Source organism: Rhodonellum sp. (assembly GCF_030656585.1).
Taxonomy (GTDB): Bacteria; Bacteroidota; Bacteroidia; order Cytophagales; family Cyclobacteriaceae; genus Rhodonellum; species Rhodonellum psychrophilum.
Map to the genome: position 1 here is coordinate 1 of NZ_JAUSPP010000031.1, position 115,343 is coordinate 115,343.

Genomic DNA, 115,343 nt, shown 5'->3' on the forward strand with positions numbered 1-115,343 from the left:
GGCTGATATCTTTCTCCTTTTATAATCATGTTCCAGATAATTACTGCCAGCTTTCTGGCAGTCGCGGTAATGGCAGCTCCCCTTCCTTTGCGATAAGCCACACGTTTGAAAAACCTTGTCAACACTCCATCTTTGGTTTTATCAATGGTGTTTGCCGCATTTCTTAAAGCCAGCGCGAGCTTGTTACTCCCTTTTGGTGTTCGGCTTGAAACCACTTTGCCCCCAGACACCCTATTGTTGGGAGCTAGCCTAAGAAAAGAAGCAAAATGTTTGGCAGAATTAAAATTGTAAATGCCTTGACCGATTTCACAGATAAGGGTCAGCACTGTACTGGAACTGATTGATTCAATAGCAAATAGATCCACTCCGTAAAATTTATAACTTAACACTGGAAGATTGAATTTTGGTTGGTTCTTTCCCTTTAACTGTTTTGAAGAAAGTACCAAGTCATTCTCTAGGTGAATTTCCTGTGTAAACTCAACTAGAAGGTTTTCAAGTCGTTGTTCACAGGATCTCATTCTTTCCTGTAGAAAAGTATAAATGTGATAACATTCGGTCATTTCATAAAGTAGTTCCTCATCCCAATTCCCCTGTAAAGCCCTAGCAACCTCTTCTCTGGATTTCTTTATCCGTGGATCGGTCAATAGGGAAAGTGCCTGGCCATCCCTTTCCCCATCGATGATGGCACGGATGATGGCCGTTCCCGTTTTTCCTGTGATATCACTGATGACTACATCGAGTCTCAGGTTCATCATCCTCATAGCTTTTTGGATCTTGTTGACCATTTTAGCAGACTCTTCTATCAGACTGGATCGGTGACGCTGCAAGGTCCTGAGTTTGGTCGACTCTTTATCAGGGAGAAAGCAGCCTCTCAAAAGCCCCAAACTGTGGAGTTTCTGTATCCAAATACAGTCCTTAACATCTGTTTTAGCCCGCACGTTTTTGGTCTGGTGTCCGGATACCAACAACACTTCAAAACCAGCGTTCTGTAGCGCAAAAAAAAGGGATTGCCAATAACTTCCCGTACTTTCCATAGCCACTGTAATGATTCCATGACTCTTCAAATGGTTGATCATCATATCATGGTCCTGAGAATAAACACCAAATTCTTTGACATCTTTTTTGGGATCTTGCCCCACCCCAACAAAATGGCTTTTAGAACCTACATCAATTCCAGCGGCAAAAGGATTGACTACAGCCATACTTTCAAACTTTTTCTGCTTCATCTTATTTTTGGTTTTGATTAAAAGCAGCAAGAGAAATGTATATTTGATTTGATTATTCCATACGGGATCCATAATAAAACATGGTCACCAATTAACGTTTCAAAAACCCTAACCTTAGAGATTGGGGTTGAACATTTCTACCAGAATTCGGGAAGGGATAAAATCACCATTCAATGCATAGGCTTTCAAGCTGCAACCAAAAGTTAGCGCATTAACGTTACTATTCCAACGTCTTAGAATTTGGGTTAAAAGTATTACAAGTTGTAACATCTTAATATTTGTTCAATCATGGCGGAAATACCCATCGAGATCATCAATCTGAATGCCAATGCCGGATTAAATGAAGGCATTGTCAATGGCAATGTCGAAGGCTCGGTCATCGCAGGCATTACCATTAGCGCCGATCTCTGTCATGGGATCAACATCGGTTTGGATGGCGCCATAACAGGCCAGGTCCTGGGGAATCTCGATATCCTATTTATCGGCGCACAAGCCAAAGGAGAGCTTCAGGCAGCGGCCGGTGCGCGCGCGCTGATCCGCCTCGAGCCCAATCTGTTGGAAAAAATGGGCCTTTCCATCTACGTCGGCGCCTATGCCCGAGCCATGGCATCCGGGAGTTTGGCGATTTACCTAACACCGTCGTTTTTTGCCCAGCAAATCCAGGATCACCTGGACGATTTCCCGGCAGATCTCTTTTTGATCTTCCTCGAAGAAGTAAAGGCTGAAGTGGGCGTCTGGGGAAGGGTTGCCTTTTCAGCCATGGCAGAAGTCAACGTGAATGTCGTTTGCGACATTAAGAAACTAAATTCGGGATTTGAGATTTCTGGAGGGTATAAATTCGGCCTGAAAGCAGGCTCCGGCTATGATTTTTATTGCAATGTTGGATTCAAGAACCTCAGAAGAGCCGTGAACCGATCCACGATTCGCATCAGCGCCGAGGTAAAAAAACACCTTCTCAAATCCGATCTGGCCAATAAACAACTTCTGGCGGAATGCTTCGATTTCAGCTTTCCGTTTATTGTTTTGACGGCTTATGACCTTGGGAACAAGAGCGCCGAAAGGGGCGAATTTCTGAGCAAGGAAGAGGTCGCAGATATTTTGTTCAAGAACTTCATCGCCAGCCTTCAGCGATATGCGGTTGAAAAGATCATCGAAGCCGCAGTCCGTAAACTCAGCGATGAATTTTCCAAGATCTATTACAAGATCTTTGGCATCCAGCTGGACAATGCAGAAAAAGCGGAATTGGAAGTATCGGTCAACAAGCTGATCGATCTACTTCAAAAAGGAGACCTGCGCTTAACCGATCTCGAAGGATTCATCACCGAGACCATCAACATCATTGACCTGCTGGATCAGGGTGCTCTGGATGATTTCAAAAGACCGCTCACCTTGTTCTGGGTGAGCAGTGTGGTCGGATTCGAGCTGAAACAATTGTTGAGCGTGTATTCTGCCAATCTTGGGGTCGGATCAACCGTGACTGGAGAGGCAGCGACCTCCATTCAACATTCCAGACTTCCTGAGGCACCGGCTTTTGTCAAAGCGGAAATCGAGGGGGTGCTGGGAGAGTCAGTTCTCCTTGTCGATGTGAGGATAGCAGTGGATTACCTGGCAGAAATCGGGATTCCTTACGCTTCGCAATATGTTTTCCCGGAAATAGGGGCTTTTAAGGATTATTTTGAAAGTAGGTTCAACCTGACTTTCGGGAAAATATTCGAAGATTCGCTGAGAGGACTCCAAGGCCAGGGCACATTGGCAACTTATCATTCCTACCAGGCCATCAAAGACATTGTGAAGACCGAGCTCATCGAAAATCTGATCATGGGAGAACTCCTTCCGCAAATCACCAGCGACATCGACAATGTGCATCTCTACCAGTACTCCCAGGAGGTCATCCGGCCTTCCCTTTACCTCTCTTCTGATTTTATTTTTAAGAAGCTGGACAATTTTCTGATTCAGGACTTGAGCGGCATCAATAATCTGCCGCAATTTGTGAACGGGATTTCTTCCGGCTGCGGCGTGGTCGTTTACAACGTGCTCGCCAGAAATATTGCCTTCTTCGACCAGATCATCAATGACTTTGTTTTAGACAATACTTTTGCCGGCTTCGACTCGATGGGGGCCAGGCTCAACAACCCCCAGGATCCGTTTTTTGTGAGTTGCAAGGGCTTGCTGTCTCAGTCTTTTTCTCATATTTCCAACATTGACCAGCATATCGAGGCAGTGCGGCAGCTGTTGCTGGATCTTACTTATGCATTCAAAGAAATCTCGGGACCTACCGTATTCACAGCCGACAGAAGAAACAACCTGAGGGTACTGAAGCGGGACATCCTGCTGTCCATGGCGGGGAAAATCGATTACTCGGAAACTCCGGATGCGTTTGTCGCGCGGTTACTGGATTGTGGATTCATTCCCAATCAAGAACTGGTAAAAGCACTTGGAAATGAGTTGCTGAAGATCAGTGTGGAGTCCTTTGGGATATTTATTCAAAAAATCATTCCCGCCTTGGGAGATTTTTATCTGGCCATCAGCCTGCACACATTGACACAAATGAGGGCGAACCTTATTGCATTCATTGATAGCCTGTACAATGCTGCGCTTACGGCCTTGAATCATTACAACAATCTCAGCGATTATATCGACGAGAACATTCTTGCCATTCTGGATGCGATCGACCTGGTCGTCACCAATTTTGGCACTACACTAAAAGCGCACCTCGACACCTGGGGAGATTCCGCAAAAGCCAATATACATTTTACACACTTGGCCTCTATAAGAGCGACTGTTCCGGCGGGAACGGCGAGGGATTTGGCCATCCTGACCTTTGAAAATGTTACCTGGCCTGTTGAAGCCGCAATCCTGGATGTCGCCATTTCCGCGGGAACGACAGCGCTGAAAACGGCCATCGATGGGGTGGTTTTGACCATCGATACCAGCACCGACATTGCCGCAGAGATCCTACTCATAAAGCAGACCGTAGAAGACGCCATCACCACTGGCCTTGTCGGATTTGTTTTGACCCCGATTCATGCCACCGCCACCCGATTGGTCAATGCCTTGTTGCCGGACAGTCTTATGAATACCATCAAAGAATACCTGGAAGCACGTGCAGGCCAAAAGGAGTTGGAAAGAGAGCAGTTGGATCAAGAACAGGAATTGGCTTTCCTGGAAGCGGAAAAGAACAAAACACAGGGGCGATACGACCGCAATAATTTTAATCCGCTGGTCGGGCTTGAAATACTGGATCCGGTAGAGGGATTTCCATTTATTTATCCGAAGGAAGTGATCTTGCAGATGCGATTGGTGAATGGAAATCACGATATGATTTCTGATCCTTCTTCCAAACGGATTCAGGTAACGATTAACTCCGTCCCTGTTCAATTGAACGTCGGTGACTGGTCTCAGTCGGGCAACGATATGGTGCTGAATAAAACCATAGACAATACCGATGACGGTTTGAATATCATCGAAGTGAGTTGGATCAAAGGGGTCTCCAACCAGCAAGTGATCCGCCACAAAATTCCATTTATCGTGAATGCGGAAGCAGATTATAAGCGGGCCAATTTTTCTGTTTATATCGACAGTGACCCTCCTGGACCGGATGTGGATGCGGAACATGTGGAAATCATCTACAAAGGCAGCAAGGAAATGGAGGTCAAAGGTTGGCTGATGCAGGACAAAGCCCGTCATAAATACCATTTGCCGATGTTCACTTTGCGGCCCGGCGATCATTTGAAGATCTTTACAGGAGGCAGCCAGGGCCAGAACAAGGTCAACAAATCGAGAAAAAACAAGCTCCTTTTTATGGGGAGGAAGAAAGCCGTCTGGAACAATGAAGGCGATACCATGTACCTGTCCGATGCCGATAGGGTATTGATTTACAAGTATTCTTATTTACCTGAATAATGGATTGTTATGGTTGTCATGAACCCCTTTGAAGCCTTGGTGGATCTTCTTAAAAAACTGCTTGAAACCATCAAGATTGCCGGAGATCCGACCGAAGAGAGCAAAATTCTCTTTGAAATGCTCGAGAATGCATTGCGTCGGGGTCTGCTCGGTGACTTTATCGATGCCCTCCTCCCCTCAGGCAAGTCCTTGGAGGATGTATTAAGGTCGATGCTCATCGATCACGGCCGCCAACAGTTGCGTGCATTCGTCCTGTCTTGGGTGGACTTGCAGAGACCTGTTGGGGAATTACTCGCGGCTGTCGATGCCGTCCAACAGGCAGCGCTGGATGAAGTGTGCCAAACCCTCTACGAAACGGTGGGCAGGAAGATGACCCAGCCGGAGATAACCACGGCAAAATTGATCTACGGAAAGACTTTTGATTATGATACCATTTACTTTTCGGATGCGGGCGTGGCAAATACCGTCATTTTCGGTGTGCAGGATTATTTTAACAACAACCCCAACTCCAGGGCTTTCGTCACCTTCAAACTGGTCAATCACGACCTTGCCGACGGCCCCTTGTCTGATTCGACGATGATTCATGAGCTTTGCCATGTATGGCAATACCAGACAGTAGGACCGATCTATCTGATCGAGGCGATCCATGCCCAAACGCTGGGCGCCGGATACAATTATGGATATACGAATGGCGTGAACGGAAATGGGGGAAACGTATCGCTCCAGAATGCAATTGCCAATAATCCTGGGTTGACCACAGCGGAAGTCTTCGCACTTTTTAACCGGGAACAGCAGGCATCGATCATTGAGCACTATTATTACAGGAAACATGTACTCAATTTGCCCCCGTCTGATTATGCCGCCTGGCAGCCGTTTCAGAATTTGGTATATACACCATAGGGCGCTGGCCAATTCCAGCCTGAAATGGCTTGATCATCCGTCTTTGTTTTCAAATCCCGACTTCACCCTATCGGTAAAATGCATGATTCTCCAAATAGGCACAGGGTTGAATCCGTTTTATGCATTGCGAACTCAATTCAATGGTATATTTAACGGATGTTCAATTGGTTGTTGATAGTTTTTGACTTCCCCCAAATGGTATCAAGAATAAGTCTCCCAATAGTCTGATTTTCTTGCAGTTTCGCTCTCATTTGGAAACGGAGTGCATATTTCGGGTCAAAAGATACCAGACGGTAGTGGACTTGAAAATGCACAACACCGCTTACCATTCAGCCGGAGAAATTCTTCCCGTTTTTGGCTAATCTTCTTCCACCACCTTGATCACCACATTCCCTGTTTTTTGCCCCGTCTCTACGTATTGGTAAGCCTGTACGATTTGGTCCAAAGGATATTTTCTATCAATCAAAGGTTTGAATTCGCCCTTTTCCACAAGCCCTTTCAAAAAAATCACGTCTTCCTTGTGGATCGTGGGCAAGGGGAACAATAGTTTTTTGCCTCCCAGAAGCGGTGTGGTCAGGGCAAAGAAGATGTTCTCTGCGTTCTCGCCAAATTCTGTGGAGATGTAAATCCCTTTTTCCGTCAGCAAGGGTTTGCATTTCCCAAATGAACTCTTGCCCACTGCGTCAAAAATAAAGTCAAACTTAGCATTTGTCTTGGTGAAGTCCTGTCTCTCATAGTCAATCACAACATCTGCACCCAGTGATTTTACCAACGCCGTGTTTTTGGTGTTGCACACGGCGGTGATTTTTGCCCCAAAATGCCTTAACAATTGGACCGCAGCGGAACCTATGGCGCCGGTGGCTCCATTGACCAGCACATTTTGATCCCTTTCAACTTTGGCCGCCTTGATGTCACACAAGGCGTAGTGGCCACCTTCAGTCAGCGCCGCGGCCTCATCAAAGCTTAAGTTGTCCGGCATGGTGGTCACGGCATCCGTTTCGGTAATGGTCAAATACTCCCCATGTCCACCAAAGGTTTTGTCATTGAAACCAAAAACCTTGTCCCCTATCCGGAAGGTGGTCACGTCCTTGCCGATTTCTTCAATTACTCCCGCAAACTCACAACCCAATATGGGCTGTTTTGGCCGCAAAATCCCAGTCCAAAACCTGGAGATGAAATATTCCGCACTGCGAAAACCGCAGTCCGTCCGGTTCACCGTCGCCGAATGGACCCTGACCAAAATTTCGTTGTCTTTGGGAATGGGTTTGGGCACTTCCATCAAATGGGCAACTTCCGGCGGACCGTATGCGGTATAGACAATCGCGTTCATTTTTTCCATATATCCCTTGGTTCTAGATCCTATGCTGCACTTGAATGCCCCGTATTGGAATTTCATGCAGGCCGGGATTTTCAAAAGTCTACCTCACTTGAAGCAAAGCACTTCAACCCGTTTGATGCATGACCAAATCCATTCCATCCAATGGTCACTTCATCCTCAGTCTTTGTTGACTGTTTTTGACTTCACTCTATTGGAGTCAGGAGTTTTTCTCCCAATAGTCTGATTTTCTTCCTATTTCAATTCAATCAGGAAACCTATTGCTTATCTAGCGTTCAAATATATCATTTTCCTGAGCCAAAACGCATGCATCCGATTCTTTCAGAGAAGTGTTTTTTTGGAGGTAAAGCAATGGAGGTGATGTACTTGCCCCTACAAAACAATTTTCTAAAACAATTAAATGCTTTTCAACCCTCCGCCTTGATCAAGGCCTGTTGCGCATTGCCAATTCAAAAAAAACTACACCCCTCATACTTCATAAATCTCAATGGGCAGCTCGTCCGGATCGGCAAAGAAAGTGAATTTTTTATGGGTGAATGGGTCAATTCTTACCGCTTCCGTCTCGATGTTTTTGGAATTCAGGAAATCAATATTCTCTTCCAGGTTTTTCACCCCAAAGGCGATGTGCCTCAAACCCCTTGCTTCAGGTCGCGACGGTCTGCTGGGGGGTTCTGGAAATGAAAACAGTTCAATCAGATAGGTCCCATTCAGGGAAAGATCAAGTTTATAGGACTGTCTCTCCTCTCTGAAGATTTCCTGCTCAATTTTCAATCCCAAAATTTCGGTATAAAAATATTTCGATTTCTCATAGTCCGCACAGATGATGGCGATATGGTGAAGGGATTCTAGTTTCATGGGGTGGGGGTTTGGGGGGGTTGGGTTCTAAGCTATACAGAGGCAGGGATTTTAACCACTAAACTTCCTACGAAGCACTGAACTTTAAATTTACTACTTTCCTGTCTTACGAAGAACTAAACCCCTGCTTGCGTATAGTTGATGTTATCGCTTCGGTGTTCTTTTTGGTCATGTTTGTCGGTCAGCGTTGGCAAAGACATACTCTTTTGCAATTTGTGGCGGTGTGTTGGCTGGTGCGAATTGCAAATGTGTATGGCTTTTAGCGTGGGCATAGGTTCTGTCATTCTTTATCAGTTTAATTTCGGTGTACTTGAATCTGGTTTTATAATAGGTTCGTCAAACTTCATTATGATTGGCATTGGAAAATCTACGCCTGTTAAAATGGCTTCTCCTTCTCCAAGAATTGGTAAAAAATCCAATGTGTTTTTATTAGCTGTACTACAAGCATTACTTACTGCTTCTTTGTCAAAATGATTAATTAGTCGGTGTGCTATAAATGTTCCCATTTGACTTAGTGTGCCTTGTGGAATGTCTCTTGGCATCTGGGTAGCTATACAAAGAAACAAACCGTGCTTTCTACACTCTTTGGCTATGGAATCGAAAGCGTCTAAAGGTTTACTGTCAAAATACTCGTCTTTAATAGACTTGTTTAGAAACTGATGGGCTTCATCAATAAAAACTACAACGGGTGAATCTTTAAATGAACCGCTTCTTGCCTTTGCTAAAAGAAATTTGCCAATGGCATTTACTAATGTTTCTCTGACTTGAAAATCATATTTTACATTTTCTAAGTTTAAGCGCAATAATTTGTTATCGGTGTTTTCGATAGAAATAAATTGATTGAGAACATCAGTTAAGTCATTTTCTGTTTTCTCTTGTTGGAAACCAAATATTTGGTTCAATTCAGGTGTGTTGGCAAGATTGGTAACTCTTGATATCAAACTCACACAATATGAAACATCATTTGGAGCTACGCCTCCCCAAGTAGTTCCATTGTCATAGACACATTCAGCACTTAATTGATGGGATAATTTCATAAAATCAAAATCTGCCATTCCGTTTTCAATAGCTGATATGTTTCGGTAGTAAAAAACATCATATGGTTTCTTAGGCTTTCCGTTTTTTTTCAATAAACCATCTTCAATCGGAATAGCTTCTCCGTTATGTACAATTTGTGTAGCTTCTCCAACAATTTTCACCATTTTTAGAGACCTTATAGCTTCCATTAGCTTAGGCGTTTGCGTTCTTGGTGATGGCTTCAATAAGAAAAACATATCATCTATTGTAAGTTGAGAATAATGAAATATGTTTTCGCCATTACCAATATCGATAGATTTTATCTTATCATAACTACCACGATACTCCCCCGTTGCATCAATCAATATAGCTTTATTACCTGTTGCTACTAATGACTCTACCAATTTACTTACCGTATAGCTTTTCCCGCCTCCTGTAGTTCCAACAATAGCACAATGACGTCCAAAAATAGACTGTAAACTTATTTTTACTTTCGTTTCTGGACTTGAAACCAAGCTTCCTATTGCAATGGTGTTTGCCAGTTCTCCACTTCTTACGCCAAATCTTGACATATATTCTTGTACTAGTTCTCCTGAACTTACAAATACTTTTGCTCCAATGTTTGGATAGGCTATTAATCCTTTTTTTACATCAAAAGGATTGTATAAATCAAAAGATAAAAGAATTTCAATTTTTCCTGTGGGATGAAAATCACTGGTTTGAAATGCTTTCTCATTCAAAGAAAGTCGTTCAGATTCGGGTAATGATAATTCTGTAATTCTTCCTAAAAAACCACATTTATCGCCTTCAATTACGACAAAACTCCCCACCAAACCACCGTTAAATTCTTTACCAAAATGAGTGAATCCATTCAATAATACCGAAGATGGAAAATGAACTTTCACAAATTGCGGTAGCACCTGATTGATATAACCAAGAAAATATTCGTGCTTGAAAGGATTTATCTTTTGGTTACTCATTTTTTAGACTTATTGTTACTTGTTGGGGGTTTTCATATGTTTTTATCTCTGGGAAATAATTAGCAAAATCTGTAAATGTTTCTGAAACCATCAATATTCTTTCGGTTTTCAAAGCATTCCCTTTTATAGTTTTTAGTGATTTTGAAGCGTTGGGATTATCAAATCCAGGGTCAATAATCGCTAATCTAAAACCAGGGTTTTGATTTAATGCTTCTTCAATGGCTGCATTAATGTGCTTGTCATTAAAACTATAACCTATACAAACCAATAAAGTGTTATCATTTAACCTAAGATTTCTTTGAAAGCGTGCCATCATTTCAAAAAATGGTTGTTCATAAGAATCTTCATATTTGGCTTCTCGTGGGTAAACCATCAAAGCCTCTTCAGTTTCATTGTTAACTATAACATCACCAGTTTCTTTAATTCTTTCCCAATTGATAGAGCCGTGCAATTTGTGTAAATGAAAAACACGCTGTACGAAATTATCTTCATCTTTTAGTTTGCTTCCTTCTCTTTGTACTATATCATAGTCAAAATATCTACCGCTAAATGTCCTTGGAAAAGTATAGGAAAAACCATCAATTACAATTGCGTTTGCAACAGTTGCCGCATCTTCAAATAGCAAGTCATAATTTAATGTAAATACTTTGACTCTTGGACTTGTTTGCTTGCGTTGCAATACTTTTTCAAGCAATACTTTGTGTGGGAATGCTTCATTTGGTGGCGTTGGAATGGTGCATCTGTCCTGTATGAGTTTAAAAAGCAAACCCTTTAATTCCGATAGTTTTTTCTTTCCATCTTTGAAGACAACATCTTTATCCTCTGAAAATTTAATAAAGCCTTCCACCTGACTTAATAAGGCTTCAATATCCTTTTTGTGGGTATTCTCTTTAGGAAATTTTACTACCTCAATGATATTGTTTATACCATCAACTGCTTCTGTTTTAAATTCTTTCACCGCTTCATCCCATAATTGAGCCATTGAAAGCCCTTTTACATCCATAGAAGAACCAGCACCAGTAAGAATTATCAAGTTTTTAAATGGTTTTTGAAAAAAAGAAGTGTAAACTTTGCGTTTTTCATTATTGGCAAGTTCTGCCGTGTGCTTTATCTCTTTATTGTCGGCATCTAATTTTGGATAGTTCTTTATTTCTGAAATATTTACAAGTTTTCCCTTGTAAAATTCAGCATCTTTAACCTCAATTGTTTTAGATTTTCCATTAATTAAAACGTGTGTCCAGTTTTCTACTATTTCTTCTGCCATATCTAAAACGCTTTAAAATTATAATTCCTTATCCCTTAATTTACTAGGCCATTGATTTAATCATACATTCTAAAAACTCAATTTCCTCATTGCTCAGTTTGTACTTTTCATACAATTGTTTGTCAATTTCTTGTATCGATTTACTCCAATCAATATCTGAGTTTTTAGTAAAGTTTTGCAAAGGAACAAACTTGTATGTCTTTGAAGTACCGTGTTGACTTACTTTTGGTAAACTATGCATAAACCTAGCAAACTTGGTGAAAAAATACTTCACAAGATTCGTTGAAGTTATTAAATCTAAGTTCAATGTAGCCCCCATCACAATGTAAGTTTCAGTACATATAGTTTTAGGTTTACCAACGAAAGCATTTAAATTGTCATCATTTAATTCAGTTCCAATGTTATTAGCATATGGAGCAAAAACTTTATAATTGTCAATCCAATTTGCGTTTTTTGTAATTTCATCTCTTTCTAAATAACCAATTTTCTTACTCTTGCCATAACACATTATCGGTTTTTTTAATCCCTTTTTATCAAGTCTAAATTTTTTTGCATCATTAACAACATTGCCCTCAAGGTTAAATGGCTTTCTTGATGAAATGTGATTTTCAAAAGTTTCAAAATCTTTATGAGATTTTACTTTTGATATGATTTCTAATGCAATACTATGGCGTATAAGAATATCAGAGTCAGGTGTTTTCAAACTTCGTATATTCAAAACAGGTGTTAAATTATTCTTGTAGGTAAATAACTTGGTTAAATTTTTAGAATTATCATATGATTTGTCTCTTATGAAATAACAAATACCTCCACGATTATTGGTGTTTTGAAACAAAATATCTGGTTTCAGAAAATCGTGTAATTCAGAAATATGTTTGTCGTTAAGCATAATTTCTCTGAATTCATCTAATCCTTTACCACCAGCATACCAACGTGTGGGCATAATCATAGATATGTACCTAGGATTTAATTCTTTTGCTGACTCCACAAAAAGATTATAAATTGGTTTGGCACTTGCTTGAGCACCACCGTCACTTTGCTGATAAGGCGGATTGCCTACAATTACATTGAATTTCATTTTCTTGTTGTTTATTTTGATGGTATCTTTTTCAATGAATTTGTTTTCACTGATTAAATCGTAAGAGGTGTAGTTCGTTTCAATTAGTTTTGCATCTAATTCAAGCAACTTGTACACTTTTCTGGTAAACTCATACGCAATTTTTGATGTTGGTATTGAGTAGAATTTGTTGGCTACTTCTTTGCCAAACAATTTATATACGGCATATACAAACTCGCCTTGTTTGGAAGCAATATCTAAAAGCATTGTATTCTTGTCAATGGCTTTGGCTGGCAAACCGTTTATGATTTTGTCGGTAACAAATTCGGGAGTTACAATTTCAGAATCTGACAAGCGACTAAATTTTTTCATTGCATTACTCGCTCTTTCTATTGGAGAAATTGCGGAATCATTGGCTAGCGAATTAATGTTGTGAATTTTATAATCTAGTTCGCTTAAAATAAATGGGTTGATGTACTTTTGAAACAAATCAAGTATGGTGATTTCAAGGCTCAAATTTGAAGCTATTCGCAGATTATCAGCATTCCCGTTGATGTGGTTAATGGTTTCTTGTAAAGATTTAACTCTTGAATCTGTCAAAAATGCAAAGAATAAAATCCTTGCATAATACATAGCAAATTGACCTTTGTAATCATTTACTGCTTCATCATCTTTTGATTTGGATTTTGCATTTTCTTCATTTTCGTCTTCATCATTATCGATAGTATCATCTCTATCAATCTCGTCTCCTTCGCCTTTTGCTGGTGGAATTTCTAATCCTTGACGAGAACCAATTTTTCCTTGTCTTTCAATTTCAGCTTTGATTGCTTCAATATCCAATAAAGAATAATCAATTGAAATAGTTGTAGCCTCATCAAATACACTTCTGCTACTCGAATATTTGCGAACAGCATCCAAAATATCGGCTGGCTGTATTTTAACAATTTTATTGTTGTTTAAAACTACAATTGGAGATATTTCAAGTTCTTTTCGGATTCTTTCTTCTAACTTGCTGTTTCCGTTAGATTCAGTATTTACATTGTAAATCTGTGATTTATGTTCCTGCATTTGGAACATTCTATTCGGATTAAAATCAACCAATAAAGTCTGTGGTTTCATATTGAATTTGACCACATCACCATTCGGCTCTTTGAAAATTTTTATGAACTGATTTTGTAAACGAAAAATTGCTTGGTCGTATTCTTGTGGTGAAGCCGTGTCTTTTAGGTAAAGCATAGTATCCCATTCAGGAACGGTACTACCAGTAAGCATTCTGTTTACTGTCAAAGTGATTGTTTTTACATTTTCACTTTCACATTTTTTGATTTTAGCTTGAACTGCTTGCGTGTCTTTGAAATTTTTTTCATTCTCAACCCCAGAGATATTGATGATTTCGTAATTACTAAGATGCTTAAACTTGTTATTCTTGATTAATTCCTCCAATGCGTCACAAGATGCTCTGTAAGGCAAAACACAAACAAGGTGACGGCACATTTTTCCCTCTTTAATTTTGTCGTAATCTAAGAAACTTAATAAATTAGAATCTTCTTCTGAACCATCTATAACTTTTAGCAAGTCAAGAATTTCTTGTTCGTATTTGAATTTTTTATGAAGCTTATTTTTTTTGTCTATGGTTATTGATTGTGGTCTAAAAAGCTCTGAAAAAGCATAGGTAACACCTTTCTTTTTCATTTCTTCCATTTTTTTTCGAGAAGATTCATTGGGATTAAAAGCAAAACGAATCATTTGAGGAAATCCATAATACGGATTATCCCATTCTTTAACTTCGTCTTTGTTTAGATTTTCTAAATCCCATTGTTCTTGGTCTTCTGCAATGTGTGTGAATTGGTAGAAAGCAATAATATCATCATCTGTAAACTCGCTATTCATCAATATGCGATAAGGGGTTCCAGAAAGATGAATGCGGATTTTTGCATTAAAAACTTTATTGGTAATTTCTAAATCGTCTAGTGTATTATCATTCAGCTTTAATTCGCTTTTTATTTCTTTGGCACTTAAATTTTCCTCTTTAAGGATTTTTCCGTACTCGGTTGCTCTTGCTCCAAAATGTGTTTCGTCAATTAGTAACAAGTCAATTTTATTTTCAAATACCTCTTTGTGTTTGGTTTTTATTTCATCTCCTTGAAGGTCTTGTAATGTTAGAAACAAAACGATTTTTTCTTTTGCCTCTTCTTTCTCGGCAATAATCGTATCGCTAGTCAGGAGAGAAGTACTATCTAAAAAACAATATCCATCAAATTTAATATGGCTTTCAACCGTTTTTTTCCATTCTTCTTTCACATCAGCTTTTGCAGAAACCACAACCACCAATTTTGCATTCATTTCAACTGCACAACACATTGAGGTAAATGATTTTCCAAAACGCATTACCGCATACATCAACAAATTGGTTCTGCCTTTATTTAAAGCTTTTCGAAAATTATCTACAGTTTTTTGTTGATTGGGTCTTAGTGAATATTCTTCTATTCTTGTGTAAGTATGTGTAATTGGAATATGACTTTCGTCAAAGCGATAATATTGATATTTTGATTCGTTGTTTTGATGTCCGATGTTTATGTCTTCTATCGCTTCTTGCAGGTCTTCCTCTGTTGCGTTTTCAAAAAACTCATTTGAGTAGTATGGGATTCCTTTTAAAACGTTAGGCTTTAATCGACTTCTTTTTAATTCGTTTTCAAGAAAAAAATGAACTGCATAATCTCTGAAAAAAGTTTCGCCATCAACTTTTGCAACATTTCCAAATTTCTTTTCAAGGCTAGGGAAGTATTTACGCCATTCATTCAGCCTCATTTCAATTGGTCGGTAGGTATCGCCAACTTTTAGATAATTCGGTATTGTCTCGGTCGTAAAAGCATAGATTTGGGGTTCTACTCTTCCAATGATTAAGTCATCAAGTATATCTACATTTATATTGTTTGTTTCTGGCATAGTTTACTTTTCTAAAAGAGATATAAATTTTATCGGCTTTTCTATATCCCAATCCATAATGTTGCAATAAATACCATTGTGTGATTTTATATTTTGAGTTTCACACCCTTTGCATTTCTTTATTTCTATTCTAGTTTCAAAAAAATCTGGAATTTCTATTGTTTCATCTTTACAACTGTTTGGAATAATACCTTTTAGACCGTCCATTTGCCAAATATTCCAAGAAATAATTTGCGCAATATTTTGGATGGCTTTTAGTATTGGTTCAGTCTCAAATTTATGTGTAAAGTTTTCAATGAATGTTATTAGTAATGCTTCACGAGCCAAAAGCAAACTATCTCCTTGCCATTCAAAACCGTATGTGTTTTTATATGCGGTTTCAACCGCTTTTAACCATTCATTTATTGAGTGCAAATTTTCATTTACTACTCTTAATTTTCTGTCTAAAATCCCGATTCTGTTCTCGATTTTAATAAACTCTCCTGTTGTCGTGTCATATCTGCTAACAAGATACGGTGCTTCTCCGCAAGAAATCTCTAGTCGTGTATCACGAACATAGTCTTGCCAAGTTTTGCCTTTAGGAAAAACTATTTTTTCTTTTGTTGTTTCCCAAGATTTAGTTCCATTTCTCAACAAGATTTCTTTATTGAAAACACCATCTTTTCCAAACCAAGAATTGTCAACTAAATTATTTTGTGCGTTACATATCCAAGAAGGCGTAAAAACTTCTGCCATTTTTTTGGAGCGAGATAATTGTAGAATTTTGTCTTTATGAACCCTAGGCATTATTACATTGCCTTTTTCTCCTGTGATTAATTCAGGTAATATTTCAGAATTGAATCTGTATGAATCTCCGAAGTGTTCGTAATTGTCTGTCGCCCAAAAAATATTTTTTTGAGAGGTTTGGTCACGAAGTAGTATTCCGAGAATGTCAGGATACTTCTCGATTAACTCATTTTCTAATATGTCGATAACTACTTGCACTTGTATACTTCTTCGTTAGTTTTTAAAAGGTCTTTTACATCAATATTTAGAATGTTCGCTATTTCATAGAGTACTTCAAGTCTTGGTTGTTGTCGATTTTGCACGTAACCGTTTACCATATTGTAGCTTTTGCCTAGTTGTTCGGCTAACCAAGTTTGCTTAATTCCTTTTTCTTCAAGTACTTCTTTAATTCTGTTCATTGTTGTCTAAAGATGTTAAGTCACAAATTTAGTTTTTATTTTTTAATATCTCGTTTTTCAAGATAAAAAATGTTTGAATTATTGTCTAGTTGTCCTGTTTGTGCGTTGGCAAAAAATGGCTCTTTTATTTTTTTGAGCGTTGGCTTTTGTGTCGGGAAAAACCAAATGTGCCATTTTCGGGTCGGCTTTTTACACTGAGCGATAACGGTTTTGGGCTTGGCGAAGGTGGCGATTTTCACCACAAATATTGATGCGAGACACAATTTTGATTAAGCACAAATCTGTCTGCGGAGCACTGAACCGCCACTTTTGCCAAACCCGTGTTAGCGGTTCGGGCTTCTCTCTGGTCGATTAGTTTAGCGTTCATTTAGTCTTTTATTAGTTCTTTGTTTTTGATTGAATTATAAGTATCAAGCTCTCTTACAAGTTCTAAAAATTCGTACATATTGTCTGCATAAACACTGAAGTCGGTATTCCTTGTCTGATGAAGAAAAGTCGGAGCCACCAAAAAGAAAGTAGAACTATGAAGTCTATTTATGAGCTTAACAAAGTCAGTTTCTAAAAAAGGCATATAATTAAAAATTCTTTCTGTATATGCTTTAACATTTGAAACTGAATTATTATAAATTAATTGTCCATATGTTGCCTGTTGTGGATTCGTTGGCGTCCCTAAAAAAGTGTTTGTCGAAATTGCATTTGGATTTCCCAATTTGCAAAGTTCTACGAATTGTTCTTTAGTAATGGTCTTTTTGTCAAAGTCTGTATGAATTGCTCCAGAAGCCACTATTACATTGTGATATACACTATATGCTCTTCCCACAAGTTGGTCAGTCCATTCGTAAACTGTGAAGTATATATTTTTTTTGTCCTTCTTTTCCTTTAAGACGACTACGACATAATAAAAAATGAAACTTGAAATATATGCTAAACTCAGATTAGATAACACCATTCCTAACTCGTCACCAAATGAAACAATTTCTGTCATTTCGTTAAAGAGAAAGTCGTTTAAAAGAATAGTTACTATTGAAGCTAATAGTATTAAGTTTAACAATTGTCTTTGGTTTAATAACTTCATTTTTATATCGTTCAATTGGTATTGTTATGTGTCGTCATAGCCTGACCGCTAACGTCTTGCTTTCTCCAATATGGAGGAAAGCTATTTCTAAATTTCTCATTCTTCAATTTCCAAAAACCCAAAATTTCCTAATTCCGGTGCTGCTTAAGAAAATCGCTCATCTCTCCTCCCCAAACCTACAAACTTAATCCCGTTAAAAACATACCCTAAACAGGGTATATTCACCGCTAAAAGCTCATGTAAAATATTACGAAAATCCTGTTTGGCGTTTTCGGTTTCGGACGAAGCGATTTTTATCCAAAAACCCGTCTCTTTTCTCGAACCCTCCCTTCCCCATCCGGAATGCCTAAATCTCTTTGAGGTTAACTTAAAAAGCTTATTTTTGTAACATGCTATCCAAAAAGACCAAATACGCTTTTCATGCCCTCACTTACCTCGGCAAGCACCGGGATCAAAAAACCGTGTTGATCCAGGACATTGCCGAAGAATATGGGATCTCCCATAAGTTTTTGGAGAATATCCTGCTCGAACTCAAAAAAGCAGGCATCCTGGGTTCCAAAAAAGGAAAAGGTGGCGGCTATTACCTGATCAAAGATCCCGCCGATGTCCCTCTTTCCAAAGTGATCCGCCTCCTGGATGGTCCCATCGCGCTGCTCCCCTGTGTCAGCATCAACTATTACGAACCTTGTGTGGAATGCAAGGATGAAGCAAAATGTGGCCTGAACAAAGTCCTTATCCAAGTCCGTGACGAAATGCTCAACGTACTGACAAACAAGTCTTTATCGGATATTTTGGATAAAGAATAAATTTTTTTCCCCATTTACCCTACATTTTTTATAGAGTTTATATACTTTTGTATTTCAACCTGTCGTCTAAAGGATATTCGGACTTTCCGAACGGCCCAATAGATTCCACTTTGAAAACCCCGCAAAATGGATACAAACATCGCTTTGAATGAAATCAGTGAAAGCATCAGTGGATTGACCGCCGAGGAAGGCTTGGCCTTGTTGGCGGAGCGTTATCCCGGAAAAATCACTTTTTCTACTTCCCTGGGTCAAGAAGACCAGGTGATCAGCCAGATCATCGGAAAGCATCAGCTACCCATCGATCTGTTTTCACTGGACACGGGCAGACTTTTTCCGGAGACTTTGGATGTACTGGAAAGAACGGATAGCAAGTACCAAATCAAGACGAAAGTGTACTATCCGGACACTCAATCCATAGAGGAATTGGTCAATCGGATGGGAATCAATGGCTTTTATACCTCCGTCGAAAACAGGAAATCCTGCTGCTTTGTGCGAAAGGTGGTGCCGCTAAAAAGAGCCTTGGCCGGTAAAAGCATTTGGATCACAGGCCTCAGGGCCGAGCAAAGTGCCAATCGCGGCGCCATGCAGAAAATCGAATGGGATGAAGGATTGCAGATCATCAAATACAATCCGCTCATGGATTGGACCTACGCCGAAATGCTGGCCTATATCCATGAAAACAACATCCCTTACAACCCCCTCCACGACCGTGGATTTATCAGCATCGGTTGTGCGCCCTGTACCCGGGCGATCCAGCCGGGAGAAGATCCCAGAGCCGGCAGATGGTGGTGGGAGGATTCAAAAAAAGAATGTGGCTTACACGCAAAATAATTTGACATGAACAAGATTTTTATTCCCAATCCAAAAGAAGCAGCCTCGATCCAGATCATCAGAGAGGTGGCGGCACAGTTCGAAAAGCCTGTGTTGTTGTTTTCCGGAGGAAAAGATTCGATTACACTGGTCCGACTGGCCCAAAAGGCTTTCTATCCCGCTCGGATTCCATTTCCGCTGCTGCACATCGACACCGGGCACAATTTTCCGGAAACGATCTCCTTCCGGGATCAATTGGTGGAAGAATTGGGCCTTGAGCTCATCGTGCGGAATGTCCAGGATTCCATCAATCAGGGCAAGGTGACGGAAGAAAGGGGCCGCTATTCCAGCCGCAACACCCTTCAGACCACCACACTGTTGGATGCCATCGAGGAATTCAAGTTCGATGCCTGTATCGGCGGTGCCAGAAGGGACGAGGAAAAAGCCAGGGCAAAGGAAAGGGTATTCTCCGTACGGGATGACTTCGGGCAATGGGACGAAAAAAACCAGAGACCCGAGCTCTTCGACATGCTCAACGGAAAAATCCACCAGGGACAAAACGTCCGCGTTTTCCCCATCTCCAACTGGACCGAACTGGATGTGTGGGAGTATATCAAAACAGAAAATATAGAGATCCCCTCGATTTACTTTGCCCACAAAAGGGCCATTTTCTTCCGTGACGGCATGATCTGGACCGCAAACGAGCATGTGTACCGGGAATCCCATGAAGAGGTATTGGAAAAAATGGTCCGCTTCAGAACCGTCGGGGACATGACCTGTACCGCAGCGGTCTTGTCAGAGGCAGACACTTTGGATGCTGTGGTAGAAGAAATCAGAACCTCCACCCTCTCCGAACGTGGCGCCAGAATAGACGACAAGAGATCGGAAGCCGCCATGGAAAACCGCAAGAAAGTCGGGTATTTCTAGAAAATGGAATCCGGTGATCCACAAACCACCCCTCGATTTCCGCACTTTCTCTTCCCTCTTGTTCCTCCTTTAGAAAAAACAAAATGTCAAAAGATAGAAAACTCATCAAAATAGCCACCGCTGGTTCAGTGGATGACGGCAAGAGCACCTTGATCGGGAGATTGCTCTATGACACCCATTCCCTGACCACGGACAAGCTGGAAGCCATCGAGCGCAACAGCCGCCAAAAGGGTTATGATTACCTGGATTTTTCCTTGGCCACCGATGGCCTTGTTGCCGAAAGGGAACAGGGAATCACCATCGATGTTGCCCATATTTATTTTTCCACCGACAAGACCAATTTCATCATCGCCGACACGCCCGGCCATGTGGAATATACCCGAAACATGGTGACGGGCGCCTCCACTTCCCAAGTGGCCATCATCCTGATCGATGCCCGAAAAGGAGTGATCGAGCAGACCAAAAGACATTTCTTCATCAGCAACCTCCTGCGGCTTGGCCATGTGGTCGTGGCGATCAACAAGATGGATCTGGTGGACTATGATGAGGCCACTTACCTCCAAATCAAGGAAGATTTTGAGGTTTTGGTAGAGAAAAGCAATTTCAGAACCGAGCAGATCACGTTCATCCCCATCTCCGCTCTCAAGGGTGAAAACATCGCCGCCAAATCGGAATTGATGCCTTGGTATGTGGGAAACACGCTTTTGGACCACCTGGAAGTCTTGGAGCCGACCGATCTATTCGAGAGTTCCATTGCACGCTTTCCGGTTCAATTTGTCATTCGTCCCAAAACAGAAGCCTTTCATGATTTCAGGGGATTTTCCGGAAAACTATATGGCGGAAACCTGAAGGTCGGGGAAAAAGTAACCATCCTTCCCTCCTTCACCGAATCCACCATCAAATCCATTCACTTCTTTGACCAGGAGATTGAAGAAGCCACACCGGACAGTTCCATCGTGATCTCGCTGGCGGATGAAGTAAATGTCAGCCGCGGAGACATGCTGGTCCGCTCGGAACAAATCCCCCAATCTGCAAAACAGATCCGGGCCACCATCTGTCAGGTAAACCACAGGCCCCTTCGCGTGGGCAACAAATACACCTTGCAGCACGGTGTCAACCGGGTGATGGCGAAGGTCGAAAGTATCGAATCCCTGGTGCACACCGACTTCTCCGGGGATGAACCCACCGAGCAACTGAAGTTGAATGATATCGGAAAAGTGAATTTCAAGCTCAGCAAGGCGATTCATTATGATCCCTATTCCGAAAACAAATCCAATGGCAGCTTTATCCTGATCGATGAAGGCAGCTATGATACCGTGAGTGTGGGATTTATAGAGTAGTCCAAAAAAGCGAAAACCAAATAGCCCAATCGGAAGAAGCAGGAAAATCCAATCCGGAGAATCCTTTTCGGAAAACTGGTGCTACAAAACAACAAAATGCTGCCCTGGAGGGCAAATAACGATGCAAAGCTTTAGAACAGAAATAGAAAACCCCATAGTTGAAAGAGACATTCTTGACTTGGAAAAGAAAATCGCCCTTTTCAGGAATGGCAATATTGATGAAGAAAAATTCCGGAGCCTAAGACTCGCCAGGGGAATTTACGGACAGCGCCAGCCGGGCGTTCAAATGATCCGGATCAAATTGCCTTACGGAAAAGCCACAGGGGACCAACTGACGCGAATTGCGGATGTTTCCGATAAATACTCCACGGGAAGACTCCACATCACCACCAGACAGGACATCCAAATCCACTACGTGAGCTTGGACCAGACACCAGAACTTTGGGCAGAACTGGAAAAAGACGATGTCACCTTGAGAGAGGCCTGCGGAAACACTGTCAGGAACATCACCGCTTCCGAGACTGCCGGCGTGGATCCATTGGAACCTTTTGATGTGACGCCCTATGCTGATGAAGTGTTCAGGTATCTGTTGAGAAACCCGATTTGCCAAGAAATGGGCAGGAAATTCAAAATGTCTTTTTCGGCATCTGAGGAAGACACCGCATTGAGCTACCTGCATGATTTGGGATTTATCCCACAAGTCAAGACCGAAAACGGTGAAGAAATCCGGGGTTTCAAAGTACTCCTGGGCGGCGGACTGGGTTCCCAGCCGCGGCATGCAGACCTGATCACCGAATTTTTGGCCATTGACGAGCTTATCCCGTTTATTGAGTCCGTGTTGCGGATTTTCGACAGACACGGCGAAAGGGCCAAAAGACTGAAAGCCAGGATGAAATTCCTGATCAAGGATATCGGGACGGAAGCGTTCCTTCAATTGGTCCAGGAAGAACAAAAAGCCTTGCCCTATAAAAAATACCCAATCGATACCCAAGCCTTTGAGGCTGCAAAAACCCTTCCGAACCCGGAAATCCAAGCCGTGGCGGAGCCATTGGACCTGGCTTATGCGCAATGGCTCGTGACGAATGTCTTGCCCCAAAAACAAGAGGGATATGTTTCGATAGGCGTGAAAGTTTCCTTGGGCGACTTTTACACCGACCAGGCCAGAATATTATCGGCTTTGGTGAAGCAATATGCCAACGATGAAGTTCGATTTACCTTGAGACAAAACATATTGATCCGGGATGTGAAAAAGGAACTCGTTCCTTTCTTCTACGGAGAGCTGAAAAAAATCGGTTTGGCGGATCATGGCTACAATACCTTGGGAGACATTACCGCTTGCCCCGGAACAGACACCTGTAACCTGGGAATTGCCAGCAGCACGGGAATCGCCAAGGAGTTGGAAAAAGTCATCCTCCATGAATATCCCCAATACCTGAAGAATACAGACCTGACCATCAAGATATCCGGCTGTATGAATGCCTGTGGACAGCACAACATGGCCCATATCGGTTTTCAGGGAATGTCGATGAAAGTCGGGAAAGCGGTTATTCCAGCCTTGCAGGTCCTATTGGGCGGTGGAACGCTGGGAAATGGAAACGGTAGATTTTCCGATAAGGTGATCAAAATCCCAAGCAAACGCGGACCTGAGGCATTGCGCATCTTGCTGGATGATTTCAACCTGAACGTGGGCGAAAACGAGAATTTCCTCGGCTACTACGATCGTCAAGGGCAGATGTATTTCTACGACATGCTGAAAGTCCTGACCAGCACAGAGATCCTCACCGATTCGGATTATGTGGATTGGGGACATGAAGAAAGCTATCAGATTGCTGTGGGCGTGGGCGAATGTGCCGGTGTCGTGATTGACTTGGTCGCCACGCTCTTGCTGGAAGCCAGGGAAAAACTGGATTTGGCAAAGGAAAACCTGGATGAAAAGAAATGGGCAGACAGCATTTATCAAACCTATGCGGGAATGATCAATGGGGCCAAAGCCATCCTGTTGGGGGAAAGTATCAGCACAAACTCCTATGCCAATATCGTGGCGCTGTTTGACGAATCCTTTATCCAGACCGGGAAAATCGATCTTGGAAGTGATTTTTCTTCCATTGTCTTTCAGATCAAGGAGAATGAGCCCACCGAAGATTTCGCCAATACTTATTACAAACAAGCGCAGGAAGTATTTGAAAACCTGATAAAATTCAGAGAAAAAGAGGTTGCCCTATGAACACAGTCGTAAATCCAAAAGTCACCTTGGTGGGTGCGGGTCCGGGAGATCCGGAGCTCATCACCCTAAAAGGAGTATTGGCACTGAACAAGGCCGATGTGGTCTTGTATGACGCTTTGATAGACAAGCGCCTTTTGAAGCATGCCCCCGACAAAGCCATCAAAATCTTTGTCGGCAAAAGAAGCGGAAGACACATGACCCCGCAAGACGACACCAACCGACTTTGTGTCGAGAATGCCTTGAAGCACGGCCATGTGGTGCGCTTGAAGGGTGGAGATCCATTTGTGTTTGGCAGAGGAGCCGAAGAAGTGGATTATATCCAGGCCTTCGGTATTGCCACAGAAGTGATTCCGGGGATCTCCTCCTCGATTTCCGTTCCCGGCGCTGCCGGGATTCCGGTCACCAAGCGGGGTGTCAGCGAAAGCTTTTGGGTGATCACCGGCACCACCACTTCGGGGGAATTGTCCGGGGATTTTGACTTGGCGGTCCAATCCAAGGCCACGGTCGTGGTATTGATGGGGACCAAGAAATTGGGGGAAATCGTCGCCTGCTATAAAAAATCCAAGCGGGAAGACCTTCCCATTGCGATCATCCAAAGCGGAACCACCAAGGAGGAGAAGATTGTCGCGGGAATGATGGGCGACATTGAGGAAAAAGCCCATGATTTGACACCTGGCGCGCCTGCCATCATCATCATCGGTGAGGTGGTCAAGGAAAGCCCAAAACTCATGGAAATCTACAAAGAGGCTTTGGTGAGGGTTTAGAAATAAGGCTTGGAGGGTAGAAAAATTGGGTTTGAAACAGAAAGCCAGCATTTCTGGAAATGTAAATCCTGAATGGATTGTTAAAGATGGCTTCTCTCAATTTGACCAATGCGATTTCATTTCATCCTCTATTGTTCTTAAATTCGTTCTCAAGTAGCAGAAAACAAAATGTAAAATTTTAAGGGCAATGTTCGCATTGCCCAAACCTTCCATGAATGAACTCTATCCCATATTCCTGAAAGTCAACCAACTCAACACGCTTTTGGTAGGAGCGGGTTTTGTGGGACTGGAAAAACTTTCCTTCCTGTTGAAAAGCAGTCCCAATGCCCATGTGACCGTGGTGTCGAAGGAATTTTCGGAAGAATTCAGGGCTTTGGCTGCGGCAAGCAAGCATGTGACGCTCATTGAAGGCCCCTATGAGGAAAAATTCCTGGGCGGCAAACACGTGGTGATCGCAGCGACCAATTTCAGGGAAGTCAACAAACAGATCCATGACGATGCGAAGGAAAGGTTTTTGCTGGTCAATGTCGCGGATACCCCCGAATTGTGTGATTTCTACCTTGGCGGCATCGTCACCAAAGGAAACGTGAAGATCGCCATCAGCACCAACGGAAAATCCCCCACCACTGCCAAACGCATCCGCCAACTCCTGGAGGAAGTCATCCCCGAAGACATCAATGAACTGGTCGAAAACATCAACCGCTACAGGGAAACCCTGAAAGGCGACTTTGAATACAAAGTGGATGCTTTGAATAAATTGACAGAAGGATTGGTGGCAAAGGGGAAAACAGAGAAAGCGGAGGAGCAGTGATTTTTTTATGGCAATTGCCAAATCAATGTACTTTTCAGATTTTTTAAAAAGGGTCCATCCAATTTTTTCCATGGAAACAAAAGCAGCAAACAATCCGCGTGAAAACCGCTGACCGTCAAAATATTGGCGGAATATTTTTATTCCAAAAATCATTGGCCAAGAAAAATTTAATTTGTAATATTAGTCTATCAATGCTCTTTTTCGCGTGTTTTTGAGCAGAATTCAACCGACTTAAACGCATTTCTATCATGAAATCCAAATTCACAGACAAGGAAGTAAATCCTCTTGAAAGCATTGAGGACTGGGAAAATGATCTATTGACACGCTATCCCGAACCCAAAAGCGAGCAGGCAAAGGCAAAGGAAGATTACCGGAATTACCACGATTCGGAAAGGGTGGATACGGTGCGGGAGTTTTACAGGCTCAACCACCAATACCAGACCTACGATTTTGTAAGCCAAAAAGAAGCGGAATTCTTGAAATTCGAAAAGAAGGAAATTCCTTTTTGGGAGGCGATCGACTATTTGAATACCCTGGTGGATGATTCTGACCCGGACATCAATTTGGACCAACTCCAGCACCTTCTCCAAACATCAGAAGCCATCAGGGCCGATGGGCATCCCGACTGGTTTGTGCTCACAGGTTTTATCCATGATCTGGGCAAAGTGTTGTGCCTTTTTGGAGAACCCCAATGGGCGGTGGTTGGAGACACTTTTCCGGTGGGCTGCAAACATGCCGAGGAGATCGTCTATCCGGAGTTTTTTGAAAACAATCCCGATTCCAAAGACGAAAGGTACAATACCAAATACGGCATCTACGCACCCAATTGCGGTTTGGACAAGGTGAAAATGTCTTGGGGACATGATGAATACCTCTACCAAATGATGAAAGATTACCTTCCCGAGCCTGCCTTGTACATGATCAGATACCATTCATTTTATGCCCAACACCGAGAGGGCGCTTACGAACATTTGATGAATGACCACGACAGGGAAATGTTCAAATGGGTGGAGAAATTCAATCCTTATGACCTTTACTCCAAAGTCCCCGTGGCCCCGGATTCAAAAGCATTGCGCCCCTATTATGAAAATCTCGTTTCAAAATACCTGCCTTCCGTAATGGCATTTTAAAACCCCCTCTTTGACACCCAAATCCATCCTCCAAGCCATGTCCAAGGTTTGGAGGTGATCAACCCTTTTTTGAAGACACCTATGCTGACCATTGGAACCTTCGTGGGGTTTACATTTTTTGTTGCAGTCTATTGCTGGTACCGATTGAGAAAAGAAGACCTTCATTCGAAAGATGGTTATTTCTTGGGGGCAAGATCCCTGACCGGAGGCGTGATCGCCGGATCCATGATTCTCACCAATATTTCCACGGAGCACCTGATCGGGATGAATGGGTCTGCCTATAAAAACGGCATGATCATCATTGCCTGGGAAGTGACAAGTGCCATCGCCTTGGTCATCGCAGCACTTTATTTTCTACCCATTTACCTTAAAATGGGGCTGACGACCATTCCCCAATATCTGGAAAGAAGATACGACAGTTCCACCAGAACCATCGTTGCCTTTTTGCTGATGGCATCTTTTGTGGTCACGCTGCTCCCTATCGTACTCTACACCGGAGCGATCAATTTGGAAAGCATCTTCAATGTATCGGAGATGCTCCAGGTCAGTCGGCCGGAGGGATTGTGGATCACCGTGGTCACCATTGGCGTAATCGGGTCCATTTATGCGGTTTTCGGAGGACTCAAGGCGGTTGCGCTCTCCGATTCTGTCAATGCGATAGGCTTGATTATAGGCGGATTGATGATTCCCATATTGGCGCTTTGGGATATCGGGGGAGGAAATATATTGGATGGCGTTTCCAAAGTATATGCGCATGCTCCCGAAAAATTCAATGTCATCGGAGCAGAGGATTCCGTATTGCCTTTCAGCGTGATCTTCACCGGGCTCATGATCAACCAATTGTATTTTTGGGGAATGAACCAAACCATCATCCAAAGGGCTTTTGGTGCAAAAAACATGGCAGAAGCCCAGAAAGGACTATTGTATGCCGGGATTTTTAAAATATTGATCCCCTTGATCATTGTGCTCCCCGGCATTATCGCCTATTATTATTTCAGCGATCAATATTACGGAGAACAGGATTTCATTTACCCCATACTTCTGAAGAAAATCCTGCCTTTGGGTTTGCTGGGATTTTTTGCCGCAGTGGTTTTGGGGGCGATTTTGAGCACATTCAACAGCGTGCTGAATTCTGCAGCCACCATTTTCAGCCTGGACATCTACAAGAAACTGATCGATCCCAAATGTTCGGACAGGGGAATCGTTCGGGTGGGCAGGCTAAGTTCTCTGGTTTTAGCCATTTTCTCCATCTTAATCGCCCCGATGGTCGGAAACGCCCCGGACGGATTGTACCAATTGATGCAACAACTGAACGGCATCTTTTTCATCCCGATCGCCTCCATCCTTATTGCGGGCTTTTTTATCCCTAGGGTTTCTACCGAAGGGGCAAAATTGGGTTTGATCACGGGACTGCTTTTTTACCTGATCACCACCTTTGTTTTTGACACCGGAATTCACTTTGTCCATATCTGGGCGATTGAATTCCTGCTCAATTTGGCTGTCATGCTGGGCATCAGCAAGTATTACCCAAGGAAAAATCTTGTAGCCTACAATGCTGCGCCCATTCTGGAGATGACCCCCTGGAGATTTGCCAAACCCTTGTCATTGGTATTGTGCACCGTGACCGTTTTGATTTATGTTTGGCTGGGCATGATTTTATAAGCCCGTTTCAAAGCTACCGGAGCGCCTCCATCGTCATCACCGGAATGTCCTTTCTTCCCAAATCCTTGAGTGGCATGATTTCATCAACCGGATAGCCATATCCCGCTTCCCCCAAAGGGTAAAGCAGTGGCGCCAAATTCTGTACTGCAGCCTTGCATCCCTGCATGATGGCCGCCATATTCCCAGTTTGCTTGGAAAGCTTGGCTTCATTCTCAATTTCAAAAGGCCCAGAAAATCCCTTTTCCTTCAAGACCTTCACAAAAGCCCGCCAATCCATGTGGTCTCCCAAGCCGAATCCGGGCAATGTCGCCTCGTAATGGTGCCTGTCCCATTCATTGGTACTGAAGGGAATCCCGGCCTTTTCTGCCCATTCGGGTTTTATGCGCTGCATCGGATACATATTTCCCCAAAAAGGATCGGGAATATTGCGGGTGGATTTGACGTGAATTCTTTTGAGGCGGCTCATGTCTGTATTTCTGATCACCTCGACCGGGTCGGTATGCTGCCAGACATCATGGGAGGGATCATAGATTTCCCCATGCGCCTTGCTGGGAATGAGTTCGTACATAATTTTCCTTGCTGCCAAAACCCCCGTCAGGTTATTGAACGTACTTGAATAGCCTGAAGAGCGCCAACCTTCCATGGGGCAATTTTCATACAAGACGGTGACGCCCAATCCTTCGGCATAGTCAACAATGGGTTTGAAGATCCGCTGGTATTCTTCCAGATTTTTTTCGAAGCCATTTTCCTGTATGCCCAAGTCATGGTTGTAGCCCACAAAAGTCCCTACCATCACCCCATTTTCATCTCCTCCCAGCAAATGTGCCATGCGGATCAATTGAAGGAGGTGGTTTTGGTTTTTAACTTTTTGTTCTGGATCCCCTCCGATCAGGTTGTCAAAGGCGCCGATGGACAGCCTGAGTTTGGCCGCATTGAATTTGTCGAGAATGGACTTGGCTTGTTCGGGTCCAAAATTCCCATAATCCATGTGCGTGGCCACAAAGTCATCCCGGGTACCGTCCTTTCGAAAAACACAGACATCCAATCCCTGCACGCCCGCCTCACCGGCTTTGGTGATTGTTTGGTCCAAGGTCAATTGGTCAAAGGCAGAGGTCATTATCCAAATCTGATTGCTCATTTTTCTTACTGATTTGATTTTTCTAAAGATAGGAATGTCCACTTGGTTATAAAAGCCAAATGGGCGCACTGATTCGCCACTTATATAATCTCAAAAAGCATTTTCCATTTAAATTGATTAAATTTATGCGTTAATCAATGTGAAATCTATGAAAAACATGAAAAATATTACATTTATTCTGATGGGTGGCCTTTTCTTTGGATTGGCATCCTGTGCAGAAAAGGAGGCAACAGTCGAACCCACGCCAATGGATCCATTTGCGGTGAAAACCGAAAAAATGACCGTTAAAGTGGATACGCTTTTTACTGAATTGGAAAATCCATGGGCCATGGCATGGCTTCCGGATGGCAGAATGCTGGTTGCCGAAAGAAAAGGGGAGATCCTGATTTTCAAGGATGACAAATTTACCGGAGAGAAATTAACAGGTGTTCCAGAGGTGCATGCCGTGAATCAAGCCGGTCTTTTGGACATTGTCCTTCATCCTGATTATGCCAACAATGGTTGGATTTACCTTGCTTATGCCAAGAACCTAGGCAAAGGCGGTGCATTGGCAATTATGAGAGCCAAATTGGAAGGAAACGCATTAACAAACCAAGAAGAACTGATGGTCAATCTTCCAGAATGGGAAGGTGGAAGACATTTTGGTTCCAGGATTGTTTTTGACAAGGACAACTATCTTTACTATTCCAATGGAGACAAAGGTTCCAGACCAGTTAATGCACAGGAACTCAACAATGCCCATGGAAAAATCCACAGAATCCACGACGATGGCCGTATCCCTGAGGACAATCCATTTGTAAATACTCCCGGTGCTGTAAAATCCATCTGGACGTATGGCAACAGAAACCCACAGGGAATGGTTTATGACGCTTCGAACAATCGTCTTTGGGCAGTGGAACATGGCCCAATGGGTGGTGATGAGCTGAACCTGATCGAAAAAGGAAAGAATTATGGTTGGCCTGTGATTACGTACGGCATCAATTATGATGGAAAACCGATTTCGGACATCACCGAGAAAGAAGGAATGGAGCAGCCCATTACGTATTGGGTTCCATCCATCGCAACCGGTGGTTTGGAATTGGTCACTTCTGACAAATATCCCGCTTGGAAAGGCAACTTAATGGTCACTGCATTGGCCAAAATGCACATTGCGAGGATTGAGCTTGACGGCACCAAATATGTTGGTGAGGAAAAATTGTTCCAAGACCTCGGTCGTGTCAGACAGATTGCAGAAAGCCCAGAAGGCTATCTTTATGCCATCACCGATGGGAGCGGTTTATTGGTCAAATTGATCCCCCAAGAACAAGAATAGGCTTTAGTTTTTTTCGCTTTAAACCTAAAATAATGAAACCGCTTGCTCCTAGGATAGGGGCAAGCGGTTTTTTTTTGCCCCCCCGTCTCCCGTCTCCCGTCTCCCGTCCCCTGTCTCCCGTCCCCTGTCCCCCGTCCTCACCCCACATACCAAAAATCCAAAGGATTTGGAATTTTGAATGCCAAACCAGTATCCTGTATTTTTTGGGGGGAAATCACTTTCCATTTGCTGGTCCCTTCAGCAGCATAGGAGCTCGGTGGCGGCATTCCCAAGTCAAGGGCATTCTTTTCGTAGATTTCCCTTCGCTGCGGATGAATTGGGCAGACCCCGTTGAAAGTCTCGTTCCAAAGCGATTTCTCGATGACCCAATCGATGAGGTTAACGGCATCATCCCGGTGGATATAATTGACCTGGCTATCGCCAACGACATTTTCTTTTCCCGAAAAATACCTTCCCGGAATCCGGTCCACGCCCAAAAGCCCTCCAAACCGAATGATGGTAAGGTCATAGTTTTTGTCTTGCCACAGGAGCTGTTCCGCATTGAAAAGCGCTTTATTTCCCGTATTCTCCAAAGTCAGGGGATCCGATTCCCTGACCTCCTGATTGGCATCTGGATACACCGAGGTGGAACTGACATAAATGATTTTTTTGATGCCTGCCTGAGTGGCCATGGCTTTGATGTATTTGATCTGCTCGGGATGGAAGCTTTCGGGAAAAGTCCGTGACCTTGGCGGGATATTCACAATCAGCAAATCCGTCTCAAAAAGCGGATGGAAATCAACGCCCTCGGGGTAGGGTACAAAAGAAAGCAAGGCAGAAGGAATGCCTTGCTTTTCGAATCTTTCCTGCTTTTCCGGGGAAGTGGTACTTCCCATCACATGATATCCTTTTTTGATCAACTGCTTGGCCAAAGGTTCACCCAGCCAACCCAGCCCAATAACCGAGATTTTTTTCATGCCCTCAAAATACTATTCTTCCACTTCTAATTGGTCCAATTGCCCATAAAATTGATCAAATAAAAACTCAAAGGGATAGCTGCCTTCTTCGGATTTGGCTCCATTCAAGGGAATTCCCCAGTCCACCTTTTCTGCAAAAAGTGCTTTGTGACTGACAAATTGGTGGTCAGGATAAACCGAAATGACATGTTTTATGGCCGCATCAAAATCAAAGCCATCGGGCTGGAAATCTTGATCGGAAAAAAGGGTGATTTTTGCATCCCCGCCGTTATCCACTTCCATCGCGACATAATAGGCAGTGAAAATGGGTGCTTCGATACTCAAGAACAAATTGAAATGGATCTGATCGATATCCTTGTCATGGAAAACCTTTTGGATCGGGTAAATCAATCCATAACAGGGAGACTGCAAATAAGGCAAATCAATGAAGAACCTGTCTCTAAAAAAATCAAGGACTTTTTCCCAGTTTGGATCAGGGATTCCATTGATGAAATCATTCATTTTTTTCTCAAGCAGGGGAGCCCGCTTGTTCAAGTTGTCGAAATAAATTTCCGCTAGATTATATTCCATTGCCTATGGGTTTTAAATACGCTTCGGCAGGGATTGTAAATCCGTAGACTTGAATGAATGAATGATCCCTACACCTTAATAATTTTTGTATTCATAAAAACTGTACTTTTGCTGTGGTTTTTAAATGTCCGGTCTCTATTTGGACGCAATATTAAATGAAGAAACCAGATGGACGTATTGTGATTCAATTGTTCATGTGCTCAAAAACAAAACATGAACAATATCCAGAATCGATTTTTGAATAATCTTCTGGATAGGTTTTGTTTCTCACTTTGAAAATGAATGATCTCCTGGAAGATCATTCATTCTTTTCATTCAATCTTTTTGAAAAAGGAATTTAGCTTATTGTTTCTTTGGCATCGTACCCAAAAGGATATCCCACAGAGGAGAACTCACGCCAAAAGCCACATCAGGATCCTTGTAATGGTGGATGGCATGATTGACCCAAAGTACCTTCAGGAAGTTTTTGGGCGGCTGGAATGCATGGACAATATAATGTACACCCAAATAACCCGTGTACCCAATCAAGAATCCCGGAAGGAAATACAGTGCATAATCTCCCATCAGGAAAGTAAACACAAAATAGAATATGATCACATAGGCAGCACTCACAAAAGGAGGCATGGCCAATCGGTCTTTGTCTCTGGGGTAATCGTGATGGACACCATGGACAGAATATTGGAGTTTATCTTTTACGGGTGTATCCGGTTCCATGTGAAAAAAATGCTTGTGCATCATGTATTCCACAAATGTAAAAACAAACAATCCCGAAGCCAAAACCAACAGCCCAACACTCAACTGGATTTCGGTGGTGGTCAAGGCATAATAAAAAGAAATGGTACTGATAACCAAAAACATCACAATGGGTATGCTGATATGTGTCCTGGACATTTTCTCCAAGACCGGACTTTCGAACATGTGTGCAGAACCGCTGTTGTCGGGTCTATCCAACCTTCCTATTTTTTTCATTGTATTCAAATGATTTTTTTGTTCAAAGAATGCTGTAGGCAAACAATAGAAATTTTTAGTTTTGCCAACAGCTTATTTTGCTCAAAGAAGATATGTAAATTTAATTTTAAATAATGTATTTTGTATGATTATTCCTTGATTTATTTTGTTGATTTTAATCAACTTTTTCTAATAATCTCAAACTTCTTTCAATGGTTTTGTGATAGAAAGCTTCATACTGGGGGAGGATTTTGGTGATGTCAAACACCTTTGCACGTTCGAGGGCCCTGGCTTTGAAGCCCGGAAGATTTGCATCGTCGAGAATTTCCAAGGCTTTTTGCGTCATGGTGGTGACATCCCCGATATTGCAGACAAATCCGGTAACACCGTCGATGTTCAGTTCTGGGATCCCTCCGGCATTGGAACTCAATACCGGAACTTCGCATGCCATTGCTTCCAATGCCGCCAAACCAAAACTCTCCTTTTCTGAAGGCATCAGAAACAAATCGGCAACAGAAAGGACCTCTTCCACGGCTTCGAGTTTCCCCAAAAAGCGCACGTCGTCATAAATACCGAGATCCCTGCAAAGCCTTTCCATCTTGTCCCTATCAGGTCCGTCTCCCACCATCAGCAGTTTGGAAGGCGTGACTTTGTTCACCTCATAAAACACCTTGACCACATCTTCAACCCGCTTCACTTTTCGGAAATTGGAAGTATGGACCAAGAGTTTTTCCCCAAGGGGACAGATGGCCAGTTTGAAATGTTCCTTTTTCTGCCTTTTGAAGCGTTCCAAATCTATAAAATTGGGAATGACTTCGATTTCTGTCTTGATATCAAAAAGCTCAAAAGTGGCTTTCCTTAAATCTTCGGAAACTGCAGTGACACCATCGGATTTATTGATGCTGAAGGTGACCACGGGCTCATAGCTAGGATCCTTGCCCACCAAGGTGATGTCGGTTCCATGCAGAGTGGTGACCACCGGGATATGGATGCCTTCTTCCTTCAGGATCTGCTTGGCCATATAGGCCGCTGAGGCATGGGGAATCGCATAATGGACATGTAGCAAATCCAGCTTTTCATATTTGACCACATTCACCATTTTGCTGGCAAGGGCCAGTTCGTAGGGAGCATGCTCAAAAAGAGGATAACTTTTGATGTCCACCTCATGATAAAAAAGGTTTTCGCTGAAAAAATCCAGACGGGTAGGCTGTCTGTAGGTAATAAAATGAATCTGATGCCCTTCCTTGGCCAAGGCCTTTCCAAGTTCCGTGGCCACAACGCCGCTTCCTCCAAAGGTAGGGTAACAAACGATTCCGATTTTCATAAATAAATTCAGTTCAAAATTTGACGCAATAGCCTATAAACACGCATGAGGCTGATTTTTGTTCAAAATTACGAAAATATATATTGACCCCAATTGATTTGATTTCAAAGGATTTGAAATCCCCGGGAAAATACGACTCCACTAAAATACACTAAATCCATGATTACAAATGCCTTAACGCATATTTCGAAGGCAATTTTCCTAGATTATTTCCCAAATGATTTATAAATGATATCGTGAATCTGGGTCCTTACCCCATCCTTCAATAAAATATTGTTGTTGGCATCGGGGTGCACGCGGTTGGACAAAAACACGTAAATCAAATCATTGTCGGGATCAGCCCATACACAGGTTCCCGTAAATCCAGTATGCCCGAAGGTACTTTTGGGAGCCAAATTTCCAGCACTCCCTCCATTTCCTTTTTCGACGTTTGGTTTGTCCCAACCCCAGCCTCTTCGACTTTGGGAGGATTGCCTTTTTGTAAATTGCTTGATTGTTTTTTCTTCAAACAAGTTGACCCCTCCGTATTCTCCGCCCTGAAGCATCATTTGCATCATCACTGCCAGGTCGTTTGCCTTTCCAAACAGACCCGCATGCCCGGCTACGCCATTGTACATTGCCGCTCCCTGATCATGCACATATCCCTGGACCATTCTTTTTCTGAAAGTGACGTCCTCTTCTGTAGGTGCAATATCGGATACTGGAAATTTCCTTGCGGGATTGAAGCCCAAGGTATAAAGCCCCAACGGTCCATAGAAATTTTGATCCATAAACTCATCCATCGGCTGATTGACGATCCTTTCGACAACGGCCTGCATCAAATACATCGTCAGATCTGAATACACATAGTTGTGGTTTCTCTTGCCTGGTTCCGGGCTTTTGACATTGGAGTCCACCGTCCAACGCCAAAGGCTATCCTTGAGGGAACTGATTCCATACATGTCGTTGGATACTGCCATTGCATATTGCACATCTGGCTTGTCCTGATAATACTCTTTTTTCCATGATCCGGCTTCCACAGTCTTGGCATAATGCGGGATGAAAGCCACCAACCCTGCCTCGTGGGCCATGATGTCACTCAGGATCATATCTCCTTTGTTGGTATTTTTCAATTCAGGCAAATACCTGGAAATCGGCCTATTCATTTCGATCAAGCCCCTGTTCTCCAAAAACATGACCATTTGGGTTGTCGCGAGCACCTTGGTGATCGAGGCAAGATCGTATATGGTCTCAGTGGTTACTTTTTGTGATTTTTTATAATCATAATATCCATACGCCTTTTCGAAAACCACCTTTCCCTTGTGGGCCACCAGGACTACCCCACCGGGCATTGCCTTTTTGGCGATCGCTTTCTCCATCACCTCATCGATCTTCGCCAATTCCCGACTGTCCATTCCCTGGCTTTCGGGAAGGGTATAGGACAATCGGTTCAATCCTTTTAAATACCCTCCACTTCCCATGAGGAGGTTTTCGCTCACCGTGACCGAAAGGATTCCCTTGGCGTCCCTTCCTCCAAAGATGATTTCAGGAGCCAATCGTTGGGTAAATTCATTGTTTTCGAATGCCAGTATATTGTGCTGAACTCCATTCAGGTATTTTGCGGAATAGGAATTCCCAAAAAGGACCGTGATCACGTTTTTTTCCCGCCCGAGTTTGGCGATCAAATTGATATCCGAGGAATTGATTCCAAATTCCCTCGTGGTGCTGTTGGTGACACCCATCAAACCTACCACCACAGTATTGTAAGCGGAAAGTTTTTCCTCAAGGGATTTAAGGCTTGCGGCATCGGAGCCTTTCGGGACTTCGTAATGATCAAATTTGCCATATTTGCTCAACTTATTTTGGAAAATCTTCCCGTCTCCACCGATGGTCAGGGACGCCATATTCAATAGATCGAGGTTTTTGAGCGGCAACAATTCGTTTTTGTTTGAGGTCACCGTTATGGCATCCGCATACAGTTTTTCGATCAGCAATTCGGTGGAAGGTCCACCCAGCCTTTCCACCAGCTTTTTGGTGTCTATTTTTTTCCTTTGGTGAAGCCCAGCCCAGTATTTGGCTTTGAGTACCTTGATGATGCGGTCATCGATTTCCTGCTGGCTGATTTTCCCTTCAGCGATGGCCTGGATGATCATGGCTTTGGCCTTTGGGACATCTTGGGAATAAAGCAGGATATCATTCCCTGCCTGCAATGCCAACAAATCCACTTCCCCAGGCTTGTAAAAACTACTCACACCCTTCATGTTAAGCGCATCGGTAAAGACCAATCCATTGAAATTCATCTGCTTTTTGAGCAGGTCGGTGACCACATACTTCGAAAGCGTGGTCGCTTTGTTTTTTTCACTGTCCAAACTCGGGATGTACAAGTGGGCAACCATCACGCTCATGAGGTCTTCCTCGATCAACTCCCGGTAGGGATAAAGATCGATATCCTTGATCCGGCTTTCAGAATGTTTGATGAAGGGAAGGGAATAGTGGGAATCTGTTTCCGTATCTCCATGCCCTGGGAAATGCTTCGCATTGGCCATCACCCCATGGTCCTGAAGGCCCTTCATATAGGCAATGGATTTTCTGGCCACCAAACGCTTTTCCTCCCCAAATGCACGGTATCCAATGACCGGGTTTTTGGGGTTTGAGTTGACATCCACCACTGGCGCAAAATTGATGTGCATGCCCATTTCCTTGAATTGGCGTGCCACTTCCTTGCCCATTTCGTAGATCAGCTCTTCCGTCGGCAAGGCACCGAGTGTCATTGCTTTGGGAAAGGCCATGACAGAATCCAAGCGCATGCTGATGCCCCATTCAGCATCCATGGCGATAAAAAGGGGTGTTTTGGAAATGGATTGGTAATAATTGGTCAGGTCAGCCTGTCTTACCGGACCTCCTTGAAAAAAAATCAATCCCCCCAAATGCTGCTCCTTGATTAATTTGGCAATTTCCTGTTTGTGGCTTTCATTTTTATTGGAATAGGCAGCGACCATGAAAAGCTGTCCCAGCCTTTCTTCAAAGGATTGGTGGTTGAAAATGCTGTCCACCCATTCCATTTGTCTTCTGTGGTCTTTGGTGACCAAAGGGTCTCTGGATTCAAGTGGGTCTTTAATTTCCTCGCCTCCTTTTCCAACAAATGCGTAAATTTGGAAAATGACAAACAATCCAAAAAAACCAGTCCAAACTTTTCTCCTCATGCCATTGTTTAATTTTTATTGCTTGAATATTAAAATAACTTTGTAGAGTATACGATGTTCCGTACAAACTTACACGAAAAAAAACCGGCTTCTGCCATCAAATTTGACAAAAGGAAGCAAGTTTTATTATCAACGTAATTCTCTTCAATTCAATCTATCATTATCATGAAATTTCCATCCATCTTCAGCTCCGCGAGTCCCAGTCGCTTTGATATCAAACCCAGGTACTACGATCCGGTCAGGGAAGAGATAGAACAAAGGACAGCCAGAATCAAGCGGGAACTTCAGGCCGATGGGAAGTTGGAGTCGGATGAAGAGATGGATGAAGCCTTTCACAGCAATTACGGCTCTTCAATAAGAGGCGCCTTTACCCAAGGTGGACCCATCAAGGGCCGCGGCAGTTCAGTGATGAACAATACCGGTTTCATGAGGCTTTTGATCATCGTTCTCCTCATCGGAGGTGGAATGGGATATGTCTATTATGGGCTACAAGCCCTCTACATATTGGCGATTGGGATATTCGTCATCGTCCTATTGGTGGCATTTTTTAGATTAAAAAAGCCCGCCAGAAGATGAGCGACATCATCCAACTTCTTCCCGATGCCATTGCCAATCAGATCGCAGCGGGTGAAGTCGTCCAACGTCCCGCATCAGCCCTAAAGGAACTGTTGGAAAATGCCGTGGACGCAGGTGCTACGCAGATCCATGTATTGGTCAAGGATTCGGGAAAAACCCTCATCCAGGTGATCGACAATGGAAAAGGGATGTCCCTGACCGATGCCCGAATGAGCTTCGAACGCCACGCTACATCCAAGATCAAGAAATCCCAGGATCTCTTTACGCTGAGGACTTTTGGGTTTCGAGGGGAAGCTTTGGCTTCCATCGCCGCAGTGGCACAAGTGGAAATGAAAACCCGCCAAGACGAACATGAACTCGGAACCCTGATCCAAGTGGAAGGCTCCGAAGTGAAAAAACAGGAACCGATCTCGGCGGCCACCGGAACATCCATTTCCGTCAAAAATTTGTTTTTCAACGTGCCCGCAAGACGGAATTTCCTGAAATCCAATCCTGTGGAAATGAAACACTTGGTGGAGGAATTCCAAAGAGTGGCCCTTTCCTATCCAGAAATCGGATTTTCCTTTATGCAGAATGACATGGACCTTTTCAATTTGGTTCCGGGAAAATTGAGTCAGCGCATCACGGGGATCTTTGGCAAATCCTACCAAGGACAGCTGGTTCCCTGTGAGGAAGATACGCCCCACCTGATTGTAAAGGGATATGTGGGGAAACCCGAAAATGCCAGAAAAACCCGAGGCGAGCAGTTTTTCTTTGTCAACAACCGATTTATCAAAAGCAATTATCTCCACCATGCCGTCACCCATGCCTATGAAGGATTGATGGGCGGAGACATGCAGCCTTTTTATGTTCTTTTCCTGGAAATAGACCCTTCCCATATCGACATCAATGTCCATCCGACCAAGACGGAAATCAAGTTTGATGACGAACGCACGATCTACGCAGTGGTGAGGTCCGCGGTCAAACAAGCTTTGGGCGCACACAATGTCGTGCCCGCACTGGATTTCAGCCTGGACGTCAATTTTACAGAAAACTGGAAGCATGACGAACAAAAAAAGGAGGATGTAAGTCGCGAAAACAGCTATAAAAATTTCAACACCTCCACCTTCAAGAAACAGGATGTTTCGGGTTGGGAAAAACTCTTTGAAGGCAACCTCAATTTTTCAGAAATGACCGAAGAGCAAAGGATTTCCAGGGATGATGACCATGATGTGCTGACGTTTCCCTCCAAGGCAAGTGAATTGGGAAGCAGGGATTCTTTGGCTTTTCCAACCGAGTCCGAAACCACTGGCACGACCTTTCAGGTGGAACTCAATTACATCGTGGCGCAGATGTCTTCGGGCTTGCTTATCTTGGACCAACAGGCCTCCCACGAAAGGATTTTGTACGAACGGTACAAGCGTCAATTGGACAATGCCTCGGGGTCCTCACAGCAATGCCTTTTCCCTCAGCAAATCAATTTGAGCCAAGCCGATTTCTCCTTGGTCTTTGACATGAAAGAAGAGTTGAACAGCTTAGGCTTTGTGATAGAAGAGTTTGGCAAGGAAACCATCCTGATCCAAGGCGTGCCTGCGGACATTCAAGTCAACAATGAAAAGAGCTTGTTTGAGGGCTTGTTGGAGCAGTTCAAACATTTCAAAGCGGAGCTTTCCATAGACAAAAGGGAAAACTTGGCTAGATCACTTGCCAAGAAATCCTCCACCAAAAAAGGCACGCGCCTGAGTTCTCCCGAAATGGAAATTTTGGTTGGGCAGTTGTTTGCTTGCCAAAACCCTAATTATGGACTTTCGGGAAACAAAACCTTCGTCAAACTGGATTTAAATAAGATACACACCTTTTTCAATCGATAAGAAATGTTTAAAAATTTAACACCTGTTGTAAAAAATATTCTGCTGGTCACCGTAGGGGCTTTTGTCATCACTACTTATTTCATGCCCCAGCTCAAGAATTTTTTTGCACTTTATTATGTGCAAAGCAACCGGTTTTTTCCGAGCCAGTTTCTGACCTACATGTTTATGCATGCTGATTTTTGGCATTTGTTCTCCAACATGTTTGGATTGTTTATCTTTGGCCCTTTACTGGAGCAGTTTCTGGGACCAAAGAAAATATTGGCACTTTGGATGGTCTGCGGTGTGGGCTCAGGTTTGTTGTATTCGGGTTATACCGCCTACAGAATGTCCCAATTGGATGATAAAATCAGCCAGTTTTACAGCGACCCCAGCCCTGATCGTTTCAATGATTTTGTGAAAGACAATAGACATTTGTTCAGATCCGGTGTTTATGATTTTGTAGATGCTTATAGCCGGAATCCAGAGGACCCTGGCCTAGTTCAAAGAGCAAAGGAAAACCTTATGGGAGTAAGGGAAATCCAGGCAAATATTCCGATGGTAGGCGCTTCGGGGGCATTGTTTGGGGTGTTGATTGCCTTTGGGATGTTGTTTCCCAATACACAGTTGTTCCTCCTCTTTCCCCCCATGCCGGTCAAGGCCAAGTATTTGGTTTTATTTTATGGACTTTATACGGTTTATAACGTTATCAACAGTAATCCGATGGACAATGTCGCACATTTTGCCCACCTTAGTGGTTTGGTGATCGGGGCGGGAATGGTCTTTTATTGGAAGAAAAACAGAAAAGAATTTTATTGAGGAGATTATGTACGGTGGACTTTGGGACAATTTAAAAAACGCTTTTAAGCACAGCGACAACAGCTTGTATAAAATTCTGGCGATCAATCTGCTGGTATTTTTTACGGTCCTGGTGTTTCGTGTATTCATGACTTTTGCAGGCGCAGGTACTGCATACAAAACGGGCATCAATCTTTTGATGATGCCCGCCGACATCCCCCAGTTTTTGCTACAACCCTGGACCATTATCACCTACATGTTCTTGCATGAGGGGATTTTCCATATTTTGTTCAACATGCTTTTCCTCTATTGGTTTGGCCTATTGGTCCATCAATATCTGGGCAGTCGAAAACTCGCCAATCTTTATATTTTGGGCGGTATCGCCGGTGGGCTGTTTTACCTGTTGATTTACAATATCTCCCCACTCTTCAGCGAAGTATTGGCTACTTCCAAAATGCTTGGCGCAAGTGCGGGGGTTTATGCCGTTGTCGTTGGTGCGGCTACACTTGCCCCGAACACCACCTTCCATCTCTTGCTCCTCGGCCCTGTGAAGATCAAGTACATCGCTATCTTTTATGTGGTGATAGCCTTTGCCAATTCCATCGGGAGCAATGCCGGAGGGGAACTCGCCCACCTGGGTGGAGCCGCCTTGGGATTCTTTTATATTTGGCAATTGCAAAAAGGAAATGATTGGGGAAGACCTGTTCAGGCCGTCGGCCGGTTCTTTGAGAATCTTTTCCGGAATACCCCCAAAGTGAAAGTTTCTTACCGCAAAAAAACCCATTCGGGGCCAAGTGAGTTTACCGCTTCTAAAGTCTCAAAACCAGCACCTAACAGCAGCAAGCCCCAGATGATCGCTACGCAGGATGAAATCGATCAGATCCTGGACAAAATCGCAGAAAAGGGATATGAAGCCCTGAGCAAGGAAGAAAAGCGGAAGCTTTTTGAATTCAGCAAAAAATAAAATCAGTTCAGCAGATATACCGCACCAACCCTGAAAACCGGCCATCTGGTATTTTGGCTTTGGATTTTGAATTCGGTATTGAAGCCAAATCTTTCTGTCGCCTTGATAAAGGCTCCAACACCGAAATTGGCCCCGGGCCGAGTCTGTGACAATCCTGGATCTCCGGGTTGGGTATTGATCCAATAATTGTTGTAGCCACCCATTATGTAAAGTTGGGAAACACCTTCGGTCAAGTAATACCTCAAATCCACATTCATGTTGAAGGAGTTTCCAATCTCCGGGAACCACACCGTAAGCGTTGGGGCCAAGGAAAATTTATCCACAAAGAAATATTCAAAACCCAGATGGCTTCCATAATCCTTTATGGTCAATTTATAATCTCCACCCGCCTGGATTCTCACTTCCCCTTGCTCCTGAGCCTGAATGCTCAAAGCCATAAGGCAAAAAACCATTGACAATATTCCTTTCTTCATATTCTTTTTTTTTGAACCCGTGTCCTACATTACCAATTCGAGTCTGAAATCGCTTACGAATCCGTCTTTATTAACCATTTTGACTTCACCCTATCGGCAATATCCGATGCCCTTCAAGTAGTCTGATTTTCTTGCAGTGATGATCCCATTGGCTAAGCTCATGCATATTTCGGGTTGAATCGCTGTTCAATATAAAAAAGCCGATCCTAAAAACCTTGTTCAGGTATTATTATCGGCTTTTTTTATGGGATAAGAATCCCGCCCCAAAAGAGAATGTATTAGGGCGTGACTATTTTTTCAAAATAGGTGAGTCTTCCCAAATTGTCCATTCCCTGGATAATCACCTTGTATTTTTTAACCACATCATTGTTGTAGAAAGAAATCGAAGCCTTGTTGCCCTCCCATTTAATCTTTGGATTCCAATAAAGCGTAGACCTGAAATCGGGTTTGGCGATCGTTTCAGTATCGTATTTCGGCATGTAATATTCCCTGGAGGTGGAATACCCCGGATAACGGAAATTGAAAACCCCTTCACCAAGACTTTGCATGCCTCCACCTTTTTTGGTGTATATCGCGATGGCACCACCAGCGCCCCCCGATCCAAAAATGGCCAAACTGGCACTCTCCTTGAATACGTCTATCGCAGCAATATCCCTTGGGCTGATCGTGCTGATCAACGAGGCTTCCACCGGCACATTGTCCAGAAAGAAAATAGGGCCCACCCCACTGACAGAACCTGTTCCCCTAATGGTAATGCTGGGTGCTCCGCCCATGGTGCTTGGCTTGATCTGAACGCCGGCCACCCTGCCCTGCAGCATCTGCCAAACATCCGAAAATCCGTCGAGGCCTCCAATATCCTCAGGCTTGATGGTCCTGTCCCCTTTACCGTAAACCCTGCTGATGACTTCTTCCTCTGGATCTATTTTTTGGGATTGGACCACAAACTCATCGATATCGATGGCTTCCATTTCGTCAAAAGCAGCGGATGCCTGTCTCCTTTTTTCGGCGTTGGTCAAATAATCCCTCAGGGAAGGATTCAATTCAAAACTTCTCAAAGCTGGCTTGAATCCCTCCCATGTCACATATTTGGCCAAAGGTGCGTCCAAAGAGACTTCCACAAACTCCTTATACCGCTTGTCACTTGCCGTTAGGATCAACTGTGTGGTATCCTGAATTGTCAAATCGTCGATGATGAATTTGCCGTTTTCGGCAAAATCCACGATCATAAAGTCTTCCTGGTTTCCCTTGCTGAACACATTGATATTTCCTCCGGTCAACCCACGTTTCCCGTCTGTCTTCGGCTTTACCATCCCGGTAATATTGATTCCCTGTTCGATGAAGTTTGCATTGTCAAACTGCTCCGCCAAAAGTTTATCCCAATTGAACCTTCTCCAACCATGCGTCAACATGATCAAATCAATCCCTGCATCGTCATGGGATTGACCCAAGAGATCATGTGCCTGGTGGATGTTTCCCTTCAATTCGGATTCTAACTTGAGATAGGATATGATATTGCTCACCGATCCGTAGGGAAGTTCATTGGCATCGGTAACCGCAATACTGTAACTGCCCCCTTCGAGGTTATCACCCTCCAAACTGAGCTTCCAAGTATTTTTTGCTCTTGGTGAAGTTTCCATTTTCCCTTCGTCAAGTGCTATTTTCACCGTTTGATCCAAGGGAACAAATACCAGCCGCTCTGCCAAAGGATTTCCTTCAGGTTCGAAAAAAGTGATTTGATTGATACCCGGAGGCAATTGGGATTTGTTGATCCTTGCTCCGGTCACACCATTCCTGAGGTCGATTTTTTGCATGTGTCCGATCCTTCCCCTGGCATGAACCACCAGCAAACCTTCTCCCGATGGAGATATGGAGTTGAAACCTGCCGCCTGGATCAATATATTGACGAGACCTTCCTTGCTGTTGTCAACGGACAGATTGACGCCTTTTTCGAGAACCCTTGGCAAATCTTTGGAAAACACTCCTTCTTGCGCACTTATTTTGGCTGTATATTTTTCGCCTGCGAGAGGATTGAACTCAAAGGAACCCAGACCCCTCTCGTTGGTACGCCAAAGGATTTCCTGCTGCCCAGCTTGGAGACTTCCCTCCAAAATGGCTGGGGACCCGTCTGGATAAATGGCTCTCACGGCGACCTTGTTGTTGAACCCAGCGATCAAATCTCCCCCTTCCGGCAAAAACTGAAGATCAATGGATTGTAGGGGAAACGGCAATAAAAATTTTCTGGAAATGGAATATTCGGCATTCTCTAGAAGTGAGAGTGACAAAGCCACCACGCCTTGCAACTGGCTCAATGGAATTTGGAATGTAAGTTCGTTTTTGCCATCGGCATCCAATACCACATTTCCTTCTTCGATGACTTTTCCCTTGGAAAGCAGTGCATACGTCAGCGTCTCACCGGATAGTGGCTGTAGCGATCGGTTCAGCGCACTGATGGCAGCACGATAGGAAACCCCATCGCCATTCGCTGTTTTTTCGAATACTACCGAAGGCTGAAACTTCAAGTTGTAAGGCTCCATCACTTCAATGGTCTGGGAAAAAACTGCTTCTTCCCCAAAACCCCTCATCCAGTGTGTGTAGGCCTTGATTTGGTAGATTCCTTCTCTGGTAAAATTGTCCAATTTGAAATCACCAAAACCATGACCGGCTTCCATTTGGATGGTCTTTTGTTGAAGAAGAACTCCATCGTTGTCCAAAAGATCCACATACACCACTTTGCTCAATGGGGAAGGGATGTCAGGACTGCCTGCAGTCAGATAAACACTGAACCAGACATCCTCTCCGGCTGCATAAAGCGGTTTGTCGAGATGGAGGAAGACTTTTTCCTCCGGCACATCGTCCACGTAATTCCCCAATAGGGAAATGATCTTATTGGTCAATTCGTTGATATCGGAACGCGAATTGAAAGCAGTCGATGAAATAAAAAAAGTGAGAATAAAAATGGGTAAAACATACTGTATTTTTTTCATGCTAATCAAAGAGTTAATCTGTGAGAGGTATTTCAATTGCTGGGTTTTCGATCAATTGGTAGAACGGCAAAAACAGGTTTCGGTTCACTCCCCCCTTCTTTGCCCTCCTATGCTTAAATCCGCACACAATATAACTATATAATAAAATAGTTCACAATCTTCTTAAAAAATTTACGATTAATTGTGATTTTTAACCCAATATAACTTTTCAGTCAAATTCTATCATTTTGACTTAACAAAAAATACATCCATGAAAATCATTTCTCACTAAACTTAGGCAGTCAATTCGTTCTTGTTGGCCAACTGGCCGCAGGCTGCGTCGATGTCTTGGCCACGGGATTTTCGGACCTTGGCGATGATTCCGTTACCCTCCAAAATCCGGACGTACATGTCGACCGCCTCCTTGGATGCTTGACGGAATTCGCCTTCATCGATGGGATTGTACTGGATGATATTGACTTTTGAGGGGATGATTTTACAGAATTTGGAAAGCGCTTTTGCGTGGATTTCGTCATCGTTTATGCCTTCCCAAATGACATATTCATAGGTGACGGGACTCTTGGTGTGTTGGTACCAATATTTCAAGGACTCCGCCAAATCCTCTATGGGATTGACCTCATTGATGGGCATGAGTCGGCTCCGGGTTTCATTGATGGCAGAATGGAGGGACACCGCGAGGTTGAACCTGACGCCATCATCCGCCATTTTCCGGATCATCTTTGGGATACCAACAGTCGAAAGCGTGATTCTTCTCGGCGCCATGCCCAATCCTTCAGGTGAAGTGATCTTATTTATGGCTTCCATCACATTGCTGTAATTCAACAAGGGTTCACCCATTCCCATAAAAACAATATTGGTCAGCGGGCGATTGAAATAAGTTTCGGCTTCTTCCTTGATGGCCACGACCTGGTCGTAGATTTCATCAGGATTGAGGTTTCGCATTCTCTTCAAGCGTGCCGTCGCACAGAAATTACAGTCTAAGCTGCAACCCACTTGTGAGGATACGCAGGCTGTAATTCGCTTGGAGGTGGGGATCAGGACGGATTCCACGATTTTATCATCAAAAAGCTTGACCGCGTTTTTGATGGTCCCGTCCGAAGAATGCTGCATCTCATCCACCCGGATATGGTTGATGATGAAGTTGGCCTTCAGCATCTCACGGGTCTCTTTCGAGATATTGGACATGTCGTCGAAGTTCTTCAGGGATTTTTGCCAAAGCCATTCATACACTTGTTTGGCCCGGAATTTTTTATCTCCTTTTTCGATGAAAAATTCTTCCAACTGCTCCAGTGTCAGTTTCCTGACGTCTCTCTTTGTGCTACTGTCCATGGTGCAAAGGTAAGGAATAGATTTGGGAGATTGAAGGAATGAAAAACCGAAACCGCCAAATCGGTCCAGGGAATTCGTGTATTGGAAAAAGCTACGTTAAAAATCGTGTTCGATGGGCATTCCCTCCATGAAAAACACAAACCCCCAATATCCGATTAATTTTTATCTTTGTTTTTTACCAAAACAACACCCCCTTGTCCAGAACCAAAAGATTTATCCTTCCGCGTCTTTATTTCCTGAAACTCGCCCTGGCAAAAGCCAAACTGAAAATAGGCATCCGGTTGGGTTTGGTCAGGTCCCTGATGATCATGCCCTACAAAGGTTTTGGCAACGAAAATGAAATCCATTTTGTGGTGCGGGTGATCAGGGACAGGGGAATCGGGATTTCCCAATTGGAGGACAGCTCTTGGAGAAACTTCAAAAAAATGTACAAGCGCTTTATGACCTGGCAGATTCCTGGCGCAAGGGTAAAAGCCACATTTCACGGGATGGAGCAGGTTTCTGAGACAGATGAGGAAGGCTATGCAGAATTTCATCTCCCCATTACGGCGTCTTTTGTTCCAAATGGCCTTTGGCATGAGGTACAATTGTCCTTGCTCGATCAAATCATCCCAAAACAGGGCGAAGTCAGGGCTGAAAACAGGATCCTAATGCCCTCGGGAAATGTGGAGTATGGGATCATCTCTGATATCGATGACACGATCGTCCCCACGGGCGCAACCAGAATTTGGGAAATGCTGAAGACCACTTTTTTTGGCAATGCACATTCAAGGGTTCCTTTTCCAGGGGTTTCTGCATTTTATCAGGCACTGGCCAAAGGCAATGACGGCATTGAAAGCAATCCTTTTTTTTACATCTCCAGTTCTCCCTGGAATCTTTATGATTTTTTGATGGAGTTTTTGAATGTCCACGATATACCTCGTGGACCGCTGATGCTTCGAGACCTGGGATTGTCCAGAGAACAATTTATTGCGGGGAGCCATTCTGAGCACAAGCTTTTGCAGGTCGAGAAAATTTTTGAAATCGAGCGGCACCTTCAGTTTATTCTGATCGGGGATTCTGGACAGCATGACCCGGAAATCTACCTGCAGGTGATCCAAGATTATCCGGGAAGGGTGAAAGTGGTGTACATCCGGGATGTGGATCCCGGGCGGCATGCCGCTTTGGAAAAAATCAAGGCTGAAGTTCGGGCCCTCGGTGTAGACATGATGCTCGTCACAGATACCACCGAAGCCGCAAGGGATGCGATTTCAAGGGATTTGATTGTCGATTCAGACCTATTCAAAATAGAAAAATCAAAAACCCTAGATGAAAAGAAGGAGATTTGAGGCACTGTTGTGATTTTTATTTGGTTCACGGCCTCTGGCATTTGCCTTTTCTTAAAAAAGGCTGAAAGACGAGTTAAAGGGGATCAATACCGAAACCGAGAGAGAAAATTGGAGAGAATTGAAGGCAAATGAGGAGTGACATTCCATTTCTTCATTTTTGCCAACCCGATTACACAAACAAACTCAAAAGCAACACCATTGCCAGCGTCGTCATCCCCATCAAACCCGTCAAAAGTGTATAGGCTTTCAGGGCTTCTTTGACAGTTAGCCCAGTAAATTCCTTGACAATCCAAAAATAACTGTCATTGGCATGGGAAACGGTCATGGCACCGGCACCAATCGCTGAAATGCACAAACTGGTGAAAAATGCGTTTTCCAAAAGTCCGGCCGGAATGATACTCAAAGCGATGGAAGCCGCAATGATCATGGCGGAAGTGCTTGAACCCTGGGCAGTTTTCAGAAATGCCGCCAATCCGAAACAAACCAGCAACCATGTCCATCCTGATGTTGCGGACAAATTCATTTCCCTGAAAATCTCTTCCAAGCCGATTTGCTTCAGAATGGCCCCAAATCCAGCCCCAGCTCCCGTCAACACCAAAATAGGTCCTGCAATGACGATCCCTTTTGCGAAAGATTCCGAAAATAGGCTCTTCTGCGTTTCGGGATCCCGGAGCTTGGCGTAACCGATAGACAAACCTACCGAAATGGCCACCAGTGGATTCCCCATGATTTTGAGTGTTTTGTTCAGCAGCTCGCCTTCAAAAAACCCGGAAAGATTTCCCAGTCCAATCAACAACAAAGGCACCAAAAGTACCGCCGCCGACCAAAAAACAGCAGGCTGAGAATTTGATTCCACATTTTCGGTGGGAGTTGTTTTGGTTTTTTGGTTTTCAGGGAAAACCTTCTTGTACCTTCCTGCCCACCAACTGATCACCAAAAGCACTGGAATCATGATGATCAGCCCCAACAAAAGCACCAAACCCAATTGATTTTCCATGCCAAATATCCCGGCCACGGCCAAAGGGCCGGGTGTCGGGGGAATCAAAATATGGGAAAGGTACAATCCCCCAGCAAGGGACAAGCTGAAAGTCAATGGAGAAATCCCGGATGTCTGGGCAAGGTTTTTCCCGATGGGGTTCAGCAGGATAAATCCCGAATCACAAAAAACAGGCACGCCAACCACAGCTCCCATAAAGGTGGTGCTGAGCGCCGGTATTTTCTTCCCAGCGCTTTCCCATAAAGCATTGGCCAGCCGGACGGCGGCATTGCTTTTTTCAAGAAGAATCCCGAAGATACATCCCAAAATGATAATCAATCCAATCTGCCCAATCAATCCCCCAAAGCCTTTGGTAAATTCATCCAACGCCTTCAAAAAATCCATCCCCGCTGCCATTCCCACCCAAACCGAAGCGACGATCAATGCCACCAAAGGGTGGATTTTAAGTTTGGAAGTACTTACAATTATCCAAAGAATGGCGAGGGAAATATGAAGGAGTAAGGACATTACTGAAAAATAAGAGAGATTATGCCGAAACACAAAAGGTTTCGTGATTAACATTCTTTTTAGGGAAAAAACCTCGAAAAATGGAAATCAATTTACTTCTTCAAAATTGCTTCAAGAAATGTTATTTATATTGAAACATGAAAATTCTTCTTGTCGAGGACAATGTCGATTTGACAAATAATATTCTGGAATACCTGAACAAAGAAGGGAACATCTGTGAATCCTGCTTGAATTGCTTTGATGCGCAGGACAAATTGCTCATGTTTGAATACGACTGCATTTTACTCGACATCATGCTCCCCGATGGAAATGGCCTTGAGATTTTGCGGTTTATCAAAGCGCAGAAAATCAACTCAAATGTTCTGATCATTTCCGCAAAAAATTCCCTGGAAGACAAGGTGACGGGTTTGGATCTTGGTGCAGATGATTACCTGACCAAACCCTTTTATCTCCCCGAACTATTGGCAAGGCTGAAGGCCATTTATAGAAGAAACCATCTGGATGGGAACGAAAAGCTGATTTTCAATGAAATCATCCTGGACACCAAAAATGGAGAAGCACAGGTCTGCGGAGAAGCCCTTGATCTAACCAAGAAAGAGTTCGATTTATTGCTGTTTTTTCTAACCAACAAAAACCGCGTGCTTGGCAGACAGGTGATCGCACAGCATCTTTGGGGGGATTACACGGATGATTTGGCCAATTTTGATTTTGTCTATCAGCACATCAAAAATCTCAGGAAAAAAGTATGCAAGGCGGGAGGAAGCGATTACATCAATACCGTCTATGGCATCGGGTATAAATTCAACACTGTTTTGCCATGAAACTGATCAATATTTTCACCATATGGTACCTGGGCATTTCTTTCGTTGTCCTGCTTCTGGGCGGGGTGTTGATTTTCAAAAAACTGGAATCAGAGATTGATTTTGAGCAAGGCAAAGAACTCGAGCGGCAATTGGACAGTTATGCGCAAAGAATTGAAAATGGTGCCGCTCCCAAGAAAATCAAAACGGAAAGATTGGAAATCGCGGAATTGCCAACGGAAAAGGCCTTGGTGCCTTTGACTGTCCGGGACACCATCGCATGGCATGACCAATTGGAACAGATGGAAAGACAGCTCAAAGCAAGCAGATCCTACCTGATCAATGGTAGGCATTATTATCTGTCCACCTACAATATTGTGATTGAAACGAGCGACATCACCGAAACGGTCGTACAGACAATGCTTGCAATCTTTGCTTTATTGTTAATCTTCACAGCGATCACGGGTCGATATATTTCCAAAAAAATTCTTTCCCCCTTTCATAAAAGTCTTGAAAAGATCAGCACATTTTCCTTTCAGGAAAACAAACCTCTTGTTTTCGAAACCACCCGAATGGAGGAATTTGAAAAGCTAAATGCATTTCTTGAAAAAATGTCTGGCAAACTATTGAAGGATTATCGGGTGATGAAGGAGTTTTCAGAGAATATTTCCCACGAAATCCAAACCCCTGTGGCAGTCATGAGGGGAAAACTGGAATTGCTGATCGATAGTCCGATCACCGACCTCCAGGCAGATTTGATCCAATCGGCGTATCAGTCCAATGAAAAGTTAACCAGAATTGTGCATTCCTTGTCGGTGTTGGCGAAATTGGAAAATAGGGAATTTGAGTTTTCGGAAAAAATCAACTTTTCATCCCTTTTGACTCAATCCACACATGATTTTGAAGACCTGATCGATCTAAAAAATATTTCATTGGTAAAACAAATAGAAGAAAACGTATTGATTTCCATCCATCCTTATTTGGCGGAAATCCTATTGAACAACTTATTGACCAATGCCATAAAACACAATTTCACAGGCGGATCGATCGAAATCAGGCTTTGCCAAGACCATTTGATCGTAAAAAATTCTGGCATTGAACCCAAACTAAATACAAATGAACTTTTTGAGCGCTTTAAAAAAGGGAATAACAATTCTGATTCCATTGGCTTGGGCCTGTCCATTGTGAAACAAATCTGTTTCCTTTCAGGTTTCCGGATTGGTTATCAATTTGAGAAGCCTTTTCATTTGGTGAAGCTTTCATTTCGATAATCCCAAACTTCAAAATTGATACAAATTGTGGAGATATACTTGTATCAAATATCAATGTTGCGCCGGTTATGAAATCAAGATTCCCACATTTGGAAGTCCCCCTTCTCGTTTTTTTCATCCTGTTGGCCTTTTCGGCAAACAGCCAGACCAATGAAAATCCATTTTCCTTAAAGGGTAGGGTAATGGATGTGGATGCAGGCATACCCGTTCCATTTATGCAAGTTGCCCTTTTTGTGCCGGGGAATGAAACCCCTGAAAGTTATTCTAAGACCAATGATCAAGGTGAATTTTTTTTGGATGCCAAAGCGGGAACCTATACTTTGAGATTTTACCTGATTGGCTATTCTCAAAAAGAAATCAATAACTTAAAAATCAGCGGCAACCTTGATTTGGGAAAAGTTGAAGTGGAGGTCGAAAACCAAGATCTTCAAGAAGTGATTGTGACCACGAGCAAACTCCCTTTCAGGGCGGATATAGAAGGAATTACCATCAACCCAGAACAAAATCTTTCCAATATTGGGGGATCTCTTTTGGATATTTTGAGAAACACTCCTTCAATCAGTGTATCTGAGGACGGCACTGTTTCCCTGAGAGGAAGCAGCGGAACCAATATTTTGATCAATGGAAGAAATTCATCCTTGACCCAGAATTTGGACCAACTTCCCGCCAGCGCCATCGAGCAAATAAAAATCATCAACAATCCCAATGCCCGGTTTGATGCCGAAGCCGAAGGTGGAGTCATTGACATTATCCTAAAAAGAGGACAGGATTTGGGATCCAATGGTGGGGTTGAATTCACTTATGGTACCCGCGGAAGAATGAATACCGGAGCAAGGTTCAACCACAGAACCTTAACCTACAATGTGTATGGCGGCTATAATCTCCGCAGATGGAGAGATGCAGGGGAAAGAAGTTCTGTCCGGGAAATTTTCGGTGACAATGAAATCCTATCCCAAAACACATCCTCCAGAAGTGAAAACCTTGGCCATACTTTCAATTATGGTGGCGATTATTATTTCGGGAGAAATATCATCAGTTATGAAGGCGTTTTCAGCACCAGCATGGACAGTCAGGTAAATACTTTATTCTCTGAACTGAATGACAAAAGCTCGGGGAATCTCTTGCTGGATTATGTGAGAAGAAACAATGAAACAGAGTCAGATGATGGCTTGGACAATGCGATCATCTATGAAAGAACCTTCGATGATCCCAATCGCCAACTTAGATTCACCGCCAGCAATTCCTTTAGAAATCAATTCAAAACCCAGAACATCGACATCTTCAGGAATACCTTGGACCCAAATCCCGAAAATCGGAATGGTCAGGAAAGGGCATTCACCGATGAAAAAAGATATATCTCCGTATTTCAGTTGGATTATATCCATCCCATCAACGAAAAATCTAAATTCGAGACAGGATTGAAATCCAATCTCAGAAAGTTTGACAACGACTATCGCTATTCGAGACTTGTGGAAACAACACAGACTTTTGAAGAAGATCCCACCATCAGCAACACGTTTTTGTATCAGGACCAGATCCATGCGGGATACTTTATTTACGCCAAAACAGCCAAAAAATTCGATTATTCAGTTGGATTGAGGGGAGAATACACCGTAGTAGACACCTATCTCAAAAACACAGACGAAACAAATAAACAGGATTATTTCAATTTGTTTCCAAGTTTCCAAACCTTGTACAAGTTCAATGAAAAGCATTCACTTAAAGCGACTTATAGCCGACGGATAGATCGCCCAACTGCATGGAGACTCAATCCATTTCCGGACATTACCGATTCACTGAATGTGCGCCGTGGCAATCCCAATCTGAAACCTGAAATGATCCACTCCGTTGAATTTGGGCATATGGCCAATTTGGAAAAGTCAAGCTTCACCACCAACCTCTTTTACAGGCAAGTTTCAGGGCAATTGGATTTCATCACCATCATCGAAGATGGCATCTCCATTTCTCAACCTGACAATTTGAATACCGCTGAATCTTACGGCGCAGAATTTATCGGACTTGGAGAGATTGCCCCTTGGTGGACTTTGAGTGGAGGACTCACGATGTTTAGGATAAAAGTGGACGGGTCGAATATTGGCGAAGAATTTGTCAACAGTGGTTTCGCATGGAACACAAAGATTACCAGTGATTTCAAATTGCCGCTTGACATCAACTTGCAATTCGTTGGAAACTATGAATCCGCAGAAATTGAAGCCCAAGGTCGAGACCTATCCCAATATTACATTGATGCAAGCATCCAGAAAGCATTCCTCAAAAACAAGGGCAATTTCTCAGTCAGTTTAAGGGATATTTTTGATACAAGAAGATTCGCAGGAAATAGTCTGACAAACAGTTTTTCACAATCTTTCTATGCCAAAAGAGAAACCCGGATCTTGATTATGAGTGCCAGATACAGTTTCTAACTGCTTCAATTAAGGGCTTTTCAAAGAGAACCAAATCATTAAACCACCAACAATCGGCAAGTCTAATCTTTTTCAGGAAAAGATTAGACTTGCTTTTTCATCCATTCCTTCATCGCCAGAAAAACCCCGTTGGTCCAACCGAATCCATCCTGAACCGGATATTCGCCACCTCCGGCTTCCTGACTGAGGTCTTCCACATTGTATTTCTCCATCATCTTTCCTGTCCGCTCAAATACCTGCTCATTTAGCTGGGTCCAGCGATGGGCCAGATCCAGCGCAAGTTCATTATTGCCATAGTTGTGCATTGCCAAAAAACCGATCCACTGCAAAGGAGCCCAGCCATTGGGGGCATCCCATTGCTGTCCGGAATACTGGTTGGAGGTGACCAAACCACCCGGTTTCAGGAAATTCTTTTCGGCGTACTCCAGTACCCTTTCTGCCTGGCTTTCATGGGCAACATTCGTCCAAAGTGGAAAAAACGCTGCGAGTGAAGGCCTATAGACCGTCTCTTTGGTTTTCCAATGGATATCCAAAAAAAGCCCGGAGCGATCGTCCCAGAAATGCTGCTGAATTGCCTTTTTGCGGTTGGCCCATTTCTGAACGAACGCCTCTGCTTCCGCGATCCTATCGGAAATGGCAAGGGATTTGGCAATGATCCTTTCGATCTCTGCCATCAAGACATTCAGGTCAACGGGAAGGAGATCAAAGGTTTCGATACTTTTCAATTCCATTGGATCCTTGAGCCATCGGGAACTGAAGTCCCAACCGGATTCGCATGCTGCACGGATTTGGCGGAGAAGCTCAGGGGTGTTTCCAGCACTTTCCAACAATTCCAAATCCTCCACAAAAGACTCCGGCCTCGGTGTATCCAGGTCATCATAATATCGGTTCAGATAAATGTTCTCCTCAAACTTCACTACCCGGGAAATTGCTTCTCCGGTATTCAATTGATCCGCCCCGGCCATCCAAAAATCATATTCCTTCAGCATTGCGGGAAGGTATTGGAGGAAGATTTTTTCATCCTGCATCACTTCCGCCAACAATTCGACCATTTTGGCGAAAAAAGGAGGTTGACTTCGGGAAATGAAATAACTCCGGTTGCCATTCGGAATATGGCCCACCGTCTCTATCAAATGGGCAAAATTATCGACCATTGATGCCATCAGAGCAGTTTTTCCGGAAACTTTCAATCCCAAAAGCGTAAAGTAACTGTCCCAATAATAGATTTCCCCAAACCTTCCCCCGGGCACGATATATGCCTTTGGCAATGGAATCAGGCTGGAATTTTCGACCTGTTGATCCGGTGCTCTTTCGAGTAGGTCCCATTGGAGGTGCAGCCTTTTTTCCAAAGGAAGATCCCTTGGAAGTTGAGCGGAGTCCACAATTGCTTGGGTCTTGAAATTTTCCCTGACAAAATCCACCAAGGAAAAACCCTCATGGTGGCTGCTTTCCCGAAAATCCCGCAGAATTTCCGCAACGGGTTTTTGGGGAATCGCATCCACAAACATCTTGGAATCCTGAAAAACCCCGCCCAGTTGCACTGCTTCAAACAACTCGCCATACATCGTCTCGGGTGTCAATGGAGTTTTCATGCGTTTTTATTTACTTGTCTGTTCAATAATATCAATACTCCACACAAAAGTAGGATGGGAATAAGCGAGAAATAAAAGGCGGTGGTTCCCCCATAGGCCTCAAACATATTGCCGGTGATGATGGATCCGGTAGTCCCGCCCAAAGCAGAAAAAACCACAATCAAACCTGACATCGAACTCTGCATGTATTTGGGCAATGCACTCAACACCACGGAATTGATGGTGGGATAAATCGGAGCGAGAAACAAACCCATAATGGGAAAAACATACACCACAGAGGGCGCATTGAACCAGGTGATGGTCGTAGTGGCTTCTGGCAAATCAGCCGTCAAGGGCAAAGTCAAAAGGACACAGGATCCCACCAAAACCGTACATGTCAACGTCACCGTCAACCAATGGACCCTTTTCAGCAGGAGCCCCGCCAACAAACGACCCAAGGCCAAAGCACCTGCCAAAACCGCCCCGGCCTGAATGCCCATACTGGCAGGAACTTTCAATACTTCTTGGTAAAAGGTAGGTGTCCAAGTCATAAAGCTTTGCTCCACCAAGACAAACAAAAACGCCGACGCTGCAAAAACCAGCACCAATGGCTTGGCAACCAATTTTATCATTTCCATAAATTCATTGGAATACAGGGTGCTGTCCCTTTTGGATGCAGACTCATTGATCTCGCTAAAATACAGAAGCAAGGCTGCTAGCAGCGTCAAAGCACCCAAATACCAATAGATGTTCAGCCAAGTGGCCGAACTTGGGTCCGCATCATTGACAAAAAGGCTGAAAAACACATTACCCAAGAGCACTCCCACCATGAAAAACCCCTCGATGGTACTCATCAGACTGCTGTGTTCTTTAGGAGTATCGGTGACCAAACCAATGGTTGCAAAAACACTGACCTTGATCACTGCAAAGGAAATCCCCACCACGGCAAAGAGCAATTTGAAATACCAAAACTGATCGGCAATCAAGGGCATCAAAAAACAAATGGCCGCTACCGCAAGAAGCGCAACCAGCATCCCCCTTCGGATTCCGAGTTTTGGCAAAAATGAGGCGAAAATAAAGGAGAAAATGGCAATCGGCAAATCCTTGAACCCTTCCAGCAAAGAAGCCTCCGCCTTGGTCACATCAAAAGTCCGCTGTACCTGAAGAATAACGGCCCCCACAGAATTGAGCAGAACCGCAAATACCATGTAATTGAAAATCAGTGATAATCTGATGAGAAGTTTTGAGGACATAAAATTGGGAGATCAAGACTGGGCAAGCAAAGGAATTTGCAATTGGAATTGTTTTGGCTGGAAAAATAAGGAATTTTGATTGAATAGTGCCAGAATACAATATTTTGATTCAAGATGGCAAGAGTTTAAACCGGCAAGATTCCAGAAAAGCACAAAACAAAAACAGGTGAAGTTTTGACGCCCCACCTATTTTGTATGCAATATCCATCTTGCCTAAGAATTTTGAATCACTGGCAATGAAAGCATGTGATCATTTGGCCATCAAATACCAGCCTTTGGGATCTACTTCGATCGGTACATCACTTTTTATCACCATCGGTTTTTTCGACAAAACCATTCTTTCCAAACCTTTGGAAGTTTTGACCTCCACAGGCATTTCAAATTCAATATTGGACAAACTCACTTTATACTGGTTTTTACCCTTTTTCCGAACATTTACTTTGGGAACACGGACCGATTTCAGATACAAGTCAAAAAAGCCCTGCAAATCCTTTCCCGAATATTGCTGGGCAAATTCCGTGAAGTCAGCCGTTTCCACAAGATTATTATAGGTAAATCGCTCGTCGGAAGTGAATGCTTTGAGCATCGGGAAAAATATTTCATCGCCCAAAAAGTAGCGGAGGGAATGGATGATATAAGCGCCTTTGGTGTAAATTTCACCGTGATAGGCATAGTCGGACGTTGAATTTCTGGGGGAAACCACCGGTCGCGCATGGGCAATGCTCTTGCGAACAGAAGCCACTTTTTCATGATAGGCGTCTTCTCCTCCATGTTCCCTAAAGAACAACCAATCGCCATAGGCGGTCAATCCCTCGTGGATCCAAAAATCCGCCCAATCCTTGACCGAGACCTTGTTGCCAAACCACTCGTGCCCCAATTCATGGTGCAGCAACCAATCGTATTGTACTTTTCCCATGGGGACAAATTGGTAATTGTTGCCATAGGCATTGATGGTCTGATGCTCCATGCCGAGGTAGGGAGTTTCGACCACGGCTATTTTATCATTGGGAAAGGGATAAGGGCCAAAATATTTTTCATGGGTTTTGGCACTTGTTTCCAACACCTCCAAAAGCGATTTGGCTTTGTCCCTGTTTTCCTGAAGGACATACACTTTCATGGGAATTTCCATCCCATCGGCACTCAGAAAGGTTTTCGATTCCTCATGGAATGCCCCAAGGGTAAAATTGATGTTGTAATTGTTGATCGGGTATTCTGTGGCCCAATGATAGGTAACTTTGTTTTCGGTTTCTGTGGCACGGATGAGCTGCCCGTTTGCAGCCACAAAGTAGGATTTGGGTGCAGTGAAAATCAGATCCACGCCGTTTTGGGGCTCACTGGAAGGATGATCAAGACAAGGCATGAAGATTTTCGCCCCTTCATTTTGGGAGGAAAGTCCCATCCAGTGATTGTCCAACTGGTCCATTTCCCATGTGAAGCCACCTGTCCATGGCGGACGAATGGCGATCGGAGTCTTGCCGCCATAGTGAATCTCCACATCCTGACAACTGCAATCGATAGGGAAAATATCCAGCGTATCCCCAAAATGACGGAAGGCGATTTCTTTCCCATCCATGATTACCTTGTTGACGGTGTATTCTTCGATCAGGTTGAGGCGCAAGGTGTCCAGTTTTTCGGTAGCCGAAAAAGTGACCCTGTTGAGCCCATGAATTTCCTGTTTTTCGGGAAAAATCTCCAGTTCCAGTTGGTAATGAAGGATCTGGAATTTTTCCTGAAGTGGATCAATCGGTCCACCCCAAGCCCAGTTTTTTTGGATTTGGGAAAATGAAAATTGGGAGATAAAAAAGAATAGTAGAAAAATCGGGAAAGTTTTTTTCATCTGATGAGGGTATTTTGATTTAAAAATATAAAAATCAATCCAGTTCAGGACATTTTTAGTCAATATTACGTAAAGATAGAAATGTCTCAGCAAACTACAACTTACTTACATTCCCTATGAGAAAAACAATCTTACTATTGGTAATGGGGCTAGTATTGCTATCCTGCAGGAATGAAGAGGAAAAGCCTATCGCAGCTTGTGGCGTATCCAATCCAGCAAGTGAATTGCCTTGGCTGGCTACAAAGATCACTGAAATGGAATCCGGCTCCCTTCGGGAATTATTTTATGTGGCCCAAACAGAATTGAATGGGCAAACACTATTTATTTTTGGCAACTGCTGCGCCGTATGCAATTCCGTAGCACCCGTGTACAATTGCGAAGGAGAGGTGTTGGGATTACTTGGCGCTCAGGATGGTATATATGGATTTGAATTGCTCAGTGACAGTAGAATCATTTCCAAGTACAATAGCTGTTTCGTAAGTGCTACCTGATTACTATTTTAATAAATTAAGTCCAGGTTCAAAACTTTTCAAATTGGGGAGGGCAAAAAAAAGCCCCAGAATCGATCTGGGGCTTCATATTTATTGAATTCGTGTTCTTCGAAAATTAATCAAGTGTTTGATTTATCAAACCGTTTCTGCTACTTCCGCATATTCCTCCACTGGAATACAGCTACAAACCAAATTCCTGTCTCCATATGCGGAGTCAATTCTTCTGACAGTTGGCCAGAATTTATTGCCTTTCACATAAGGAAGTGGGAAAACAGCCTTTTCTCTGGAATACGGGAAATCCCAATGGTCTGCCAGAGCCAATCCAGCAGTATGTGGTGAATTTTTCAAGACGTTGTTGTCTCTGTCTGCTGCTCCAGACTCCACATCTCTGATTTCCTCTCGGATGCTGATCATGGCATCACAGAACCTGTCGAGTTCAGATAAGGTTTCGGATTCGGTTGGCTCGATCATCAAGGTGCCGGCCACAGGGAAGGAAACCGTCGGTGCGTGGAATCCATAATCCATCAATCGCTTGGCGATGTCCTCCACTTCAATTCCGAAATCCTTGAAAGCTCTACAATCCAAAATCATTTCGTGGGCAGCCCTTCCGTGTGTTCCGGTATAGAGAATTGGATAATGCTCTTCCAGCCTTGCCTTCATGTAGTTGGCATTCAGGATGGCTATTTTGGTTGCATTGGTCAAGCCATCTCCTCCCATCATTGAGATGTAAGCGTAAGAAATGGCCAAAATACTTGCACTGCCAAAGGGGGCAGCAGAAATGGCGGTAATCGCCTGCTTGCCTCCAGTTTTCACCAGAGGATTTCCCGGAAGGAAAGGAACCAAATGCTTGGCCACACAGATCGGGCCTACGCCAGGTCCGCCTCCACCATGTGGGATACAGAAAGTCTTGTGGAGATTCAGGTGACAAACGTCCGCGCCAATAATGCCCGGACTGGTCAAACCAACCTGAGCATTCATATTGGCTCCGTCCATGTAAACTTGTCCTCCATTGTCATGGATCAACTGGCAGATTTCTTGGATGGCTTCCTCAAACACCCCATGGGTGGAAGGATACGTCACCATCAATGCCGCCAGATCATTTTTATGTTCAAGGGCTTTTGCCTCAAGGTCTGCTACGTCAATGTTTCCCTTCTCATCACATTTCACCAAAACCACTTTCATCCCTGCCATGATCGCAGATGCTGGATTGGTACCATGCGCCGAAGTTGGAATCAAGGCAATGTTTCTATGGTGGTCTCCCCTACTCAAGTGGTAGGCTCGGATGACCATCAAACCCGCATATTCTCCCTGTGCACCAGAATTGGGCTGCAAGGAGGTGTCGGCAAAACCAGTGATTTCTGTCAACCAATTTCTAAGGTTTTGGAACAACTCATAATAGCCTGCGGCTTGGTCTTGGGGTGCATAGGGATGCAGCTGTCCAAATTCTGGCCAGGTGACCGGAACCATCTCTGAAGTCGCATTCAACTTCATTGTACAGGAACCCAAGGAGATCATAGAGTGCACCAAAGAAAGATCCTTGTTTTCCAGACGTTTGATATACCTGAGCATTTCATGTTCGGAATGGAATTGGTTGAACACAGGATGGGTAAGGTATTCGGATTTTCTGGCCAATGCTTCCGGCAGATTGATTTCCAAACCATCCACCAAGGCATTGATATCGACTTTGGTCTTGATGTTCGTTGATTTTGCAAAAACTTCCACTACTGCGGTCACATCTTCTAAAGTCTTGACCTCATCAAATGTCAGAATAATCGCTCCTTTTTCATACCTGAAATTCATTTCGGAAGAAAAGGCAAATGCGTGGATTTTGGATTGCTGGACCTCATCGGCTTTGATCCGAATGGTGTCGAAATAATTTTCGTTCAACTGCTCAAAGCCCAGGGATTTCAATGCCTTTCCGGTGAGTTGGGCAAGTCCATGGATTCTGCTTGCGATTTCTTTTAGCCCTTTTGGACCGTGATAGACCGCATACATCCCCGCCATGACAGCAAGAAGCACCTGTGCCGTGCAGATATTGGAGGTTGCTTTTTCTCTTTTGATATGTTGTTCACGGGTCTGGAGAGCCATTCTGTAGGCGTTGTTTCCATCCTTATCCACGGAAACACCAATGATTCTTCCCGGAATCTGTCTTTTAAACGCTTCTTTGGTTGCAAAAAATGCGGCATGAGGACCGCCAAATCCCATCGGAACCCCGAATCGTTGGGTGGTGCCGACTACGACATCCGCACCCATTTCACCTGGAGGTGTCAATAAAGTCAAGCTCAACAAATCTGCTGCAAAGGCAACGAGCACTTTGTTGGCTTTGGCGGAAGCAAGGAGTGCTGTGTAATCGATGGCTTGACCGTCCGAATTTGGGTACTGCAACATCATTCCGTAAAGTTGCGGATCAGTCAAGTCCAAGGCCGACAAAGGCGCGATTATCAATTCAATCCCAACCGGAACCGATCTGGTAATCAACAAGTCTTTGGTCTGCTCAAAAATCTTTTCATCGACAAAATACCGGTTGGCATTTTTTTTCTCTTTTGGTTTGGACGCGTGCAGCATGGTCATGGCTTCGGCAGCTGCGGTGGCTTCATCCAACAAGGAGGCATTTGCAAGCTCCATCCCTGTAAGTTCGATAACAGTAGTTTGAAAGTTGATCAAAGCTTCCAATCTTCCCTGTGCGATTTCGGCTTGGTAAGGGGTATATGCCGTGTACCATCCCGGATTTTCAAGGATATTTCTCAGAATGACACCTGGTACAATCGTGTCGTGGTAGCCCAAACCGATAAAGGATTTGAATATCTTGTTTTTCGATGCGAGCAGTTTGAAGGATTTCAAAAACTCAGCCTCCGATTGTGCGGCAGGCAAGTCCAATGGCTTTCCCGTCTGGATGGATTTGGGAATGGTCTGATCGATAAGTTCGTCTAAAGAAGCGGCGCCTATCTTATTCAACATGAACGTGATCTCCTCAGAAGAAGGACCATTGTGCCTGTTTTCAAATTTTGTAGTTGGAGTGAGATTGATTTTCATCATCAATGTTGATTGTGAGAGATTTGGGTTATATCTACCTTGATTTTTGGTAGGGCAAAGGTAAGAAATATTGAATGATAATAATTTTAGGAGGCAAAGAAATATAGCACTGTAACACTCAAATTGATAAACGGTTTCATTCTGATTGGAATAATTGATAAGTTTAAAGCCTAGAATAGTAATAACCCTTATTTATAACTTATGAAAAGAAATTATGCCTTGACAGGCGCACTTCTGTTGATGTTCTCTTGGCAGGTCAATGCTCAGGACATGGCCGTCAAATATGCTTCCACCATCACTGCCGGTGATTTGGAAAAACACCTGACCATCTTGGCTTCCGACGAAATGGAAGGAAGGGATACCGGAGAAAAAGGCCAGAAGATGGCTGCCGAATACCTTGCTAAATTTTATGAAGGCTTGGGACTGGCTGGTCCTGTGGATGGGAGTTATTACCAAAAATTCAACCTTGCCAGCGTTTCATTCCCTGAGGTAAACTTGACTGTTGGGAAAAAGAAATTGGTAAACAACCAAGATTTTGTTTTTATCGGAGACGGTGACATGAAGAAAGCAGCCAAAGCTGATTTGGTTTTTCTTGGTCTGGCTTCGCCCGAAAACCTTGCAAAAGTAGATGTAAAGGGTAAGATCGTCGGTCTTTGGGCCATCGGAAGCCGTGCGCAAACGGTCGTGAAAGATGTGATGGATGCGGGTGCAGCAGGAATCGTCATCGTGACCATGGAAGGTCAAGCAAATTTTGACCGCTTGGCCAACAGATACAAATCCTTGAGCGGTAAAGGAAGACTTGGTTTTGAACAAGAAACCAAACAAGAGCCGATCTTCTTGGTGAGCAGTGACCAAATGTCCTCCCTTTTCGCCACTCCCGTAGAGATATTGAAAGAGGCTGCCAAAAACAATCCGGAATCCATCAAGATCCAAAAAGCCAGCTTCTTGGTAAAGAAAAGCAAAAAACTCGTCCCTACAGAAAATGTGATGGCCTACTTGGAAGGCACAGACAAAAAGGAGGAAGTGTTGGTGATTTCTTCCCATTATGACCATACTGGCATCGACAGCGAAGGAAGAGTCAACAATGGCGCCGATGATGATGGCTCTGGAACGGTTTCCGTCATGGAGATAGCCGAAGCTTTTGCCATGGCTGCCAAAGACGGCATCAAGCCAAGAAGAAGTATTCTATTCTTGAATGTAACCGGTGAGGAAAAAGGACTTTTGGGCTCTGAGTACTATTCCGACCACCCTATTTTTCCTTTGGAAAACACGGTGAACAACATCAATATCGACATGGTCGGAAGAATCGACTATGAGTATCAAGATGCCGAGAACAAGGATTATGTTTACGTGATCGGGTCAGAGATGCTTTCTTCCCAGTTGAAAACCATCAATGAATACAACAACATTACCCACACGAATTTGATTTTGGATTACAGGTATGATGCGGAAGATGATCCGAACAGGTTCTACTACCGCTCGGACCACTACAACTTCGCAAAACACAATATCCCTGTTATTTTCTTCTTCAATGGTGTTCATGATGATTACCATCAGCACACGGATACGGTTGACAAAATCGAATTCCCATTGATGACCAAAAGAGCACAATTGATCTTCCACACCGCTTGGGATCTAGCCAACAGGATGAACAGAACTCCTGTGGACCGAACAAGCACGAGGGCCGAAAGATAGTCCCATTAACCCGTAAATAGGATTTGGCAGCATAACCAAATACGGGCTGAATTTAGAAATATTGGAAACCCCTTCGGATTTTGATTCGGAGGGGTTTTTTAATTGAGTTGAACCCGTTTTATGTATTATTAACGCCATTCAATATTGTAATTTACTGATAATCAATTAGCTGTTGACTATTCTTGACTTCACCCTGTTGGTTTCAGGAATTATTCTCCCAATAGTCTGATTTTCTTTCCGTTTCAATCTCATTTGGAAACCTATTGCATATTTAGGGTTGAACCCAATTTTGTCGAAAATCGGCAAGCCCTCCTTGGTTTTTTTGGATTGTTGGATTAAGGTATCATACAAATTGAAAAATATTATCTTTGCCCTTCAATCTTAATTATGCAACCTGACAAGCGTTTTTCCATTTGGTATTTCATGTTGGTCTTTGCCTTTTTGGTCGGGCCATTTGCACTGAGTTTTCACATGCATTATCCCGACGAGATGTATTACACGGATGCAGCTGTCAAAATGCTCCAAACAGGTGACATACATACCCCCTTTTTGGGAAGTGATGAGATGCGCTTCAAAAAACCGATTTTGACCTATTGGTTTGTTTTGGCTGGGTTTGAGCTTTTTGGAGTCACTCCATTTGGCTCCAGGATTTTCTTCCTCTTGGCAGGCGCACTTACTGTTGGCTTTGTGTACTGGGGAGCAAGTGTTTTTTTCAAGGATTCCAGAGTAACAAAACTCTCGGCATTGATCATGGCCTCTCACCCGGTTTTGATTCTCAGTGCCACCAGATCCATCCCCGATGTTTTACTGGGAATGTTTTTGGCTATGAGTGCTGTGGGATTCCTTGGTTATCTGCGCCATGGGAATGATGCGCCAAAAAAATACAGCTGGCTTTTGTTTTTGGGCCTGGCTTTGGCCTTTGAAGTCAAAGGCTTACCAGCAGCCGCCCTGGGAGGACTTGGTTTGTTCTATTTGTTGGTCAATCCTTGGCAAAGAATCAAAATCCAAAAATTGGCATATCTCCCCGCTCTTCTTACGGCTGTCTTTGTCGCTTTTTATTGGTTTGTTGCCATGTATGCGGTTCATGGGGCTGACTATCTGGAATCTTTTGTCGAAGACCAAGTTGGAATGCGGGTTGCCTCCAGGCATTTACTGGTCATTCAGAATGTATTGTTGGCCACCCTGCTGATGGTGGTGATGTTTTTGCCCTGGTTTATCTTTGGGGCCAAGGGGTTCAAGAACAAATTCAAGGAGCTTTTCAATCATGACAAGGCCTTCACGGGATTTGTGGTGGTCTGGGTGATTGCCATTTTGCTGATGTCTGCGGTGGTGAGCAAGTTCTATGAAAGGTACCTGTTGCCTGTAGTTCCACTGACTTCCATCTGGGTTGCCTGGCTGCTGATTCAAAACGGAATATTAGAGAGGGTAAAGCTCCTTAAAGGCACCTTGATTTTCTTTTTGGCCTTGAATTCACTAGTGCTTTTGATAGGTATTTTCTTCAACTTGATGCTTCCTTCAGGCTTCTGGATTTGGATACAGGTGCTTATTGCAGCCGGTATCCTGTTTTATTTGATTGGAAGATCCAGGAGTGAGCGTGCACTGCCAAAAGCAATTGCGATCAGTGTGATGCTGTTGTTCTTTGAGGCAAGTATTTCCACCTATCAGATTTCTCTTCCCGATGCAGGCCAATTGATAAAAATATATACAAAGGAACAGGGCATCATGCCGGGCAGCAAAATAGCCTATTTGGGCCACCTACATACCGGAAGTAAGATCAGAATAGGCTTGGGACCGGATTATTTAATGACAGATCTGGGCGAAGAAAATTTTGGAGCCAGATATAGGGAGTTCGATTTTCTGATTCTTGAGGAAAAACACCTTGACAAACTGCCCGATACAGGATATGAAATGGAGTTGGCCGCCCTCAATTGGGATGCCAAGTATCTCTGGGAGATGGTGAAGAGCCTTTGGAACGGAAATCCTGAAGAGGTCAAAAACCAATTGGGGAAAAAGTTTTTCTGGATCAAACCCTTATAAATTAGTATTCCCCTGTCTCCACTTCCTCTACATGCCTTAGATTTTCCAAAACGGCAATGATATAAGTTTTAACCGTATCCCCACGGTGGATGGTGGGGAAATTTTCTTGCATTACGATGCGGGAAAATCCATTTTTTACCGCCTCTTGTACTTCAAATTCCCGAGTGAGGTAGATCCCATAGTATCCTTTTTGCTCAAATTGCCCAATCCCCGGCCAGAGGTCAAATTGGTTTTTTCGCCTACCCATATTTATGGCGTAAGTTTGGGGGTTTCCTTTGAGATAGAAGGCCATTTCAGAAGCAACGTGGTAACTGTCACTGAAAAAAAATTCTTTGTCCCGCAATTCAAGGCTGTCTTTTAAATGGTCAATACGCGTTGCCAATTCTTTATAGCCCGCCAAACGCATCATGGGATCTTTGGAAGGTCTGAGGATTTTTTTAAATCCGATGGCATCAAGAGGGGCTGGGAAGAACAGCATCATCAACAAAACACCAGTGAGGATTCCTCCGGACAATGCAAATCTCTTCCATTGAATCGAGGCTGAATCCAAGCAATAGGCCATTAGGATAGGCAAGGTGAGTATGGCAAAAGCTGGCCAGTTGACATTCACTGTTTTGAAAATCGACATCACTAAAAACAAGAGCCAAACCACCAGGGTTGGAAGGATTAAAAAAAGTGCCCGAGGGTCCTTGCTGAATTTGGTTTTTTTGATGCTTAGCCAAAGTATAGGAATAAAGAAAGGGGAAAGAAAACCCAGTTGTCCCCCAATATACTCTCCCACATATTTGAGCGATTGCACAAGGTCAAAACCACTCTTTTCTCCCTCTACGCCTCCCAGCGTCCCGACATGCTTAAAGGTCACAAAATCATTTTGGAAGTTCCAAACCACGATAGGGATCAATGAAAGACAGGAAACCAATACATACACCCAGGGCCCCTTGCTGAGGACTCTCTTTTTATCTGTGAGCAAAAGGTATAGCCCCAATGTAGGAAGGGTCAGCACCATGATATTTTTGGAAAGGATCCCCAGGATCGTGGCGAAACCCGCCAAAACCCACCATTTCATTTCGTTTGACGCCAAGGCCTTCCATAAAAAGAAGAAAGCCAAGATCCAAAAGAAGTAAAGCGAAGAATCCGTCGTATGAAAAATGGAGCCCAAGTGAAAAAAAGGCATTACGACAAGTATCATACTGGCCCAAAAGGCAATCTTGCCTTTGTGATACATCTCCAATGTCAATTCAAAAACAACCCATGCTGTCATGGAACTGAAAAGGATGGCGTTTAATTTGATGGCCAACTCGGTATCCCCAAAAATTGAGGTGCTGAGAAAATTATAAACAGCTATCATCAGGGGTTTGGAGTAGTAGTTCCAATCCAGATGCTTTGACCAAAGCCAATATTGCGTTTCCTCTGTGAAAAGGCTGTGTCCCGAAAAGTGAAAGTAAAGCAGCTTCAACGAAGCGATAAGCGCCAAAATACCGAGCGTGAGTTTCCTGTAAAATTCCGGGGTTTTCATTTGATTCAATCTGACGCACAAAGATGCTAAAAAATGAAGGCCTTTCCATGGTGGAAAGGCCTTTAATGAGTTTTGGGAGATTATTGTTTGACGACTACTACTTTTTCCTTGAATTTTTTGATTTGCCTTCTCAAGCCTTCGATGGCATCATCTGCAGCAGCTTCGAATGTTTCACTTTGGTTTTTGGCAAAAAACTGTTTCCCGGGTCCATTCAGTTTGATTTCAACGATTTTATTCTCGTTTTTTCCATTTTTATCAATTCTCAAAAATACCTCGCCGTCGATAATGCTATCATAATAGGTCTCTAACTTATCGGCTTTCCTCTGGATAAACTCTGTAAGTTTTTGATCGGCGTCGAAATGGATAGAATGCATTTGAAGTTTCATAACAGTAATTGTTTTAGTTAAACTTATATTACGCTTTAGGATGTGCCTGTTCGAACACAGCCTTGAGTTTTTCCATGGAATTATGGGTGTATACTTGGGTCGCGGCAAGACTCCCGTGCCCCAAAAGATCTTTGACGGCATTTAAATCAGCGCCTTTATTCAGCAAATGAGTCGCAAAAGTATGCCTCAATAGATGGGGGCTTCGCTTTGTAGTCTGGGCATACAGATCCAAATAATGTCTCACGATGCGGTAAATCTTCATAGGGTATGCCTGCTCTTTTTTATTGGTAATGATAAAATAATCACTCTCGTTTACATTTAAAAATGTTTCCTCGAATACTTTCTTATACAGAATTATATTTTTTTTCAACCCACTTGTAAGAGGGATTATTCTTTCTTTTTTTCTTTTTCCCAAAACTTTTACTTCATCGGAAATCAAGTTGATATCCTTCCATTTGAGTCCCAGCAATTCCGAAAGTCTCACGCCGGTCAAATACAAAAACTCCATCACCATCCTGTCACGCTGTCCATCAAAATCAGAGGCGTAAACCATTTCATTCAGAATCTTTTCGATTGCGGTCTCTTGGATAAATTCAGGAAGTCTTTTAGGAGTTTTCAAAACCCGCATTTTGTAGGTCGGGTCTTTGGTGATTTCGCCCGATCGCATCAGAAATTTATAAAAGGAACGCAGCGTGGCCATTTTTCTATTGACGGAGGTGGGGCTTAGTCCTTGATCGACCCGATCGATGATCCATGCCCTGATTTCGGAATGGTCGGCTGCAGAGATGTCTTCTCTATCGAAGGAAAGCTTACAGAATTCACCAAATTGCTCCAAATCCATCCGATAAGCCAAAACCGTGTGTCGGCTTGCACGTTTTTCATGTTCCAGATAATTGATAAAAGCATCCAGCATATTTAGTATTGAATATAAGGGAAATTTAATGGAAATAATCCTTTCAGGCGACTTTTCAATATTAAACCCGACACAATACGGATTAATCCCGAAATATGCATTTGGTTTCCCAATGGGTGTTGACACGGCAAGAAAATCATACTATTTGGAGCATAAGGTGTAGTACCGATAGGATGAAGTCAAAAATGGAAAACAACTGAACGATTCCCAAGTAATAATGGAATTGGAAATGCATAAACAGGTTTAAAGATCCTTACTGAACTAACGAAAAAGCTTCCCAATATTTTAAAAAAACGATGAATAGATGCTTATTTTTTAGATATATCGGGGATAAAAAAAAGACAGGATAGACTTATCCCCTGATTGCTTGAGTTTTACAATACCCAGAATAATATTTTTTTTTAGTAAATCCGAATAATGTATTCGGTTTCTCAAAGGGTGTTGACACGGCAAGAAAATCAGACCAATTGAAAAATAAGGTGAAGTACCGATAGGATGAAGTTAAAAACAGTAAATAACTGAATGATTCCCAGGTAATAATAGGCTTGAATGGAATTGACAATGCGTGACAGGGGTTAAAAAAATAAAAAAGGCGCACCCGCTTTCGGTAGGTGCGCCATTCTGTTGGAATATCAAAAAAAGAAATGAATTAATTCGCTTCTTCTGTTTGCATTTTTTGTTTGTAAGCAGCCTTAATTCTCTGCTCTCTGTTTTTTACAGACGGTTTTACAAAAGCCTGTCTTGCTCTAAGTTCTCTTACAGCTCCAGTTCTATCAAATTTCTTTTTAAAACGCTTTAGCGCTTTCTCGATAGATTCGTTTTCTTTTACGTTAACTATGATCATATGTATACACCTCCTTTCACGGATGCAAAGGTAGAAGAATAACTTCAGTATACAAAGTTTCAAACAAAAAAGCCTGATCGATTGATCAGGCTTTCAAGTTGAATATGATTTTTTATATCAATCCAGTACTTTTTCGGCAAGAAGGACAATCTTATTGTCCTTGACCTCGACCACACCTCCATCGACAACGATAGATTGTTTGCCCTCTTTGGTGGTGAACGAAACCGTTCCCTTTGCCAAAGTGGAAACAATGGCAGCGTGGTTGTTCAATACCTGAAAAGAACCGGAGGCGCCAGGAAAGGTCGCTTCAGAAACTTCTCCCTGAAAGATCTTCTTGTCCGGCGTTACGATTTCTAATTGCATATTGATGCTGTTTTATTTTTTGATGAACGTGATGATCAAATGAATGGCCTTATCTTACTTCCGCAAGCATTTTTTCTCCTTTGGCAATGGCATCTTCGATACCTCCCACCAAGTTGAAAGCCGCTTCGGGAAGGTGATCCAATTCCCCGTCCATGATCATATTAAAGCCTCTGATGGTATCTTTGATATCCACCAAAACACCTTTCAAACCAGTAAATTGCTCTGCTACGTGGAAAGGCTGTGACAAGAAACGTTGTACCCTTCTCGCCCTGTGTACGGAAAGCTTATCCTCTTCAGAAAGTTCCTCCATTCCAAGAATGGCAATAATGTCCTGAAGTTCTTTGTATCGTTGTAAAATTTCCTTTACGCGTTGGGCACAATCATAATGCTCATCACCCAAGATACTTGGCTGGAGGATTCTGGAAGTGGAATCCAAAGGATCCACGGCTGGATAAATACCCAATTCCGCGATTTTTCGGGAAAGTACGGTTGTAGCATCCAAGTGGGCAAAGGTAGTTGCTGGAGCTGGATCGGTCAAATCATCCGCAGGCACATATACTGCCTGTACTGAAGTAATGGAACCGTTTTTGGTCGAGGTGATTCGCTCTTGCATGGTTCCCATTTCAGTTGCCAAAGTTGGCTGGTAACCTACTGCTGAAGGCATACGACCCAAAAGGGCGGACACTTCAGAACCTGCCTGTGTAAACCTGAAAATGTTATCGATAAAGAAAAGAATATCTTTACCTGCACCATCTCCTTCGCCATCTCGGTAGTATTCAGCCAAAGTCAATCCAGTCAAGGCTACTCGGGCTCTTGCTCCTGGAGGTTCGTTCATCTGACCGAACACGAAAGTAGCTTTGGATTCTTCAAGTTTTTTCATGTCCACCTTGGAAAGATCCCATCCTCCTTCGGTTTCCAAAGAATGAACGAAATCGTCACCATAAGTTACAATTCCTGATTCAATCATTTCTCTCAAAAGATCATTCCCTTCACGCGTTCTTTCCCCAACACCCGCAAATACGGATAGACCAGAGTAAGCTTTTGCGATATTGTTGATCAATTCTTGAATCAATACTGTTTTGCCAACACCGGCACCACCGAAAAGTCCGATTTTACCACCTTTTGCATAAGGCTCGATCAAATCGATCACCTTGATTCCCGTAAACAGGATTTCTGAGGCAGTAGAAAGATCTTCGAATCTTGGCGCAGATCTGTGGATCGACAATCTCTTTCCTGCTGGAACTTGAGGAAGGCCATCGATCGCTTCTCCGACCACGTTAAATAGACGTCCTTTGATCCCAACACCCGTAGGCACAGAAATAGGAGTACCTAAATTGGTGACGATCATGCCTCTTACCATTCCTTCGGAAGAATCCATCGCGATGGTTCTTACTCTATCCTCACCAAGATGTTGCTGAACTTCCAGGATGATTTTTTGTCCGTTTTCTTTTGTGACTTCAAGTGCATCCAAAATGTTGGGTAACCTTCCTTCATTGAAGGAAACGTCAATAACAGGACCAATCACCTGGGTTATCTTACCAGTATTTATCATTTTTATATATTGATGTAAAAAGGATTTAAGCTCTCTCAATTTGCTTGCAAAATTAATTATAAAACCTTAATACCAAAGGATGTTTGGAAATTAAATCTTGCATCAAGATGCTTTTCTTTATGAATTGGAGCGAAATGAATATTTGGGAATCCAATCTGTTCAAAAACCGGTATTTCTGGTCCTTCGTATTTGCTTTTTTGGTGAATGGCTCTGGGTCATTCAAACACCAAAAAAATCGGACCAAAAAACTTCTCCTTTGTGCTAAAAGAAAGGTTTCCGCTAGGAAAACCACATGTTCTCCAGCGTTTTTAGAACATCCTTCTCCCAAACAAATAGGCTTTGTTCCAATAATTGTTGCTTAAGTTGTCTTCCGTAACGCCCAGCGAGGTAGAGGAATGGATAAACCTCACCTGGCCACGAGAGGCTTCGGTGACGATTCCGGCATGTGTTACCTTTTTCTTTTTTTTGCCCGTGGCAAAAAAAAGAACATCCCCCTTCTCAATGTTTCTTGTCGGGACTTTCTTCCCCATCCCACTTTGTGCTTCCGAGGTGCGCGGCATGGTTATCCCCACACTATAAAAGGAGTGGTAGATGAGCGCTGAGCAGTCCATACCTACCCTTGTAGTCCCTCCATAACGATAAGGCGTGCCCCGGTAACTCCTTGCCGTTTCCACCACTTGGTTTACATTTTTACTTCTGAGCTTTTTGGTTGGTGAGCAAGAAGAAAAAATGGAAATCGAAAAAAACAAAAAAAGAAAAAAAAATGGTCTCGGAATATTAAGTTTCTTAAATTTCACTATCATTATTGGCGGATATTTTAACTTCAATAATACGTCCCCTTCTGAAATTTTCAAAAGTATTGGCCAAAGATAATCCACAAAGATGAAAACCCAGTTTTATCCCCTCCTTTTCCTGTTGGTATTGCTCCAGTCTTGTGAAACCAAAGAAGTGGAAAAAAAATGGACCGGTGACAATGTCCTCAAAACAGCAGTTTTCCAAGGGATCAGTCTTTTGGGAGATTCTCTCATCACTGATGTGGATACAGTCGCCCAACAAGATCAATTGAAGAAACTTTTTGAAGCCGAAAGAGCATACGCAGAAGAGCCAAGTTTGGATAACCTTATCTGGATCGGAAGAAGAGAGGCTTATTTGGGCAGGTATGATTTGGCTATCCGGACCTTTACCAAGGGAATTGAAGAGAATAAAAATGCTTTTGAACCCCTAAGACATAGGGGGCATCGGTTTATCTCCACTCGGGAGTTGGACAGAGCAATTGAAGATCTGGAAAAAGCTGCTGATTTGATGCAAGGCCAAGCGCTTCAAATAGAAAAAGATGGAATGCCAAATGCTTTTAATATCCCGCTATCCAATGTTCAATTCAATGTCTGGTATCATTTAGGGCTTGCCCACTATCTCAAGGGAGATTTTGAATCTGCCTTGAAGGCATACCAATCTTGCTTGACCGTATCCAACAATGATGATCTCCTGATAGCAACTTTGGATTGGTACTACATGGCATTGATGAAGCTGGGAAAAACCGAAGAGGCCCAATCTGTGATCAAACCCGTCCATGAAAAAATGACTGTCTTGGAAAACGATGATTACTTAAAAAGAATTTTGATGTACAAAGGGATTTTGGTGCCGGAGGATCTTCTCAAAGCAGATGTCAATCTGGAGAATCAAAGACTTCAATACGTGACCCAGGGTTACGGTCTTGGCAACCATTATCTTAGTTTGGGGGACACTTCAAAAGCAAAAATTATTTTTGAAAACGTTGTGGCAAGTGGATTTTGGTCCGCTTTTGGTTATATTGGTTCGGAAATGGAATTAACGAAATTAAGGAATGAGTAGAGAGGATTTTAGAGAATTACCCTTGCACAAAAAAATTCACAAGCTTTACACTGAAGGGACTTTTGTGGTAGCCATTCGGTATTATTCGCATAAAGTCAATTTATACTTGCTTGAAAAAGAATACATTGAGGTTTTTTACAACCACAAACTAGACAAGGTCGACAACATTGATTTTTTAAACCAAAACCATACGAGAATGAAATTTTATCTTGATCAGATTCACATCAGGATAGAGTCTTAATGCTCCCTGAGAATCCCTTAAGGGATCAAACCGATGCTTCCAAAAGTAATTTTTGATGAATCTGTAGTACTTGTGGGATAAGGAGCTTGTTGTCCGTATTCTTGATGACAAAATCCGATTTTGAATTTTTTTCTTCATCTGGAAGCTGCATGTCAATGATGTCATTGACCTGGTTTTCGTCCCTGTGGGCATCCCGCATCAAGATGCGGCTGACACGGACTTTAAGAGGCGAACTTACGTTGATGACCTTATCCAGATCTTTGTCTCCACCGGTTTCGAAAATCAAAGCCGCTTCCTTGAGAACATAGGGAGCAGATTGACTGCTTGCCCAAATGGAAAAATCTTCCCGAACCGCAGGATGTACGAGATTGTTGAGTGCTTTTATCTTTTGATCATCCGCAAATACCTCAGCGGCAAGGTGCTTTCTATTGAGACTGCCATCCTCGTTATAGACGGCTTCCCCAAATTCGGATTTTATTTTATGTTTTAGGCCTTCATCTTTGGCCATCAGCCATTTTGCGCGGTCATCGGCAAAATAAATGGGGATGTTGAGGATCTGAAAAACCTTTGCAACAGTGGATTTACCCGAGCCGATTCCGCCCGTAAGGCCTACCAAGAGTGGTTTGCGATCAATCATATTTCAATCTAAAAACTTCCGGTTCCAATTTGACATTCTCCAAAAAAGAAGGCTTTGGACTTACTTGGACACTTACTGTACTGTCTTGGCGGTTTCGGTTGCTATAATTTAGAATGGCCTCAAACTCTATTTCCTTCAATTCGTTGACTTTTCTTTCGTCTATCAGATAATACATCATGATGGTATTTGGCTGCTGGACCAAAGTCACATTTTCAGGGAAATTGGTTTTGACGACTTTGAGTCTTTTGTTTCCTTCAAGAAATTGTACGACCTCGAACTTAAAATGGACACTTTCGTCCTCCATTGTCAAAAAATCCCTGAACGCATCAGGCAAAGTCAAAGGAAGGATTTTGCTGAAATTTTTATTGATTTTTTCTTCTCCGAGATTTACCGCAAGAATACCTTCCAATTGTTCCAATATGGATGTTGGCCCTTTTATGCTGACTACCGGAGGATCTATCGCGATTTGGCTTGCATATCTGAAGTTCTTGGCCAATGTATTGGAGGTGGTGTCTGGCCGGATATCTATCTTTCTGGTGACTACCTTATCAATTTTGAATTTTATGGTGTCACTTACGATTGACACCAAACTCGTAGGGCTAATTTTTTCCGCAAGACTCCTTCTTATTTCAGAAGTCAGGAGATAGTTTTTTGTGGAAGGGTTGTTGATTTCAATCAAAAAAGGGTTGTCCTTTATCTTGAAATATTTTCTGAGCAGATCCCAGCCATTTCCATTGATCTCTATTTTGACACGGGCAGGCAATTTTTCAACGGCCATGAATTCTTCCTTGTCATAAATGATTTCGATTGGATAGTCTACAACAGTTGTGTAGTTGTCTTTGTTGAGGGCATTCAAAAGCCAGAAAGTGGTAGCGGCCAAAAGGCACAGCGCTACCACTTTCATGTTTGCCACTTTTTTAGGGTTGGCATTAGAAACTAATTTTTTGAGCTTATTCAAGTCCAATTTATTTGATTCCGTTTGCTTTTTTAGTGAATTCCGGAGAGATCGCTGACTTTTCCACTTTGATTTTCAATCCCTTGTCTAATTCCAAAAGAACTGTATCATCCTCTAGGCTGTATATCTTCCCGTGTACGCCACCTATGGTGACCACGTTATCGCCCTTTTTTACGGATTCAAGGAAATTTTTAGCGTCTTTCTGTTTTTTTTGTTGTGGCCTGATCATGAAGAAGTACATAATCAAAATGATGGAGCCAAACAGGAAAACCTGTCCCATGATCCCACTCATACCATCTGCTTGCAATAATATCCAATTGTTCATCATTATTTTTTCACTGGGCCAAATTGTCCAGCACTGGCTGAAGCGGCATTTTTTGGGTTAACATTTCCTTTTAATCTCAATCTGGTCACATTTGGGCTAGTATTGGCCTGAATGGTTACTGTTGGAGCTTGGGCACCTGGTTTGGCAGTAGAGTTGAATACCACTTTCACAAATCCCTCATCTCCCGGTTTTACGGGTGTTTTTGACCAGTCAGGACTCGTACATCCGCAGGAAGCGGTGACGTTTGAAATGACCAAGGGAGATTGACCTGAGTTGGTAAACTTGAAAATGTGCTCGATAACCTTTCCTTCGTCGATCGTACCAAAATCGTATTCGATTTCACCGAATTGGAACTGACCCAAGGTGGAGGGATCAGCAACATCCACCGATTGCACGTTGGTGGGAATGGGCTGTGCGGCTTCAAGACGGGCAAGTTTTTGCTCCAATTCCGCCAATTTTGCCGAATCGTCGTTTTTGTTGGTATTACAGCCTGAGGCCATAAGTGCAGCCATCAAAACGAAGGCTGGAAATTTGATGTATCTCATTTGGTTGAATGATTAATTATCTTGTCTGTTGATTTGATCAATAAGTTTATTCACATCACTGAGTAAATTCTCGGCTTTGTTTTTGGCTTCCGAAATTACTTTGTTTCCTTCGGATTTTGCTTCATTTAAGGGAAGATTTTTCCCGTCGCGTAGATTTTTTATCAGTTCTTCCAAGTCCTCGCTGTATTTCGACAACTGATAAGAAAGCCTATCCCTTGTGTTTTTTCCTGTATCGGGGGCGAATAGCAAGCCTAAAGCGGCTCCTATACCTGCTCCAGCTATTAACATAAATGTATTGCTGCTTTTGCTCATTTTTTTGATATTTTATTTGTTATCTAAAAGACCTCTACCACTCTTACGGATTTCTCCACTTTCGGTTAATTCCTTTGCCAAAACATCCAGTAATCCGTTTACAAACTGCTTGCTTTTGGGCGTGCTGTATGTTTTGGAAATGTCAATATATTCATTGATACTGACCTTGACGGGGATGCTTGGGAATTTTTTCATTTCGGTCAGCGCCATTGACATGATGATCTTGTCGGTGTAAGCTACCCTTTCGATATCCCAGTTTTTGGTTTTATTCCCTATCAACTCCATGTGCTCGTCGCCACATTCAATCGTCAAGTTAAAGATATTCTGGAAAAACTCCTTATCCTCTTCCCAATTGATGGCGATTTCCGGAAGCAAAGCCTCTTCAGCTGATGGATCTGTTGATAGATTTTTGAGCACTTTTGATGCCAGACTCCTTACTACTGACTTATTTTCAGTCCAATTCAGGTCTTTTTCAGAAAAGAAATTGAGAATCGCGTTGTTTTTGAAAATTATTTTCTTGAGAATGTCGTCCAGTATTTCATAGTCCTGGGTAAGGGTGGGCGCATTGATCTTGATGTATTCCTGATACCCTTCGGAAGGTTTTACATACTCCCTGAACCATTCCTTTATTTCAAGTTCAAGCTCATCGATTTGTGCATCTTGTCGAATCACAGCTGATTGGTATTCAGGCATGGTTTTGATTTTCTTCAGGATGGCATTGTTTGCAAGATTAAGGTCTCCAAGTGTGGAGATGATTGCGTCATTCGAGATTTTTCTTTTTCGATCGATTTCCTTGGCTACGTGGTCTCCAAATGCAATGAGCAATTGGATCGCATAAAGGTACAATTGAGGGATTCGCTCGGCAGAGATCACCATGTTGTTCAATAGAAAATCATGGTCCGCTTTGTTGGCCTTGTGGTAATAGTTGATGGCTTTGATGGACTCAGACTTGATTTTGGTACTGACGTCTGTTTCAGAAATCAGGTTTTTACTGTTCAGGTTGCTGGAAAAAAGTTTGATGGCAAGCTCAGCGTCTTTCTTTAGCTGCACCTTGTCTTGTACTTCCATGCTGTTTAGATCCGGAAGAAAGGCTTCTCTGATCTGGTCTTTTGCCAAATTAAAGTTGGATGCCTTACTCTGTTCATAAGCATATAGATTTTGAAAAGCCTTGACCCTGAGAATTCTTCTGTTTAACATACCTGATTTTAAAGAACGTAAATATAATTGTTTTTAGACGAAGGTTTATAAAAGGACCCGTCTTTGTCCACAATACTATAAAATCCCCCGATCATTTTTCCGAAGAAATAGAATCGGGGGATTCAATTTTTTAATAAGGAAGTTTCACATTCCCCATTGCTTGGATACGATTCCAGGCCAATTCTGTGGCTGCTTGTTGTGCAGGTATATTTTCCTTTTCAGATTTGTCAAGTATGGCAGTACAGGTGTCATAGATTTTTTCGGCTTGTCTGTAAGTCGATTCCCTATTGTATCCACCCAAATATTCCGCATACACATTGATCAAGCCCCCTGCGTTGATCAAGAAGTCCGGGGCATAAACAATCCCTTTCTCCAAAAGCATTTTTCCGTGTTTTTCTTCCTCGTGAAGCTGGTTGTTGGCTGCTCCTGCGATGACTTGACATTTCAGTCTTTCTATCGTCTGGTCGTTGATGGTGGCACCCAATGCACAAGGAGCATAGATATCCATGTCGATGTCGTAGATAAGATTGGGGTCCACCACAGTGGCTCCGGTTTCTTTCGCTACCGCCCTGAGTTTGTCTTCAAAAATATCCGTGATGAATACTTCAGCACCTTCTTTGATCAGGTACTCCACCAAGTATTTCCCAACCTGACCGATTCCTTGCACGGCAATTTTTTTGCCCATCAATGAATCCGATCCGTATGCTTTTTTGGCGGCTGATTTCATCCCCAAATAAGTACCATAGGCAGTTACCGGAGAAGGATCGCCTCCACCACCTTTGATTTCAGGCAGTCCGGTGACGAATTTTGTTTCCATGGAAACATATTCCATGTCCCTGGTGTTGATGTTTACGTCTTCGGCAGTGATGTACCTTCCACCCAAACTTTGGATAAATCTCCCGAATCTTCTTAAAAACGCTTCGCTTTTCAGCTTTGGATCACCGATGATGACCGCCTTTCCTCCACCTAAATTCAACCCTGAAATAGCTGCTTTGAAAGTCATTCCTCTTGAAAGCCTAAGGACATCCGTGATGGCCTCCGCTTCAGAGGAATAATTCCACATCCGAGTACCGCCAAGGGCTGGGCCCAACACGGTATTGTGAATTCCAATGATGGCTTTTAGCCCTGTGGGCTCATCATGGCAAATAACCAATTGCTCGTGACCTAAGGAGGTAATCTGTCCGTAGATAGATCCTTCTTTAACCTTTTCCGTAGTATTAACGTCTACCATTTGAATTTGGAAATTTATAAAGTGTTATATTTGGGATTGATGTGTTGAAAACCACCGATACAAAATTATATATTTTCTGTGGGCTTTGCTAATGCATTTAAAAGAGTATTATGAAACTAATCATTAGATTTTAAAGTTTTTCTTTCGTGAAACCACTCTGGCGCTTAAACAAATATCTTCTTAAATATAAGGGTTATCTACTTTTGGGAATAGTATTTACTATCATCTCAAACATTTTTGTAATAATCCCCGCGCAACTGGTCAGAATTGCCATAGATTATGTGGTGGAGAGTTTCAGCTTCTATCAATTGTTCGGAGAGGGCGATTTGAGTGTTGAAGCCCGTTCCATCTTCCTGAAATTCATCTTGATTTTTGGGGTTTTGATTTTGGTGATGGCCCTTTTGAGGGGCTTCTTTCTTTTCTTGATTCGACAGACCATCATCATCATGTCCAGGCTGATCGAGTTTGACATGAAAAACGAAATTTTCACCCATTACCAGCAATTGCCCCTTAGTTTTTATAGGAAAAACAGCACTGGCGACTTGATGGCCAGAATCACCGAAGACGTAAGTAGAGTCAGGATGTATTTGGGCCCGGCGATCATGTACGGCATCAATCTCGTGGTGCTATTTCCATTGGTCATTGGGTACATGCTGACGGTCAATGTCGAGCTGACACTCTATTCTCTATTGCCTTTGCCCATTCTTTCGCTGAGCATTTATTTTGTCAACAACCTGATCAACGAGCGTTCTGAAAAGATACAAAGGAGTCTTTCGGGCTTAAGTACTTTTGTACAGGAAGCATTTTCCGGCATCCGTGTTTTAAAGGCTTTTGTCAGGGAGGAAGACAGTGCCAATGAATTCAAGAAAGCCAGTGAGGAATACAAAGAAAAATCGATAAGGTTGACACTGGTCCAATCGCTTTTCTACCCTTTGATCTTGGGATTAATTGGGGTAAGCACCATTTTGACGGTTTATATCGGAGGCATCCAGGTAATAGAAGGAACGATTGGCTATGGCGTCATCGCAGAATTTATCCTCTATGTCAACATGCTGACATGGCCGGTGACAGCCTTGGGCTGGGTCACCAGTATCATCCAAAGGGCCGCCGCCTCCCAGACCCGGATCAATGAATTCCTGAATGAGAAGAACGACATTGTCAGCCTTGAAAACCTAGAGCGGGAAATCCAAGGTGACATTCAAGTCAAAAACCTGAGTTTTGTCTATCCCGATTCAGGGATTAAAGCATTGGACAATGTCAATTTTGAGATCAAAGCGGGTGAGGCATTGGCCATCATTGGCGCTACCGGCTCCGGAAAATCCACCGTCGCCAATCTCCTGCTACGGATGTATGATCCTACCAAAGGTGATATTCTGATCGATAATATTGACATCAAAGCTTACGACATTTATTCCTTAAGGAAACAAATAGGATTTGTTCCCCAAGATGTATTCCTTTTCAGTGATACCATCGCCAACAACATTGCCTTTGGATTGGACACTGTGCCGGAAGGGTTGGTCGAGAAAGCCGCAAAAGATGCCGATGTGTATGACAACATTCTGGATTTTCCCCTAGGTTTCGAAACCAGGCTTGGAGAAAGGGGCATGACCTTGTCGGGAGGACAAAAGCAAAGAGTTTCCATCGCAAGGGCAATTGCCAAAGAACCCCGGATATTACTTTTGGATGACTGTTTGTCAGCAGTGGATACCAAAACGGAAAATTCCATATTGAATGCCCTGAAAATCATCATGAAGGGAAGGACGTCCATCATCATTTCCCACCGGGTTTCTTCTGCCAAACTCGCAGACAAAATCATCGTCCTAGGCGACGGCCATGTTGTGGAACAAGGGACACATGACTTCCTGATGGAAAAAAAGGGTGTTTATGCGGAGCTTTATGAAAAACAAACACACGCCAACGAATCCATTGAAGGATAAATCATTGTCGGTTTTTGGCAAAAGAATCAAAGCCGATTTTTTTCGGATGGCCCATACCTGAGGTATGCTCCAGCTTCTGGAGATAGGTGATGATCATGATATCGCCAAAGGCTGGTGCCAGCAGGTCATTGTCCAATGCAGCGGAAACCAACAACTCCACGAAATCCTGCATTTTTTGTCCCGTTACAGGATTGTCCTGCAATTCGGGGAAATGGTAGACCATTTTCCTGTCCCCTTCTAAAAAGAACTTGTTTTCCCGGTTGACCATCAACCTCCCCAAAAGATAGCCCGGATCATCAAGTCGTTCATTTTTGATCGTTTCGCCCAGAAAATTATAGATCAAAATCTGACCGAAATAATTCAAACTTGGATCACTTTTCAGGTATTTTGATTTGCTGAGGTACGTTTCCTCCGACAGCCTGACGATATTGCTTTGAAGTATAAAAACCAACACGTCTTCACCCGCCTGAAATACAAATTCATAATCATTGATCTTTTCCACTTTTAGTGGGACTTGGTTTTCCGGACCACAAGCAGCAGTGAGCTTGGTGGCCAAATTCAGGCTTGATTGCTCCAGAAGTTGGAAAAGGTCTGTAACCTGGACTAACAAATTCTGCTTGAGCTTACTGGTAGATTGGATCTTACTTACTATATTAGAAAACATTTTTAGAAGGTATTTAAATTAAACATGTACTCCAATGGCCAAAGAAAAATCAAATTTTGAAGAAGTAGAATCCATTCTACAGGACATCGGTACTAAAATAGAACATTTAATCGAAAAAGGCGCAGAGGCTACCGGTGAAGCCAAGGTGGAGATCGAGAATAAAATCAATGCGCTGCGAGAGAACAAAACCACCTTGGAGGAGGAGTTCAAAAAAGCCAAGGAAAAAGTGGAACAAGCTTATCAGGAAAAAAGAGAGGAAATCGAGCCCAATCTTCAAGAATCCAAAAAACATTTTCTGAATGCATTGGAACAGATTAAATTGGCGATCAAGGCCCTTTTTGAAAAAAAATGATCTTTTTGACGTTGAATATATAAAATATAACGTTGGCATGGACACCCCCCATTTAAAAGAATGGGCAGATGGCGGTATTGGCACTTGTGCAACAATCCATGAGTAATGAATCATTCCGTGAACCTTTCGGAACTGCTTTGACCAGCAAGCCCCTTCATCTATTTTTGCATTCATGTGGATATTCCGAGAAACTAGACTTAATTTTGCACCATGAATTATTTGTCGGTCGAAAATCTAAGTAAATCCTTCGGGGAGCGTAAACTTTTTCAAAACATTTCCTTTGGCATTGACCAAGGGCAAAAAATTGCTTTGGTGGGAATCAATGGTGCGGGAAAATCCACTCTGATGAAAATCATCATGGGGATAGAGGTTCCGGATACGGGCCAAGTAGCAATCAATCAGCAAGTCAAAATCGCATATGTACACCAAAACCCTGTGTTTACTGGGGAATTGAGTATCTACAAGACAATTTTTGATGGAAGTACCAATGAGACCATGCAGGTCATTGAGGACTACCACAAAGCAATGCTGGACTCCCAGGATGGAAGGGACAACAACGACCTCCTTCAGGATATTTTTGAGAAAATGGATAGGCTTCAGGCTTGGGATTTTGAATACCAAGTGAATGAAGTGATGGGGAAATTAGGCCTCCATGACACATCCATGCCCGTAGGCAACCTCAGTGGTGGACAGCGAAAAAGAGTAGCCTTGGCCAAAGCAATCCTGGAAAAGCCCGATTTGCTATTGCTGGATGAACCCACCAATCATCTGGATCTTGAAACCATCGAATGGCTGGAAGAGTATCTTTCCAAAGCGAACCTTTCCCTTTTCATGGTTACCCACGATAGGTATTTTCTTGAAAAAGTCACCAATGAAATCCTGGAACTGGACAATGGACAGATTTTTAGGTATCAAGGAAACTACGGCTATTTCTTGGAGAAAAAAGAAGAGAGAAGAGGCAATGAATTGACAGAATTGGACAGAGCCAAGAGCCTTTATAAAAAAGAACTTGACTGGATCAGAAGGCAACCAAAAGCCCGTAGCACCAAAGCCAAGTACAGGGTGGATGCCTTTGAAGACACAAAGGAGAAAGCATTTTCCAAAAGAGAGGAACGCGACATTCAGCTGACCGTCACTTCACAGCGCTTGGGAAACAAGATCATCGAAATAGAAAAACTCAACAAATCTTTTGACGACAAGCCCATCCTTAAGGATTTTTCCTATACGTTCAAAAAGGGCGATAAAATCGGGATTGTAGGCCCAAATGGTGCCGGAAAAACAACGTTTTTGAACATGATCACAGGCCAACTGAAACCTGATTCGGGGACAGTGGCCATTGGGCAGACCACTGCTTTTGGCTATTACCGACAGGAAGAAGATTCCTTCGACGAAAGCAAAAGGATTATCGATGTGGTCAAGGAAGTCGCGGAAGTCGTCACCGTAGCAGGCGGAAGCACGATCACGATCGCACAATTCCTGAACAAATTCGGTTTCCCCCCCAAACAACAACATACCCCTGTTTCCAAATTAAGCGGTGGTGAGCGAAGAAGGCTTCAGTTGCTGATGGTGCTGATCAAAAGCCCCAACTTCCTTATTCTCGATGAGCCGACCAATGATCTGGACATCATGACGCTCAATACACTGGAGGAGTTTTTGGATGATTTCCCGGGATGTCTGATCATCGTATCGCATGATCGGTATTTCATGGATCGCTTGGTGGAGCATCTATTCGTTTTTGAAGGAGAAGGTGTAATCAAGGATTTCCCTGGCAACTATACCGATTTCAGAGAATGGGAAAAAGAACAGAAGGCCTTGGATAAGGACAAAAAACCTGAGAAAGAATCCAAGCCAACAGTCGTTGCAGAACAGGCGCCGAGTAAAACCAAAGCCACTTTTAAGCAAAAGAAGGAATTTGAGGAAATCGGTCAGCAAATTGAAAAACTTGGCGCTGAAAAAGAGGCTTTGGTAGAAAAAATGAATTCGGGGATCGATGACCACCAAAAAATTCAGGAATGGTCTTCCCGAATCAAAGAAATAGATTCTACCACAGGAGAATTGGAATTGCGCTGGTTGGAGTTGAGTGAAATGGAAGGGATTGATTGAGTGTTGAATTTCTTGAATTGAATTCCAAAAAAACCAACTGAAATATTCAAAAGGGAGCGTTTAGATCGCTCCCTTTAAAAACGCTTCCCTCACGTCGGGGTCATTTTTCTCTATTGCATACCTCAACATCGTGCGCGGCATGATTTTGTAATGTTTTTTCAGAAATGCGAATGCAATATCCTTATCCCTGTTCCCGACTTCCCTGATCATCCAGCCGACAACTTTGTGGATGAGGTCATGGGAATCTCGGAGAAGGATTTCGGCAATTTTAAAAGTGTCCTCAAAATCCATTTTCCTAATGAAATACAAGGTGCTGATCATCGCCATTCGTTTTTCCCAGAGGGTTCCTGTTGTCGCAAAATCAAACAACAGGCTTCGGTTTTTGTCAAAAAGCCATGCGCCCAATATTTTTGGTGCGGAACTGTCTACCAGATCCCAACTGTTGACGCCTGACCTGTGTTTCAGGTAGAATTCCATCCAGTCCTGCTTCTCTGTATCACTTATTGATTTTTCGAATTTTTTCACCAGCATAAACAATGCTGTCAATCGTGCTTCATGGTAAGGGGAATGGAGGAGTTGGCTCAGGGCTTCCTTGCTGATTTCCTTCCAGTATTTGGTGGCGATTTTTCGCTGATGGGGTACTGTGACACCCATAAAAAGATCCCCTTGTCCATATTGGCCAGGGCCAACTTTGAAGAATTTTGGCAAAAATTCGGCTTTTTTTGGGTCGGCCAATGCTTGAAGATCCAAAAGAATTTGTTCCGTGAGGTGATTTTCATTCATGGAAATAAAGTTAGGCGGTTGATGCTGATTTCTTTAACCCGTTTTATGCAATGCCAATTCCATTCTAGACTTAAATTACGAAATTATCAGTCTTTGTCTACGGCTTTAGACTTCACCATGCCGGTATTCGTCTTTTTTCCAAACAGTGGGATTTTCTTGCAATTCCCCCTCATTTGGAAACTTAATGCATATTTCGGGTTTGTTCAAAAAAGGAAAAGCCCATAAAAAGCATCAAACTTTTAATGGGCTTTTCCCGAATAGAGGACGTTTGCTCTTAAAAATCCATATCTTCTCCCATCCCATCCCTATCCCCTTCTTTTTTGCTTTTGTCCCTGAATCCACCAAAGCGATAGGTAAAGGCGATCGTTCCGATCCTGGTTTCACGGTCAAAAGCCCTATCAGAGATAAATCTGGCATCCTGCGTTTTGATTTTGAAAACTTGGGTGTTGAAAATATCGCTCACGTTTAGGCTTATCGTTCCTCTTTTTGCCATGACATCTTTCCTCAAACCGATATTCAACCCCCACAGCGGTTCAATTTCACCTTGTGGAAGCACAATGGGTCCACGGTAATTGCCCTGCAGCTGAACGCTAAAAAGATTGGGTATCGCCATGCTTGTCAAAAGATTCACCGTCCAGCTGAAATTGGAATTGTTGAAACCTTCTCCAAGATTGTCTCCGAAGATTTCAGAATAAAAGAAATTCCCAGTCAAGGCGATGTCAAACCAATCTGTCACCCCGATTTGATTCACCAATTCAAGACCAGTGCTTTTCCTGACATTTGCATTTTCCCTACTCTGCACGGTAATATTATTGTCTAGCAAGGTAGTGATCCTGGTTTGGACATTGGTGGAATACCGGTGGTACACCGTGGCGTTCAGCAGGTATTTGCTCCAGCCTTTCATATAGCCCATTTCGTAGCTGTCTGTGTACTCCGGTTGCAGATAAGGATTCCCGATGGAAAAATTGAGTTGATCCCGAAGATTATAGATTGGTGACAAGGACCAGATTCCCGGCCTGGAGATCCTCCTGCTGTAATTCAGGGAAATTTCCTCCTCTTGACCTAAGTTATACGTGGTGTACACACTGGGAAATATATTGAAGTAATTGTTTACAATTTTTTCACCACTACTGGCCAACTCCCCCAGAGTTTCTGTGTATTCGGCCCTCAATCCTGCCTGATAGCCAAATTTGTTGATTTTGCTTCTAAAAATAAAATAAGAAGCATACACATCCTCATGGAACGAGTAGGTGTCATTCAAGGAGTCAATTGGCGTAGGAGAAAAATTGGTGTTTTGATCACCTTGGGCAAATACCTGTGACCTGTCCCAGGAACCGAAAGTCCCCTTCAATCCCGCCTCAATCTTGCTATTCTCGCCCAATGGTTTTTCATAATCCAATTGAAATAGGGAAAAAGTACTTTCCCTTGGACTCTCTTCCATTTGTGTCAATCCATTTGCTGGGACAAACTCATTCTCGGAATTGAAAAAGGACTGTGACGTGTTCTGTATTTGATCCCTTTGGTCATAGGCGTAGGAAAATGAAGTATACAATCGCTGTCCGAGTGAATCCAGGTTCCAAGTCAGATTGACACCGGATTCAAAATTGTTGCTATTGCTTCTTTCTGATCTATCCCTTACAAAAAGGCTGTCTATTTGATTCCGAACGTTGAAATTTCTTTGATTGGTGGATTCATTTTCGGTCTCTTGGTTGAGATTTGCCTGCGCATAAAAGCCAAAAACCAAATTGTCATTGATGTTGTAATCCAATCCCCCTCGGATGAGGGAAGTTTTTCTTCTCTCCAATTCATCATCTTCCTGCTCCAGGAATCTCGAAAATCCAGGGACAAAATTTTCCCTCAAACTCTCTCCCAGTCTAAATCTCCTTCGGTCCTGAAAATTATAGGAGGCATAATAATTGACTTTTTCGGTTGCATAGTTCAGGTTCAGCCCTGACTGATATTTATCTCTGGTTCCAACCGAGGCATTTACCTGACCATTGAATCCGAGGTTCTGATTCTTTTTAAGGATGATATTGATAATGCCACCTACTCCTGCGGCATCATATCTTGAGGAAGGATTAGTGATCAATTCCACAGATTTGATGCTATTTGCTGGAAATTGGGAAAGAATATTCTCGGATTCACTTGATGAAAGGTTGGAAGGCCGGCCATTGATGTAGATCATCACTTCCCCACTTCCCCGCATTGAAATCCCTCCCTGCTCATCGATTTGGATGGAGGGCAAGGTCCCCAAAAGCTCGGCGGCTGTTGCTCCTTCTGCCACGATGCTGTTTTCGACATTATAAGTCCTTTTGTCCACGTCGCTTTCGAAAATCGATGAAACGCCTTCTACAACCACCTCTTGTAGGTTCGTTGCATCTGTGCGCAGTCTGATGTTGCCCAGATTCACCAATTCTTTATCTCCAGCCAGTGAAATGATTTTAAAACTGCTTTCGTAACCTATAAAGCCAACCCTGAGCAGGTATTCTCCCGGCTCGGCACTGAAGGAGAATGTCCCATCCAAATCACTCATGGCTCCGGTCACCAAGGAAGAATCCCCTGGAACCAAAAGAGCAATATTGGCAAATTCCATCACTTGGGAGTTTTCTGCATCTACGACTTTCCCCTTCAGCGTGATCGTTTGGGAATACGCTTCTGAGGCTGCTGAATATAGAAAAATAAAAAATAAACATGGCAAAACGATTTTCATAGTAAGATTTTTAAGGAAAATATGTGTTGGTTGGGCCCAAACAAAACTTTACTTGAATTAACTTTTTCAATTAAATTATGTTGAATTAGAAGCACTTTGGATTTTAAATGCTTTGAAAAGGGTTTTTTTCAATTAATAAAGTGATCGTGTTTCGTTTGTTATGGTTTCAGAGTATAAAAAGACCCAATTAAATAACGAACTGAAAGTCATAAAGTTCGTGAATTGCGTGTAGATACATGAATAGAGTTGACACCGTTTAAGTCTTTCATTATCTGAGATAAGCGGTAGCGCATGTCAAAATCCCTGAGAGATTGAATACCTTAGTGGCTGGTAAGAAAATATTGTTTTGATAATAAAAAAATGAACGATTGTATTATTTGGAAGGAAAGGTTTGGCATGATTGTATTCTTGTTCTTTTTGGTTTTTTCAAAAGAAATTTCAGCCAATCCCCAAAAAGATTCATTGGAGACTTTGTTCCAAAGTGAAATGATCCCTTCAAAAAAATTGCAGTTGCTCAAGCAAATACTGCCACTCATCTATAAGGAGAAGCAAAGTGATGCTTTGCCATCCCATTATTTGCAGGCAATCAAATTGGCAGAAGAAACCAAAGACTTTGATGCCGCTGCAAATTGGTCGATAGCGCTCTATCAATTTTATAATGATGAAACTTTCGACCAAGACAATGCCCTCCAGGTAATGCAAAATGCCAGGCAGTTTGTGGAAAAGGTGACTGAATCCAGGGTAAGAGGGAATGTGTTTTTGAAACTTGGTGCGGCCCATTATGTTAAAGGGGCATTTGATTCAGCCATTTGGGCTTACACCAATTCCATATCTCATTTTTCAAAGTCTGATTCGATCTATGTCGCTGATGCGTTGTTCTTTAGGGGACAAGCCAAGGACTATCTAGGGAAAATGCTGAATGCCATGAAAGACTACCAATTGGCATCCACTTATTATGAAAACCTTGGAGATCTCGACTATGTGAATCATGTCCAAAACGGCATGTCAATTTTATTCAGCAAATACGAAATATTCGACGAAGCCGAGAAAATCAGACTCAATCTGATCGATCTATATGCGAAATCAGGAGACTTCAATGAATGGGCGGTGGTGATGTACAACCAATCGAACGATTATAGAAAACAGGGAAGGTTCGTGGAGCAACATGATTTATTGAACAAAATCATGAAACGCTTGCCCCAAGAGGGATTTGACCCCTACTTGGAAGTGTTGATCAACCTCTCCATGTCCAACTATTACGGGACTGAAAATGATCTGGAAAAACAGCAGCTCTTTTTTTCTACGGCAGAAAAGCTGATCAAAGAAAAACAAGTTGAGGAAAATTTCATCAATCCCAGTTTCGCAAAATCTCATGCACTTTTGGAAAAAACCAAAGGAAACCTCCAAAAAGCAATCACCCTCGCGAGGTCATTTAAAACAAAAGCGATGGAATCCAACAATATGGATCTTATCTTGGAAGCGCATCAACTGGAAGCTGATCTTTTGGAAAAGGTGGGAGACAATGGAGGTTCTCTCTTGGCTTTAAAATATTATCAAAATTACAAGGATTCAATTTTTGGGATAAACAAAGCCAACACCTTTGCGTATTATCAAACCTTGTATGAGACCGAGAAAAAGGAAAGGGAAATTCTCAAAAAAAATCAGGAAATCGAAAAAATACAAGCTGATACCAGTAGGAAAATTACTTTGATCATCTATTCGACTACTGCCTTCTTGGCAATTATCATTCTACTGTTTCTTTGGAAAAACCTCAGAACGGCAAAAAAAGGAAGAAGCATTCAGGAGCGTTTTTCCAGGGAATTGATCAGCAGCCAAGAGAATGAAAGACGCAGGATTTCCAAGGATTTGCACGACGGCTTGGGTCAAAGTCTTTTATTGATCAAAAACAGAGTTGCCATGAGTCCAGATACTTCCTCCGCGAGCCTTTTGGATCAAGCCATTGAAGAGCTTAGGGGGATTTCCAGATCACTGCACCCCTTTCAATTGTACGAGCTGGGCATCACCGGCGCCATCCAGAATATTCTTGATAAGATTGACCGTGAAATGGATATTTTTATCGCTTCAGAACTGGAAAATATTGATGATTTCTTTTCAAAAGAAGATCAAGTCCATATTTATAGAATCGTGCAGGAAACCTTTACCAACATATTAAAGCATTCAGAGGCTAGCGCTGCCAATGTGACCATCCAGCGAGAGGAGAAAAAGGCTGTGATCACGATCAAAGACAATGGTGTTGGTTTTGATTTCTCCGAAAAATACAATGATTTCAACAGTTTGGGGCTTAAAACCCTAAAAGAAAGAACCGCTGCGCTCAAAGGGACCATGAAAGTGGATTCAGAAAAAGGTACCGGAACCATATTTTCCTTTATATTTTCTAATTGAAATGGATCAAACCATCATAATCGCCGATGATCATCCTCTGTTGCTGAAAGGTTTGAAGGAGTTTTTGAATGAAAATGGAATGAATATCATTGCAGAAGCCCCAAACGGGGTCCAAGCGATGCATCTCATCGAAACCTTAAAACCAGACTTGGCCATCCTAGACCTTGAAATGCCAGGAATGACAGGCCTGGAAATCGCCAAACATTGTCAAAACAAAAAATTGGACACGAGTATTATCCTTTTGACACTCCACAAAGAAGTTTATATCTTCCATGAAGCAAAAAATCTGAATATTTCAGGGTATCTGCTAAAGGAATTTGCGACAGAAGAATTGTTGAATTGCATACAAAAAGTCCTCTCGGGACAATCCTATTTCAGCAAAAAGCTTTTGATGAATGATGCCGAAGATCGGAATCGTTTGACTGGAAACTTGACACCTTCGGAAATCAAGATTTTAAGATTGATTGCGATGGGATCCTCCACCAAAGAAATTGCAGAAAAACTCTTCATTGCGGAAAGAACAGTGGACAAGCACAGAAGCAATATTATCAACAAATTGCAATTGGATAAAAAGCACAATGCTCTTCTCATATGGGCGCAAAAAAACAAGAAAATAATTTTTTGAAATACATATTGTTGGTGTAAAAAATCATTAAAATAGGTGTAAATACGTATGGCGCATAAATTTTCATCTGTGTACATTTGAAGAGTACAAAACATAAATGGAAATGGATATCACGTGTACTTTTGGTGCTTACAAAATTATCCAAACTATAAAAAATAAGGATGAACTTTTGATTTTGTCCGAATGGGGAAGCTTGAATCGCCTGTTCGAAAGCAGTAGGATATTTTTGATCAATAAGAAGAGAGCCCTCTTTGGCGTTTATCTTTGCAAACAGGAATGTGCTCAAAAAATAATTGATTTGATGGAAAACATTGACTACAAGGATTGGGATCAACTCAAACCGGACTCAAGACATTTTTCGGGAAGTTTTATTGCATAAGGGTGATTTAACTTAAAAGGCGGATCAATAATCCGCCATTTTTTTTATGGTTTGTTGAATCAAATGTTCTACGATATCATCAGCATCTTTGGCAAATTCATGGGTGATCCTATTGGCCACAATGGCATTCAAACTCAGAACTTCATGTCCCAATAATCTTCCCATTGCATAATATCCCGCAGTTTCCATTTCAAAATTGGTCAACTTGAAGCCTTCAACATCCAAACTTCCCAATTTTTCAATGATATCTGGAATAGCTGGTTTTGCCCTGACTTCCCTTCCCTGGGGGCCAAAGAATCCCGGACAGGTCACAGTATTTCCAATCAACAACCCTTCTCCCAAAACCTTGAGCAGTTTTTGGGATCCTTGCACGCAATAGGGGCGAAAAGGTAGACCGAGAAGCTTTTGGATGGCCTCGCCCAAATTTATCTCCGATTGGCTGTAGGTCGTCTGGTAAAAAGTCATCAACGTGTCCAAACCAATTCCATAGGCTGAAGCCAAAAGACTTCCCGTGGGGATTTCCCTGCGCATGCTGCCCGAAGTCCCTACCCTAATGATATTCAATGCAGTATGTTTTGTTTTAGGAAATCGTGTTTCGAAATCAACATTGACCAAGGCGTCCAGTTCGGTCATAAAAATCTCGATATTGTCCGTTCCCATACCGGTACTCATCACCGTCATTCGTTTGCCCTGGAACCTCCCCGTATGGGTGACGAATTCCCTTTTGGACATCGTATATTCGATTTCATCAAAATATTGGGAAACTTTCCCTACCCTATCGGGGTCACCTACGGTGATAATAGTTGAAGCCAGATGCTCTGGCTTCAAGTTTAGGTGGTAAATACTGCCGTCGGGATTGATGATCAATTCGGATTCTGGAATTCTATTGCTCATGTTGGATCGCTTTGGGTTTGCCTGTATCGGCTTTTCGGAAGACTCCACTGTAGGGATTGTAGCCGTTTGTATTTTTTTGATAATAACCAGTGCCGTCGTAAGGGCGTTTTTCTGGATTTTCTTTGCATTCGGGTGAACATGCGCCTTCGAGTTCCCAGCCACATTTCTCACAAATGGGGACGTGAATATTGCAGGTGGAATTGGCACAGTTGACCATTCGATCTGAGATATCCCCGCAAACATGGCAGGTGGAAATCACTGTAGGATTGACTTTATTGACGTCTACGGCCAAGCGGTTATCGAAAACGTAACATTTGCCTTCAAAATCCTCTCCATCCGCCTCCATACCGTATTTGATAATTCCACCATGGAGTTGATAAACATCTTGAAATCCCTGTTCCAATAAGAAAGCCGACGCTTTTTCACATTTTATACCTCCAGTGCAATACGTTAGAATTTTTTTGTTTTTGAGGTGATCCAGGGCCTTTATTTTTTCGGGGAATTCCCTGAAATTATCCATGTCCAAAGTGATGGCATTTTTGAACTTACCGAGCTCATGCTCATAGTTGGACCGTACATCAAGGATGACGACATCATCATCATCTTTGAGCGCCTTAAAGTCTGCCGGCTCCAAGTGCTTGCCTGTTTTGACATTGGGGTCGAGATGCCTGAGGCTGCTGTGCACGATTTCAGGTTTCTCCCTGACATGGATTTTTGCAAATGCATGCTTGTCGTAAAAATCGACCTTGAATTCCGTTTTGGAGAATCTGGGATCGGCATGAATATAGGCCATGTATTTTTCACAGTCTTCAATCAGCCCAGAAACAGTGCCATTCAGCCCCTCTGGGGAAATGATGATCCTGCCGCGAATGTTGTTTTCAACACAGAAGACATGGTGTTCTTCTCGGTATGCCTCGGGATCTATGATCTCGGCATAGCAATAATAGAGTAATATGTTGTAGTTTTTATTTTCCATAACGAGAGCCCTGTTTCAGACAGGGTGTTTTGGTTGAATATGATTCTGCCTGTTGGCGGCAGCGGATATTTATGGTTTACTTTTTGATCGCAACCGCCGGATTACCGAACACGGTTTCATTGGCTTTCACACTCGAAATGACTACAGAGCCTGCACCTACTCTTGCATTTTTGCCGATAGTAACACCTGAAACCAGAATCACACCGGATCCGATAAATGCATCCTCTTCCACAATGACGTTGGAATTGACGATAGCCCCCGCCCCGATTTGGACGAAATCACCCAAGGTTGCGCCGTGATCTATGATGGCTCCTGAATTGATGATACAATGGCTTCCAACTTTGGTCCCTGCTCCGATATTTACTTTGGCATTGATGAAATTACCATGTCCGATTTCGGCATCCGTGGACACGTACGCGGTTTCATGGATCGCATTGATGGGCTGCACTTTTCGTTTTTCGTTCAGCATTTTCACCAAAAACTGTCTGTATTTGTTGTCGTCCACCGCAATAAAAGCTTCACACTTTTTCCCGATCAATTTCAAAAAACCATCATCCTCAGTATGGCCCAATATCGGGACCACGTTAATTTCATGCCCATGCAATTTTTGATCTTCATCCAGAAATCCGAAAACAACCACTTTATTGCTATTGAATATCTCCAACGCTGAATGTGCGATGCCTTTGGCGCCTAAAATTATTACTGGTTTTTCCATGTTTTTACTCCTTATTGGACCGCAAAAGTACGGTTTCTTGGGGTTTTAAGCAAAAATCATTTTTTATCGGGTTTCAACAGGTTTTGTCCAATTTTGCAATCGAGACATTTTCTGGGTTTGCAATAATGGTTGTAAAGCCCAATCATTCCTTGAGCATCAAATGCATTCTGGGGTTTCCAGTTATGTCGCTGATACTTTCGGATAATGAAATTATCCTCCGCAGCCACCTCCTGCAGTAGATCGAAGCACTTTTCCTGCCAAGAGCTGTCCTGAATATATTTCCCATAGGCGTACCAAAGCGGCACCATAAAGTTGATGGTCAGGAGTGACAGCACCGTTGGGCTAAGCTGCTTGGGCAATGCCCTACCCGTGGTCTTGCCCAATTGATGATGGTGTTGCCAATAGTCTGGCGTGGTGATGGAAAACAATTTTTTGAAACTTGAAAAATCCTGTTTATCGCCAATGATACTTGAAAACAAGCTCGGGTTTCGGGAAAGGATTTCGGCAAGCTGGGAAATTCGGATGCTTGGGAAATTGCTGGGCCTCACCCCCATCATTTTCCATTCTTGCTCACTCATTTTGTTTTTGAACAGATATTTTTTTTGATAAAATCCATATTCGCTTTTCAAAAACTCGCTATATGTATCCGCAGGTACCTCAGGAATCAAATCTGCCTGACCAAGAAGAATCGCTTGAAGGACTAAGGGTTGGTTGCCGTGTTTTTGAAGAATTTTGTAAGGGACACTTTCTGCAAGTCTCAGCATTGCTCCGCTGTTCGTTTTGAAACCAAAACACTGAAAAAGCCATCGATAAGCGGTTTCCTCCCAATCATGATTGGTTTTGTTTAAGATTTCCAATATGCTCCCCGATTTTTCTTCGAGACGCTCCACCAATGCTTTTTCCAACATTGAAAATCGAATGATGGGTTTTATTTTTTCCAAGCCCTGCGAACAAAGAATTTCTTCCTGATTCGCAATCAGGAGTTCGTAATTCCTGACCACATCCAGGAATACCTTTCCCTTGAGCTCAAAGGTGGGGATAGAGGTTCCATCAGCCCTTTGGATAGGCTTGTCATCCTCCCAGACGACATGTAAGATGACACTGTTGTACCTTTGGTCAAGGTCATGATCGTGATTTTTCCAATCAGAGGACTTCCTGTGGACCTCCACATGCCCAAAATAATCCACCTCGAGCAAATGAACTTGGGCTTCCAAAAAATCCGGACCTTCATAAAAATTATGATAGCCAATTTTCTTGATTTGAAGGGCTTGATTGTCGGTGGTGTGCAGTTGGTTTTTATCGAAATATTGATATTTCCAGACCAATTGAAGAAAATTTTCATTAAAATCCATATCCAAAAATTCAGTTTAAAAATCAGAGAAAAGCAAAACAACAAACGATAACTTTAATCTAAGATAAAAATCCCAAATATAAAATACTGCCACACAATTAGTTGTCCGTCTTTGATTTATTTCTCCCCAAAAGTATTGGCCTTTATGAAAAATGGCCTTTTCAAAAAAACCAACTGACCCTGGAATGATTTTTCTAAATCATGCGAAGGTGATCTTTTGGTTTCCAAAAAATTGAATTCAATCGCCCTCCTATACATTTTGATTATTTGCAATACTTGTCCAAAAGGATTTCCATTTCAGTTTGAAGCTTTTGGGCTTCTGTTTTGGCAGCTTTCCCGAAATCCTTATCCTTACCGGCATAAATGATTCCTCGGGAGGAATTTACCAAAAGGCCACAATTGGAATTCATCCCAAATTTTGCTACTTCCTCCAAGCTACCGCCTTGAGCGCCTACACCCGGAACCAAAAAAAAGTGGTCAGGAACAAGCTTGCGAACTTCCGCGATCTTTTCTCCACGAGTCGCTCCGACGACATACATCATGTTGTCTGGAGTTCCCCATTTTTGGCTTTTTTCGATCACTTCCTGAAAGAATGGCTTCCCGTTTTTGGTTTCCAACATTTGAAAATCCTGACTGCCCTCATTTGAGGTTAGGGCCAACAAAATCACCCACTTGTCCTCGAATGCCAAAAAGGGTTTTACGCTATCAATTCCCATATAAGGGGCAACAGTGACGGAGTCAAAATCCATCATTTCAAAAAATGCCTTGGCATAGAGTCCGGAGGTATTTCCTATATCACCTCTTTTGGCGTCAGCAATGGTGAAAACATCCTTTGGGATATATTCCAAAGTCTTGTGGAGGCTTTCCCATCCTTTAGGACCCAAGGCTTCGTAAAAAGCAGTATTCGGCTTGTATGCCACGGCCTGATCGATGGTATTGTCAATGATCTGCTTGTTGAATGCAAATATTGGATCTTTTTCCTTGAGGAGATGTTCTGGGATCTTGGTCAAATCCGTGTCCAATCCAACACAGAGAAAGGATGATTTTTGGGAGATTTTAGCAAAAAGGGCTTTCTTGTCCATTCTTTGGAAATTTTCACAATAATAAGGATTATTGGACTCCCTTTGCTTCCAAATCGTGAGAATTAACGCAGATCGATGATCTCGATTTTGCCATACTGCTTGGGATTGAAGTTGAAATAATCGTCGGCTAAATTCTCTTGGGTATTGACCGATTTGAAGCGGTATTTGAAAACACCACCTTGATCATCATAAATCTCCCAACCGGCAAGATCTTTTTTGGCTTTAACCACAAATAAGATCACTTTTTTGAACGGGGTCCCCGAATTAATTGCGGTAAGCTCTACTTCTTGGATGACATTTCCGTTTTCGGTTTTTTCTCCGATCAACCGATAATTGTATCCTTTTTTGTAAATGTTGTAAACACTGGATGGGGTGAGTTCATCTTCCGTTTCTCCGGCATAGTTGATCGTTACTTCTTTGTAATTTCCCGAAACAATGTAGGTCCAAATGGTTTTGCCATTGTTAAAGATTTCCTGCTCTGGTAATTTGAGTCTGTATTTATCCCCTTTCACCGCGATTTCCCCTGTTTGCGTTTGATTCACACCGTCACCCGAATGGGAATAAGAGAATTCAAAACTGGCCTTCAGGCCCTTGAGGGACTGATATTTTTCGCTAACCCCATCTAAAATTGCCTTGGCATTTGTGTCTTGTTGGGAGAATCCGTTGAAGAAAAAGCCTGTAACAAACAGTAGGGAGAACGCTATTTTTTTGAGCATGGTATTTTAATTTTTTAGATTGCTGCAATACAGCAATTACGATTATAAATTATTCAATAACCGTTCCAAACTGACTTCGTCTTGAATTAAAACCTCTCGGGCTTTACTTCCTTCAAATGAGCCGACAATTCCCGCTGCCTCCAGCTGATCAACAATCCTTCCTGCACGGTTGTAACCCAATTTCAATTTCCTTTGAATAAGTGAAGTACTCCCTTGTTGATGCAGGACAATCAGCCTCGCCGCATCGTCAAACAAGGGATCGCGATCACTCAAATCGACACTGGACAAGCCTCCATCTCCTTCTTCTCCCACAAACTCTGGAAGTAGATAGGCATCACTGTATCCTTTTTGTTCTCCGATCCAATCACAGATGGCCTCCACCTCTGGGGTATCCAAAAATGCGCACTGCAGTCGAATGACTTCAGAACCTTGGGACAGCAACATGTCTCCCATGCCTATGAGTTGCTCCGCTCCTCCTGCATCCAAAATGGTTCGGCTATCGATCTTAGAGGTAACCCTGAAAGACAATCGTGCCGGGAAATTCGCCTTGATAATACCCGTGATGACATTCACCGAAGGTCTTTGGGTAGCCACCACGAGGTGGATCCCGATAGCCCTTGCCAATTGGGCCAACCGCGCAATTGGAGCTTCGATTTCTTTGCCGGCTGTCATCATCAAATCAGCCAACTCATCTATGACCAAAACAATATAGGGCATAAACCTGTGGTTTTTCTCTGGGTTTAGCTTTCGGGCGACGAATTTGGCATTGTATTCTTTTATATTTCGGCAACCTGCATCTTTAAGCAAGTCGTACCGGTTGTCCATCTCAATACAGAGGGAGTTCAAGGTGTAAATCACCTTTTTGGTGTCTGTGATGATGGCCTCTTCGGCTCCGGGAAGCTTTGCTAGAAAATGCCGTTCAATTTTGTTGAATAGCGTCAGTTCGACCTTTTTGGGATCGACCAAGATAAACTTCAGTTGCGAAGGGTGCTTTTTGTAGATCAGCGATGCCAAGATCATGTTGAGTCCCACGGATTTTCCCTGACCGGTTGCTCCAGCCATCAAAAGGTGGGGCATTTTGGCCAGATCCATCACAAATACCTCATTCGAGATGGTTTTTCCCAGGGCTATGGGCAGATCCTTGTCACTTCGCAAAAACTTTTCCGTTCCGATTACGGATTTGGCAGGCACCAATTCCCTGTTTTTGTTGGGAACCTCAATACCGATGGTTCCTTTTCCCGGTATCGGGGCAATGATTCGAATCCCAAGTGCTGCAAGACTTAGCGCGATGTCATCCTCAAGATTTTTAATCTTGGAGATTTTCACCCCTGGATCCGGGACAATTTCATAAAGGGTTACAGTAGGGCCTATGGTGGCTTTGATTTCCTGGATACCAATTTTGAAATTGACCAGGGTCTCCACGATCTTGTTCTTATTTTCCTCGAGCTCCTGACGTGAGACAGTGACCTTTTGCAAATCATAGTCATTCAAAAGGTCCAAAGTCGGATACTGATATTTGGGTAGCTCCAGAGTGGGATCATAGGGATCAAGGTTTTCAACCTCTGTGACCGTTTTTTCTTCACCGGGAGCTTTGTTCACCGTAAACCTTTTCTCCTCTGCTGCCGAAGCCATCATAGGCTCCTCTTGGAGGTGATCGGTCCGCTCGATGTTAAAGGCTGGTTCTACTGTAGGCTTTTTGGTTTCCTTTGGCTCACCTTTGATCGTCCACGAACTGCCATCTTCGTCGAGAGCCAATTCCTCCTCTTCCAAATCCTCCAAATCTTCCAGGTCCTCTAGATCTGCTTCCATATTGGATTCCTCCAAATCAATTGCCGAGGCAATGGCAGGTTTTGATTTTTGGGGTTCTTTTTCATCAGCTTTTGGCGCTGTTCCGGACCAACTCAATTGGTCGATATTGAAGAAGAATACCACAAATATCAACAGGGAGCCTCCAATGACAATAAATGTTCCCCACCCAAGGAATTCGCTGGCGAGCAAACCCAATTCAAAGCCAAATCCACCACTGAGCTGACTCAGCATGCTGGACCCCTCCACCAATTGAACAATATATCCGGTGAGCAAACCGATCCAGAAAGTAAAAAAAATAACAAATACACTATAGCGGGTAAGGGAAATCAGTGATTTTTTGATGGCCAATTTAACGCCAAGGAAAAAAAGAAAGGGCGGAAATAAAAAGGCAGCCAAACCAAACCATCTTCGGATAAACAAATCGGCACTTTGGGCACCAAAATATCCCAGCCAATTTCTGGCCTCACTTGCAGTGCTTCTGATACCCTCCTCCCCATTGGAAAGGATTACACTTTGGTCGGCTTTGCCGGAAAACAGATAACTGATGAAGGCGAATATCAAAAATACGCTCAAAGAAATAAAGAAGATTCCAAAAGCTAGCGGAATCCTCTTGTCCTTGATAAATCCAATGGAAAAGCGGCTTGGACCTTTTTCTTTTGGGTTGGATTTGGTTTCGGTTTTTTTCCTAAAAGTATTTGTTCTGGGTGTCGTTGACGCCATGATTTATTTTATGTCAATCTCAAATTAAAATGAAGATAAGCGAAATATACAGATTTCTGAAACATCAGTTTTTTAAATGTCGGACGATGCCTTTCTTGATTCGCTTGATCAGTCCAGGTCCTTCATAAATCATGCCTGAGTAAATCTGTATCAGCGATGCTCCCGCCTCCAGTTTATCTATGGCGTCCTCGGCCGAGTAAATCCCGCCGACACCAATAATGGGGAACGCCTTATTGGATTTCTCTGATAGATAACGAATTACTTCCGTACTTCTTTTCGCCAATACCTTTCCACTGACTCCTCCGGCACCAAAAGCCGCAACTTTTGAAGGGGATGTTTTCAGCTGACTGCGGTCGATGGTAGTGTTGGTGGCAATGACACCATCAATTTTGGTCTCAAGGACGATCTCCACAATATCATCCAACTGCCCATTTGTTAGGTCTGGTGCGATTTTCAGAAGAATGGGTTTCGGTTTTCCTTTTTGGTCGTTTGCAGACTTCACCGCAGACAATAATTTTTTCAAAGGTTCTTTTTCCTGGAGATCACGGAGGTTTGGTGTGTTTGGTGAGCTCACGTTCACTACAAAATAATCCACATAAGGATGCAATTCCTCCAAGCAAATCAGGTAATCGTCCACGGCACTTTCGTTTGGTGTGACTTTGTTTTTACCAATGTTGCCTCCGATCAAAACATCTGATTTTCTTTTTTTCAATCGTTCCACAGCTTCTTTGACACCACCATTGTTGAAACCCATGCGATTGATCAAGGCCTCGTCCTCTGGCAATCGAAAAAGCCTGGGTTGGGGATTTCCCTCTTGGGCTACTGGTGTGAGCGTGCCGATTTCGATGAAGCCAAAACCCAACATGGCCATCTCATCGATCAGTTTCCCATCCTTGTCAAAACCAGCCGCCAATCCTACTGGGTTTTTGAATTTCAGACCAAAAACTTCCCTTTCCAAAACTGGGTTCTCATAAGCAAAAACCCCTTTGACCATCGATTTTAGCAATGGAAGGTTGAATGTCCTCTTGATCCAGGCAAAAGTAAAATGGTGGGCATCTTCTGGATTTTTGAGAAACAGGATTGGTTTGAGGATGGATTTGTACACGGGCAGGTGGAGGTTTCTGAATCGCTAAATTAAGGCTTTATATTGAAAAATGATTTCAAAAAAAGAGACAGGATTTTCAAAATGCTAGGTGCGATGGATATTTGAATTCTTCTAAACCCAAAAAAAACAAAGAAAAAGATGATAATTGAGGGTGATTCCCTTGCGCATCCCTGCTCACAGGGTTAATTCTTGAAGTTTTCATGCATTTGACTTCCCCATAAGAAGAAGTCGAAAAAAATTAAAGAGCAATACTTTTCAAAAAGTTGAGAACCTTTTTTTTAATTTTTGTTTTACTTGTAAGAAATTAAAAGAACCCACATTCCATTACAATCATGAGCCAATCCTATCTCCCCTTTTTAAAAGCACTTTCCGAAAACAATCACAAAGAATGGATGGATGCCAATCGTGCTTGGTATTTGGAAGTCAGGGCAATGTTTTTGGAAGATGTCGGGGAAATGCTCAAAGCGATCACGGAGTGGGAACCGGGTCTTACTGGTTTTCAACCCAAGGATTGCATTTTTCGCCAAAACAGAGACATCCGCTTTTCGGCCAACAAACAGCCCTACAAAACCAATTTTGCGGCATATTTCGCAGTGGGTGGAAAAAAATCAGATGGGCCGGGTTATTATTTACATGTCCAACCCAACGGGACTTTTGCCGCTGGAGGGATTTGGATGCCACAAGGGGATGTGATCAAGAAAATCAGACAGGAGATCGATTACTCAGGTGGTCAGCTTCAAGAGATCATTCAAAACCCAGCTTTTCAGAAAAAATTTGGGGGGATCGAAGGCGAAAAGCTGAAAACCAGTCCCAAAGGCTATGATTCCGATCATCAATACATCGAACTTCTTCGGTTCAAAAGCTTTATTGCCTCTAGCCCAATTCCGGATAAAGAAATTGCATCAGGTGCATTCAAAAAGACTGCGGTGGAGTCCTTTCGACTCATGAAGCCCTTACAGGATTTTTTAACAAAGGCAGTGGAGGATGCAGAAAGTGGTGAAGGGATTCTGTAATCGGCCTTAGAATTGAAAGGTTTGCCAATGAATCCAGTTTCCTTTTGAGGAGGGGTTTTATTCTCCTGTTAAATATTTCTCGATCATCAGCGCCACGCCTTCCTCCTTATTGGAAGCTGATATCTCATTGGCTACGGCTTTGACTTCCTCACGGGCATTGGCCACAGCCACTCCCAACCCCACTTGTTGCAAGAGTTCGATATCGTTGTAATTGTCACCAAAGGCCATCACTTCCTCCATTCTGATGTCATATTTCTTTTCCAATAGCAATCCCAACGCACTTGCCTTGGAGATACTTTTGGGGGCGATTTCGATGTAGGTATCTTTGGAGCGGTAAAGGTGAAGATGGTCACCCATTTTTTCGAGTGCTTGGTGGTAAAAATGATCGATTTCGGCTGCGGACCCCATGCACATTACTTTGTGTGCACCTTTAGATTCAGATTTCCATTTGGAAAAAACTTTTTCAGCCGACTTGATCACGGGTTGAACTTTGGTATTTACCGCCTCTCTTTCCGCCCAGAAATCATACTGGGGCTCGTACCATTCTTCACCATGATACAGGCTGAAATGGATCTCAGTATTTTTCCCCAGCCAAGTCAGTTGCTCGCAAAGATCCAAATCTATGTCAACATTGTCCAATACCCTATCAGTATCGGCAAGATCATCGATGATATAGCCCCCATTGTAGGAAATCAATGGACTTCCTGATCTCCCCATGTCTGCCAATAAATGCCGCATCGCGGCTGGCATTCGGGAAGAAGCAAGGATAATGGGGAAATCCGGTGGAAGCTTGGCAATCGCCCTGAGCAGTCGCGGGGAAAGGACCCGATCTTTGTTCAACAAGGTCCCGTCAATATCTGTACAGATGGCTTTAATGTTCATTCTCTAAAATTCGTTTGCGCCAAAATTATTGAAAAATCCAAGAAATGCGCCAAATCCCACGAAAAACAAAACCATCATTGCAAATCCAAAACCCACCAAATACCAGATCAGTTTTGCTTTGGCCCAGTTTGACTTGTTTGGATTGTTTTCTTTGTCCACTGCCCAAACCACCAGCATGATCAACCCGATCAAAGGAATATTGCTGATCAGGATGGTCAGAAACCAGTCACCTGTATTGATTGGGGGATGCTTGAATTCTTGATTGAAGTCCATATTGTGTTTTGGTTAAAGGTTTATTCCAAAATATCCTGTACACGAAAAATGTATGAGGTCATTGCCACGTTTTCTTGGTCAAAAGGGTCAGATTGGACAAACAAAATATTGATGGTATCGAAATCTTCAATTTTTGAATAGCCCTTTGCGTAGATTTCCGCACACATTCTCGCCGTATTTTCCTGATTGAACGCCAAGGCCTCACTTTTTCCGTTGAAAAGCCGAACTTCAATGAAATTCTCATTTTCACCATCGGCAGTTGTCTTGGAAATATTTACTTCGGCCCTTTCAAATGCGCCCAATTCGAGGATTTCGGGAGAAGGCATAATGCCGTCTCCCATCATTTTATTGAATCCCCAAAACATCCCCTTCATCACACTTTCCCCATCGCAGGAAAAAAACAAGAAAGTCAAACTGATAAACAAAAGAAGATGGGACTTTTTCATCATTGAATGGTTTGGGATAAATTTAAAAAGAAAAAGGACTTGAGAAAATCAAGTCCTTTTTCTTTTTCTCTTTTTAAATTTCTAGTCTGAAATTGAAGCGCTTCAAATTTTCTTTTTCTTGGCCTTCGGCAATGCGGCAGTTTTTTCTTTCAGCCTCAAAATAAAATCACTTAACACATTCATATAGTTTATAAATGCTTCATAAGGGGTTTCGTATGGGCTAAAATAAGAGTGGATATCTCCATCAGAGAAAAACTTGGTACACATATAATAGAAATGATCCGAGGTTTGTAGATATTTCCAATCCCTTTGGATTTCCGCATCGTCAATCGCATTCACCTGATCCTCCAATTCATAGAGTTTTGCAAATGCCTCATCCTGGAGATCATTTCCCAACCATGCGGTAAGGTCTCTTTCTTCGTCTGCCCAGGAAATGGGAGTGGGAACGCTGATTTTACCAACCGTTCTGGCCCCCTTGAGGATTTCTGTAGGCGTGGAGAAGTTGAAATTGGTATGTTTGAAAACCGCATCGGGTAGACTGCGCATAAATTCAAAAATCCCCGTTTCAGCCCACTGATGTTCTCCGAAGGTTTCATAATCCATAAACAGGTTGAGCACTTCTTCTTCCTGTGGAATAGCGTTGATCCAATTCACAAACTTGTCTGTGGTAAGCGGATAATCTGCCCAAGTTCTATTTCCAAAACGGAATGCGATATCATCACTCAATTGAAAATTTTTCAACAGAACTTTAAGGTTGGGGTTTTTGGAGTTTTGATACACGTAATTTGGACTTTTCCATCCCAAAACGTGTTTTGCTCCTTCAGTCAAAATCCCATCATAGCCCAATTCTGCCACCATTTCCCCGATGTTATCGGAGTAGATCAGTTCGGTATTTCTAAATACTTTTGGCTGATAGCCATGAAAAAGCCTCTTGATTTTTTCTTGGTGGCTTTTCACCATGTTATGGAATTCATTTTTACTTTTCAAAGAACAAAGGGCATGGCCATCTGTTTCATTCAAGAGTTCCACATGTCCGGTTGCAACGAGTCTTTGGAAACTTTCGAGCACTTCAGGTGCATAAGCTTCCAATTGGTCAAGGCAGGTCCCCGAAATGGAAAAACTCACTTTAAATGCTCCGTTGTATTTATGTATCATTTCCAACAAAAGGTTATTCATGGGGATGTAGCATTTTTGGGCTACTTTTCTCATGATGCTTCGGTTGCTATAATCATCCCAATAATGGTGGTCCTCTCCGATGTCAAAAAATCGATAGGGCTTAATTCTGAATGGCTGGTGTACCTGGAAATAAAAACAAATTGTTCTCATGGTTATTTCTTAACTGTATCCTGATAAATTTTGACAAGTTTGGCAGCAACATGCTCCCATTTAAGTTTTTTGAGTTCTTCGCTTCCCAATTCCTTGAACATCTTGGACATTCCATCATAATGTAGCAAGGCGAAGATGGCATCCGCCATGGCATCGATGTCCCAGAAATCAACTTTAATGGCATTCCTAAGAACTTCGGCAACTCCTGATTGTTTTGAAATGATTACTGGAGTATTGTGTCGGACTGCTTCCAAGGGGGAGATGCCAAAGGGCTCGGAAACTGAGGGCATTACATACACATCACTGATGGCATACATTTCGTCCACGTCATTTCCCTTCAAGAATCCTGTAAAATGGAATTTGGTCCCAATACCCAATTCCGCAACCCTAACCACCATTTTGTTGAGCAAATCACCACTTCCAGCCATTACAAACCGGACGTTGGGATCCAATTGGATTACCTTTCGGGCAGCTTCCACAAAATATTCAGGTCCTTTTTGATAGGTGATCCTTCCCAAAAACGTAACAATTTTTTCCGGGACTTTTTTGGTCGCATCGGATTTGATGATACTGGCATCCAGCACCGCATTGTGCAGCACCGATATTTTATCCGGGTGAACTCCGTATTTGTTGATAATGATGTTTTTTGTCAATTGGCTCACCGCCACCACGTGGTCTGCGGCATGCATTCCGGCTCTTTCAATTTCATAAACCGGCTGGTTCACAGACTCTCCCGACCGGTCATATTCAGTGGCGTGCACGTGCGCGATCAATGGGGCTCCACTTATTTCTTTGGCAGCAATTCCTGCTGGGAAGGCAAGCCAATCATGTGCATGGATGACGTCGTGTTTCTTTTCTTTTGCGATCTGGCTGGCGACCAATGCATATCGGGAAACTTCCTTCATCAGGTCTTTCCCATATTTTCCACTGAATTCAAATTTGTTCGAAAAAACGCTTTCATCCACATCCATCCTGTCGTGGACGGTATAATCCGTGTATTTTTTGAATTCTTCGGGTCCTAGGTAGGGGACCAAAAAACTACTGACCTCCAGGTAGGTGAGATTTTTCCAGATTTTTTTGAATCGATTTTCACGATAGTCAATGACCACATCACTTGCATTGACAAAATCTGCCAAAGGCTCTTCATCTCCCCAAAGTTTGGGAACTACAAAAATCACCTCCTGATTATGATGAGCCAAGCCTTTTACCAAACCATAACAGGCAGTGCCCAATCCCCCGGAAATATGGGGAGGAAATTCCCATCCAAACATCAAAACCTTCATAAAAATTTATTTATATCTTTTTTACCAAATACATAATTCTCAAGAGTTCACCAACACTCCAGGCTTGGGAAATCGCTCCTTTCGGACGATGCGGTGGGTCGCCGTCGTAAATTTCGGCAACAGTTCCTACCCCATATTGCGTCATTACCTCATCAAAGCTTTTGATGATCTTCTCCACAAAATTTTTCCCTGATTTTCCATGAAGTTTCAGGTAAGCTTCCGCAAAATGACCCAAAAGCCAAGGCCACACTGTTCCGTTATGGTAAGCAATGTCCCTCGTGTATTGGGTCCCAAAATAATAACCTTTATAGCTTGGATCATCTGGAGACAGGGATCTCAATCCACGGTTTGTCAGCAATTTCGATTTGACTTTTTCCAGGATCAAATCCATTTGGTCTTCCTCAAGCGTGGAATAAGGAAGTGAGGCGGCAAAAAGCATATTCGGTCTTATCGACCAATCTTTTTCCTCTCCATTGACCACATCGGCCAAATACCCTTTCTTTTCATCCCAAAAATTATCTACAAATGATTTTTTAACGATTTCGGAAAAGGCGTGGATTTCTTCGTCTCCCGTCAATTCATGGTAGAAGCAAAGCGCATTGTACCATAAGGCATTGATTTCTACAGGGCATCCCACTCTCGGGGTCACTGGGCCATCTGAGTTGACGGCATCCATCCACGTCAGGGCCAATCCTTCCTGTCCTCCATAAACCAATCCGTTTTCCAAGGCATGGATATTGAAATCCGTCCCTTTTCTGAACCCTTCAATTATGCCTTTCATTTTTTCAAGATACTTCTTCTTGATGGTTTTGCTGTCTCCTGTATAGGCAATGTATTGCTGCAAAGACCAAAAAAACCACAATGGCGCATCCATAGAACTCATATTGGCCATTACTCCGCTCCCGACGTTGGGGAATAAGGGGCCCTCAAGATCCTTCACCATGGAATCCATGATTTCAATGAAGGTTTCATACTTTCCTTGGGTCAGGGTGAGGCCCGGAGAGGACACGAAAGTGTCCCTTCCCCACCAGCCGAACCATGGATAACCGGCGATGACCCTGGTTTCGCCTTCTCTTTTTTGTATAAATTGGCCAGCAGAATTGATCAAACAATTTTCGAAATTGTTCCGTGGAGTCCTTCTTGCTATTTCTTTTTCGAAGGCCTTTTCACGGGTTTTTGGATCGGCTTCCTCAAGTCCTGCGGAAAAAATGACAGATTCTCCCTTTTCGATATCAAATTCAAAATATCCAGGCACAAAAAGATCTTCCTGATAATCATAACCCCGTTCCCTTTCCATGATATATTCCACATTGTGGTACCATTCCGGGGTGGACACATATTCGACCTTTTTGGAAAGTTGTAACGAAAGCGGAGAATAGGCGTCATAAAGCTTAAATTGAGCGCCGTTCGGTATTTTTTTAAATTCTTTGTTTATATCATCATTTGCCTTGGAGAGATTGTGATACCCTCTAAAGGCCAAGAATGGGCTGATTCGGATCTTGGTTGGGCTATGTGCATCCAGAAGGGTATAGCGGATCATCACCCTGTCCCTGTTGGTGTCCAATATCAATTCCTTTTGAAGCAATACACCCCCAACCCGGTAGGTAAGCTTGGGAATGGGTTCTGAATCGAAATCTTCCAAATATTTGTGCCCTCTAGGGGAATAGTTTCCAGGAAATTTGCTGATGCCCAAATGAAAATTCGCCCCTCTTTGAATTACCGTTTCATGGACAGTGGAAAGCATCACATGGAGTTGAGAGTCAATTTGTGGCTGTGGAGCCACCAAAAGCCCGTGATATTTCCTGGTATTACAACCTATGATGGTGGTACTTGTGTAACAGCCGCCCCGGTTGGTTCTGATTGTTTCCCGGTCTAGGGAATAGTTAAGGTTTATAAGTTGGGTTTTGTCAAAGTGGATATAACTCATTTGGATAAAAGTTTGGAGATTTCCATAAAAATAGTTTTTTGAATGCGAAAGAAAAATTATTAGGCAAAAAATAAAGGTTATGTTTCCATAACCTTTCTGTATTTCTCGTTTTAAGAGGAAATTCCTTCTTTTTGTAACTCTTCAAAGTTTTTCAGGGATTCCTCGAATTTCACCATGTATAAATGGATGAACTTCAAATTGACAGGTTTTATTTTAGGAAACCTTGGCGAAGATTTAAATAATGTAAACATTTCACTCCTTTTTTTTATTTTTTTTGATCGATTTCCACATATACAAAAATGACTCCATTTAAGTTCGCTATACTGTCCTAAAAATAAAAAACCCCTTCATACCGAAGGGGTTTTGGGTGAAAGACCGGGTTCGAACCGGCGACCTCTGGATCCACAAACCAGCGCTCTAACCAGCTGAGCTACAATCACCATTTAATAGAATAATCCGTTCTTCTTTTTAGATCGGAGTGCAAATGTAGTATTTCGATTTTTTCGAAGCAATATTCCTTTAATTTATTTTCTGGAAAATTTTAAACGCTGCCCTTTTTGCTCCTCATGGAAAACACCATTTTCGAATGCCAAATGCCCCGAAACAACCGTATGGGTGATTTTTGACTTGAAAGTGTGCCCTTCAAAGGGTGACCAACCGCACTTGGAAAGAACATTGTTTTTTTCAACAGTCCATGGATTATCCAAATCCACAACCGTCAGATCTGCCATATATCCCGGCCTGAGGTAGCCTCGCTTTTCGATTTCAAACAAAATGGCCACGTTATGACACATTTTTTGTGCAATTTCTTCCAAACTTATTTTTCCGGCATGGTAGAGATCGAGCATCGCCACCAAACTGTGTTGCACAAGCGGCCCACCGGAAGGAGCATTCAAATAGGATTTGCTCTTTTCCTCCAATGTATGTGGCGCATGATCCGTCGCGATCACGTCGATATGCCCGTCCAATACCCCTTTCAATATGGCATCCCGGTCTTGGGATGTTTTGATGGCGGGATTCCATTTGATCAAATTCCCTTTTTCTTCATAGTCCTCATCCGAAAACCACAAATGGTGCACACAAGCTTCCGCAGTGATTCTCTTTGCTTCCAATGGCAGGGTATTGTCAAAAAGCTCGACTTCCTTGGCTGTACTGATGTGCAGGACATGTAGCTTGGCGCCATGCTTTCGAGCCAAATCCACCACTTTTTTGGAAGCATCGTAACAAGCTTCCTCGGTCCTTATTTTGGGATGGTATTTGACATGTATTTGTTCCCCAAATTCCGCTTGGTACTTTTCCAGGTTTGATTTGATGATGTCGTCATTTTCGCTGTGGGTGGCAATCAGCATTTTGCATTCCGAAAAGATTCTTTCCAGGCTTTCCGGATTGTCCACCAACATGTTTCCTGTCGAAGAACCCTGAAATACCTTGATCCCGCAAACATTTTCCGGGTCCACCTTCAATATTTCCTCGATATTATCATTTGTCGCCCCAAAATAGAAGGAATAGTTTGCCAAGGATTTTTCCGCAGCGATTTGGTATTTCTCTTCCAGCAATTCCAGGGTGGTGCTTTGCGGGACCGTGTTGGGCATCTCCATATAAGAAGTGATTCCGCCTGCCACAGCTGCTTTGCTTTCCGTGTAGATGTCTGCCTTGTGCGTCAAACCAGGCTCTCTGAAGTGAACTTGATCATCGATCAACCCAGGAAAAATATATTTTCCATCGGCTTCGATTTTGATATCTGCAGGGAATTCCGACAAGTCAGCCCCTATGCTGTAGATCAAACCCTCCTTAACCAAAATATCAGAACGGGTAATCTTACCTTCATTCACTATATTTGCACCAGTGATTAATATGCTTTTCATTAAATGTTGTTTTTGAATGCGCTGTGGTCACTTTCCAAATTAGGAAAACCTTATTCAATACTGAAAATTCAGGCATGAAAGCGTTTTTCAAGAAATCGTCCTTTTGGACGACAATGAAAATTTAGCTGAACATCCCATCCAAATTTACTAAATCATGTCAGATAGTACGCAATCTTTTGAAAATTTTAAACTTAACAAGCAACTTTTAGAGGCAATCAAGGATGCCGGATATACCAAACCTACCCCCATCCAGGAAAAGGCGATTCCTTTGGCCCTTGCCGGACACGACGTTTTGGGCATTGCGCAGACTGGGACCGGTAAAACCGCAGCCTATGTTTTGCCGATTCTGATGAAAGTCAAATTTGCGCAAGGCGATCACCCTCGTGTATTGGTCTTGGCACCGACCAGAGAACTGGTGATGCAAATTGAAGAGGCTGTCATTGAATTTGGAAAATACACAGACCTCAGATACGTGTGTCTTTACGGAGGATTGGGACCCAAAACCCAAATCGAGAAAATCAAGCAGGGTGTGGACATTGTCATCGCTACCCCGGGCAGATTTTTGGATCTCTACCAAAGAGGGGATATTTTTCTTAGGGAAATCAAAACCATGGTTTTGGATGAGGCGGACAAAATGCTGGACATGGGATTCATGCCTCAGATTCGGTCCATTCTGGAAGTGATTCCGGTCAAACGCCAAAACCTTTTGTTTTCAGCGACTTTTGGAAGCAGGGTGGAAAATCTTGCCTTTGAATTCCTGGAGTTTCCGGAAAGGGTGGAAATTACAGAACAGGCCACCACTGCAGATACCATTCAGCAGGTCAAGTACCTGGTGCCAAATATCAAGACCAAAATGAATATTTTGGAGTACTTGCTGAAGGATGAATCCCTGAACAGGATCATTATCTTTGCCAAAAGCCGGAAAAATGCCGAAACGGTCTTCACCTACTTGGATAAGAAAAACCTGGGAACCATCCGCGTCATCCACGCCAACAAGGGTCAAAACACCAGGATCAACTCCATGGAAGATTTCAAGGCCGGAGGAGTCAGGATTTTGGTTGCGACGGATGTGGCTGCCAGGGGACTGGACATCAGTATGGTCAGCCACGTGGTCAATTTTGATGTCCCCTTGATCTATGAGGATTATGTGCACAGGATCGGCCGTACCGGCAGGGCAGAAAATGAAGGAAAGGCCATCACCTTTTACAATCCCGCGGAGATCTACCATTTCGATAGAATAGAGGAAATCATCCGGATGAAAGTTCCTGAATCTGAAATCCCTGAGGAAGTGGAAATTGCCCCAACACCTTTCATCGAAAAACAAGGGTATGATCGGGAAATAGATTATCAGAAGCGAAAAGAGGACCCGGATTTCAAAGGATCCTTCCATGAAAAAAAGGCACAGCCAAAACCCAAACCCAAGGTGTTGGAAAAAAAGCGTGGAAACAAAAACTCCAAAGCCAAACGGAACAGGAATCAGATGAAAACCATGGGACAATGGAAAAAAGGGAAATAAAATTTTATTTCCCTTCTTAAATCTCTCTTAAAAAATTCTTGCCTCTCGGGATATTTCCTAACCCTGAAAATAAAGATTTTCTAAAAATCAGTGATCAATCCTCCTCAATTCCTAGGAGGATTGATCATGATATGGGCTCTGTGTGTTCCCGGATCCATGATCCAAGGCATACCAGGCGCTGAGGGTTTTAATGGCAGGCCTGTGCTTTCCACAGTGGCCCATGGAATATAGACAACAGACCTTAAATAGGAATTTTTCACTTCACCGGTTGTGGTGTTGAAATCCGCATCCTCTGCACTCAAGGCAAAAAGGGTGACACCGTCCTTTGGCATTTTAAGTTTGCCGCTTTTCACTTCCGCCTCTCGGATATCGAATATTTCTTGGAAAGATTTCCCTTCTTTCTTTAATGACCTTCCCCTTTCCATAAAAGGTTCGAGTGTGTTGTGGTAGCAGGAAACATTGAATCCTGGACTTTTTGGGTCATCAGCCAAGCAGACCATTTCATTCTCTCCCTTTCTTAACACCACAAAATCCCCTTTTTCATCGAAGCCATAAACCAAAGCGCCAGCCCTCTTGTCTTCCGGAGCGGCAAGCACAGCGGAAATTATCTGAATCTCTTTGGATGGGATTTCCTGGGCAAGGGCAAAATCCGTAAGTATTAAAAAACTGAATATTGAAAGGAGAAGCTTCATGGTTTCCTGGTTTAGGGTATCGCATGAAGATAGGGATTTTCCATTAAAAATTGAAATGGACAAGTTTCTGTATTCTTAATCCGAAGCCGTGAATTTCAAGAGCTTGTACCGCATTTGGTCATCGCTGAAATCCGATCGGTTCATGTTGTTGGTGGAGACATAAAGACCCTCTTTTCCCACAAGGAAATTGTCGGAAGAATGGACTTCGTATGGGCCGAAAATGTGCTCTGCCAGCACATTCAATTCATGATCAAGCACCATTATCCCTGTCACGGGCCTTGAGCGTTCCATCAGCCTCAACTTTTCGATATCATACTTTTGATCGATGGGAAATGCAGGCAAAATCATTCTGTAAAATATATCCCTGTACTTGTCATACAAGAAGGTTTCATACTGGCTGGATTCGAGTGTGGCCATCACAGATTCATCTTCATTGCCTGGCAACTCGTTGACGATATTGAATTTATCGACATGCTTGGATTTAACTTCCTTGACTTCTACGATTTTGTTGGTTTTGGTATCGAAAACCTGAATTTGATGATCGTAGAAAGGGGATATGTAGATCAAACTCCCTCGTTTGGCCCAGGAGAAGTAGGATAGTTTTTTTCCTGACCCCAGTAAGCGGCGTCATAAAATACATCATGCCAGGCTGAAATATCCTCGTCCAAACTGATGCTGTAGACCAATTGTTGTTTCTGAATATCTTCCTGAGTCATCCGATGGTGATCCATCAAGAAAGGCTGTGCACCGTAGATTATTCCATTCGATTTGAATAAAGGTATCATACTGCCGTTCCCAATATGGGAGACGCTATAATTTGCATCTGGAAGCTTTTCTTCAAACATCAATTCTCCTTCAAAATTGATCATCCCTATGGAAGGAGGAAAAAACGTCACAAATATCGAATCCTTTGCGATCAAAGTCCCCCCGGTAAATCTTTTATTCCTCTTTTCATTTTCAAACTCCAAGGGTATATTTAATTTCAATTTACCCGAGGGGAATTCCGAAATCTGAAGTTTCTTGATCACATGGTTATAGATCATGATATGCTCTCCTGAATCTGAATCATAGATAATGATCATCCCGGGATTGGAAGAAGCCCATTCATTTATGGGAATGGCGAGCTCTAGATCGCTTAATTGAAATTTAAATCCCTTTTTTTCACCCTGCCCGCACGAGAAAAATACCCAGACGATAAAAATATGGATTGAAGTTCTTTTCATATTTTTTGTAAATTTCATCTTAAATTAACCTTAATCACTACCAGCACTTACCTACGAAATTAACAATCAAAATAAATAACTAAAACATAAGATTAATGATTTGTGAAACTAGTTTAATTATTCTAAGAACAAAAAGAAAAGTCTTTGGAACCACCTAAATGAAACTTTATAAACTATTGTATGAATACCTTCAATAGGTCCTATATTAATCCAAAAGCTCAGTTTTTAATTGTGTAGATAAACAAAATGGGATTATCATCTTCATCAATTCCATTTTTGAAAGCGAATTCCAGATATGGATTTTCTTCCAAATTTTTTTCCCGGTGGTAGTTGGCCAAATCACGGGGGTGGATGGCCCAAGTCAAATGATTGGACTGTGCGTTCAAAGGTGGAATCCCGGAGATGTCAGGAGAAATTCCGTCCATATCGTTTTTCATTTTTGTAATCATATTTACACTGCCTTTTTCTTTATCCCAAAGTGCAAATCTGACTTCCTGTCCTTTGTCCACACTCAGGAAAGCATATCTTTTCGAATCGATCATTTCATCACCCAGCGCATATTCTCCACTTTTCCAAAACTCCCGACTGAACTCATGCGCCTGATACACTCTTTCCGGATTTGGCTCAAATCCCAGAGAAGAAAATGAAAATAAATACTGCTGAATGACCTTATTTTCCTCAATTGCAAGTAATCTGTTGTGGTTCCGCTCTTTGTAATAAAACCCATTACCGTCATGGGATTCATAAAAATATCGGTTCTTTTTTCCATTGACAATCCTGAAATCCCCATCAAAAAAAGCATCAATCCTTTGAATTTCCTTCAAATCCCTGTCCGTAACCAACAATCTTCTATGCCAGTCTTCCACCCTGTCGTCAATAAAATAAAAATGGTCCTTTTGAAAAAACATGTCAAAAACAGACAACAGTTCGGGTTTCTTGCTTTCCCATAAAAAATTCCCCTCAACATCATAAAAAAGAAATTTCGCCTGACGGCCATCAAAAACAATCAATTCTTGATTTGTTTCATTGAATGCAATATTGACAGGTGCAAAAAGATCACCAGGTCCCATCCCTTTGCTTTCAATTTTGCGAAGCAAATTTCCCTCTCTACTGAAAATAAATACGGCATTCGCCAAATTGCGATCAAGTACAAATATTAGGTCCTTAAAAAGAAGAATCTGCGAAATCTCACCTACAAGCCCGTCATCAGTGGTCTCCAACGGAATTATCTCATAGTCATCAAACATATCGCTATGGAATATTTCCTTTTCGGCTTGAATGTCGATGACCAACCCCTTTACACCTGTAGCGTTTTCCCGACCACAAGAAAAACAAGAGAACAGGACTATTTGAATGAAATACGTTTTGAATAAATTTTTCATGCTCAGATAAAATGAAAACAATTTTTCATTATAGTTATTTTTTAATAGCCCCTTTTTTACCGGAAAATAACTCTTAAAATGACCCTAAAACTAACTCGACCAGTCTATTTACAAGCGATGAATTTAACATCACCATTATCATTTACAAATCCTTGAATAAAATTAGTCGACTAAATATTATGCACCAAAAGGTGCTAAAAAGAGCTTTTCACCAAAAGAAAAAAGACTACACCTTTCGGTAAATAAAAAAAAATTCGATATTGGGTACCTGATCTGGTCCAAAACAATCCTGATCAATAATTTTGGTGCATGGACAATGGCTAATTAATTCCCTAAACATGCTTATCAATTTCGCGCATTGGAAGATTTTGGCCATATTTTGACCAATTACCCACACAATGTTTTGTTTTGGCAACTCCCTGTGGATGGCAATATGACTTTTCCCAAGGATTGCCGTTTGTAGGCATAGTATAAAATCCAAAGTGGTATGAATAAAAAAATCATCCTTTTTAAAATTGTTTGCATGGCAGTGATGTTCAATTTTTCTGCGGTAAGTCAACAATCCCTGCAATATACCTTGGAAGACATTGTCTCCAGAGCCAAAAATCAATCACCGGCGGCTTTACGTGCCGAAACCAGAAAAGAAAACAGGTTCTTCCAATACCGATTTTTCAGATCCAACTATAACCCCCAACTTCGACTCGGCGGAACCATCCCGAGTTATTCCCAATCTTTCAACAACGTCGTCCAACCCGATGGAACCATTGAATTTCGCGAGGTCAGGCAGAATTTCATGGATGTGGAATTGGGACTCGAGCAAGTGATCGCCGCAACGGGCGGTGTGGTCTCGGTGAATTCTTCCACCAACAGATTTGACAACTATCTCGCCACCGGGTCCTCCCCGCAAACCCGATGGAGCGGCGTCCCAGTCAACGTCCGCATCGATCAACCTATATTTGCTTTCAATCCCCTGAAATGGGACAAGAAAATCGAACCCTTGCTTTTTGAGGAGAGCAAAAGGGAGTATGTGGAAGAAATGGAGGAAATCAGCCGAATCGTCACAGTCCTCTTTTTCAACTATTTGGACGCACAGGTTAATCTGGAAATCGCGAACAAAAATCTCAAAAATACGGAAGAAATTCTCACCATCGAGCGGGGAAGATATGATTTGGGCACCACGTATGAAGACAAACTCCTACAGGTTGAATTGCAGGTATTGCAGGCAAAGCAATTGCTGGCGCAAGCCCGATTGGATATGGAAACCAATTCCCTGATCCTAAAATCCTATGTCGGCCTGAATGGGGCGACAAACCTGATGCTCATCCCACCCAGCACAATCCCATCATTTGTGGTACCGGTGGAAGAAGCCATTGAGCGGGCATTTCAAAACAGGGCGGACGCATTGGGTTTTGAAAGGCGAAAGCTGGAAGCCGACGCCAGTGTTGCCCGAGCAAGAGGTCAGCGGTTTTACATGAATTTGGGA

The 115,343-nt window shown here is 42.8% G+C and carries 95 protein-coding genes and 1 tRNA gene (1 of these 96 running past the window's edge); 34 read left to right on the forward strand and 62 right to left on the reverse strand.

Annotated features, from left to right (window positions below; translation table 11 throughout):
• Nucleotides 1-1,226 (reverse strand): IS110 family transposase (locus tag Q7J63_RS07055; RefSeq protein ID WP_304884984.1); only part of this gene is annotated, 1,226 nt, incomplete at its 3' end.
• 288 nt (nucleotides 1,227-1,514) lie between these two features.
• Here Q7J63_RS07055 and Q7J63_RS07060 point away from each other — a divergent pair.
• Together Q7J63_RS07060 and Q7J63_RS07065 are read left to right on the forward strand one after the other, a co-directional pair.
• Complete coding sequence (locus Q7J63_RS07060) at nucleotides 1,515-5,129, forward strand: lamin tail domain-containing protein (protein WP_304884986.1); 3,615 nt, start codon at nucleotides 1,515-1,517, stop codon at nucleotides 5,127-5,129.
• Nucleotides 5,130-5,366: 237 nt separating this feature from the next.
• Nucleotides 5,367-6,029, forward strand: coding sequence for a hypothetical protein (locus Q7J63_RS07065; RefSeq protein ID WP_304884988.1), 663 nt, complete (start codon nucleotides 5,367-5,369; stop codon nucleotides 6,027-6,029).
• Nucleotides 6,030-6,387: 358 nt separating this feature from the next.
• Here the strand turns inward: Q7J63_RS07065 and Q7J63_RS07070 are convergent, their stop codons facing one another.
• From Q7J63_RS07070 to Q7J63_RS07115, 10 genes are all read right to left on the reverse strand, one after another.
• Nucleotides 6,388-7,425 (reverse strand): NAD(P)-dependent alcohol dehydrogenase, encoded by a 1,038-nt coding sequence (locus Q7J63_RS07070; protein ID WP_304884990.1) that lies wholly within the window; start codon nucleotides 7,423-7,425, stop codon nucleotides 6,388-6,390.
• Nucleotides 7,426-7,833: 408 nt separating this feature from the next.
• A complete protein-coding gene (locus tag Q7J63_RS07075) occupies nucleotides 7,834-8,220 on the reverse strand; it encodes a VOC family protein (RefSeq protein WP_304884992.1) in 387 nt (128 codons plus the stop codon).
• 116 nt (nucleotides 8,221-8,336) lie between these two features.
• Entirely contained in the window at nucleotides 8,337-8,504 is a 168-nt protein-coding gene (locus Q7J63_RS07080; protein ID WP_304884994.1) for a hypothetical protein, read from the reverse strand.
• Nucleotides 8,505-8,510: 6 nt separating this feature from the next.
• Nucleotides 8,511-10,217, reverse strand: coding sequence for an ATP-binding protein (locus Q7J63_RS07085; protein WP_304884996.1), 1,707 nt, complete (start codon nucleotides 10,215-10,217; stop codon nucleotides 8,511-8,513).
• Nucleotides 10,210-11,481, reverse strand: a complete 1,272-nt coding sequence (locus tag Q7J63_RS07090) for an SIR2 family protein (protein WP_304884997.1) — start codon at nucleotides 11,479-11,481, stop codon at nucleotides 10,210-10,212. Before Q7J63_RS07090 ends, Q7J63_RS07085 begins: the two co-directional genes overlap by 8 nt.
• 43 nt (nucleotides 11,482-11,524) lie before the next feature.
• Nucleotides 11,525-15,484, reverse strand: a complete 3,960-nt coding sequence (locus tag Q7J63_RS07095) for an Eco57I restriction-modification methylase domain-containing protein (protein ID WP_304884999.1) — start codon at nucleotides 15,482-15,484, stop codon at nucleotides 11,525-11,527.
• Between the two features lie 3 nt (nucleotides 15,485-15,487).
• Nucleotides 15,488-16,468 (reverse strand): hypothetical protein, encoded by a 981-nt coding sequence (locus Q7J63_RS07100; RefSeq protein ID WP_304885001.1) that lies wholly within the window; start codon nucleotides 16,466-16,468, stop codon nucleotides 15,488-15,490.
• Complete coding sequence (locus Q7J63_RS07105; RefSeq protein ID WP_106567776.1) at nucleotides 16,459-16,668, reverse strand: helix-turn-helix domain-containing protein; 210 nt, start codon at nucleotides 16,666-16,668, stop codon at nucleotides 16,459-16,461. The genes Q7J63_RS07100 and Q7J63_RS07105 overlap by 10 nt, the downstream gene beginning before the upstream one ends.
• A 35-nt stretch (nucleotides 16,669-16,703) precedes the next feature.
• Nucleotides 16,704-16,907, reverse strand: a complete 204-nt coding sequence (locus Q7J63_RS07110; protein WP_304885005.1) for a hypothetical protein — start codon at nucleotides 16,905-16,907, stop codon at nucleotides 16,704-16,706.
• Between the two features lie 128 nt (nucleotides 16,908-17,035).
• On the reverse strand, nucleotides 17,036-17,743 hold the full coding sequence (locus Q7J63_RS07115; RefSeq protein WP_304885007.1) for a hypothetical protein: 708 nt from the start codon (nucleotides 17,741-17,743) through the stop codon (nucleotides 17,036-17,038).
• A gap of 389 nt (nucleotides 17,744-18,132) precedes the next feature.
• Here Q7J63_RS07115 and Q7J63_RS07120 point away from each other — a divergent pair, with 389 nt between their 5' ends.
• The 9 genes from Q7J63_RS07120 to Q7J63_RS07160 all read left to right on the forward strand — a co-directional run bounded on the left by Q7J63_RS07120 (nucleotide 18,133) and on the right by Q7J63_RS07160 (nucleotide 28,217).
• A complete protein-coding gene (locus tag Q7J63_RS07120) occupies nucleotides 18,133-18,549 on the forward strand; it encodes an Rrf2 family transcriptional regulator (protein WP_019600558.1) in 417 nt (138 codons plus the stop codon).
• A 126-nt stretch (nucleotides 18,550-18,675) separates the two neighbouring features.
• Nucleotides 18,676-19,380, forward strand: coding sequence for a phosphoadenylyl-sulfate reductase (locus Q7J63_RS07125; RefSeq protein WP_019600559.1), 705 nt, complete (start codon nucleotides 18,676-18,678; stop codon nucleotides 19,378-19,380).
• A gap of 6 nt (nucleotides 19,381-19,386) precedes the next feature.
• Complete coding sequence (gene cysD / locus Q7J63_RS07130; RefSeq protein WP_304885011.1) at nucleotides 19,387-20,286, forward strand: sulfate adenylyltransferase subunit CysD; 900 nt, start codon at nucleotides 19,387-19,389, stop codon at nucleotides 20,284-20,286.
• Nucleotides 20,287-20,369: 83 nt separating this feature from the next.
• A complete protein-coding gene (locus tag Q7J63_RS07135; protein WP_304885013.1) occupies nucleotides 20,370-21,626 on the forward strand; it encodes a sulfate adenylyltransferase subunit 1 in 1,257 nt (418 codons plus the stop codon).
• A 121-nt stretch (nucleotides 21,627-21,747) separates the two neighbouring features.
• Nucleotides 21,748-23,850: a nitrite reductase gene (locus Q7J63_RS07140; RefSeq protein WP_304885015.1), complete on the forward strand. Its 2,103-nt coding sequence runs from the start codon at nucleotides 21,748-21,750 to the stop codon at nucleotides 23,848-23,850.
• The gene (gene cobA, locus Q7J63_RS07145) at nucleotides 23,847-24,614 is read left to right on the forward strand and encodes a uroporphyrinogen-III C-methyltransferase (RefSeq protein WP_019600564.1); all 768 of its coding nucleotides are present in this window, start codon (nucleotides 23,847-23,849) and stop codon (nucleotides 24,612-24,614) included. Before Q7J63_RS07140 ends, cobA begins: the two co-directional genes overlap by 4 nt.
• Nucleotides 24,615-24,825: 211 nt before the next feature.
• Nucleotides 24,826-25,425 carry a bifunctional precorrin-2 dehydrogenase/sirohydrochlorin ferrochelatase gene (locus Q7J63_RS07150; RefSeq protein ID WP_033405699.1) on the forward strand — a complete coding sequence of 200 codons (600 nt, stop codon included), beginning with the start codon at nucleotides 24,826-24,828 and terminating at the stop codon, nucleotides 25,423-25,425.
• Nucleotides 25,426-25,673: 248 nt separating this feature from the next.
• Nucleotides 25,674-26,555, forward strand: a complete 882-nt coding sequence (locus Q7J63_RS07155; protein ID WP_304885017.1) for an inositol oxygenase family protein — start codon at nucleotides 25,674-25,676, stop codon at nucleotides 26,553-26,555.
• An 81-nt stretch (nucleotides 26,556-26,636) separates the two neighbouring features.
• The gene (locus tag Q7J63_RS07160) at nucleotides 26,637-28,217 is read left to right on the forward strand and encodes a solute:sodium symporter family transporter (RefSeq protein WP_304885019.1); all 1,581 of its coding nucleotides are present in this window, start codon (nucleotides 26,637-26,639) and stop codon (nucleotides 28,215-28,217) included.
• 13 nt (nucleotides 28,218-28,230) lie between these two features.
• On the opposite strand, the gene Q7J63_RS07165 is transcribed toward Q7J63_RS07160, so the two are convergent.
• Nucleotides 28,231-29,355 carry a sugar phosphate isomerase/epimerase gene (locus Q7J63_RS07165; RefSeq protein ID WP_304885021.1) on the reverse strand — a complete coding sequence of 375 codons (1,125 nt, stop codon included), beginning with the start codon at nucleotides 29,353-29,355 and terminating at the stop codon, nucleotides 28,231-28,233.
• A 148-nt stretch (nucleotides 29,356-29,503) separates the two neighbouring features.
• Here Q7J63_RS07165 and Q7J63_RS07170 point away from each other — a divergent pair, with 148 nt between their 5' ends.
• Nucleotides 29,504-30,667, forward strand: coding sequence for a PQQ-dependent sugar dehydrogenase (locus Q7J63_RS07170; RefSeq protein ID WP_304885023.1), 1,164 nt, complete (start codon nucleotides 29,504-29,506; stop codon nucleotides 30,665-30,667).
• A gap of 137 nt (nucleotides 30,668-30,804) precedes the next feature.
• On the opposite strand, the gene Q7J63_RS07175 is transcribed toward Q7J63_RS07170, so the two are convergent.
• The 5 genes from Q7J63_RS07175 to Q7J63_RS07195 all read right to left on the reverse strand — a co-directional run bounded on the left by Q7J63_RS07175 (nucleotide 30,805) and on the right by Q7J63_RS07195 (nucleotide 37,647).
• Nucleotides 30,805-31,623 (reverse strand): NAD(P)H-binding protein, encoded by an 819-nt coding sequence (locus Q7J63_RS07175; RefSeq protein ID WP_304885025.1) that lies wholly within the window; start codon nucleotides 31,621-31,623, stop codon nucleotides 30,805-30,807.
• Nucleotides 31,624-31,635: 12 nt separating this feature from the next.
• Nucleotides 31,636-32,193 carry a hypothetical protein gene (locus Q7J63_RS07180; protein WP_304885027.1) on the reverse strand — a complete coding sequence of 186 codons (558 nt, stop codon included), beginning with the start codon at nucleotides 32,191-32,193 and terminating at the stop codon, nucleotides 31,636-31,638.
• 342 nt (nucleotides 32,194-32,535) lie between these two features.
• On the reverse strand, nucleotides 32,536-33,162 hold the full coding sequence (locus Q7J63_RS07185; protein WP_304885029.1) for a sterol desaturase family protein: 627 nt from the start codon (nucleotides 33,160-33,162) through the stop codon (nucleotides 32,536-32,538).
• 154 nt (nucleotides 33,163-33,316) lie between these two features.
• Nucleotides 33,317-34,465 carry an N-acetyl-alpha-D-glucosaminyl L-malate synthase BshA gene (gene bshA / locus Q7J63_RS07190; RefSeq protein WP_019596358.1) on the reverse strand — a complete coding sequence of 383 codons (1,149 nt, stop codon included), beginning with the start codon at nucleotides 34,463-34,465 and terminating at the stop codon, nucleotides 33,317-33,319.
• A 206-nt stretch (nucleotides 34,466-34,671) separates the two neighbouring features.
• Nucleotides 34,672-37,647 (reverse strand): glycoside hydrolase family 3 N-terminal domain-containing protein, encoded by a 2,976-nt coding sequence (locus Q7J63_RS07195; protein ID WP_304885030.1) that lies wholly within the window; start codon nucleotides 37,645-37,647, stop codon nucleotides 34,672-34,674.
• Nucleotides 37,648-37,812: 165 nt separating this feature from the next.
• Here Q7J63_RS07195 and Q7J63_RS07200 point away from each other — a divergent pair, with 165 nt between their 5' ends.
• The 4 genes from Q7J63_RS07200 to Q7J63_RS07215 are packed head-to-tail and all read left to right on the forward strand — an operon-like array spanning nucleotide 37,813 to nucleotide 41,811.
• The gene (locus tag Q7J63_RS07200; protein WP_019596356.1) at nucleotides 37,813-38,223 is read left to right on the forward strand and encodes a hypothetical protein; all 411 of its coding nucleotides are present in this window, start codon (nucleotides 37,813-37,815) and stop codon (nucleotides 38,221-38,223) included.
• A complete protein-coding gene (gene mutL, locus Q7J63_RS07205; RefSeq protein ID WP_019596355.1) occupies nucleotides 38,220-40,073 on the forward strand; it encodes a DNA mismatch repair endonuclease MutL in 1,854 nt (617 codons plus the stop codon). The genes Q7J63_RS07200 and mutL overlap by 4 nt, the downstream gene beginning before the upstream one ends.
• A gap of 3 nt (nucleotides 40,074-40,076) precedes the next feature.
• Complete coding sequence (locus Q7J63_RS07210) at nucleotides 40,077-40,868, forward strand: rhomboid family intramembrane serine protease (protein WP_019596354.1); 792 nt, start codon at nucleotides 40,077-40,079, stop codon at nucleotides 40,866-40,868.
• Nucleotides 40,869-40,875: 7 nt separating this feature from the next.
• Complete coding sequence (locus tag Q7J63_RS07215; RefSeq protein ID WP_304885034.1) at nucleotides 40,876-41,811, forward strand: rhomboid family intramembrane serine protease; 936 nt, start codon at nucleotides 40,876-40,878, stop codon at nucleotides 41,809-41,811.
• A gap of 2 nt (nucleotides 41,812-41,813) precedes the next feature.
• Here Q7J63_RS07215 and Q7J63_RS07220 read toward each other — a convergent pair whose 3' ends face one another.
• From Q7J63_RS07220 to rlmN, 3 genes are all read right to left on the reverse strand, one after another.
• Nucleotides 41,814-42,284, reverse strand: a complete 471-nt coding sequence (locus Q7J63_RS07220; RefSeq protein WP_304885036.1) for a hypothetical protein — start codon at nucleotides 42,282-42,284, stop codon at nucleotides 41,814-41,816.
• A 278-nt stretch (nucleotides 42,285-42,562) separates the two neighbouring features.
• Nucleotides 42,563-45,268: a TonB-dependent receptor plug domain-containing protein gene (locus Q7J63_RS07225; protein ID WP_304885038.1), complete on the reverse strand. Its 2,706-nt coding sequence runs from the start codon at nucleotides 45,266-45,268 to the stop codon at nucleotides 42,563-42,565.
• Between the two features lie 273 nt (nucleotides 45,269-45,541).
• Nucleotides 45,542-46,597, reverse strand: coding sequence for a 23S rRNA (adenine(2503)-C(2))-methyltransferase RlmN (gene rlmN / locus Q7J63_RS07230; protein ID WP_019596349.1), 1,056 nt, complete (start codon nucleotides 46,595-46,597; stop codon nucleotides 45,542-45,544).
• A gap of 194 nt (nucleotides 46,598-46,791) precedes the next feature.
• Here rlmN and Q7J63_RS07235 point away from each other — a divergent pair, with 194 nt between their 5' ends.
• The gene (locus tag Q7J63_RS07235; RefSeq protein ID WP_304885040.1) at nucleotides 46,792-47,925 is read left to right on the forward strand and encodes an App1 family protein; all 1,134 of its coding nucleotides are present in this window, start codon (nucleotides 46,792-46,794) and stop codon (nucleotides 47,923-47,925) included.
• A 169-nt stretch (nucleotides 47,926-48,094) separates the two neighbouring features.
• Here Q7J63_RS07235 and Q7J63_RS07240 read toward each other — a convergent pair whose 3' ends face one another.
• Nucleotides 48,095-49,429: a GntP family permease gene (locus Q7J63_RS07240; RefSeq protein WP_304885042.1), complete on the reverse strand. Its 1,335-nt coding sequence runs from the start codon at nucleotides 49,427-49,429 to the stop codon at nucleotides 48,095-48,097.
• 137 nt (nucleotides 49,430-49,566) lie between these two features.
• Between Q7J63_RS07240 and Q7J63_RS07245 the strand changes: the two genes are divergently transcribed.
• From Q7J63_RS07245 to Q7J63_RS07255, 3 genes are all read left to right on the forward strand, one after another.
• The gene (locus Q7J63_RS07245) at nucleotides 49,567-50,250 is read left to right on the forward strand and encodes a response regulator transcription factor (RefSeq protein WP_304885044.1); all 684 of its coding nucleotides are present in this window, start codon (nucleotides 49,567-49,569) and stop codon (nucleotides 50,248-50,250) included.
• Nucleotides 50,247-51,500, forward strand: a complete 1,254-nt coding sequence (locus tag Q7J63_RS07250; protein ID WP_304885046.1) for a cell wall metabolism sensor histidine kinase WalK — start codon at nucleotides 50,247-50,249, stop codon at nucleotides 51,498-51,500. The genes Q7J63_RS07245 and Q7J63_RS07250 overlap by 4 nt, the downstream gene beginning before the upstream one ends.
• Before the next feature lie 68 nt (nucleotides 51,501-51,568).
• A complete protein-coding gene (locus Q7J63_RS07255; RefSeq protein WP_304885048.1) occupies nucleotides 51,569-53,923 on the forward strand; it encodes an outer membrane beta-barrel family protein in 2,355 nt (784 codons plus the stop codon).
• An 83-nt stretch (nucleotides 53,924-54,006) separates the two neighbouring features.
• Here the strand turns inward: Q7J63_RS07255 and treF are convergent, their stop codons facing one another.
• The 3 genes from treF to Q7J63_RS07270 all read right to left on the reverse strand — a co-directional run bounded on the left by treF (nucleotide 54,007) and on the right by Q7J63_RS07270 (nucleotide 58,584).
• The gene (treF, locus tag Q7J63_RS07260; protein WP_304885050.1) at nucleotides 54,007-55,515 is read right to left on the reverse strand and encodes an alpha,alpha-trehalase TreF; all 1,509 of its coding nucleotides are present in this window, start codon (nucleotides 55,513-55,515) and stop codon (nucleotides 54,007-54,009) included.
• Complete coding sequence (locus Q7J63_RS07265) at nucleotides 55,512-56,747, reverse strand: sugar MFS transporter (RefSeq protein WP_026333461.1); 1,236 nt, start codon at nucleotides 56,745-56,747, stop codon at nucleotides 55,512-55,514. Before Q7J63_RS07265 ends, treF begins: the two co-directional genes overlap by 4 nt.
• A gap of 250 nt (nucleotides 56,748-56,997) precedes the next feature.
• Nucleotides 56,998-58,584 carry a M1 family metallopeptidase gene (locus Q7J63_RS07270; protein ID WP_304885051.1) on the reverse strand — a complete coding sequence of 529 codons (1,587 nt, stop codon included), beginning with the start codon at nucleotides 58,582-58,584 and terminating at the stop codon, nucleotides 56,998-57,000.
• A gap of 116 nt (nucleotides 58,585-58,700) precedes the next feature.
• On the opposite strand from Q7J63_RS07270, the gene Q7J63_RS07275 reads away from it, so the two are divergent.
• Nucleotides 58,701-59,075 carry a hypothetical protein gene (locus tag Q7J63_RS07275; RefSeq protein WP_304885052.1) on the forward strand — a complete coding sequence of 125 codons (375 nt, stop codon included), beginning with the start codon at nucleotides 58,701-58,703 and terminating at the stop codon, nucleotides 59,073-59,075.
• A 135-nt stretch (nucleotides 59,076-59,210) separates the two neighbouring features.
• Here the strand turns inward: Q7J63_RS07275 and gcvP are convergent, their stop codons facing one another.
• Nucleotides 59,211-62,108: an aminomethyl-transferring glycine dehydrogenase gene (gcvP, locus tag Q7J63_RS07280; RefSeq protein ID WP_304885688.1), complete on the reverse strand. Its 2,898-nt coding sequence runs from the start codon at nucleotides 62,106-62,108 to the stop codon at nucleotides 59,211-59,213.
• 201 nt (nucleotides 62,109-62,309) lie between these two features.
• Here gcvP and Q7J63_RS07285 point away from each other — a divergent pair, with 201 nt between their 5' ends.
• Together Q7J63_RS07285 and Q7J63_RS07290 are read left to right on the forward strand one after the other, a co-directional pair.
• Nucleotides 62,310-63,803: a M28 family peptidase gene (locus tag Q7J63_RS07285; protein ID WP_304885053.1), complete on the forward strand. Its 1,494-nt coding sequence runs from the start codon at nucleotides 62,310-62,312 to the stop codon at nucleotides 63,801-63,803.
• Nucleotides 63,804-64,190: 387 nt separating this feature from the next.
• On the forward strand, nucleotides 64,191-65,840 hold the full coding sequence (locus Q7J63_RS07290) for a glycosyltransferase family 39 protein (RefSeq protein ID WP_304885054.1): 1,650 nt from the start codon (nucleotides 64,191-64,193) through the stop codon (nucleotides 65,838-65,840).
• A gap of 1 nt (nucleotide 65,841) precedes the next feature.
• Here the strand turns inward: Q7J63_RS07290 and Q7J63_RS07295 are convergent, their stop codons facing one another.
• The 7 genes from Q7J63_RS07295 to Q7J63_RS07325 form a co-directional block, all read right to left on the reverse strand.
• Nucleotides 65,842-67,356, reverse strand: coding sequence for a glycosyltransferase family 39 protein (locus Q7J63_RS07295; protein ID WP_304885055.1), 1,515 nt, complete (start codon nucleotides 67,354-67,356; stop codon nucleotides 65,842-65,844).
• Nucleotides 67,357-67,436: 80 nt separating this feature from the next.
• Nucleotides 67,437-67,742 (reverse strand): ribosome hibernation-promoting factor, HPF/YfiA family, encoded by a 306-nt coding sequence (gene hpf / locus Q7J63_RS07300; protein WP_019596334.1) that lies wholly within the window; start codon nucleotides 67,740-67,742, stop codon nucleotides 67,437-67,439.
• A gap of 28 nt (nucleotides 67,743-67,770) precedes the next feature.
• The gene (locus Q7J63_RS07305) at nucleotides 67,771-68,655 is read right to left on the reverse strand and encodes a tyrosine-type recombinase/integrase (RefSeq protein WP_304885057.1); all 885 of its coding nucleotides are present in this window, start codon (nucleotides 68,653-68,655) and stop codon (nucleotides 67,771-67,773) included.
• Between the two features lie 649 nt (nucleotides 68,656-69,304).
• Nucleotides 69,305-69,499: a 30S ribosomal protein S21 gene (gene rpsU, locus Q7J63_RS07310; protein WP_019596332.1), complete on the reverse strand. Its 195-nt coding sequence runs from the start codon at nucleotides 69,497-69,499 to the stop codon at nucleotides 69,305-69,307.
• Nucleotides 69,500-69,616: 117 nt separating this feature from the next.
• A complete protein-coding gene (atpC, locus tag Q7J63_RS07315; RefSeq protein WP_019596331.1) occupies nucleotides 69,617-69,862 on the reverse strand; it encodes an ATP synthase F1 subunit epsilon in 246 nt (81 codons plus the stop codon).
• Nucleotides 69,863-69,911: 49 nt separating this feature from the next.
• Nucleotides 69,912-71,414: a F0F1 ATP synthase subunit beta gene (atpD, locus tag Q7J63_RS07320; RefSeq protein WP_019596330.1), complete on the reverse strand. Its 1,503-nt coding sequence runs from the start codon at nucleotides 71,412-71,414 to the stop codon at nucleotides 69,912-69,914.
• Nucleotides 71,415-71,722: 308 nt separating this feature from the next.
• The gene (locus tag Q7J63_RS07325; protein WP_051107533.1) at nucleotides 71,723-72,217 is read right to left on the reverse strand and encodes a C40 family peptidase; all 495 of its coding nucleotides are present in this window, start codon (nucleotides 72,215-72,217) and stop codon (nucleotides 71,723-71,725) included.
• A gap of 79 nt (nucleotides 72,218-72,296) precedes the next feature.
• Between Q7J63_RS07325 and Q7J63_RS07330 the strand changes: the two genes are divergently transcribed.
• Both Q7J63_RS07330 and Q7J63_RS07335 read left to right on the forward strand, forming a co-directional pair.
• Nucleotides 72,297-73,265 (forward strand): tetratricopeptide repeat protein, encoded by a 969-nt coding sequence (locus Q7J63_RS07330; RefSeq protein ID WP_304885061.1) that lies wholly within the window; start codon nucleotides 72,297-72,299, stop codon nucleotides 73,263-73,265.
• Nucleotides 73,258-73,506 (forward strand): hypothetical protein, encoded by a 249-nt coding sequence (locus tag Q7J63_RS07335; protein WP_019596325.1) that lies wholly within the window; start codon nucleotides 73,258-73,260, stop codon nucleotides 73,504-73,506. Before Q7J63_RS07330 ends, Q7J63_RS07335 begins: the two co-directional genes overlap by 8 nt.
• Nucleotides 73,507-73,531: 25 nt before the next feature.
• Here the strand turns inward: Q7J63_RS07335 and coaE are convergent, their stop codons facing one another.
• From coaE to Q7J63_RS07370, 7 genes are all read right to left on the reverse strand, one after another.
• Nucleotides 73,532-74,143, reverse strand: a complete 612-nt coding sequence (gene coaE / locus Q7J63_RS07340) for a dephospho-CoA kinase (RefSeq protein WP_019596324.1) — start codon at nucleotides 74,141-74,143, stop codon at nucleotides 73,532-73,534.
• Nucleotides 74,136-75,101, reverse strand: coding sequence for a YbbR-like domain-containing protein (locus Q7J63_RS07345; protein ID WP_304885065.1), 966 nt, complete (start codon nucleotides 75,099-75,101; stop codon nucleotides 74,136-74,138). The genes coaE and Q7J63_RS07345 overlap by 8 nt, the downstream gene beginning before the upstream one ends.
• Before the next feature lie 7 nt (nucleotides 75,102-75,108).
• Nucleotides 75,109-75,423: a preprotein translocase subunit YajC gene (gene yajC / locus Q7J63_RS07350; RefSeq protein ID WP_026333458.1), complete on the reverse strand. Its 315-nt coding sequence runs from the start codon at nucleotides 75,421-75,423 to the stop codon at nucleotides 75,109-75,111.
• Nucleotides 75,424-75,425: 2 nt separating this feature from the next.
• Nucleotides 75,426-75,968, reverse strand: a complete 543-nt coding sequence (locus Q7J63_RS07355) for a DUF1573 domain-containing protein (RefSeq protein ID WP_019596321.1) — start codon at nucleotides 75,966-75,968, stop codon at nucleotides 75,426-75,428.
• A gap of 12 nt (nucleotides 75,969-75,980) precedes the next feature.
• Nucleotides 75,981-76,280: a YtxH domain-containing protein gene (locus Q7J63_RS07360; protein ID WP_019596320.1), complete on the reverse strand. Its 300-nt coding sequence runs from the start codon at nucleotides 76,278-76,280 to the stop codon at nucleotides 75,981-75,983.
• A gap of 12 nt (nucleotides 76,281-76,292) precedes the next feature.
• The gene (gene nusB / locus Q7J63_RS07365) at nucleotides 76,293-77,477 is read right to left on the reverse strand and encodes a transcription antitermination factor NusB (protein WP_019596319.1); all 1,185 of its coding nucleotides are present in this window, start codon (nucleotides 77,475-77,477) and stop codon (nucleotides 76,293-76,295) included.
• Between the two features lie 130 nt (nucleotides 77,478-77,607).
• Nucleotides 77,608-78,708 carry a Glu/Leu/Phe/Val dehydrogenase dimerization domain-containing protein gene (locus Q7J63_RS07370; protein ID WP_304885068.1) on the reverse strand — a complete coding sequence of 367 codons (1,101 nt, stop codon included), beginning with the start codon at nucleotides 78,706-78,708 and terminating at the stop codon, nucleotides 77,608-77,610.
• A gap of 146 nt (nucleotides 78,709-78,854) precedes the next feature.
• On the opposite strand from Q7J63_RS07370, the gene Q7J63_RS07375 reads away from it, so the two are divergent.
• Nucleotides 78,855-80,645 (forward strand): ABC transporter ATP-binding protein, encoded by a 1,791-nt coding sequence (locus Q7J63_RS07375; RefSeq protein WP_019596317.1) that lies wholly within the window; start codon nucleotides 78,855-78,857, stop codon nucleotides 80,643-80,645.
• Between the two features lies 1 nt (nucleotide 80,646).
• Here the strand turns inward: Q7J63_RS07375 and Q7J63_RS07380 are convergent, their stop codons facing one another.
• A complete protein-coding gene (locus tag Q7J63_RS07380) occupies nucleotides 80,647-81,309 on the reverse strand; it encodes a hypothetical protein (protein WP_019596316.1) in 663 nt (220 codons plus the stop codon).
• Nucleotides 81,310-81,343: 34 nt separating this feature from the next.
• On the opposite strand from Q7J63_RS07380, the gene Q7J63_RS07385 reads away from it, so the two are divergent.
• Nucleotides 81,344-81,661, forward strand: a complete 318-nt coding sequence (locus Q7J63_RS07385; RefSeq protein WP_304885070.1) for a hypothetical protein — start codon at nucleotides 81,344-81,346, stop codon at nucleotides 81,659-81,661.
• A gap of 210 nt (nucleotides 81,662-81,871) precedes the next feature.
• The gene (locus Q7J63_RS07390) at nucleotides 81,872-83,764 is read left to right on the forward strand and encodes an ABC-F family ATP-binding cassette domain-containing protein (protein WP_304885072.1); all 1,893 of its coding nucleotides are present in this window, start codon (nucleotides 81,872-81,874) and stop codon (nucleotides 83,762-83,764) included.
• A 60-nt stretch (nucleotides 83,765-83,824) separates the two neighbouring features.
• Here the strand turns inward: Q7J63_RS07390 and Q7J63_RS07395 are convergent, their stop codons facing one another.
• Nucleotides 83,825-84,547: a DNA alkylation repair protein gene (locus Q7J63_RS07395; protein ID WP_304885074.1), complete on the reverse strand. Its 723-nt coding sequence runs from the start codon at nucleotides 84,545-84,547 to the stop codon at nucleotides 83,825-83,827.
• A 274-nt stretch (nucleotides 84,548-84,821) separates the two neighbouring features.
• Nucleotides 84,822-87,257: an outer membrane beta-barrel family protein gene (locus Q7J63_RS07400; protein ID WP_304885076.1), complete on the reverse strand. Its 2,436-nt coding sequence runs from the start codon at nucleotides 87,255-87,257 to the stop codon at nucleotides 84,822-84,824.
• A 360-nt stretch (nucleotides 87,258-87,617) separates the two neighbouring features.
• Here Q7J63_RS07400 and Q7J63_RS07405 point away from each other — a divergent pair, with 360 nt between their 5' ends.
• From Q7J63_RS07405 to Q7J63_RS07415, 3 genes are all read left to right on the forward strand, one after another.
• The gene (locus Q7J63_RS07405; RefSeq protein ID WP_304885078.1) at nucleotides 87,618-89,660 is read left to right on the forward strand and encodes a sensor histidine kinase; all 2,043 of its coding nucleotides are present in this window, start codon (nucleotides 87,618-87,620) and stop codon (nucleotides 89,658-89,660) included.
• A 1-nt stretch (nucleotide 89,661) separates the two neighbouring features.
• Nucleotides 89,662-90,285, forward strand: a complete 624-nt coding sequence (locus Q7J63_RS07410; RefSeq protein ID WP_304885080.1) for a response regulator transcription factor — start codon at nucleotides 89,662-89,664, stop codon at nucleotides 90,283-90,285.
• A 103-nt stretch (nucleotides 90,286-90,388) separates the two neighbouring features.
• Nucleotides 90,389-90,664 carry a hypothetical protein gene (locus tag Q7J63_RS07415; RefSeq protein WP_033405051.1) on the forward strand — a complete coding sequence of 92 codons (276 nt, stop codon included), beginning with the start codon at nucleotides 90,389-90,391 and terminating at the stop codon, nucleotides 90,662-90,664.
• A 24-nt stretch (nucleotides 90,665-90,688) separates the two neighbouring features.
• Here Q7J63_RS07415 and Q7J63_RS07420 read toward each other — a convergent pair whose 3' ends face one another.
• From Q7J63_RS07420 to Q7J63_RS07455, 8 genes are all read right to left on the reverse strand, one after another.
• Nucleotides 90,689-91,558: a nucleoside phosphorylase gene (locus tag Q7J63_RS07420; protein ID WP_304885084.1), complete on the reverse strand. Its 870-nt coding sequence runs from the start codon at nucleotides 91,556-91,558 to the stop codon at nucleotides 90,689-90,691.
• Nucleotides 91,548-92,534 carry a rhodanese-related sulfurtransferase gene (locus Q7J63_RS07425; protein WP_304885086.1) on the reverse strand — a complete coding sequence of 329 codons (987 nt, stop codon included), beginning with the start codon at nucleotides 92,532-92,534 and terminating at the stop codon, nucleotides 91,548-91,550. The genes Q7J63_RS07420 and Q7J63_RS07425 overlap by 11 nt, the downstream gene beginning before the upstream one ends.
• A 76-nt stretch (nucleotides 92,535-92,610) precedes the next feature.
• Nucleotides 92,611-93,249, reverse strand: coding sequence for an acetyltransferase (locus Q7J63_RS07430; protein ID WP_019596305.1), 639 nt, complete (start codon nucleotides 93,247-93,249; stop codon nucleotides 92,611-92,613).
• Between the two features lie 56 nt (nucleotides 93,250-93,305).
• A complete protein-coding gene (locus Q7J63_RS07435) occupies nucleotides 93,306-94,601 on the reverse strand; it encodes a DUF2851 family protein (protein ID WP_304885088.1) in 1,296 nt (431 codons plus the stop codon).
• Between the two features lie 262 nt (nucleotides 94,602-94,863).
• Nucleotides 94,864-95,682, reverse strand: a complete 819-nt coding sequence (pyrF, locus tag Q7J63_RS07440; protein ID WP_019596302.1) for an orotidine-5'-phosphate decarboxylase — start codon at nucleotides 95,680-95,682, stop codon at nucleotides 94,864-94,866.
• Between the two features lie 62 nt (nucleotides 95,683-95,744).
• The gene (locus Q7J63_RS07445) at nucleotides 95,745-96,398 is read right to left on the reverse strand and encodes an outer membrane lipoprotein carrier protein LolA (RefSeq protein WP_304885091.1); all 654 of its coding nucleotides are present in this window, start codon (nucleotides 96,396-96,398) and stop codon (nucleotides 95,745-95,747) included.
• Nucleotides 96,399-96,440: 42 nt separating this feature from the next.
• A complete protein-coding gene (locus Q7J63_RS07450; RefSeq protein ID WP_304885093.1) occupies nucleotides 96,441-98,927 on the reverse strand; it encodes a DNA translocase FtsK in 2,487 nt (828 codons plus the stop codon).
• 64 nt (nucleotides 98,928-98,991) lie between these two features.
• Nucleotides 98,992-100,032, reverse strand: coding sequence for a quinone-dependent dihydroorotate dehydrogenase (locus tag Q7J63_RS07455; protein ID WP_304885094.1), 1,041 nt, complete (start codon nucleotides 100,030-100,032; stop codon nucleotides 98,992-98,994).
• Between the two features lie 332 nt (nucleotides 100,033-100,364).
• Between Q7J63_RS07455 and Q7J63_RS07460 the strand changes: the two genes are divergently transcribed.
• Entirely contained in the window at nucleotides 100,365-101,045 is a 681-nt protein-coding gene (locus Q7J63_RS07460) for a DUF2461 domain-containing protein (protein WP_304885096.1), read from the forward strand.
• A 57-nt stretch (nucleotides 101,046-101,102) separates the two neighbouring features.
• Here the strand turns inward: Q7J63_RS07460 and Q7J63_RS07465 are convergent, their stop codons facing one another.
• From Q7J63_RS07465 to Q7J63_RS07500, 8 genes are all read right to left on the reverse strand, one after another.
• The gene (locus tag Q7J63_RS07465) at nucleotides 101,103-101,927 is read right to left on the reverse strand and encodes a Cof-type HAD-IIB family hydrolase (RefSeq protein WP_304885098.1); all 825 of its coding nucleotides are present in this window, start codon (nucleotides 101,925-101,927) and stop codon (nucleotides 101,103-101,105) included.
• A 3-nt stretch (nucleotides 101,928-101,930) separates the two neighbouring features.
• Nucleotides 101,931-102,200 carry a hypothetical protein gene (locus Q7J63_RS07470; protein WP_304885099.1) on the reverse strand — a complete coding sequence of 90 codons (270 nt, stop codon included), beginning with the start codon at nucleotides 102,198-102,200 and terminating at the stop codon, nucleotides 101,931-101,933.
• A gap of 20 nt (nucleotides 102,201-102,220) precedes the next feature.
• Nucleotides 102,221-102,649 (reverse strand): hypothetical protein, encoded by a 429-nt coding sequence (locus Q7J63_RS07475; protein WP_304885100.1) that lies wholly within the window; start codon nucleotides 102,647-102,649, stop codon nucleotides 102,221-102,223.
• Nucleotides 102,650-102,748: 99 nt separating this feature from the next.
• The gene (locus Q7J63_RS07480) at nucleotides 102,749-103,972 is read right to left on the reverse strand and encodes a glycoside hydrolase family 57 protein (RefSeq protein WP_019596294.1); all 1,224 of its coding nucleotides are present in this window, start codon (nucleotides 103,970-103,972) and stop codon (nucleotides 102,749-102,751) included.
• 2 nt (nucleotides 103,973-103,974) lie between these two features.
• The gene (locus Q7J63_RS07485) at nucleotides 103,975-105,255 is read right to left on the reverse strand and encodes a glycosyltransferase family 4 protein (RefSeq protein WP_304885102.1); all 1,281 of its coding nucleotides are present in this window, start codon (nucleotides 105,253-105,255) and stop codon (nucleotides 103,975-103,977) included.
• Nucleotides 105,256-105,265: 10 nt separating this feature from the next.
• Nucleotides 105,266-107,182 carry an amylo-alpha-1,6-glucosidase gene (locus Q7J63_RS07490; protein WP_019596292.1) on the reverse strand — a complete coding sequence of 639 codons (1,917 nt, stop codon included), beginning with the start codon at nucleotides 107,180-107,182 and terminating at the stop codon, nucleotides 105,266-105,268.
• Between the two features lie 365 nt (nucleotides 107,183-107,547).
• Nucleotides 107,548-107,623 (reverse strand) — tRNA-His (locus Q7J63_RS07495).
• Between the two features lie 83 nt (nucleotides 107,624-107,706).
• Entirely contained in the window at nucleotides 107,707-109,047 is a 1,341-nt protein-coding gene (locus Q7J63_RS07500) for a dihydroorotase (protein ID WP_304885104.1), read from the reverse strand.
• 154 nt (nucleotides 109,048-109,201) lie between these two features.
• On the opposite strand from Q7J63_RS07500, the gene Q7J63_RS07505 reads away from it, so the two are divergent.
• Nucleotides 109,202-110,563, forward strand: coding sequence for a DEAD/DEAH box helicase (locus tag Q7J63_RS07505; RefSeq protein ID WP_019596289.1), 1,362 nt, complete (start codon nucleotides 109,202-109,204; stop codon nucleotides 110,561-110,563).
• Nucleotides 110,564-110,667: 104 nt separating this feature from the next.
• On the opposite strand, the gene Q7J63_RS07510 is transcribed toward Q7J63_RS07505, so the two are convergent.
• From Q7J63_RS07510 to Q7J63_RS07525, 4 genes are all read right to left on the reverse strand, one after another.
• Nucleotides 110,668-111,255 carry a hypothetical protein gene (locus tag Q7J63_RS07510; RefSeq protein ID WP_304885106.1) on the reverse strand — a complete coding sequence of 196 codons (588 nt, stop codon included), beginning with the start codon at nucleotides 111,253-111,255 and terminating at the stop codon, nucleotides 110,668-110,670.
• Nucleotides 111,256-111,330: 75 nt separating this feature from the next.
• Entirely contained in the window at nucleotides 111,331-111,822 is a 492-nt protein-coding gene (locus tag Q7J63_RS07515) for a DUF4221 family protein (protein ID WP_304885108.1), read from the reverse strand.
• Nucleotides 111,819-112,478, reverse strand: a complete 660-nt coding sequence (locus tag Q7J63_RS07520; protein ID WP_304885110.1) for a hypothetical protein — start codon at nucleotides 112,476-112,478, stop codon at nucleotides 111,819-111,821. Before Q7J63_RS07520 ends, Q7J63_RS07515 begins: the two co-directional genes overlap by 4 nt.
• Nucleotides 112,479-112,696: 218 nt before the next feature.
• Nucleotides 112,697-113,860 (reverse strand): 6-bladed beta-propeller, encoded by a 1,164-nt coding sequence (locus tag Q7J63_RS07525; protein WP_304885112.1) that lies wholly within the window; start codon nucleotides 113,858-113,860, stop codon nucleotides 112,697-112,699.
• 487 nt (nucleotides 113,861-114,347) lie between these two features.
• Here Q7J63_RS07525 and Q7J63_RS07530 point away from each other — a divergent pair, with 487 nt between their 5' ends.
• Nucleotides 114,348-115,343, forward strand: the 5' portion of a protein-coding gene (locus Q7J63_RS07530) for a TolC family protein (RefSeq protein ID WP_304885113.1). The gene runs 501 nt beyond the window's last position; the window shows 996 of its 1,497 coding nt (coding positions 1-996); its start codon is at nucleotides 114,348-114,350; its stop codon lies beyond the right edge, outside the window.

Excerpts from the sequence above, each read along its gene's own strand:
- rlmN (WP_019596349.1), bottom strand. The coding sequence starts at position 46,597 with ATGGACAGTAGCACAAAGAGAGACGTCAGGAAACTGACACTGGAGCAG.
- Q7J63_RS07085 (WP_304884996.1), bottom strand. The coding sequence starts at position 10,217 with ATGAGTAACCAAAAGATAAATCCTTTCAAGCACGAATATTTTCTTGGT.
- Q7J63_RS07080 (WP_304884994.1), bottom strand. The coding sequence starts at position 8,504 with ATGACAGAACCTATGCCCACGCTAAAAGCCATACACATTTGCAATTCG.
- Q7J63_RS07245 (WP_304885044.1), top strand. The coding sequence starts at position 49,567 with ATGAAAATTCTTCTTGTCGAGGACAATGTCGATTTGACAAATAATATT.
- Q7J63_RS07250 (WP_304885046.1), top strand. The coding sequence starts at position 50,247 with ATGAAACTGATCAATATTTTCACCATATGGTACCTGGGCATTTCTTTC.
- Q7J63_RS07520 (WP_304885110.1), bottom strand. The coding sequence starts at position 112,478 with ATGAAAAGAACTTCAATCCATATTTTTATCGTCTGGGTATTTTTCTCG.
- atpD (WP_019596330.1), bottom strand. The coding sequence starts at position 71,414 with ATGATAAATACTGGTAAGATAACCCAGGTGATTGGTCCTGTTATTGAC.
- rpsU (WP_019596332.1), bottom strand. The coding sequence starts at position 69,499 with ATGATCATAGTTAACGTAAAAGAAAACGAATCTATCGAGAAAGCGCTA.
- Q7J63_RS07060 (WP_304884986.1), top strand. The coding sequence starts at position 1,515 with ATGGCGGAAATACCCATCGAGATCATCAATCTGAATGCCAATGCCGGA.
- Q7J63_RS07385 (WP_304885070.1), top strand. The coding sequence starts at position 81,344 with ATGGCCAAAGAAAAATCAAATTTTGAAGAAGTAGAATCCATTCTACAG.
- Q7J63_RS07510 (WP_304885106.1), bottom strand. The coding sequence starts at position 111,255 with ATGAAGCTTCTCCTTTCAATATTCAGTTTTTTAATACTTACGGATTTT.
- Q7J63_RS07400 (WP_304885076.1), bottom strand. The coding sequence starts at position 87,257 with ATGAAAATCGTTTTGCCATGTTTATTTTTTATTTTTCTATATTCAGCA.
- Q7J63_RS07290 (WP_304885054.1), top strand. The coding sequence starts at position 64,191 with ATGCAACCTGACAAGCGTTTTTCCATTTGGTATTTCATGTTGGTCTTT.
- Q7J63_RS07460 (WP_304885096.1), top strand. The coding sequence starts at position 100,365 with ATGAGCCAATCCTATCTCCCCTTTTTAAAAGCACTTTCCGAAAACAAT.
- Q7J63_RS07475 (WP_304885100.1), bottom strand. The coding sequence starts at position 102,649 with ATGATGAAAAAGTCCCATCTTCTTTTGTTTATCAGTTTGACTTTCTTG.
- hpf (WP_019596334.1), bottom strand. The coding sequence starts at position 67,742 with ATGAAACTTCAAATGCATTCTATCCATTTCGACGCCGATCAAAAACTT.
- Q7J63_RS07175 (WP_304885025.1), bottom strand. The coding sequence starts at position 31,623 with ATGAAAAAAATCTCGGTTATTGGGCTGGGTTGGCTGGGTGAACCTTTG.
- Q7J63_RS07125 (WP_019600559.1), top strand. The coding sequence starts at position 18,676 with ATGGATACAAACATCGCTTTGAATGAAATCAGTGAAAGCATCAGTGGA.
- Q7J63_RS07075 (WP_304884992.1), bottom strand. The coding sequence starts at position 8,220 with ATGAAACTAGAATCCCTTCACCATATCGCCATCATCTGTGCGGACTAT.
- Q7J63_RS07115 (WP_304885007.1), bottom strand. The coding sequence starts at position 17,743 with ATGAAGTTATTAAACCAAAGACAATTGTTAAACTTAATACTATTAGCT.
- treF (WP_304885050.1), bottom strand. The coding sequence starts at position 55,515 with ATGAAAACTCCATTGACACCCGAGACGATGTATGGCGAGTTGTTTGAA.
- Q7J63_RS07430 (WP_019596305.1), bottom strand. The coding sequence starts at position 93,249 with ATGGAAAAACCAGTAATAATTTTAGGCGCCAAAGGCATCGCACATTCA.
- atpC (WP_019596331.1), bottom strand. The coding sequence starts at position 69,862 with ATGCAATTAGAAATCGTAACGCCGGACAAGAAGATCTTTCAGGGAGAA.
- coaE (WP_019596324.1), bottom strand. The coding sequence starts at position 74,143 with ATGATTGATCGCAAACCACTCTTGGTAGGCCTTACGGGCGGAATCGGC.
- Q7J63_RS07405 (WP_304885078.1), top strand. The coding sequence starts at position 87,618 with ATGAACGATTGTATTATTTGGAAGGAAAGGTTTGGCATGATTGTATTC.
- Q7J63_RS07160 (WP_304885019.1), top strand. The coding sequence starts at position 26,637 with ATGCTGACCATTGGAACCTTCGTGGGGTTTACATTTTTTGTTGCAGTC.
- cobA (WP_019600564.1), top strand. The coding sequence starts at position 23,847 with ATGAACACAGTCGTAAATCCAAAAGTCACCTTGGTGGGTGCGGGTCCG.
- Q7J63_RS07135 (WP_304885013.1), top strand. The coding sequence starts at position 20,370 with ATGTCAAAAGATAGAAAACTCATCAAAATAGCCACCGCTGGTTCAGTG.
- Q7J63_RS07370 (WP_304885068.1), bottom strand. The coding sequence starts at position 78,708 with ATGGTAGACGTTAATACTACGGAAAAGGTTAAAGAAGGATCTATCTAC.
- Q7J63_RS07425 (WP_304885086.1), bottom strand. The coding sequence starts at position 92,534 with ATGGAAAATAAAAACTACAACATATTACTCTATTATTGCTATGCCGAG.
- Q7J63_RS07500 (WP_304885104.1), bottom strand. The coding sequence starts at position 109,047 with ATGAAAAGCATATTAATCACTGGTGCAAATATAGTGAATGAAGGTAAG.
- Q7J63_RS07435 (WP_304885088.1), bottom strand. The coding sequence starts at position 94,601 with ATGGATTTTAATGAAAATTTTCTTCAATTGGTCTGGAAATATCAATAT.
- Q7J63_RS07470 (WP_304885099.1), bottom strand. The coding sequence starts at position 102,200 with ATGGACTTCAATCAAGAATTCAAGCATCCCCCAATCAATACAGGTGAC.
- Q7J63_RS07140 (WP_304885015.1), top strand. The coding sequence starts at position 21,748 with ATGCAAAGCTTTAGAACAGAAATAGAAAACCCCATAGTTGAAAGAGAC.
- Q7J63_RS07170 (WP_304885023.1), top strand. The coding sequence starts at position 29,504 with ATGAAAAACATGAAAAATATTACATTTATTCTGATGGGTGGCCTTTTC.
- Q7J63_RS07255 (WP_304885048.1), top strand. The coding sequence starts at position 51,569 with ATGAAATCAAGATTCCCACATTTGGAAGTCCCCCTTCTCGTTTTTTTC.
- Q7J63_RS07155 (WP_304885017.1), top strand. The coding sequence starts at position 25,674 with ATGAAATCCAAATTCACAGACAAGGAAGTAAATCCTCTTGAAAGCATT.
- Q7J63_RS07215 (WP_304885034.1), top strand. The coding sequence starts at position 40,876 with ATGTACGGTGGACTTTGGGACAATTTAAAAAACGCTTTTAAGCACAGC.
- Q7J63_RS07090 (WP_304884997.1), bottom strand. The coding sequence starts at position 11,481 with ATGGCAGAAGAAATAGTAGAAAACTGGACACACGTTTTAATTAATGGA.
- Q7J63_RS07210 (WP_019596354.1), top strand. The coding sequence starts at position 40,077 with ATGTTTAAAAATTTAACACCTGTTGTAAAAAATATTCTGCTGGTCACC.
- Q7J63_RS07450 (WP_304885093.1), bottom strand. The coding sequence starts at position 98,927 with ATGGCGTCAACGACACCCAGAACAAATACTTTTAGGAAAAAAACCGAA.
- Q7J63_RS07195 (WP_304885030.1), bottom strand. The coding sequence starts at position 37,647 with ATGAGGAGAAAAGTTTGGACTGGTTTTTTTGGATTGTTTGTCATTTTC.
- Q7J63_RS07335 (WP_019596325.1), top strand. The coding sequence starts at position 73,258 with ATGAGTAGAGAGGATTTTAGAGAATTACCCTTGCACAAAAAAATTCAC.
- Q7J63_RS07095 (WP_304884999.1), bottom strand. The coding sequence starts at position 15,484 with ATGCCAGAAACAAACAATATAAATGTAGATATACTTGATGACTTAATC.
- cysD (WP_304885011.1), top strand. The coding sequence starts at position 19,387 with ATGAACAAGATTTTTATTCCCAATCCAAAAGAAGCAGCCTCGATCCAG.
- Q7J63_RS07380 (WP_019596316.1), bottom strand. The coding sequence starts at position 81,309 with ATGTTTTCTAATATAGTAAGTAAGATCCAATCTACCAGTAAGCTCAAG.
- Q7J63_RS07480 (WP_019596294.1), bottom strand. The coding sequence starts at position 103,972 with ATGAGAACAATTTGTTTTTATTTCCAGGTACACCAGCCATTCAGAATT.
- Q7J63_RS07295 (WP_304885055.1), bottom strand. The coding sequence starts at position 67,356 with ATGAAAACCCCGGAATTTTACAGGAAACTCACGCTCGGTATTTTGGCG.
- Q7J63_RS07265 (WP_026333461.1), bottom strand. The coding sequence starts at position 56,747 with ATGTCCTCAAAACTTCTCATCAGATTATCACTGATTTTCAATTACATG.
- Q7J63_RS07445 (WP_304885091.1), bottom strand. The coding sequence starts at position 96,398 with ATGCTCAAAAAAATAGCGTTCTCCCTACTGTTTGTTACAGGCTTTTTC.
- nusB (WP_019596319.1), bottom strand. The coding sequence starts at position 77,477 with ATGTTAAACAGAAGAATTCTCAGGGTCAAGGCTTTTCAAAATCTATAT.
- Q7J63_RS07275 (WP_304885052.1), top strand. The coding sequence starts at position 58,701 with ATGAGAAAAACAATCTTACTATTGGTAATGGGGCTAGTATTGCTATCC.
- bshA (WP_019596358.1), bottom strand. The coding sequence starts at position 34,465 with ATGAAAATCGGAATCGTTTGTTACCCTACCTTTGGAGGAAGCGGCGTT.
- Q7J63_RS07330 (WP_304885061.1), top strand. The coding sequence starts at position 72,297 with ATGAAAACCCAGTTTTATCCCCTCCTTTTCCTGTTGGTATTGCTCCAG.
- Q7J63_RS07165 (WP_304885021.1), bottom strand. The coding sequence starts at position 29,355 with ATGAGCAATCAGATTTGGATAATGACCTCTGCCTTTGACCAATTGACC.
- Q7J63_RS07415 (WP_033405051.1), top strand. The coding sequence starts at position 90,389 with ATGGATATCACGTGTACTTTTGGTGCTTACAAAATTATCCAAACTATA.
- Q7J63_RS07200 (WP_019596356.1), top strand. The coding sequence starts at position 37,813 with ATGAAATTTCCATCCATCTTCAGCTCCGCGAGTCCCAGTCGCTTTGAT.
- Q7J63_RS07240 (WP_304885042.1), bottom strand. The coding sequence starts at position 49,429 with ATGTCCTTACTCCTTCATATTTCCCTCGCCATTCTTTGGATAATTGTA.
- yajC (WP_026333458.1), bottom strand. The coding sequence starts at position 75,423 with ATGAACAATTGGATATTATTGCAAGCAGATGGTATGAGTGGGATCATG.
- Q7J63_RS07325 (WP_051107533.1), bottom strand. The coding sequence starts at position 72,217 with ATGATAGTGAAATTTAAGAAACTTAATATTCCGAGACCATTTTTTTTT.
- Q7J63_RS07105 (WP_106567776.1), bottom strand. The coding sequence starts at position 16,668 with ATGAACAGAATTAAAGAAGTACTTGAAGAAAAAGGAATTAAGCAAACT.
- Q7J63_RS07485 (WP_304885102.1), bottom strand. The coding sequence starts at position 105,255 with ATGAAGGTTTTGATGTTTGGATGGGAATTTCCTCCCCATATTTCCGGG.
- Q7J63_RS07270 (WP_304885051.1), bottom strand. The coding sequence starts at position 58,584 with ATGAAAAAAACTTTCCCGATTTTTCTACTATTCTTTTTTATCTCCCAA.
- Q7J63_RS07465 (WP_304885098.1), bottom strand. The coding sequence starts at position 101,927 with ATGAACATTAAAGCCATCTGTACAGATATTGACGGGACCTTGTTGAAC.
- Q7J63_RS07185 (WP_304885029.1), bottom strand. The coding sequence starts at position 33,162 with ATGAAAAAAATAGGAAGGTTGGATAGACCCGACAACAGCGGTTCTGCA.
- Q7J63_RS07395 (WP_304885074.1), bottom strand. The coding sequence starts at position 84,547 with ATGAATGAAAATCACCTCACGGAACAAATTCTTTTGGATCTTCAAGCA.
- Q7J63_RS07305 (WP_304885057.1), bottom strand. The coding sequence starts at position 68,655 with ATGCTGGATGCTTTTATCAATTATCTGGAACATGAAAAACGTGCAAGC.
- Q7J63_RS07070 (WP_304884990.1), bottom strand. The coding sequence starts at position 7,425 with ATGAAATTCCAATACGGGGCATTCAAGTGCAGCATAGGATCTAGAACC.
- Q7J63_RS07525 (WP_304885112.1), bottom strand. The coding sequence starts at position 113,860 with ATGAAAAATTTATTCAAAACGTATTTCATTCAAATAGTCCTGTTCTCT.
- Q7J63_RS07120 (WP_019600558.1), top strand. The coding sequence starts at position 18,133 with ATGCTATCCAAAAAGACCAAATACGCTTTTCATGCCCTCACTTACCTC.
- Q7J63_RS07420 (WP_304885084.1), bottom strand. The coding sequence starts at position 91,558 with ATGAGCAATAGAATTCCAGAATCCGAATTGATCATCAATCCCGACGGC.
- Q7J63_RS07355 (WP_019596321.1), bottom strand. The coding sequence starts at position 75,968 with ATGAGATACATCAAATTTCCAGCCTTCGTTTTGATGGCTGCACTTATG.
- Q7J63_RS07180 (WP_304885027.1), bottom strand. The coding sequence starts at position 32,193 with ATGGAATATAATCTAGCGGAAATTTATTTCGACAACTTGAACAAGCGG.
- Q7J63_RS07150 (WP_033405699.1), top strand. The coding sequence starts at position 24,826 with ATGAATGAACTCTATCCCATATTCCTGAAAGTCAACCAACTCAACACG.
- Q7J63_RS07285 (WP_304885053.1), top strand. The coding sequence starts at position 62,310 with ATGAAAAGAAATTATGCCTTGACAGGCGCACTTCTGTTGATGTTCTCT.
- Q7J63_RS07225 (WP_304885038.1), bottom strand. The coding sequence starts at position 45,268 with ATGAAAAAAATACAGTATGTTTTACCCATTTTTATTCTCACTTTTTTT.
- pyrF (WP_019596302.1), bottom strand. The coding sequence starts at position 95,682 with ATGGACAAGAAAGCCCTTTTTGCTAAAATCTCCCAAAAATCATCCTTT.
- Q7J63_RS07390 (WP_304885072.1), top strand. The coding sequence starts at position 81,872 with ATGAATTATTTGTCGGTCGAAAATCTAAGTAAATCCTTCGGGGAGCGT.
- Q7J63_RS07360 (WP_019596320.1), bottom strand. The coding sequence starts at position 76,280 with ATGAGCAAAAGCAGCAATACATTTATGTTAATAGCTGGAGCAGGTATA.
- Q7J63_RS07410 (WP_304885080.1), top strand. The coding sequence starts at position 89,662 with ATGGATCAAACCATCATAATCGCCGATGATCATCCTCTGTTGCTGAAA.
- Q7J63_RS07505 (WP_019596289.1), top strand. The coding sequence starts at position 109,202 with ATGTCAGATAGTACGCAATCTTTTGAAAATTTTAAACTTAACAAGCAA.
- Q7J63_RS07490 (WP_019596292.1), bottom strand. The coding sequence starts at position 107,182 with ATGAGTTATATCCACTTTGACAAAACCCAACTTATAAACCTTAACTAT.
- Q7J63_RS07220 (WP_304885036.1), bottom strand. The coding sequence starts at position 42,284 with ATGAAGAAAGGAATATTGTCAATGGTTTTTTGCCTTATGGCTTTGAGC.
- mutL (WP_019596355.1), top strand. The coding sequence starts at position 38,220 with ATGAGCGACATCATCCAACTTCTTCCCGATGCCATTGCCAATCAGATC.
- gcvP (WP_304885688.1), bottom strand. The coding sequence starts at position 62,108 with ATGAAAATCAATCTCACTCCAACTACAAAATTTGAAAACAGGCACAAT.